This is a genomic window from Rhodanobacter sp. C05 (assembly GCF_002001165.1).
GTDB lineage: Bacteria > Pseudomonadota > Gammaproteobacteria > Xanthomonadales > Rhodanobacteraceae > Rhodanobacter.
On the sequence record NZ_MUNQ01000006.1, the window covers coordinates 55,859 to 171,201 of the forward strand.

Annotated in this window: 91 protein-coding genes (2 of these 91 running past the window's edge); 43 read left to right on the top strand and 48 right to left on the bottom strand. The window is 61.4% G+C overall.

Going from position 1 to position 115,343, the window contains the following annotated elements:
- On the top strand, positions 1–2,696 hold the 3' portion of the coding sequence (locus B0E51_RS02950) for an efflux RND transporter permease subunit (RefSeq protein ID WP_077443364.1). The gene continues 403 nt to the left of window position 1, outside the view; the window shows 2,696 of its 3,099 coding nt (coding positions 404–3,099); the start codon falls outside the window, past its left edge; its stop codon occupies positions 2,694–2,696.
- A 96-nt stretch (positions 2,697–2,792) separates the two neighbouring features.
- On the opposite strand, the gene B0E51_RS02955 is transcribed toward B0E51_RS02950, so the two are convergent.
- From B0E51_RS02955 to B0E51_RS02965, 3 genes are all read right to left on the bottom strand, one after another.
- Positions 2,793–4,232: a M20/M25/M40 family metallo-hydrolase gene (locus B0E51_RS02955; protein ID WP_077443365.1), complete on the bottom strand. Its 1,440-nt coding sequence runs from the start codon at positions 4,230–4,232 to the stop codon at positions 2,793–2,795.
- Positions 4,233–4,369: 137 nt separating this feature from the next.
- Positions 4,370–4,780, bottom strand: coding sequence for a large-conductance mechanosensitive channel protein MscL (gene mscL / locus B0E51_RS02960; protein ID WP_077443366.1), 411 nt, complete (start codon positions 4,778–4,780; stop codon positions 4,370–4,372).
- Between the two features lie 83 nt (positions 4,781–4,863).
- Positions 4,864–5,550 (bottom strand): fumarylacetoacetate hydrolase family protein, encoded by a 687-nt coding sequence (locus B0E51_RS02965; RefSeq protein WP_077443638.1) that lies wholly within the window; start codon positions 5,548–5,550, stop codon positions 4,864–4,866.
- A 156-nt stretch (positions 5,551–5,706) separates the two neighbouring features.
- On the opposite strand from B0E51_RS02965, the gene B0E51_RS02970 reads away from it, so the two are divergent.
- The 5 genes from B0E51_RS02970 (at position 5,707) to B0E51_RS02990 (ending at position 11,280) form a co-directional block, all read left to right on the top strand.
- The gene (locus tag B0E51_RS02970) at positions 5,707–6,948 is read left to right on the top strand and encodes an efflux RND transporter periplasmic adaptor subunit (RefSeq protein WP_077443367.1); all 1,242 of its coding nucleotides are present in this window, start codon (positions 5,707–5,709) and stop codon (positions 6,946–6,948) included.
- A gap of 81 nt (positions 6,949–7,029) precedes the next feature.
- Positions 7,030–7,716 carry an ABC transporter ATP-binding protein gene (locus B0E51_RS02975; RefSeq protein WP_077443368.1) on the top strand — a complete coding sequence of 229 codons (687 nt, stop codon included), beginning with the start codon at positions 7,030–7,032 and terminating at the stop codon, positions 7,714–7,716.
- A 10-nt stretch (positions 7,717–7,726) separates the two neighbouring features.
- A complete protein-coding gene (locus B0E51_RS02980) occupies positions 7,727–8,893 on the top strand; it encodes an ABC transporter permease (RefSeq protein ID WP_077443369.1) in 1,167 nt (388 codons plus the stop codon).
- A gap of 29 nt (positions 8,894–8,922) precedes the next feature.
- Positions 8,923–10,179: an ABC transporter permease gene (locus B0E51_RS02985; protein ID WP_254424408.1), complete on the top strand. Its 1,257-nt coding sequence runs from the start codon at positions 8,923–8,925 to the stop codon at positions 10,177–10,179.
- A 33-nt stretch (positions 10,180–10,212) separates the two neighbouring features.
- Entirely contained in the window at positions 10,213–11,280 is a 1,068-nt protein-coding gene (locus tag B0E51_RS02990; protein WP_077443371.1) for an alpha/beta hydrolase, read from the top strand.
- Positions 11,281–11,381: 101 nt separating this feature from the next.
- Here the strand turns inward: B0E51_RS02990 and B0E51_RS02995 are convergent, their stop codons facing one another.
- The 3 genes from B0E51_RS02995 to B0E51_RS03005 form a co-directional block, all read right to left on the bottom strand.
- The gene (locus tag B0E51_RS02995) at positions 11,382–11,966 is read right to left on the bottom strand and encodes a response regulator transcription factor (RefSeq protein WP_077443372.1); all 585 of its coding nucleotides are present in this window, start codon (positions 11,964–11,966) and stop codon (positions 11,382–11,384) included.
- An 84-nt stretch (positions 11,967–12,050) separates the two neighbouring features.
- On the bottom strand, positions 12,051–13,325 hold the full coding sequence (locus B0E51_RS03000; RefSeq protein ID WP_077443639.1) for an ATP-binding protein: 1,275 nt from the start codon (positions 13,323–13,325) through the stop codon (positions 12,051–12,053).
- Between the two features lie 69 nt (positions 13,326–13,394).
- Positions 13,395–14,993, bottom strand: coding sequence for an oligopeptide:H+ symporter (locus B0E51_RS03005; protein ID WP_077443373.1), 1,599 nt, complete (start codon positions 14,991–14,993; stop codon positions 13,395–13,397).
- Between the two features lie 359 nt (positions 14,994–15,352).
- Here B0E51_RS03005 and B0E51_RS03010 point away from each other — a divergent pair, with 359 nt between their 5' ends.
- Complete coding sequence (locus B0E51_RS03010; protein WP_077443374.1) at positions 15,353–15,724, top strand: diacylglycerol kinase; 372 nt, start codon at positions 15,353–15,355, stop codon at positions 15,722–15,724.
- A gap of 18 nt (positions 15,725–15,742) precedes the next feature.
- Here the strand turns inward: B0E51_RS03010 and B0E51_RS03015 are convergent, their stop codons facing one another.
- Complete coding sequence (locus tag B0E51_RS03015; RefSeq protein ID WP_077443375.1) at positions 15,743–16,552, bottom strand: sel1 repeat family protein; 810 nt, start codon at positions 16,550–16,552, stop codon at positions 15,743–15,745.
- A gap of 214 nt (positions 16,553–16,766) precedes the next feature.
- On the opposite strand from B0E51_RS03015, the gene B0E51_RS03020 reads away from it, so the two are divergent.
- Genes B0E51_RS03020 through B0E51_RS03030 form a run of 3 tightly spaced genes read left to right on the top strand, consistent with a single transcriptional unit; the run spans position 16,767 to position 18,774 of the window.
- A complete protein-coding gene (locus B0E51_RS03020; RefSeq protein ID WP_077443640.1) occupies positions 16,767–17,387 on the top strand; it encodes a LemA family protein in 621 nt (206 codons plus the stop codon).
- Entirely contained in the window at positions 17,387–18,271 is an 885-nt protein-coding gene (locus tag B0E51_RS03025; RefSeq protein WP_077443376.1) for a TPM domain-containing protein, read from the top strand. The genes B0E51_RS03020 and B0E51_RS03025 overlap by 1 nt, the downstream gene beginning before the upstream one ends.
- On the top strand, positions 18,271–18,774 hold the full coding sequence (locus tag B0E51_RS03030) for a TPM domain-containing protein (RefSeq protein WP_077443377.1): 504 nt from the start codon (positions 18,271–18,273) through the stop codon (positions 18,772–18,774). The genes B0E51_RS03025 and B0E51_RS03030 overlap by 1 nt, the downstream gene beginning before the upstream one ends.
- Positions 18,775–18,887: 113 nt before the next feature.
- On the opposite strand, the gene B0E51_RS03035 is transcribed toward B0E51_RS03030, so the two are convergent.
- On the bottom strand, positions 18,888–21,803 hold the full coding sequence (locus B0E51_RS03035) for a TonB-dependent receptor (RefSeq protein WP_168172561.1): 2,916 nt from the start codon (positions 21,801–21,803) through the stop codon (positions 18,888–18,890).
- A gap of 197 nt (positions 21,804–22,000) precedes the next feature.
- The gene (locus tag B0E51_RS19435) at positions 22,001–22,168 is read right to left on the bottom strand and encodes a hypothetical protein (protein ID WP_168172562.1); all 168 of its coding nucleotides are present in this window, start codon (positions 22,166–22,168) and stop codon (positions 22,001–22,003) included.
- Between the two features lie 251 nt (positions 22,169–22,419).
- Between B0E51_RS19435 and lgt the strand changes: the two genes are divergently transcribed.
- The 4 genes from lgt to B0E51_RS03055 all read left to right on the top strand — a co-directional run bounded on the left by lgt (position 22,420) and on the right by B0E51_RS03055 (position 25,792).
- The gene (gene lgt, locus B0E51_RS03040) at positions 22,420–23,316 is read left to right on the top strand and encodes a prolipoprotein diacylglyceryl transferase (RefSeq protein ID WP_077443379.1); all 897 of its coding nucleotides are present in this window, start codon (positions 22,420–22,422) and stop codon (positions 23,314–23,316) included.
- A 3-nt stretch (positions 23,317–23,319) separates the two neighbouring features.
- Positions 23,320–24,114, top strand: a complete 795-nt coding sequence (locus B0E51_RS03045) for a thymidylate synthase (RefSeq protein WP_077443380.1) — start codon at positions 23,320–23,322, stop codon at positions 24,112–24,114.
- Between the two features lie 224 nt (positions 24,115–24,338).
- Positions 24,339–24,827, top strand: a complete 489-nt coding sequence (locus tag B0E51_RS03050) for a dihydrofolate reductase (RefSeq protein WP_077443381.1) — start codon at positions 24,339–24,341, stop codon at positions 24,825–24,827.
- The gene (locus B0E51_RS03055; RefSeq protein WP_254424383.1) at positions 24,827–25,792 is read left to right on the top strand and encodes a Nudix family hydrolase; all 966 of its coding nucleotides are present in this window, start codon (positions 24,827–24,829) and stop codon (positions 25,790–25,792) included. Before B0E51_RS03050 ends, B0E51_RS03055 begins: the two co-directional genes overlap by 1 nt.
- Before the next feature lie 93 nt (positions 25,793–25,885).
- Here B0E51_RS03055 and coaE read toward each other — a convergent pair whose 3' ends face one another.
- From coaE to pilB, 4 genes are all read right to left on the bottom strand, one after another.
- Positions 25,886–26,521, bottom strand: a complete 636-nt coding sequence (gene coaE, locus B0E51_RS03060) for a dephospho-CoA kinase (protein ID WP_077443382.1) — start codon at positions 26,519–26,521, stop codon at positions 25,886–25,888.
- Entirely contained in the window at positions 26,518–27,375 is an 858-nt protein-coding gene (locus B0E51_RS03065) for an A24 family peptidase (protein WP_077443642.1), read from the bottom strand. Before B0E51_RS03065 ends, coaE begins: the two co-directional genes overlap by 4 nt.
- An 82-nt stretch (positions 27,376–27,457) precedes the next feature.
- A complete protein-coding gene (locus tag B0E51_RS03070; RefSeq protein WP_077443643.1) occupies positions 27,458–28,738 on the bottom strand; it encodes a type II secretion system F family protein in 1,281 nt (426 codons plus the stop codon).
- A gap of 140 nt (positions 28,739–28,878) precedes the next feature.
- Complete coding sequence (gene pilB / locus B0E51_RS03075) at positions 28,879–30,600, bottom strand: type IV-A pilus assembly ATPase PilB (RefSeq protein ID WP_077443383.1); 1,722 nt, start codon at positions 30,598–30,600, stop codon at positions 28,879–28,881.
- Positions 30,601–31,055: 455 nt separating this feature from the next.
- Here pilB and B0E51_RS03080 point away from each other — a divergent pair, with 455 nt between their 5' ends.
- From B0E51_RS03080 to B0E51_RS03115, 8 genes are all read left to right on the top strand, one after another.
- Entirely contained in the window at positions 31,056–31,910 is an 855-nt protein-coding gene (locus tag B0E51_RS03080; RefSeq protein WP_077443384.1) for a glycosyltransferase family 2 protein, read from the top strand.
- A gap of 210 nt (positions 31,911–32,120) precedes the next feature.
- Positions 32,121–33,203, top strand: a complete 1,083-nt coding sequence (gmd, locus tag B0E51_RS03085; RefSeq protein ID WP_217333059.1) for a GDP-mannose 4,6-dehydratase — start codon at positions 32,121–32,123, stop codon at positions 33,201–33,203.
- A complete protein-coding gene (locus tag B0E51_RS03090; RefSeq protein ID WP_077443385.1) occupies positions 33,154–34,710 on the top strand; it encodes an oligosaccharide flippase family protein in 1,557 nt (518 codons plus the stop codon). The genes gmd and B0E51_RS03090 overlap by 50 nt, the downstream gene beginning before the upstream one ends.
- Before the next feature lie 21 nt (positions 34,711–34,731).
- Positions 34,732–35,580: a hypothetical protein gene (locus B0E51_RS19625; protein ID WP_217333056.1), complete on the top strand. Its 849-nt coding sequence runs from the start codon at positions 34,732–34,734 to the stop codon at positions 35,578–35,580.
- Between the two features lie 73 nt (positions 35,581–35,653).
- Complete coding sequence (locus B0E51_RS03100; protein WP_254424384.1) at positions 35,654–36,679, top strand: glycosyltransferase family 2 protein; 1,026 nt, start codon at positions 35,654–35,656, stop codon at positions 36,677–36,679.
- Complete coding sequence (locus B0E51_RS03105; RefSeq protein WP_077443387.1) at positions 36,679–37,671, top strand: GDP-mannose 4,6-dehydratase; 993 nt, start codon at positions 36,679–36,681, stop codon at positions 37,669–37,671. The genes B0E51_RS03100 and B0E51_RS03105 overlap by 1 nt, the downstream gene beginning before the upstream one ends.
- Entirely contained in the window at positions 37,661–38,911 is a 1,251-nt protein-coding gene (locus B0E51_RS03110) for a class I SAM-dependent methyltransferase (RefSeq protein WP_077443388.1), read from the top strand. The genes B0E51_RS03105 and B0E51_RS03110 overlap by 11 nt, the downstream gene beginning before the upstream one ends.
- 77 nt (positions 38,912–38,988) lie before the next feature.
- Complete coding sequence (locus tag B0E51_RS03115) at positions 38,989–40,197, top strand: glycoside hydrolase family 99-like domain-containing protein (protein WP_254424385.1); 1,209 nt, start codon at positions 38,989–38,991, stop codon at positions 40,195–40,197.
- Between the two features lie 94 nt (positions 40,198–40,291).
- Here the strand turns inward: B0E51_RS03115 and B0E51_RS03120 are convergent, their stop codons facing one another.
- Entirely contained in the window at positions 40,292–41,122 is an 831-nt protein-coding gene (locus B0E51_RS03120) for a class I SAM-dependent methyltransferase (protein WP_077443390.1), read from the bottom strand.
- Positions 41,123–41,376: 254 nt separating this feature from the next.
- On the opposite strand from B0E51_RS03120, the gene B0E51_RS03125 reads away from it, so the two are divergent.
- A complete protein-coding gene (locus B0E51_RS03125; RefSeq protein ID WP_143525773.1) occupies positions 41,377–42,081 on the top strand; it encodes a class I SAM-dependent methyltransferase in 705 nt (234 codons plus the stop codon).
- A gap of 41 nt (positions 42,082–42,122) precedes the next feature.
- Here B0E51_RS03125 and B0E51_RS03130 read toward each other — a convergent pair whose 3' ends face one another.
- The 8 genes from B0E51_RS03130 to B0E51_RS03165 form a co-directional block, all read right to left on the bottom strand.
- A complete protein-coding gene (locus tag B0E51_RS03130; RefSeq protein WP_077443392.1) occupies positions 42,123–43,175 on the bottom strand; it encodes a glycosyltransferase in 1,053 nt (350 codons plus the stop codon).
- Entirely contained in the window at positions 43,145–44,071 is a 927-nt protein-coding gene (locus tag B0E51_RS03135; protein WP_077443393.1) for an NAD-dependent epimerase/dehydratase family protein, read from the bottom strand. Before B0E51_RS03135 ends, B0E51_RS03130 begins: the two co-directional genes overlap by 31 nt.
- On the bottom strand, positions 44,064–45,224 hold the full coding sequence (locus tag B0E51_RS03140; protein WP_254424386.1) for a glycosyltransferase: 1,161 nt from the start codon (positions 45,222–45,224) through the stop codon (positions 44,064–44,066). Before B0E51_RS03140 ends, B0E51_RS03135 begins: the two co-directional genes overlap by 8 nt.
- Complete coding sequence (locus tag B0E51_RS03145) at positions 45,221–47,362, bottom strand: hypothetical protein (protein ID WP_254424387.1); 2,142 nt, start codon at positions 47,360–47,362, stop codon at positions 45,221–45,223. The genes B0E51_RS03140 and B0E51_RS03145 overlap by 4 nt, the downstream gene beginning before the upstream one ends.
- Positions 47,359–49,449, bottom strand: a complete 2,091-nt coding sequence (locus B0E51_RS03150; protein ID WP_077443394.1) for a hypothetical protein — start codon at positions 49,447–49,449, stop codon at positions 47,359–47,361. Before B0E51_RS03150 ends, B0E51_RS03145 begins: the two co-directional genes overlap by 4 nt.
- A 69-nt stretch (positions 49,450–49,518) precedes the next feature.
- Positions 49,519–49,962, bottom strand: a complete 444-nt coding sequence (locus tag B0E51_RS03155) for a pilin (protein WP_077443395.1) — start codon at positions 49,960–49,962, stop codon at positions 49,519–49,521.
- Between the two features lie 340 nt (positions 49,963–50,302).
- Positions 50,303–50,740 (bottom strand): pilin, encoded by a 438-nt coding sequence (locus tag B0E51_RS03160; protein WP_077443396.1) that lies wholly within the window; start codon positions 50,738–50,740, stop codon positions 50,303–50,305.
- An 85-nt stretch (positions 50,741–50,825) separates the two neighbouring features.
- Positions 50,826–52,238, bottom strand: a complete 1,413-nt coding sequence (locus tag B0E51_RS03165; RefSeq protein WP_077443397.1) for a glycosyltransferase family 39 protein — start codon at positions 52,236–52,238, stop codon at positions 50,826–50,828.
- Between the two features lie 456 nt (positions 52,239–52,694).
- Between B0E51_RS03165 and B0E51_RS03175 the strand changes: the two genes are divergently transcribed.
- Positions 52,695–54,824 (top strand): S9 family peptidase, encoded by a 2,130-nt coding sequence (locus B0E51_RS03175; RefSeq protein ID WP_077443399.1) that lies wholly within the window; start codon positions 52,695–52,697, stop codon positions 54,822–54,824.
- 144 nt (positions 54,825–54,968) lie between these two features.
- Here B0E51_RS03175 and B0E51_RS03180 read toward each other — a convergent pair whose 3' ends face one another.
- The 7 genes from B0E51_RS03180 to B0E51_RS03210 form a co-directional block, all read right to left on the bottom strand.
- Positions 54,969–56,783, bottom strand: a complete 1,815-nt coding sequence (locus B0E51_RS03180) for a tetratricopeptide repeat protein (protein WP_077443400.1) — start codon at positions 56,781–56,783, stop codon at positions 54,969–54,971.
- 98 nt (positions 56,784–56,881) lie between these two features.
- Positions 56,882–57,901, bottom strand: a complete 1,020-nt coding sequence (locus B0E51_RS03185) for a magnesium and cobalt transport protein CorA (protein ID WP_077443401.1) — start codon at positions 57,899–57,901, stop codon at positions 56,882–56,884.
- Positions 57,902–58,222: 321 nt separating this feature from the next.
- Complete coding sequence (locus tag B0E51_RS03190) at positions 58,223–59,590, bottom strand: GTP-binding protein (protein WP_077443402.1); 1,368 nt, start codon at positions 59,588–59,590, stop codon at positions 58,223–58,225.
- 12 nt (positions 59,591–59,602) lie between these two features.
- Positions 59,603–60,151, bottom strand: coding sequence for a YceI family protein (locus B0E51_RS03195; RefSeq protein ID WP_077443403.1), 549 nt, complete (start codon positions 60,149–60,151; stop codon positions 59,603–59,605).
- Positions 60,151–60,729, bottom strand: a complete 579-nt coding sequence (locus B0E51_RS03200) for a cytochrome b (protein WP_077443404.1) — start codon at positions 60,727–60,729, stop codon at positions 60,151–60,153. Before B0E51_RS03200 ends, B0E51_RS03195 begins: the two co-directional genes overlap by 1 nt.
- Positions 60,726–61,493 (bottom strand): YceI family protein, encoded by a 768-nt coding sequence (locus B0E51_RS03205; RefSeq protein ID WP_343124655.1) that lies wholly within the window; start codon positions 61,491–61,493, stop codon positions 60,726–60,728. The genes B0E51_RS03200 and B0E51_RS03205 overlap by 4 nt, the downstream gene beginning before the upstream one ends.
- A gap of 17 nt (positions 61,494–61,510) precedes the next feature.
- Positions 61,511–62,512, bottom strand: coding sequence for a polyprenyl synthetase family protein (locus B0E51_RS03210; protein WP_077443406.1), 1,002 nt, complete (start codon positions 62,510–62,512; stop codon positions 61,511–61,513).
- A 250-nt stretch (positions 62,513–62,762) separates the two neighbouring features.
- Here B0E51_RS03210 and B0E51_RS03215 point away from each other — a divergent pair, with 250 nt between their 5' ends.
- The 12 genes from B0E51_RS03215 (at position 62,763) to ssb (ending at position 77,400) form a co-directional block, all read left to right on the top strand.
- Entirely contained in the window at positions 62,763–63,734 is a 972-nt protein-coding gene (locus B0E51_RS03215) for a VTT domain-containing protein (RefSeq protein ID WP_217333061.1), read from the top strand.
- Between the two features lie 262 nt (positions 63,735–63,996).
- On the top strand, positions 63,997–64,089 hold the full coding sequence (gene kdpF, locus B0E51_RS03220; RefSeq protein WP_077442052.1) for a K(+)-transporting ATPase subunit F: 93 nt from the start codon (positions 63,997–63,999) through the stop codon (positions 64,087–64,089).
- On the top strand, positions 64,086–65,888 hold the full coding sequence (gene kdpA, locus B0E51_RS03225; RefSeq protein WP_077443408.1) for a potassium-transporting ATPase subunit KdpA: 1,803 nt from the start codon (positions 64,086–64,088) through the stop codon (positions 65,886–65,888). The genes kdpF and kdpA overlap by 4 nt, the downstream gene beginning before the upstream one ends.
- 3 nt (positions 65,889–65,891) lie before the next feature.
- Positions 65,892–67,964: a potassium-transporting ATPase subunit KdpB gene (gene kdpB / locus B0E51_RS03230; protein WP_077443409.1), complete on the top strand. Its 2,073-nt coding sequence runs from the start codon at positions 65,892–65,894 to the stop codon at positions 67,962–67,964.
- 117 nt (positions 67,965–68,081) lie between these two features.
- Positions 68,082–68,300, top strand: coding sequence for a hypothetical protein (locus tag B0E51_RS03235; protein ID WP_077443410.1), 219 nt, complete (start codon positions 68,082–68,084; stop codon positions 68,298–68,300).
- Positions 68,278–70,071: an outer membrane beta-barrel protein gene (locus tag B0E51_RS03240; protein WP_217333057.1), complete on the top strand. Its 1,794-nt coding sequence runs from the start codon at positions 68,278–68,280 to the stop codon at positions 70,069–70,071. Before B0E51_RS03235 ends, B0E51_RS03240 begins: the two co-directional genes overlap by 23 nt.
- A gap of 72 nt (positions 70,072–70,143) precedes the next feature.
- Positions 70,144–70,728, top strand: a complete 585-nt coding sequence (gene kdpC, locus B0E51_RS03245; RefSeq protein WP_077443411.1) for a potassium-transporting ATPase subunit KdpC — start codon at positions 70,144–70,146, stop codon at positions 70,726–70,728.
- Between the two features lie 41 nt (positions 70,729–70,769).
- Positions 70,770–73,457 carry a sensor histidine kinase KdpD gene (locus B0E51_RS03250; RefSeq protein WP_077443412.1) on the top strand — a complete coding sequence of 896 codons (2,688 nt, stop codon included), beginning with the start codon at positions 70,770–70,772 and terminating at the stop codon, positions 73,455–73,457.
- Complete coding sequence (locus B0E51_RS03255) at positions 73,454–74,149, top strand: response regulator transcription factor (RefSeq protein ID WP_077443413.1); 696 nt, start codon at positions 73,454–73,456, stop codon at positions 74,147–74,149. Before B0E51_RS03250 ends, B0E51_RS03255 begins: the two co-directional genes overlap by 4 nt.
- Before the next feature lie 96 nt (positions 74,150–74,245).
- Complete coding sequence (locus B0E51_RS03260) at positions 74,246–74,536, top strand: hypothetical protein (protein WP_143525774.1); 291 nt, start codon at positions 74,246–74,248, stop codon at positions 74,534–74,536.
- The gene (locus B0E51_RS03265; protein ID WP_077443415.1) at positions 74,520–76,439 is read left to right on the top strand and encodes an AI-2E family transporter; all 1,920 of its coding nucleotides are present in this window, start codon (positions 74,520–74,522) and stop codon (positions 76,437–76,439) included. Before B0E51_RS03260 ends, B0E51_RS03265 begins: the two co-directional genes overlap by 17 nt.
- A gap of 451 nt (positions 76,440–76,890) precedes the next feature.
- A complete protein-coding gene (ssb, locus tag B0E51_RS03270; protein WP_077443416.1) occupies positions 76,891–77,400 on the top strand; it encodes a single-stranded DNA-binding protein in 510 nt (169 codons plus the stop codon).
- Positions 77,401–78,062: 662 nt separating this feature from the next.
- On the opposite strand, the gene B0E51_RS03275 is transcribed toward ssb, so the two are convergent.
- The 8 genes from B0E51_RS03275 to B0E51_RS03310 all read right to left on the bottom strand — a co-directional run bounded on the left by B0E51_RS03275 (position 78,063) and on the right by B0E51_RS03310 (position 86,570).
- A complete protein-coding gene (locus B0E51_RS03275; protein WP_077443417.1) occupies positions 78,063–79,493 on the bottom strand; it encodes an APC family permease in 1,431 nt (476 codons plus the stop codon).
- 265 nt (positions 79,494–79,758) lie between these two features.
- Positions 79,759–81,204 (bottom strand): sugar porter family MFS transporter, encoded by a 1,446-nt coding sequence (locus tag B0E51_RS03280; protein ID WP_077443418.1) that lies wholly within the window; start codon positions 81,202–81,204, stop codon positions 79,759–79,761.
- A gap of 69 nt (positions 81,205–81,273) precedes the next feature.
- Positions 81,274–82,176, bottom strand: coding sequence for an SMP-30/gluconolactonase/LRE family protein (locus tag B0E51_RS03285; protein WP_077443419.1), 903 nt, complete (start codon positions 82,174–82,176; stop codon positions 81,274–81,276).
- Entirely contained in the window at positions 82,173–82,937 is a 765-nt protein-coding gene (locus B0E51_RS03290; RefSeq protein WP_143525775.1) for an SDR family oxidoreductase, read from the bottom strand. The genes B0E51_RS03285 and B0E51_RS03290 overlap by 4 nt, the downstream gene beginning before the upstream one ends.
- 31 nt (positions 82,938–82,968) lie before the next feature.
- A complete protein-coding gene (gene dgoD / locus B0E51_RS03295) occupies positions 82,969–84,117 on the bottom strand; it encodes a galactonate dehydratase (protein WP_077443421.1) in 1,149 nt (382 codons plus the stop codon).
- Positions 84,114–84,758 (bottom strand): 2-dehydro-3-deoxy-6-phosphogalactonate aldolase, encoded by a 645-nt coding sequence (locus B0E51_RS03300; RefSeq protein WP_077443422.1) that lies wholly within the window; start codon positions 84,756–84,758, stop codon positions 84,114–84,116. The genes dgoD and B0E51_RS03300 overlap by 4 nt, the downstream gene beginning before the upstream one ends.
- Complete coding sequence (locus B0E51_RS03305) at positions 84,752–85,696, bottom strand: 2-dehydro-3-deoxygalactonokinase (RefSeq protein ID WP_077443423.1); 945 nt, start codon at positions 85,694–85,696, stop codon at positions 84,752–84,754. Before B0E51_RS03305 ends, B0E51_RS03300 begins: the two co-directional genes overlap by 7 nt.
- A gap of 46 nt (positions 85,697–85,742) precedes the next feature.
- Complete coding sequence (locus B0E51_RS03310) at positions 85,743–86,570, bottom strand: beta-galactosidase trimerization domain-containing protein (RefSeq protein ID WP_256364100.1); 828 nt, start codon at positions 86,568–86,570, stop codon at positions 85,743–85,745.
- Here B0E51_RS03310 and B0E51_RS03315 point away from each other — a divergent pair.
- Together B0E51_RS03315 and B0E51_RS03320 are read left to right on the top strand one after the other, a co-directional pair.
- Positions 86,478–88,565, top strand: a complete 2,088-nt coding sequence (locus B0E51_RS03315) for a TonB-dependent receptor (protein WP_254424389.1) — start codon at positions 86,478–86,480, stop codon at positions 88,563–88,565. The two genes, B0E51_RS03310 and B0E51_RS03315, sit on opposite strands and share 93 nt — an antisense overlap.
- 108 nt (positions 88,566–88,673) lie before the next feature.
- Positions 88,674–90,698: a trehalase family glycosidase gene (locus B0E51_RS03320; protein ID WP_077443425.1), complete on the top strand. Its 2,025-nt coding sequence runs from the start codon at positions 88,674–88,676 to the stop codon at positions 90,696–90,698.
- Positions 90,699–90,804: 106 nt separating this feature from the next.
- On the opposite strand, the gene B0E51_RS03325 is transcribed toward B0E51_RS03320, so the two are convergent.
- On the bottom strand, positions 90,805–92,289 hold the full coding sequence (locus tag B0E51_RS03325) for a PLP-dependent aminotransferase family protein (RefSeq protein WP_077443426.1): 1,485 nt from the start codon (positions 92,287–92,289) through the stop codon (positions 90,805–90,807).
- Between the two features lie 192 nt (positions 92,290–92,481).
- Positions 92,482–92,784 (bottom strand): hypothetical protein, encoded by a 303-nt coding sequence (locus tag B0E51_RS03330; protein WP_077443427.1) that lies wholly within the window; start codon positions 92,782–92,784, stop codon positions 92,482–92,484.
- 436 nt (positions 92,785–93,220) lie between these two features.
- Between B0E51_RS03330 and B0E51_RS03335 the strand changes: the two genes are divergently transcribed.
- Positions 93,221–95,491, top strand: coding sequence for a winged helix-turn-helix domain-containing protein (locus B0E51_RS03335; protein WP_254424390.1), 2,271 nt, complete (start codon positions 93,221–93,223; stop codon positions 95,489–95,491).
- 257 nt (positions 95,492–95,748) lie between these two features.
- Here B0E51_RS03335 and B0E51_RS03340 read toward each other — a convergent pair whose 3' ends face one another.
- From B0E51_RS03340 to B0E51_RS03355, 4 genes are all read right to left on the bottom strand, one after another.
- Positions 95,749–97,269: a PLP-dependent aminotransferase family protein gene (locus B0E51_RS03340; protein WP_077443428.1), complete on the bottom strand. Its 1,521-nt coding sequence runs from the start codon at positions 97,267–97,269 to the stop codon at positions 95,749–95,751.
- 337 nt (positions 97,270–97,606) lie between these two features.
- Positions 97,607–98,068, bottom strand: a complete 462-nt coding sequence (locus B0E51_RS19080; protein WP_143525776.1) for an SRPBCC domain-containing protein — start codon at positions 98,066–98,068, stop codon at positions 97,607–97,609.
- Positions 98,065–98,421 (bottom strand): metalloregulator ArsR/SmtB family transcription factor, encoded by a 357-nt coding sequence (locus B0E51_RS19085; protein ID WP_143525777.1) that lies wholly within the window; start codon positions 98,419–98,421, stop codon positions 98,065–98,067. Before B0E51_RS19085 ends, B0E51_RS19080 begins: the two co-directional genes overlap by 4 nt.
- A 1-nt stretch (position 98,422) precedes the next feature.
- Positions 98,423–99,115, bottom strand: coding sequence for a hypothetical protein (locus B0E51_RS03355; protein WP_077443430.1), 693 nt, complete (start codon positions 99,113–99,115; stop codon positions 98,423–98,425).
- Between the two features lie 1,113 nt (positions 99,116–100,228).
- Here B0E51_RS03355 and B0E51_RS03365 point away from each other — a divergent pair.
- Positions 100,229–103,279, top strand: coding sequence for a TonB-dependent receptor (locus tag B0E51_RS03365; protein ID WP_254424391.1), 3,051 nt, complete (start codon positions 100,229–100,231; stop codon positions 103,277–103,279).
- Between the two features lie 68 nt (positions 103,280–103,347).
- On the top strand, positions 103,348–105,180 hold the full coding sequence (locus B0E51_RS03370) for a tetratricopeptide repeat-containing sulfotransferase family protein (RefSeq protein ID WP_077443433.1): 1,833 nt from the start codon (positions 103,348–103,350) through the stop codon (positions 105,178–105,180).
- 69 nt (positions 105,181–105,249) lie between these two features.
- On the opposite strand, the gene B0E51_RS03375 is transcribed toward B0E51_RS03370, so the two are convergent.
- The 5 genes from B0E51_RS03375 to B0E51_RS03395 form a co-directional block, all read right to left on the bottom strand.
- Positions 105,250–107,232: a M1 family aminopeptidase gene (locus B0E51_RS03375; protein WP_077443434.1), complete on the bottom strand. Its 1,983-nt coding sequence runs from the start codon at positions 107,230–107,232 to the stop codon at positions 105,250–105,252.
- A 77-nt stretch (positions 107,233–107,309) separates the two neighbouring features.
- On the bottom strand, positions 107,310–108,536 hold the full coding sequence (locus B0E51_RS03380; protein ID WP_077443435.1) for an AGE family epimerase/isomerase: 1,227 nt from the start codon (positions 108,534–108,536) through the stop codon (positions 107,310–107,312).
- Entirely contained in the window at positions 108,533–109,513 is a 981-nt protein-coding gene (locus B0E51_RS03385) for a carbohydrate kinase (protein WP_077443436.1), read from the bottom strand. The genes B0E51_RS03380 and B0E51_RS03385 overlap by 4 nt, the downstream gene beginning before the upstream one ends.
- 56 nt (positions 109,514–109,569) lie before the next feature.
- Positions 109,570–110,802 carry a sugar MFS transporter gene (locus B0E51_RS03390; protein ID WP_254424409.1) on the bottom strand — a complete coding sequence of 411 codons (1,233 nt, stop codon included), beginning with the start codon at positions 110,800–110,802 and terminating at the stop codon, positions 109,570–109,572.
- A 98-nt stretch (positions 110,803–110,900) separates the two neighbouring features.
- Complete coding sequence (locus B0E51_RS03395; protein WP_077443650.1) at positions 110,901–111,953, bottom strand: LacI family DNA-binding transcriptional regulator; 1,053 nt, start codon at positions 111,951–111,953, stop codon at positions 110,901–110,903.
- 122 nt (positions 111,954–112,075) lie between these two features.
- Between B0E51_RS03395 and B0E51_RS03400 the strand changes: the two genes are divergently transcribed.
- Both B0E51_RS03400 and B0E51_RS03405 read left to right on the top strand, forming a co-directional pair.
- Positions 112,076–114,412, top strand: coding sequence for a GH92 family glycosyl hydrolase (locus tag B0E51_RS03400; RefSeq protein WP_077443438.1), 2,337 nt, complete (start codon positions 112,076–112,078; stop codon positions 114,410–114,412).
- Positions 114,413–114,570: 158 nt separating this feature from the next.
- On the top strand, positions 114,571–115,343 hold the 5' portion of the coding sequence (locus tag B0E51_RS03405; protein WP_077443439.1) for an ATP-binding protein. It continues 1,009 nt past the right edge of the window; 773 of the gene's 1,782 nt are visible here — the first part of the coding sequence; it begins with the start codon at positions 114,571–114,573; the stop codon falls past the right edge of the window.

The following is a 115,343-nucleotide window of genomic DNA, read 5'->3' on the forward strand; positions in this document are numbered from 1 at the left end:
CCGATGCACCGATCCTGTACATCGCGGTGACCTCGTCGACGCTGCCGCTGTCGACCGTGGACGACTACGGCGAGACCGAGCTGGCCCAGCAACTGTCGATGGTCGACGGCGTGGCCCAGGTGAGCGTCTACGGTTCGCAGAAATACGCCGTGCGCATCAACGTCAATCCCGACAAGCTCGCTGCGGCCGGGATCGGCATCGATCAGGTGCAGAACGCGATTGCAGCGGCCAACGTCAACCAGTCCACCGGTTCGCTGTATGGCAGGCGGCAGCAGCTGCCGGTCAGCAGCGACGGCCAGCTGATGCGCGCGGCGGCATACAACAACGTGGTCGTGTCCTATCGCAACGGCGCACCGGTGCGGCTGGGCAACGTCGGGCATGCCGACGACAGCGTGCAGAACGATCAGGTGGCCAGCTGGTACAACGGGCAGCGCTCGATCCTGCTGGCGATACAGCGCCAGCCGGGGGCGAACACGGTGGACACGGTTGACCGGATCAAGGCCTTGCTGCCCGGCTTCGCGGCCACCTTGCCGCCCTCGGTCAAGCTCGACGTGCTGTATGACCGCTCGCAATCGATCCGTGCCTCGGTGGACGACGTGCAGTTCACCCTGCTGCTGGCCGGCGTACTGGTGGTGCTGGTGATCTATCTGTTCCTCGGCAATCTCTCCGCCACGCTGATTCCGGCGGTGGCGCTGCCGATTTCGGTGATCGGCACGTTCGGCGTGATGTTTGCACTGGGCTACAGCCTCGACAATCTTTCCCTGCTGGCTTTGACGCTGGCGGTAGGCTTCGTGGTGGACGATGCGATCGTGATGCTGGAGAACATCGTCCGGCACATGGAGACCGGCCTGACGCCATTCGAGGCGTCGGTGAAGGGTGCCAACGAGATCGGCTTCACGATCATCTCGATGACCTTGTCGCTGATCGCGGTGTTCATCCCGGTGATGTTCATGGGTGGCATCGTGGGACGCCTGTTCCATGAGTTTGCGGTGACCATCAGCGTGTCCATTCTGGTTTCCGGCGTGGTGGCGGTGACGCTGACACCGATGCTGTGCAGCCGTTTCGTCAAGGCGCATGACCATGAGAACAAGAACTGGCTGATTGCCCGCTTCGATCGCGGCTTCAACGCCGTGCAGAATGGCTATACCCGCAGCCTGCACTGGAGCATGCAACGGCCGCGCTGGGTCGTGGCGTTGTTTGTGCTGAGCCTCGCGGTGACCGTGCTGTTGTTCTATGTGACGCCGATGGATTTCATTCCATCGGGCGACAGCGGCCAGCTGCGTGTGAATACACAAGCGGCAGACGGCGCGTCTTTCGACGAAATGGTGGCCCTGCAGCAGCGGTTGGCGGAGATTGCCGGCAAGGATCCAAATGTCGATTCGTACATGTCGTCGGTGGGTGCCGGTGGATCGCGTGCCACGGTCAACAACGGTTCGCTGCTACTGGTGCTCAAGCCGGCCAGCGAGCGCCTGACACCCGACGAGATCATCAGCGAGCTGCGCAGGAAATTTGCCCAGGTGCCTGGCATCAAGGCCTATATCCAGAATCCACCGTCGATCCAGATCGGCGGGCGCCAGTCCAATTCGCAGTACCAGTACACCTTGCAGTCGACCGATCTGGATGCGCTGAACGGCTGGAGCAACAAGGTGGCGGCGGCGTTCCAGCAGCTGCCGGGTTTCCGCGACGTCACCAGCGATCTGGACATCAACAGTCCGTCGATCGACGTCAAGGTGAACCGCGAGAAGCTGGCGCCGCTGGGTCTGACCATGGCACAGGTGCAGTCGGCGCTCGGCATTGCCTTCGGCGCCAACCAGATTTCCACGATCTACAGTGCGGCGACCGAGTACTGGGTGATCATGCAGGTCGACCGGCCGATGCAGAATGATCCGGCGGTACTGTCAAAACTGTACGTGACATCCAGCAGCGGCACGCTGGTGCCATTGTCCACGGTGGCCACGTTCGATCGTGAGGCACAGGTGCTCACGGTGAACCACCAGGGCCAGCTGCCAGCGGTGACGGTATCGTTCAATCTCGCCGCGGGTGTCTCGTTGAGCGACGCGGTGGCCAGCATGAATGCCGCGATGACCAGGATCGGCCTGCCGGCGACGATCACCGGCAGTGTGCAGGGCACGGCGCAGGCCTTCCAGCAGTCCATGCAGGGCATGGGTCTGTTGCTGTTGCTGGCAGTGTTCGTGATCTACCTGGTGCTTGGCATCCTGTACGAAAGCTTCATCCATCCGTTGACCATTCTTTCCGGCTTGCCTGCCGCCGGCGTGGGTGCGTTGCTCACCCTGGTGCTGTTCCACGCATCGCTGGATCTGTTCGCCTTCGTCGGCATCGTGATGCTGGTCGGCATCGTCAAGAAGAACGCGATCATGCTGATCGACTTTGCGCTGGAACGGCAGAACGTCGAGAACATGGCACCGCCTGATGCGATCTTCGAAGCCTGCAAGGTGCGCTTCCGTCCGATCATGATGACCACGATGGCCGCCTTCGCCGGCACGCTGCCGATCGCGCTGGGTATTGGCGCCGGTGCCGATACACGCCGTTCGCTGGGTCTGGCCGTGGTCGGTGGGCTGGTCGTCTCGCAGGTGCTCACGCTGTACCTGACACCAGTGATCTATATCTACATGGATCGTCTGCAAAGGCGTTTTGCCCGTGATCGAGGCAACGCGTTGACTGCATCCGCCGACTGATATCTGGGTGGCGAGTTCTGGCGTGATCTGAAACGAAGAAGGCGGCCCGCAGGCCGCCTTCTTCGTCAGAGGTTCATGCGGTAGCGATTATTGCGATTATTCGCCGGCTCCGTCGCCGGCAAACGCGCCGGGTGCGGAACCGAAGTCGCCGTCGGCTTGTGCTGCCATGTACGAGAAGGTGGCATACACCGCCACGTTCTGCGCCAGCTGCTTCGGGTCGATCTTGTCCAGCGTATCGTTGGCCGTGTGGTGCCAGTCGAAGTAATAGGTGCCGTCCTGGGTCAGCGACAGTGCCGCCATACCCTTGCCGTGCATCTGCGACAGATCCGAACCACCGCCACCCGGATGCTGTGGATCGTAAGCCACACCAATCGGCGCGAGCACCTTGGCGATCTGGCCAATCGCGTCGCGCGCCTCGGGCTTGACGCTGGCGCTCATGCGCCAGACCGGACCGGAACCGAAATCGGATTCGGTGCCAAGCTGGAACTTGCCAACTTCGGCGGCGTGCTTCTCGGCATATGCCTTGCCGCCCCACAGGCCCATTTCCTCGTTGGCGAATGCGATGACGCGGATCGTGCGGTCCGGTCGCTGCGGCAGATCATGGATCAGTTTGCCGGCGGCCATCGCGATCGCTACACCGGCGCCGTCGTCGATCGCCCCGGTGCCTGGATCCCAGGAGTCCAGATGACCACCGATCGCGACCACCTGATCGGGATGCTTCCTGCCGGTGATCTCGCCGATAACATTCGCGCCGGTGTACTGGCCGACGATGCCGCAATCCAGATCCAGCTTCACCGTGACCGGCTTGCCGTAGGCCAGCACGCGCTCAAGCTGGTCGGCATCAGGGTTGGACAGCGCAGCGGCGGGGATCGCCTTGGCCGGATCGGTGAAGCCGGTCATGCCGGTATGCGCAATGCGCTGCTGCGCATCGGTGCCAGCCGAACGCAGCAGATAGCCGGCGGCGCCCTTCGCCGCAGCGATTACCGGGCCGCCGACGCGCACGGCTGAACCCATGCCGTAGTCGTGACCGTCCTTTGCACGCTGCATGCGATAGCCGATATAGACGATCCGGCCTTTCACGCTGGCCGGGTCGGCTGCCTTCAACGCGTCCAGACTGTCGAACTTCACCACCTGCGCGGTAAGACCACCCTTCGGTGTACCGGGTGAATAACCCAGTGCGGTCAACACCAGCGGTTGCGGAAACGGCGCCACGATCGCGCCATGTTCGCTGTGGCGCTCCCACAACGGGAACGTGACTGCTTCCGTATAGACCTTGTCGTAGCCGAGCGACTTGAACTTGGCGATCGCCCAGTTGCGTGCACGCTGGTCGGCGTCGCTGCCGGCCAAGCGCGGGCCGATCTCGGTGGTCAGCGATTCGACGATCCGGTAGCCGGTGTCGTCGTGCATGGCCTGGTCGCGCAGCTGTTCGGCTGTGTTTACCGCTGCGGCGGGAATGCTGGTTGGGCTGGCGGCGCTGGCCATGCCAGTGGCCAGCAGCAGGCTGGCAGTGAGCATGGTGAGGGGGAGATGGCGCATCGGGGGAACTCCGTGGGAGCAAACCCCGATTATGGCGCGGTTATCGAGTACTGCTTAGGCCGGAAGTCATGTTGCCCTGGAAACAACAAGGGCGTGGCCATCCAGGAATGGGCCGGCCCTCGAATGAGGTCGTCGCCTTACGGCTTGTTCTTCAGCAGGTCGCGGATCTCGGTGAGCAGCGCCACGTCAGCCGGCGGTGGCGCCGGGGCCGCTTCCTGTTTCTTCTGCATGCTGTTGATCGCCTTGACCACGATGAAGATCGCGACCGCGATGATGAGGAAGGTGATCACGGTGTTGATGAAATCGCCATAACCAACAGCCACTTCGGCGATCTTGTGTTTCGGATCGCTGTCATCGCCCGGCTTGAGCACCCATTTCAGCTGGCTGAAATCGATGCCGCCGGTGAGCATGCCGATCGGCGGCATGATGATCTTGTCGACCAACGAACTGACGATCTTGCCGAACGCGCCGCCGATGACGACACCGACCGCCAGATCAACGACACTGCCGCGCATGGCGAAAGCCTTGAATTCCTGCAGCATGCTCATGCTCTATCTCCGTAGGTTGGGCCGAATGGCCTATGGACTTTAACGCAGGAATATCGTTGCGCACAGATGTGTGGCGCATGATTTCAGACGATCCGACCACCCAGTTCGGCAACGCCCACCAGCTCGGCAAGGAAGCGATCACCACGTTGCAACGCAGCAACGCCGGCTGGTGTGCCGGTGAAGATCAGGTCGCCCGCTTTCAGCTCGAACAGCGTGGACAACACCGCAATAATTTGCGGCACGCCATGTACCATTTCACCCAGGGTGGTCTGCTGGCGTTGCTCGCCGTTGACGCTCAGGCGCAATACGCTGCCTGCGTCCAGCATCACTTCCGCTGCCGGGCGCAGTGCGGAAACCGGGGCGGAATGATCGAACGCCTTGGCCACGTCCCACGGATGTCCCTTGGCTTTGGCCAGCGCCTGCAGGTCACGGCGCGTCAGATCCAGTCCCACGCCATAGCCCCACACCAGCGCGGTGGCCTGTTCCGGCGTGAGATCGCGGCCACCGTTGCCGATCGCCACCACCATCTCCACTTCGTGGTGCAGGTCGGTCGTGGCCGAGGGATAGGGCACATCGGCACCGTCGCTGACGACCGCGTCGGCCGGCTTGCAGAAGAACATCGGTGCGGACTTGTCTACGCTGGCTCCCATCTCGCGAGCATGCTCGGCGTAATTGCGGCCGATGCAGAACACCCGGCGGATCGGGAAGCGCTGGTCGCTGCCGATGATCGGCAGGCTGGGAAGAGCTGGTGGCACGATCGTGTAGGTCATGCCGGCAAGCGTAGCAAACTGATCAGAAGGCGGCAGGGGCTTGCATGGGTGACAGCTGTCATTGACGATGGCTGATGCTGCACCCTGATGGCGCTGCAGCCGACCCGCCATTCTTGTACTTGTCGAGCAACCGGCCGAACCGGATAGGGAGTCAGGGTGAGCAATGCCGATCTGTTGAAGGAACTGCGCATCGAGCGCCACCAGCGCGACGATCACGATGGTGGCGGTGGTCGCTGGCCGTGGATCATTGGCGCGATCGTCCTGATCTTGCTGCTGCTGGGGGGCGCCGGCTGGATGTTGTTCGGGCACCGCCCATTGCCAGTGCAGACTGCGGTCGCGGTGACTCCCTCATCAGACAGTGAGGCGGGCGCGGTGCTGCAGGCCACCGGCTATGTCACGGCACGGAGGCAGGCGACCGTGTCCGCGCAGATCACCGGCACGCTGACCGCAGTGCTGATCGAAGAGGGTGACCACGTCACCAAGGATCAAGTGCTGGCACGGCTGGACGACAGTGCCTACAAGGCGGCTCTCGACACGGCCAAGGCCCAGGCGGCTGCAGCGCATGCACTGGCGACGCAGTACCAGGCCCAGCTGGCACAAAATCTGCGCGATGCGGCGCGTCAGCAGTCGCTGGCTGCGCAGGGGCTGGTATCGAAACAGTCGGCCGAGCAGGCGCTTACACTGGCCGACAGCACGCGCGCCCAGCTCGCGTCGCAGCAGAAACAGGCAGTCTCCGCCGATGCCCAGGTCGTCGGTGCGCAGGTCAATTTCGATTACTGCGTGGTGCGTGCACCATTCACCGGCGTGATCACCACCAAGGACGCGCAGGTCGGCGAGATCATCTCGCCGTTCTCCGCGGGTGGCGGCTTCACCCGCACCGGCGTCGGTACCATCGTCGACATGGATTCGCTCGAAGTCGACGTCGATGTCAACGAAGCCTATATCGGCCGGGTCAAACCGGGCATGTCAGCCGAAGCGGTACTGGATGCCTATCCGGACTGGAAGATTCCCGCCCACGTGATCGCCATCGTACCGGCGGCCGACCGCGGCAAGGCCACCATCAAGGTGCGCGTGGCGCTGGAGAAAAAAGACGCGCGCATCGTGCCCGACATGGGAGTGCGGGTATCGTTCCTCGAAGTGAAACCGCAGGCCAGCGCGCAAGCACCGCAGGGCGTGCTGGTGCCGGCTACGGCAATCGTGCAGCGCGATGGGCACAGCGTGGTGTTCGTGGTCGAGGGTGAGCAGGCGCATCAGCGCATCGTGAATCCGGCAGCTCAGGCCTATGGCGAGCTGCGTCTGCTGCCGACGGCGGTGAAGCCCGGCGACAGCGTGGTGGTGGCGCCACCGGCAGGGTTGCACGACGGCTCGGATGTCCGGGTCGAACGCGACAAATCCTGATGCTGTCGTCGATCTGCCGCTGCCTCATTCGTCGATATACGGTCGAGCCAACAGATTCCTAATCTTCATCGGAGAAACATGATGGGTACATTGATCGATATCCAGAATCTCGCCAAGGCCTACGAGCGCGGCAAGCAGAAGGTCGAAGTGCTGCACCACGTCAACCTGGCGATCGCCGAAGGTGATTTCCTGGCGCTGATGGGGCCGTCCGGTTCCGGCAAGACCACCTTGCTGAACCTGATCGGCGGACTGGACACACCAAGCGCTGGAAGCATCACCGTAGGTGGCCAGCGCATCGATCAGCTGGGCGGTGGTGCGCTGGCGAAGTGGCGCGCATCGAACGTTGGATTTGTCTTCCAGTTCTACAACCTGATGCCGATGCTGTCGGCGCAGCGCAATGTCGAGTTGCCGCTGCTGCTGACCAAGCTCTCCGGTGCCCAGCGCAGAAAGAACGCTTCGATCGCCTTGCAGCTGGTGGGCCTGGCTGATCGCGCCAGCCACAAGCCGAGCGAGTTGTCCGGCGGTCAGCAACAGCGCGTGGCGATCGCCCGCGCCATTGTTTCCGACCCGACCCTGCTGGTCTGCGACGAGCCGACCGGCGACCTGGATCGCCAGTCGGCGGAAGATGTGCTCGGCCTGCTGCAGCAGCTCAACCGCGAACACGGCAAGACCATCGTGATGGTCACCCACGATCCGAAGGCAGCCGAATACGCCAGCCACACGCTGCATCTGGACAAGGGCACCCTGGTCGAACAGGCAACGGCGTGAGGACACTACGATGAAATATCTTCATCTGATCTGGGCCGCGCTGTTCCGGCGCAAGACCCGCACGATACTCACCCTGGTATCGATCATCGCCGCGTTCCTGCTGTTCGGCATGCTCGATGCGGTTCGCACGGGATTCGACCAGGCCGGCAACAGCGCGAATGGTGCCGAGCGGCTGCAGACTGGCTCCAGGCTTTCCTTCATCCAGACCCTGCCGCAGTCGCTCGAAGCACGGATCGCGCAGGTACCAGGCGTGAAGATGGTGACCTATGCGAACTGGTTCGGCGGCGCCTACCAGGATCCGCACAATCAGGTCTTCAGCTTTGCGGTGGAGCCGAATTACCTCGATCTCTATCCGGAGATGGAAGTGAGCCCGGCCGAGCGCAAGGCGTTCGACGATACCCGCACCGGAGCGCTGGTCGGCGAAAAGCTGGCCGAGCGATTCCACTGGAAGGTGGGCGACAAGATCCCGATGCAGTCGACGATCTTCCCGAACCACGAAGGCAGCAAGAACTGGACGTTCGACATCGTCGGCATCCTGCATTCGAAGGACAAGAAGGCCGGTGGTTTCTACGACCAGATGTTCCTGCTGAACTGGAAGTACTTCGACGAGACCACGCCATACAACCGCGGCACGGTGGGCTGGTATGTCACGCGCGTCACCGACGTCAACCAGGCCGATCGCGTGGCCAAGGCGATCGATGCGATTTCGGCCAACTCCGATCATGAAACCCGCACGCAGACGGAAGCGGCGGCCACGGCCAGCTGGATGAAGCAGCTGGCCGACATCGGTCTGATCGTCAGCTCGATCATGGGCGCGGTGTTCTTCACCCTGCTGCTGCTGTCGGGCAACACCATGATGCAGGCGGTGCGCGAGCGTACCTCCGAACTGGCAGTGCTGAAGACGATCGGTTTTTCCAGCCATAGCGTGCTGGCGATGGTGCTGGCCGAGTCGGTGCTGCTGCTGTTGCTCGGCGGTGTACTGGGTCTTGGTCTGGCGATGCTGATGGTGGGCGGTATCCAGTCGAAGATGGGTGGCGCGATACCGATGGCCCCGCTGGATGCGGGCATCTGGACGCACGGGTTGCTGCTGATGATCGCGGTCGGCCTGCTGGTCGGCGCGTTGCCGGCGATCCGCGCGATGCGTCTGAATATCGTCGATGCACTGGCCGGACGCTGAGGAGAACGAGCATGTTCCTGCATTTTCTGATGTTGTTGTTTTCCACTCTCGCGCTGGTGTCGGCGGTTTTCCTGGCGATCTGGATGCTGCTGACCCGGCAGGGCAGGCAGGCGGTTTCGATCACGTCGGTCGGCATCAGCACGCTCAGGCAGCGACTCGGCATGTCGTCAGTGATCGTGGTGGGTATCGCCGGCGTGGTGGCCGTACTGGTCGCGTTGCTGGCGATGAGCGACGGCTACCGCGAGACACTGAACAAGACCGGCAGCGCCGATACCGCCATCGTGATGCGTGGCGCCTCTGCCTCCGAAGTGATGTCGGTGCTCGATCACGACAGTGTCACCCTGATCCCGCAGGCCGTCGGCATCGCCAAGGATGCGAAGGGGCAGCCGATCGCCTCGCCCGAACTGGTGGTCGCGGCCAACCTGCCGCTGAAAGGCGGCAGCGCGGACGACGAGGGCAGCGTGCAGCTGCGTGGCGTCGGTGAGCAGGCCTGGGCGGTACGGCCGAACCTGAAGATCATCGAGGGCCGCAAGTTCACCCCCGGCATGCGCGAGCTGATTGTCGGCAAGGGCGCGGCGAAGCAGTTCGCCGGACTGGAACCGGGTCACGAGATCCGTCTCGGCAGCCAGATGTGGACCGTGGTCGGCGTGTTCGCCTCCGGCGATGCGATGGACTCCGAGGTATGGGGCGACGCCGGCGTGGTGGCCGACACCTATCGCCGCGGCAGCAGCCGCGCGTCGGTTACCGTGAAGCTGGCCGATCCCAAGGCGTTCGATGCCTTCAAGACCGAGCTGGAAGCGAATCCGCAACTCAAGGTCGATGTCAGTACCACGCTGGACTATTTCAGCAAGCAGTCCGAAGGCATGAGTACCTTCCTCACCGTGATCGGTATCGTGGTGGGATCGATCATGGCGATCGGCGCGATCTTCGGCGCACTCAACTGCATGTTCGCCGCGGTCGCGGCACGTGCGCGCGAGATTGCCACGCTGCGCGCGATCGGCTTCCGCGGCCTGCCTGTGGTGGTGGCGGTGATGCTGGAAACCATGTTGCTGGCCCTGCTCGGTGGCTTGATCGGTGGTGTGCTGGCATGGCTGATCTTCAACGGCTACAGCGCCTCCACGCTGGCCGCCGGCACGGTCGGCAAGCTCAGCTTCGAGCTCAAGGTCTCGGCGGAACTGCTGTGGGTCGGTTTGCTGTGGGCGCTCACGATCGGCTTCATCGGCGGCCTGTTTCCCGCCGTGCGTGCGGCGCGGCTGCCGGTGACCACAGCGTTGCGCGAGCTATGATCGACATGGGTTGATTGCTGCGGGGAGGCAGGGATGCGTCAGGGACGATGGCTGGTCGTGCTGCTGGGTTTTGTGTTGTGCGGTTGCACGACCTTTGTGGCGCATAAGATCGAGCGGCCAGGACACGACAACAGGCAGCAGCTGGCGTGGCTTCGGCAGCTATTGAAGCAAGCCGATTTCCAGTTCGACGCCATGCAGACACGGCAGGGTGTGCGCATGGCCTACTGGTACGGCGAGCCGCGCGCGTACGACCTCAGGGTCAACGTGCAGGAGCTGCGCAAGGATCATCACTACAGCCTCAGCTTCGGTTTCAAGTTCGGTGTCGAGCAGGGCAACGCGCCCGTGCTGCCCGCACGCGGCAGCGTGATCCTGCTGCATCCCTGGGGCATGGAAGGTTCAGCGCTGACGAACTGGGCACTACTGTTCGCCAATGCTGGTTATACGGTGGTGATGCCCGACCTGCGCAGCCATGGCAAGTCGGCTGATGTACCGGTGGGCTATGGTCCGCGCGAGGCGGATGACATCGTCGATCTGGTACACGATCTGCGGGCAGCGAACCGGTTGCCTGGTCCGCTGTATCTGTTCGGGGTTTCCTACGGCGGCACGGTGGCGCTGTTCACCGCGCCGAAGCTGACGGACGTGCAGGGCGTGATCGCGCTTGAGCCGTACGCCAATGCCGCCGCAGTCATCCGCCGCGCCCCGGCCAGTGGCTTGTTCGGTTATCGCTGGCTGGCGTCATGGGTACGCCCGCGCGAGGTGGATCATGCGATCCAGCGTGCGAGCAGACAGCTCGGTGTCGATCTGGCGCAGATCGATCCAGGCGCTGCGCTGGCGCACACGCCGTCATGCGTATTGATCCTGCGTGGCGCCGAGGACAACCTGATTGCGGGCGATGCCTTGAGCGAGCTGGCCCGACGCTCGCCACGTGCCAGCTATGTGGAGGTGTCGGAGGAAGGGCATTTGAACCTGCCGTTGCGCACCGATCGCCTGTTTCCACCGATGCTCAACTGGATGCAGGCGTTGCCGGCAGGCGGTAGCCAGGACTGTCCGACCTTCGCGTCGCTACCTTTCGCCACGGCATCACCGACGGTGCACAAGTGAGTGTGAGGCGAAGCAGCTGCAACCGGCCCGGCATCGATAGGCCATCTGCAGCGGAATGAGGATGTGGCCGGCCAGGTCGTGCGCCTTCGGTCAGCCAGTGGTTATTCGCGCTCGGGCCGCTCACGCACTGGGTGCTTGCTCAGTTTGCGCTGCAGGGTGCGCCGATGCATGCCGAGACGACGCGCGGTTTCGGAGATGTTGCCGTCGCATTCGGTGAGCACGCGCTGGATGTGCTCCCACTCCAGCCGGCGCAGCGCCAGCGGGGCCTCGGGCGTATCCGGCAACTCATGCTCATCGGGGTCGCTGCTGTCGCCGTCGAGCAGTGCGCGTACCACCGCATCGGCATCGACCGGTTTGGCCAGGTAGTCGTGGGCGCCGCGCTTGATTGCCTCCACCGCGGTGGCGATCGAGGCGTAGCCGGTCAGCAGCAACACGCGCAGGTCGGGAACCAGGCTATGCAGCTCGGGAATCAACCGCAGGCCATTCTCCTCGCCCAGCTTGAGATCAAGCACGCAGTAGCGTGGGTGTTGCCGACGCGTCAGTGCGCGTGCCTCGTCGAAGTTGGTTGCGGTGATCACCTCGAAGCCGCGCGAGACCAGTGCGCGTGCCAGTACGCGCACGAAGGTGGCGTCATCGTCGACCAGCAACAGCGGGCGCGTTGTGGCGGCGTGGGGCAACTCGGTCATCGCAGTGGTTCCTCGAAGTGGCGCAGTACCCATTCTTGCCGGATGCGACAACGCATGCACGTGTGGCGTCGTGTCGCAGGGCACTTACTGCTCCGCGATGACGGCCAGCGGCAGACGCAGGCATACTTCGGCGCCGTGCTCGGTATTGCCCGCAGTCAGCGTGCCGTTCAGGCGTTCAGCGGTGGCCTCGGCCAGTGCCAGGCCAATGCCCAGACCGGTCTGCTTCTGCGAGTGGCCGAGCGATAGAGGTTCGCCACCGGCGCCAAAACCCGGACCGTGATCGCGTATGCGCAACTGCAGCCAGCCGGCATCGCGGGCGACCTGCAGCAGCACCACGTGCGAGTCAAGGCTGGCCGAGGCATCGGCCGCGTTGTTGAGCAGGTTGAGCAGGGCGTGGCGCAGGCCCGGCGGCGTGCGCAACACGGTCTGCGCGGTGGCCTCGTCCAGCTCCAGGGTCAGCTCCGCCTCCGGGCGCAGCAGCTGGAAGCGTTCCAGGCAGCCGTGAATGAATTGCTTCACGCTGAGCCGCTCCGGTTCCTGCGACAGCTGCGCCTTGCCGAACGCGATCATCTCGCGCAGGATCGTTCGGCAGCGATCGACCTGGCCTTCGAGCAGTGCCAGATCCTCGGTCAGCAGCGCATCGCCGGCGTGCTCGCGGCGCAGCTCGGGCAGCAGGGTGCGCATCGTCGACAACGGTGTGTTGAGTTCATGCGCGGCACCGGCAGCCTGGGTGGCGATGGCCAGGATGCCTTCGTCGCGCAGCGCGCGTTCGCGCACGCGCTGCACTTCCAGCTGCTGCACGCGCAGCGCATGTGCCAGCCGGTTGATGAAGAAGCCCAGCAGCAGCGCGCTGATCACGAAGTTCACGCCCATGCCGGCCACGTGCAGCGAGAAGCCGCCGTGGAGCTCGCCGTGCATCGGCATCGGTAGCGGAACATGCCAGTAAAGCAGGATCACATAGGCGACGCCGGCCAGTGCGGCCACCGCCAGGATCGCGCGTACCGACAATGCTGCCGCACTCAGCGCAATCGGCACCAGCAGCAAGGTGATGAACGGATTGCTGGCGCCGCCGGTGAAGTACAACAGGTAGCCGAGTACCAGTGTGTCGGCAGCGATGTGGCCGATGGTCTCCCACTCGCTCATCGGCCATGGCTGGCGTAGCCGCCATGCCGCAAACACCGAGAATACCGCCAGCAGGCCGATGCCGAGCAGCAGCGGCAGCAGCGGTATGTCGAGCTGCATCCACCAGGCGCAGACCAGCACGGCTACGCTCTGCCCGGCAATCGCGCAGAGCCTGAGCCAGGCCAGCGTGCGGGTCAGCGCGAACGGCCCGATGCGTTGGGCGGGACGATTCGGCATGGCGATCATCCGTGCTAGCGGGTGATCCGAGCGGCCGGTCGTGCGTGGCGCGACCGGCCGGGCTGCGGGTCAGGGCGCGTTGAATTCCTCGCTGCGTACAGCAGGCAGCGGAGTGTGGTTGTTCGCCGGATCGGAATGGCTGGCCGACAGCTTGTTCATCAGCGGCAGCATGACCAGCGCGATCACCACGCAGGCGATGCCGACGAAACCGAGCTTGTCGAACAGGCTGACGTAGATCGTCAGCGACTGCACCGGATCGGTGATGTCGTCGGGGATGTGCGCGTAATTGGCCACGATGCTGCCGAGGTACTGCGACAAGCCCACGGCCACGTAGTACGCGCCCATCATGAAGCCGCCCATGCGCGAAGGCACATAGCGGGCGATCATCGCCAGCCCGAGTCCGCTGACCAGCAACTCGCCCAGCGAATACCAGCCATAACCCCAGACCATCGTCCACGACGACACCTGGCCGGCCACCGCTGCGCTTGCGCCCACGCCATACATGAAGAAACCGACGGCCACTGCGGCAAAGCCCAGCGCGAACTTCAGTGCGATCGAGGGATCCTTGCCGATGCGGCCGAGCGCGTTGTAGGCGAACACCAGCACTGGGCTCAGGACAACGATCCAGATCGCGTTGAGGTTCTGGTATTGCTCGGGAATCCAGTTGAACAGGTGCATCCCGAATACATTGAACGACAGATCCACATTGTGTTGCGCGAACAGGTTCAGCGAAGTTGCCATCTGCGAGTAGAAGATGAAGAAGAAGATCGTCTGCACGGTCAGCACGAGTGCCGCGATCAGGCCGGCACGCTCGCTGGGCTTGCTGCTGCGGATCAGGTGCGCGAAAACGCCCAGGATCAGGACGCCGGCGGCATAGACGCAGACCTTCGCCACGGCTTGGCTCTGCAGGATGAACGCCACGACGAAAATCATCAGGAAGGCCACCCCGAAGACCGGCAGCGCGCGATCCATGTTCATCGGCAGGTCGTCCGCAGGCGAGCCGATGTGCTCGAGCGCACGACGCATGAACATGTAATTGAGCAGGCCGAGGATGAGGCCGATCGCACAGACGCCGAACGCGGTGTGCCAGCCCATGGAGTCGCCGTAGCTCGCAGCGACCACATTGCGGATCCATGGCGTGGCCGTCATCGAGATCATCGAGCCGATGTTCACCGCCATGTAGTAGATGGTGAAGGCGCTGTCGATCTTGGTGTCGTCACCCTCGTAGATCTTGCGCACCAGGTTGCCCGCGTTGGGCTTGAAGAAGCCGTTGCCGACCACGATCACGCCAAGCGCGAAATAGGTGAGGTTGGCGGGGGTCAGCAAGGCCATCAAGCCGCTGCCGCCATCGGTCAGACCCAGCGTCTCCGGCGGGATCCACAGGATGCCGTAGCCGATCGCCAGCACCGTCGCGCCAATCAGCATGGTGCGACGCGTACCCAGCAGCTTGTCGCCGACCCAGCCACCGATCGCCGGCGTGGCGTAGATCAGTGCCGCCGCCGCACCCCAGACCAGGTTGGCCTTGGTGTCGATAAAGCCAAGTTTCTTCATCAGAAACGTGACCATCAATACCTGCATGCCGTAGAAGCCGAAGCGCTCCCACATCTCGATCATGAAGACGGTAGTGAAGGAGCGCGTCTGGGAGACGGGCGGGTTCTGGATTGCCATATCTTTTCCGTGCGTGATTCAAATCGTGACGACGCCAGGGCGCCGCCTGTGACTTGCGACCCTGAACAGATCACAACCGTCGAAGCGTAACCTATTCGCCATTTCGGTGTAGCTGCACTGCGACATGGAAATTGTACGGCTGGTGCGGGGTTGGGCAGGTGTATTGCCTGGCGCCGGGTGCTTCAGCCGCCTGAAACGGCGGTGTCTGTGGCATCATCAGCGGCTTGTATGCCTTCCGGAGGGCGTTGCCCGCCATGTCGATTCTCGAGCTTTCATCGCCTGGCCATATGGCGGCCATGGTCATTCCGACGTATGCCGACCGGCGACAGCCGGCGTTCGCCTGAAGCGGTCGCATCGAGATGGCAGCTGAAGGCTTTCGCGGCCCGAAACAGATCTGGCAGGCGTTCCAATGGTCGATGAAAGGCCTGCGGGCCGGATGGCGCCATGAGGCGTCGTTTCGCCTCGAAGCTTGCCTGGCCATCGTGCTGGTGCCGCTTGGCCTGTGGCTGGGTAACGGCGGACTGGAGAAATTCGCGCTGATCCTGGCGCCGTTGCTGGTGCTGTCGGCCGAATTGCTCAATTCGGCGATCGAGGCGGTGGTCGACAAGGTCAGCCCGGAATTCCACGAATTGGCCGGCCGCGCCAAGGACATGGGCTCGGCGGCGGTGTTCCTGCTGCTGGTGCTGGTGGTGCTGAGCTGGGGGCTGATCCTGTTGCCGCGCTGGCTCTGAACCGTCGCGGCAACTTCATTACTGGATGTCTTTCTGCTCGTCCGCGTGTCTGGCCGGAGGCTTGGATGCATTGACATCCTGCAACGCGCCGACACTGACGGTGCCTGTCCACTCGCCGTCGCGCACCTTGAAATACTGCTTGGGATCCCAGCGCCAGGAAGCGTAGATATTGCCGCAGCCGGTCATCGGGGCGCCGTCGATGGTCTTGGCGCCACATGCCGGCATGGGGCCGGTGCCGTTGAATTGTTCGGGTGTGAGACTGCTCACCGAGTCGCTTCCGAAACCAAGATACGAGCCGGTCAACTCGCTACGGTTCCAGCGCAGGACCAGAGTCATGCGTTGCTTGGCGGTGGGATCGCCGTATTCGGGGTACAGCTTTTCCAGCGTTGCCTTGGCCTGCTCGCGCTGCTGCGCATCGAGCTGCGCCCATACCGCGTCGCGGGTGGCGAGGAATTGCGGATACTTCCGTTCGGCCGCGATCGCTATCCAGGCGAACGCGGTGACCGGATCCTTTTGCACTCCCTGGCCGTTGAGATACATCAGGCCGATGCTGAGCTGCGACAGCTTGTCGGCATAGCGTGCGCCGATCAGGAAATACTTCATCGCAGCCTGGTAGTTGCCCGCAGCGTAGCGCTGCATGCCGGTGAATTCACCGTACTGGTCGGGATGGCCCCAGGTGGAACTGTGGCTCATCGCGTCCAGCACTTCCTGCGAGGTCTTGTCCTGTAGTGGGCCGGTTGCCGCCGGTTGGGCAATGGCCGTGTTGGCCACGTTCGCGAGCAGGCCACCGATAGCTGCGTAGATGATGCATTGACGTGCATGCCTCATGATTGTCTCCTCTTCGCTCCCTGAGAAACGGGCAAGACCATATATCAAGACCATATATGTCGTACCCGCCAGACACATGTCGACTGCAGCTTAGTACCGATGCCGGGAGCAAAAAAGTGGTCAACGGACGTTGAATCCGGCCCGGCGTCCTGGAGTGATTGCGCTGCGCCAGCATGGATGCTGCAATGGCCGCACCATCGGCTGGAGTGATTTCATGAATACCCTGCGTACATGCGTGCTGTTGCTGCTTGCCATCATGCTCTCGGGTTGCGGCTATAACGCCATGCAGCGACAGGACGAGGCAGTCAAGGCGGCCTGGTCGGAAGTGCTCAACCAGTACCAGCGCCGCGCCGATCTGGTGCCGAATCTGGTCAATACGGTGAAGGGCTATGCCCAGCACGAGGAAAAAGTGTTCACCGAAGTCACCAACGCCCGCGCGAAAGTCGGCAGCATCCAGATGACGCCGGAGATGGCCAACGATCCGCAGGCGCTGGCGAAGTTCCAGGCAGCGCAGGGCGAGCTGGGCAATGCGTTGTCGCGGTTGATGGTGGTCAGCGAGAACTATCCCACCCTCAAGGCTGACGGCCTGTTCCAGAACCTGCAGGCGCAGCTGGAAGGTACCGAGAACCGGGTCACCGTGGCACGCAACCGCTATGTGCAGGCGGTGCAGGACTACAACTCGATGATCCGCACTTTCCCGAACAATCTCACCGCGAAGATGTTCGGTTACACGGTGAAGCCGAATTTCAGCGTGGACAACGAAAAGGCGATCTCCACGGCGCCGACGGTGGACTTTGGCAACAGCGCACCGGCACCCGCCGCCTCGGCGCACTGATGAAGTTTCTGCGCTTGCCGCGCCTGTTGATGCTGCTGGCGATGGCGCTGCTATCGCTGTCGCCGGCTCTGCTGCAGGCGGACGAGGCCGTACCCAGGCTGGCACGTCACGTCACCGACCTCACAGGTACGCTGACCGCGATGCAGGTCGACCAGCTGGATGCGCAACTGGTCGCGCTGGAGAAAGCCAAAGGTGCGCAGCTGGTTGTGCTGATGGTCGGCAGCACGGCAGGACAGGATATCGACAGCTATTCGCTCGCGGTGGCCGAGGCGAACAAGATCGGGCGCAAGGGCATAGACGATGGAGTGTTCCTGCTGATCGTCAAGAACGATCGCAAGGTGCGCATCGAAGTGGGCTATGGCCTTGAAGGTGCGATTCCCGATGCAGCCTGTGCGCGGATCATTCGCGAGTACATCGCGCCGAAATTCCGCAGCAATGATTACTTCGGTGGCATCAGCGATGCGGTTGGCGCGCTGACCCAGCTGATCAATGGCGAGGCATTGCCGCCACCGGTGCAAGGCGCTCCCGGCGAGGCCCATGCCGGGCCCGGGTTGCAGAACAGCCTGATGATCGGCGTGTTCGTGGCCCTGTTCCTGCGCGGCATGCTCGGTCGGGCCAGTGCCTGGGTTCGCACGCCACTCGGCGCCGTGCTGACCGGTGGGCTGTTGTGGCTGCTCGTCTCGATGGGTGCCGGCATCATCGGCGCGCTGATCGGCGGTGTGCTGATGCTGTTGCCAGGCGGTGCCGGGCGTTCCATTGGCGGCGGTGGCTGGGGTGGTTTTGGCGGCTTCGGCGGTGGTGGAGGAGGCGGTTTTGGCGGCGGCGGCGGCTTCAGCGGTGGTGGTGGCAGCTTTGGTGGCGGCGGCGCTTCGGGGAGCTGGTGATGGCGCGCATGCAGCGAGTGCTGACCAATCTGTTCGGCAACTGGTTTCAGTTGCGCCGATGCTTTCCTGCCGCGCTGCTCGACGAGATGACCACGGCGATTGCCGCCGGTGAATGCACCCATCGCGGTGAGCTCCGTTTTGCGATCGAGTCGCGGCTGGCCCCGCTGGCGGTACTGGAAGGCCTCGATGCGTCTACCCGCGCACGGCAGGTATTCGGCCAGTTGCGGGTATGGGATACCGAGCACAACAGCGGCGTATTGCTCTATGTACTGATGGCCGAGCACCGTATCGAGATCATCGCCGACCGCGGCATCGCTGCGAGGGTGACGGCAGCCGAATGGGATGCGATCTGCGCACGCATGCGCGAATGCTATGCGCGTGGCCAATGGCGCGACGGTAGCCTCGAAGGCATCGCCGCGGCGCATGCCTTGCTGCTGCGGCATTTTCCCGGCAATGACAAGGCCAATCCGGACGAACTGCCGGACCGGCCAGTGCTGCTGTAGGCGACTGCATCAACCGCCAGTGCGCGGACCTCTTCCCGCATGCTGCAACAAGGCAAAAAAATGGGGCCGGCAAGAGCCGGCCCCAAGGCTGCGTCAGAAGATCGATGTGCCGATCAGAAGTTGTAGTTGACGCCGACGTAGTAGCTGCGGCCGAGGGCATCGTACATGCCGGCACCTTCGCTACCGACACCGAAGACGTTGACCGGCGGATCGCGGTCGAACACGTTGGTAATGCCCACGTACGCCTGCAGGCCCGTCTTGTCGAAGGTGTAGCTGACCTTGGCGTCGTTGAAGAAGCCTGCGCCGTAGCGGATCGGCGTGGTGGAGGTCGGGTTCGACTTGTAGCTCTCGTTGCTCACGCGCAGCATCGACGAGAAGTAACGGGTGTTCCAGTTGAGCATCAAGTTGTTCAACGTGTAGGTAGCGCGCAGCGAAGCCTTCCATTTCGGGAAGCCGAACGTGCCGTTGTCCTGGATCGACTCGTCCTTGTCGTCCTGGAACGGATATTCGGTGAATGCGATCACCTTCGTGGCATCCAGGTTCCAGCGCATGGTGCCGGCACCCAGGGCATGCGTGTAGTACGTGCCGATGTCGACACCCGAGGTCTTCAGCGCCGAGATGTTCTGCACGATCGACTGGACGTAGTTGATCTCATGCTCGCTGTCGCGGGTCATGTTGCTGCAGTAGATGTTGTCGATGCCGCTGGGCGAATCCACGCAACGCGCGACGGTTTCCTGGCCGCTGATGGCGCTGATCGCGTCGGTCAGCTTGATGTTCCAGTAGTCCACGGTCAGGCCGAAGCCGTCGAGGAACTGCGGAGTGAACACCATGCCTGCGGTCCAGGTGCGGCCCTGTTCCGGCTTCAGGTTCGGGTTGCTGCCCGAGATGCCCTGCACCGAGCTGGTACGGGTCGACTGGAAGTCGGCCGGCACACCTTGCGCGGCGCAGTTGGCCGCGCGGACTGCCGGGTCCTTGGCGTTCTTGAGCTGGTTGACCGAGCATGGATCAGTGATCGTGAAGAAGTTCTGCGACTGGCCGCTGAACAGTTCGTCGATGTTCGGTGCACGCACGGCGCTGGACACCGTGCCGCGCAGACGGACATTGTCGTCGATGGCCCAGTCCAGACCCCAGCGCCAGGCCTTGGTGTGACCGATGGTGCTGTAGTCGGAGAAGCGTACGGCGGCATCGAAGGTCAGGTTCTTGGCGAGGCTGCGGTTGGACAGCAGCGGCATAGCGGTCTCGATATAGCCTTCCTTCACGTCATACGCACCACCCGAGCTCGGGATCGCGTTGAGGAAGGTGAGGCCGGCGACGTCCAGCGGATCGGTGTTCTGGCGGCTGCTCTCGCGACGGAACTCGACGCCACCGACGATGCTGGCTGCGCCAGCATCGCCCGGCATCTCGAACAGGTTGTTGTTGGTGATCGTGCCGCCACCGACAAACTGGGTCAGCTTGGACTTGGTGGTGGTCGCGGTATTGAACCATTGCGCTGCGGCCGGGTTGATCGCACCGGCGCCGAACAGGCTGGTGGGTACGCAGCCGGCCACGTCGAGCGGATTAAATACCGTGCCGGTGCCCGTGTTGACCGAGTTCGGATCCAGCGTCGAGCGGCAGACGATATTGCCGTTGCTGTCGCGCACCGCGTCGATCGACGCGTTGAAACGGTCGACAATCCGGTTGTTGAGGTTATGGCGGGTCTCGCTGGTTTCGCCATAGTTCACCGAGGCGTCGTATTCCCAGTCGCCGGTGATGAGGCCGTTGGCGCCGAACACGGTACGCACGGTGTCGCGCTTGGTGTCTTCGCCACGGCGACCCGCATCCGTGTCGAAGCGCGACAAGGTGATCAACTTGAGGTTGTTGGCGTCCATCAGCGCAGCGAGGCTGGGCGTGATGTACGCATTGTCGCGCGCGATCTTGTAGGGCGCATGGCTGGTGCTGGAAAACGCCGGCTGGCTGAATTTCTTGACGTCGGCGTGGTTGTAGGTGCCTTCGGCGTACAGACGGTGGTCTGGCGTAATGTCGAACGAGGCGACTGCGCTCAGCGTGGTGCGGCCGTAGCGCGGCTGCAGCTGGGAGACCGAGTTGAGATCCAGGTAGTCGCAATCCTGGCAGCGGCCGGCGTTGTCATAGATGCCGTCGAAGCGCTGTTTGCGTACGCTGCCGTCCGGATTGAACACGTAGCGGTTGGTGATGTCGGTCGAGGTCTTGCCGAGGTAGAACGTGCCGCTGTCCAGATTGGTGTAGCCGCCGGCATTGTTGAACAATGCGGTATCGGTCGGGCCGTTCGGCGTCTTGATCGCGGCGTAGGACTTCTGGCCAAAGCGGTCGCGGAACTCCAGCGCCGCCTGGTCGCTGTGCTCCACCGACACCGCCACGTTGCCGCGGTCCTGGGCGAAGTTCATGCCGCCGCTCAGCGAGAGCAGCTCCTTGTTGAAGCCACCGTGCTCGGAGCTGCCGAACTGCGCATGCAGGTTGGCGCCCTGATAGTTTTTCTTCAGGATGAAGTTGACCACGCCGGTGACGGCATCGGCACCGTACACCGCCGAGGCGCCACCAGTGATGATTTCCACGCGCTCGATCCAGTCGGCGGGGATCATGTTCACGTCGACTGCCGTGCTGCCGGCGGTGGCGCCGACGAAGCGGCGGCCATTGACCAGCACCAGCGTACGGTCCGTGCCGAGATTGCGCAGATCCTGCGACTGCACGCCGGCGGTGCCGATGTAGCGGGTCGAGTTGCCCATGGTGAACGTGGTGGCCAACTGCGGGATCGTGGTCATCACGTCACCGATGTTGGTCGCGCCGGTCGCCTTGATGTCAGCGGAGGTGAGCACGCTCACCGGAGTGGGCGAAATCACGTTCGGGTTCGAGATGCGGCTGCCGGTTACCGTCACGGTATCGAGCTGCTTGGTCTTGCTGGCGGTGGCGCTGTCCTGGGCCACGGTGGCGGCCGCATCCTGCGCAGAGACTGTCCACGTCTGCAGTATCAGCGCTGCCGCGATGGCGGTAGCGAGCAAAGTCTTTTGTTTCATGATCTGGAAAAACTCCGAGCAAAAGCAGCCGTGGACCAGCTTTGGAAAGCCGGTCATTCAGGCATCTGGGACGGCGCGTCTTACCCGGGGTTGGGATTACGCACCACGGCATCGTCGAGCTTGAGGGAAAGACGAAGTGGTGCCGACGTTAAGTCAAAACTCGGTCGATTCGCAAGAAAAAACGTCATGAAATTACGTCATTGCCCGTTGATGAGCGTTCGAAAGCAGCGTTTGAAGTGCCCAATCAAGCGGACAGTAGCGATGAAGTCCGCTTTTTCGGATCTTGCCGGACACGGATAGCTGGCGATGGCGCGGCGACTGGCTTCGGCATTCTTGAGTGTTGGCGGATTGCCATCGAACTTCATGTGGCGCGCTCCGTACGTGGAGCGGCGCGATGATCCGCCGGGCCGCCGCATCGAAGATGCCGGCGTCAGGCGTTCGATCCGAGCTTCCCCTTGGCCTGCGGACATGGCCGGCGTGGCCCGCCACAGACGGTACATCAGGGCGTGCCGACACGAGTCGCATCCTTTGACCACTCGGGACCGGTGATCGAATGGCTGACCTCCATAAGCGCCGGCCCGGATACACTTGGTCTTTGCCAGCCACTGTTGCCGCCATGCCCCAGCCTTTCGTCGTTGACTTCAATCCGGTGGCTTTTCACCTCGGTCCGATCCAGGTGCACTGGTATGGACTGATGTATCTGCTCGGCTTCCTGAGCGTTGCCGTGCTGGGTGAATATCGCCGCCGTCACGGGCGATTGCCGGTCAGCCGGGATGCGCTGGGCGACCTGTTTTTCTACGGCATGATGGGTGTGATCGTCGGCGGCCGCGTCTGGTACATGCTGTTTTACTACGCCGGTGGCATCCACTGGATCTGGAACGAGCCGCTGGCCCTGTTCAAGGTGTGGGATGGCGGCATGAGCTTTCATGGCGGCCTGCTCGGCGTGCTGGCGGCCGTCTGGTGGTGGTCACGCCGACAGCACCTGCACTTCTTCGACACGGTGGATTTCGTCGCACCGCTGGTGCCTATCGGACTGGGTCTCGGCCGGCTGGGCAATTTCATCAATGGTGAGCTGTGGGGCAAGCCCACTGCGCTGGCGTGGGGCATGCTGTTTCCGAATGCACGGGCGGATGACGTGGCTTATGTCGACAGCCACCCGGCATGGTTGCCGCAGCTGCAGCAGTTCGGTGGCCTGGTCCGCCATCCGTCGCAGCTGTACGAGCTGGCGCTGGAGGGCATCGTGATGTTTGTCGTGGTATGGCTGGTGTCGATGAAGCCACGGCCGCGATATCTCGTGTCGGGTCTGTTCGCGCTGATGTACGGCTGCTTCCGCATTGCCGTGGAATTCGTGCGGCTGCCGGATCCGCAACTGGGTTACCTGGCATTCGGTTGGGTGACGATGGGGCAGCTGCAGTCACTGCCGCTGATCGTGATCGGCCTGTGGCTGGTCTTCTTGTCGCGCCGGGCACCCACGCTGCGTCTTTACACGGTTGCCATGCCGGGCAAGGAGTAAGGGATGCGCGCCTACCTCGACCTGTTGCGCCACGTCCTCGAGCACGGTACTGAAAAGACCGATCGCACCGGCACCGGCACGCGTAGCGTGTTCGGCTGGCAGATGCGTTTCGATCTCACGGAAGGTTTCCCGCTGGTCACCACCAAGAAGCTGCACCTGAAGTCCATCGTGCATGAGCTGATCTGGTTCCTGCGTGGCGATACCAACATCGCCTACCTGAAGGAACACGGCGTGCGGATCTGGGACGAATGGGCAGATGCGAATGGCGACCTAGGTCCGGTTTACGGCCAGCAGTGGCGTGCGTGGCCGACCGCCGATGGCGGCGTGGTCGACCAGATCCGCTGGGTGGTCGATGAGATCAGGCGCAACCCCGATTCACGTCGGCTGATCGTCAGCGCGTGGAACGTCGGCGAGCTGCCGAAGATGGCACTGCTGCCATGCCACAGCCTGTTCCAGTTCTACGTGGCGGACGGCAAGCTGAGCTGCCAGCTGTACCAGCGCTCGGGCGACATCTTCCTCGGCGTGCCGTTCAACATCGCCAGCTACGCACTGCTCACCCACATGGTGGCGCAGGTGTGCGGGCTCGATGTGGGCGATTTCGTGCACACGCTGGGCGATGCGCACCTGTACAACAACCACGTCGAACAGGCGCGGTTGCAGCTGACCCGTGAACCCGGGCCGCTGCCGCGATTGCAACTCAATCCCGAGGTACGTTCGCTGCTCGATTTCCGCTACGAAGACATCGTCATCGAAGGCTATGCGCCGCTTCCAGCGATCAAGGCCGCCGTCGCCGTGTAGGACACACCCGACTTACTGCGGTCGTGCGCGAAAGGATTTCGCCGCGGCCGCACAAACCCATGCACCGCAAAAATTTGCCACTCGCCAGACCGTCCACAACTGCATGCCAGGCGGCCACGTCATCACCGCTGGGATGCAGCGCATCCTGCTAAGATTCGGGGCATTCGGCAGCGCCATCCGCAGGTGCGGGCCACTCCATCGAACATGCCTTCCAAGGACTTCACATGGCCATTTCGCTGATTGCCGCACTCGACGAAAATTTCGCCATCGGCCGCAAGGGCCAGCTGCCGTGGCATTTGCCGGATGATCTGCGCTGGTTCAAGCAGCTGACCACCGGTAAGAATGTGCTGATGGGCTACAACACTGCAGTATCGATTGGGCGCGCGTTGCCGGATCGGGTCAACCTGGTGCTGTCGCGCCGACATGAGGCACCGTTTCCAGGCCAGATCACGGTGCGTTCAGTGGAAGAGGCGCAGGCCCGCACCGACAACACTGGTTTGATGGTGATCGGCGGTGGCCAGGTATTCGCCGAAGCACTGCCGCGGGCCCGGCGCATGTACCTGACCTGGGTCAGCGCGGCTATCGACGGTGCAGACACGTTTTTCCCCGGCGTGCATTTCAGCGACTGGACCGAGGTCTCCCGTGTGCATCACAAGGTTGATGCCGAGCACGCCTACGACTTCGACATGGTCGAATATCTCCGCAGCAGCTGATGCACGCGCCCGCCGTGCCCAAGCCGGGGGTCATGCATGTGATGGCCGGCGTCATGATCGATGTCGAGGGGCGTGTGCTGCTGGCGCAGCGTCCGGCGGGCAAGCATCTCGCCGGCATGTGGGAATTCCCCGGAGGCAAGCTTGAGCCCGGCGAAGAGCCTTTGGCGGCGCTGGCACGCGAGTTACATGAGGAACTGGGCGTCACTCTGCAGCGCGCTGAGCCATTGATCCGGGTGCCATGCCATTACGTCGATCGCGAATTGCTGCTGGATACGTGGCGGGTTGATCAATGGGAAGGCACGCCACAATCGCGAGAAGGTCAAGCGTTGCAATGGCTTTCGCCAGACCAGGTCGATCCGGCCATTCTCACGCTGGCCGATCGGGCGATTCTGCAGGCAATTCGGCTGCCTGCGCGTTACCCGATCACTCCATCGGACATTTTCCCGGATCAGCGAGGTTCGTTGTTCGGGCGGATCGGTCGTGCGATTGAACGCGGCGAATCGATGCTTCAGTTGCGCTTGCCATTGTGGCCGCGCGAGCTCGTGCATGAATTGGCCATGGCATTGCTGCCGTTGGCGCGACGGCACGGTACGCAATTACTGCTCAATGGCGATATCGACGGTGCGCGCGCGTTAGGTATCGGCGTACAGCTCAAGAGCAACCAGCTGTCCGTGCTGTCAGATCGACCACTGTCGCTGCAACAGGTTGTCGGTGCCAGTTGCCACGATGCGATGCAGTTAAAGCAGGCATCGCACATCGGCGCAGATTTCGCCACGTTGTCGCCGGTGGCCGCCACCCCTGGCCATCCACAGACACCGCCGCTGGGTTGGCCCAGATTCCAGCTGCTGGTCGAAGCCGCTGCGTTACCAGTCTATGCGCTGGGCGGGACAGCTCCCTTGCAAATCACGCTGGCCCGTCAGCATGGTGGGCAGGGTGTAGCCGGGATCCGGGAATTCTGGCAGTAGGGATGCCATGTGGACAGATAGCTTCTGTGAGAACGGCTTCAACGCAATGACTTCCGCGTATCTTCCATACAGGTTCGAACTTGAGGCGCGTTCCTATGGATCGAGGGATTTCGCTGCAGAAGCCAATGCGAGATAACGCTGATGTAGTTCCGCGACAATCTCGTCGAGGACATGTTCGTCACCGCTGTTATCGATCACATCATCGGCCAGCGCGAGCCGTTCGTTGCGAGTGGCCTGATGGGCCAGCATGCGCTGAGCCAGAACCTCATCGATGCCATCGCGTGCCATTAGTCGTGCGATCTGCACTGATTCGGGTGCGTCGACCAGCAGCACACGATCTATCCAGCGATAGTGCTGGATGTTTTCCGCCAGCAGCGGAATCGCCAGGAGACAGTAGGGTCCTCGCTCAGCAAGCACGCGGTCGCGCAGCCATTGGCGCACGCGCGGGTGGATGATTGCCTCCAATGCCTGCCGCGCTGCTGGGTCGGAAAACACGCGCTGGCGCATCGCTGGGCGGTTCAGCCGGCCCGAGGCATCTATTACGTCAGCACCAAAGGTCTCGGTCACGGCAGCCAGTCCGGTCGATCCAGGCGCTATCACTTCGCGGGCAGCCAAGTCGGCATCATGTACATGTACGCCGAGTGCCTCAAAGCGTCGCGCTACTGCTGATTTTCCGGCGGCGATGCCCCCAGTAAGCGCGACAACCATGGCGTGTGACCGCTCGCTCATCGCAGCCCGGTCAGGTGCATATAACCCTGCAATAGGCCTGGTCCAGCGACGAACCAGACCCAGCCCGCGGCGGCTATGAAGGGGCCGAACGGCATCGGAAGCTCGCGTTGGTGTCGTCGCAATACAATCAGACCGCCACCGATCAGGGCACCAATCAGCGAAGACAACAGAATGATCGGCAGCAGCGAGATCGGTCCCATCCACGCACCCAACGCGGCAAGCAGCTTGAAATCGCCGTAGCCCATGCCCTCCTTGCCGGTGAGCAACTTGAACACCCAGTACACGCTCCACAGGCTCAGATAGCCGATGGCTGCACCGATGATCGATGCCGGTGCGGTGACAAACATCGGCAATAGCGCCAGAAGCAGACCTAGCCATAGCAATGGGAGCGTCAGCTGATCAGGTAGCAGTTGAGTGCGGAAATCAATGCCGGACAGCGCGATGAGGGTCCAAGTCAGGAACAGTCCTGCGAGCCCAATCCACGACGGACCGAATTTCCACACAATCACTGCGCTCAACATACCGCTAAGCAGTTCCACCAACGGGTACTGGATCGAGATGCGGGCCTGGCAGTAACGGCAGTGTCCGCGCAATAGCAGCCAGCTGAATAATGGAATATTGTCCAGCGCCGACAACCGGTGTTTGCACTGCGGGCAATGCGAAGGTTCGCGCACGATTCCCGGTGGAGTTGGTGTTACCTCGACCTCGAGTTCCAGCATTTCGCTCGCTTCTTGCCGCCAGCCGGCTGCCATGCGCTCCGGCAACCGCAGGATCACCACGTTGAGAAAACTGCCAACCAGCATGCCGAGCACACCGGCAAAGGCAATCCACACTATGAGTGGCAGGTCGGGCATCATGGGTACTCGCGCAAAGAAAACGCCGCATTATCGCCGCATCACGGCAACAACTGCGGCGTCTTTGGGTTGAAGTGGTGGTCTAGAACGTACCGGCGAGCTTGAAGATCGGCAAATACAATGCAATCACCATGCCGCCGACCAGGGTGCCGAGTACCACCATGATGATCGGTTCGAGCAGGGTAGACAGGGTATCAACGGCGTTGCTGACTTCTTCCTCGTAAAACTCAGCCACCTTGAACAGCATGTTATCCAATGCACCGGATTCCTCGCCGATCGCAGTCATCTGTACCACCATGTTGGGGAACAGTCCGGTCTGCTTCATCGCCAGTTGCAGCTGATGGCCCACTGCAATGTCGTCGCGCATCTGTTTGACTGCATCGCCGTAGACTACGCTACCAGTGGCGCCGGATACTGCATCCAGGGCTTCCACCAACGGCACGCCGGCGTGGAAGGTCACACCGAGGGTGCGTGCGAAGCGGGCGATCGCCGAGTTGCGCACGATGTTGCCCATCACGGGCATCTTGAGTGACATACGATCAAGGAAATGAGCAAATTTCACCGAACGCTTTTTGGCAAAAATAAGGGCGATAACGCCACCAACTACTATGCCGATAATCATCCACCAATAACTCTGCATGAACTTGGAAGCACTGACCAGCAACTGGGTCGGTGCAGGTAGCTGTGCACCTGCGTCGGCGAAGGTCTTCGCAAAGACTGGCACCACAAACAACAACATGATCAGGCAGACCATGAATACTACGACCAATACCATCATCGGGTAGAACAAGGCTTTCTTGATCTTCTTCTTGATTGCTTCCGTACGCTCTTTGTAGGTGGCGACGGTATCAAGCACGGTGTCCAGCACGCCGGAAGTTTCGCCAGCATGGACCAGATTACAGTAGAGTTCATCAAATTGTACTGGGTAACGAGCCAGCGCCTCATGCAGCGCTGCACCGCCTTCGATGTTCTGCTTTACATCCAGCAGAATGTTCTTGAAGCGAATGTTCTTCTGGCCATCGGCGATGATGTCGAAGGACTGCACCATCGGTACACCCGAAGCCATCATGGTGGCAATCTGGCGACTGAAGACGGCAACGTCACCTGGTTTGACCGTGCTGCCCGTGGCGCCGAACAACGGTTTGGAACGTTCTCGCACGGTTTGCGGGTTCATGCCCTGACGGCGTAATTCAGCCTTGACCAGCGAGGCGTTTTTTGCCGGCATGTCGCCTTTCATGCGTTTGCCGCGCTTGTCCAGAGCGACCCACTCGTAGGTGGTCAGCCTGCTGACCTCAGCCCGTTGCGCGCCGAGTGCTTGAGCCTTGTTTGCGTTTGCCTTCGCGGTTGCAGTAGCCGTGGCCATGCGCATCTTCCCCCGGTAGTTCAGTCCAGATCCGCTCAACTTGGCGGCTGACAAATCAGGTACAGCTTATGCTATTTGGCGCCGTCAAACCGTGGCGCCGGACGCAAGTTCAATGCTTCGGATGCTTTAGGCCCATGGGGTTACTCCTTCGTGACCCGATCTATCTCGGTCAGGCTGGTCAGTCCGTTTTTCACCTTGAGCAGGGCCGATGCACGCAAATCATTCACTCCAGCGGAGCGAGCCGCGTCGGCGATTTGAAGCGCATTGCCGCCCTTCAGGATGATTCTCTGGATATCTTCCAGCATTGGCATGACCTGATAGATGCCTACACGCCCTTTGTAGCCCTCGTTGCAACCTTCACAGCCGCCTGCTTCGTAAATGGTCAGGCCGGCGTCGATGTCTGTCTGGGAAAAGCCAGCAGCTAGTAGTACGCCAGGAGGCAGATCCTGTGCTTTCTTGCAGTCGTGCAGCCGTCGAGCCAAGCGCTGGGCGATGATTAGGGTTACCGAGGAGGTGATGTTGTACGGCGCGATGCCCATATTCATCAGTCGTGCGATGGTCTGCGCGGCATCGTTGGTGTGCAGCGTGGACAGCACCATATGGCCGGTTTGCGCTGCTTTGATAGCGATCTCGGCAGTTTCCAGATCGCGGATCTCGCCAACCATGATTACGTCGGGATCCTGGCGTAGGAACGAACGCAATGCGCTGGCAAAAGTCATGCCGCGCTTCACATTCTGCTGCACCTGGTTGATTCCTTCGACGCGAATTTCCACCGGATCTTCTACCGTCGAGATGTTGCGCTCGGCGGTGTTGAGCATGTTCAGGCCGGTATACAGCGACACGGTCTTGCCCGAGCCGGTCGGACCGGTGACCAACACCATGCCATAAGGCTTATGGATCGCGTCGACGTAGAGCTTTTGTTGCTCTGGTTCGTAACCGAGTTTCTCGATGCCGACCTTGGCTGACGAGCCATCTAGGATACGCAACACGATCTTTTCGCCGAACAAGGTCGGCAGCGAACTAACGCGAAAGTCGACCGCGCGAGTTTTGGACAGGTTGAGCTTGATGCGACCGTCTTGGGGTACACGCTTCTCGGCGATATCAAGTTGGGCCATGACCTTCAGGCGCGAGGCAATGCGGGTGGCCATTTTCATCGGCGGGCTGGCTACGGCGCGCAACATGCCGTCCATGCGCAAGCGCACCCGGTACTGGGTTTCGAATGGTTCGAAGTGGATATCGGACGCGCCGCGGCGGATCGCATCAATCAGGATTTTGTTGATGAACTTCACCACCGGCGCATCGTCGTTGGCGTTGGCGTCAATGCCAGTCGACTCGGCTTCTTCGTCACCACCATCCAGATCCAGCCCCTCAAGCTCCTCCCCTCCCATGTCGGGCATGGAGTCGCGCATACTGTTCAGTAGGCTTTCGATTGTCCGTTGCAGGGAGCCGCGTTCGACCAGGATCGGCTCGACCATGCAGTTGGAGTGGAACTTGATCTCGTCCAGCGCATGCGATTGCATCGGGTCGGCGATGCCGACAAACAGCCGCTTGCCGCGACGGAACAGCGGCAGCGCTTGGTGCTTGGTCATCAGCGGTTCGCTGATCAGATCGAGCGGTAAAGTGGCGGCATTTAGGCTGTTCACGTCGATCATCGGCATACCGAACTCGGCCGAGGCAATCTGCGTCAACTGAGTACTGTCGACCAGGTTGTGGTCCAGCAGCCATGCCGCCAGCGTGGCCTTGTTCTGACTGCTGTCGGCCATGGCTTTGCGGACATCGGCTTCCGGCAGCACACCTTCAGACACCAGTCGGCGCGCCATGCCGGACAGACCCGCGAGCGACGGTTGCAATTGGGATGACATATGCTAACTCGACCCTGCCCCTGTATGTGGTTGAATCTACCGCAGATCGGCTCGCAGGTCATCTGCATATCGTCAGGATGTTTTGTGATGGCGCAATGCACAATATAGAGCTTCATGCGACAGTGCACAGCTGAGTCTGTCCGCATTCAAGCCGAGTGGCGCGCGCTCGCAACGTGCTGGAACGATGCAAATTACGATATTTTTGACTTTCCGACTTTCCTGAATAGTCCATGGCAGTCGCGACTGGTGCAGCTCACAAGCTGGAGGCGTACTCAGGCAATGCGGATTCAGCAATAGCATGCAGTTCATTCCATGCCTTAATTGCTGTTGCCAATGTCCAGTGCCGAGAGATGCCATGTAACCGCAGGATCTGCTACCTGACTGGGTGTGAAGCTTCCGGCAAGCCGCCGTCTGGCCTTCACGCTATGATTCACTTTCACTTCGGGAACCGTCCATTGAGCCACCTGAGCATCATCCTCCCAGCCAAGAACGAGGCGCCTGCGCTGACCACATTGCTACCACGCCTGCGAGATGCGCAGCCCGCGGCCGAGATCATCGTGGTCGACGACGGTTCCACCGATGATACTCTGGCGATCTGCGCCAGCCACGATGTTCAATGCCTCTCCTCGCCGTATTCGATGGGTAACGGTGCAGCGATCAAGCGTGGTGCCCGTGCCAGCGGCGGCGACATTCTGGTGTTCATGGACGGCGACGGTCAGCACGATCCAGCTGACATTGTTCGATTGCTGGAGAAGCTGGAGCAGGGCTATGACATGGTGGTTGGTGCCCGCGGGTGGGGCAGCCAGGCTGGCGTCGGCCGCGGTCTAGCCAATACGCTGTACAACTGGCTGGCCACCCGAATGACCGGTCACGAGGTTGCCGATCTCACCTCCGGCTTTCGCGTGGTACGCGCGAATAAGTTTCGCGAATTCCTGCACCTGCTACCGAATGGTTTCAGCTATCCCACAACTAGCACCATGGCTTTCTTCCGGAGTGCCTATCCGGTTGCCTACGTGCCGATCAAGGCCGCTCAACGAATCGGCAAAAGCCACATAAAGCCGCTGCGCGACGGCCTGCGCTTCCTGCTGATCATCTTCAAGATCGCTACGTTGTACTCGCCGCTAAAGTTGTTTGTGCCCACCAGTGTGGTGTTCTTCCTGCTCGGCTGCACGAACTATGCTTGGACCTTCGTGCACGACGGTAGACTTACCAATGGCAGTACGCTGTTGTGGAGCGCGGCGGTGATCGTGTTCCTTATCGGGCTGGTGTCTGAGCAGATCACTGCGCTCACCTATCGTCGTGACATTTGAAGTCGCGTATTGAGGCGCCCAGTGTCCGTTGCAATATTTCCCAATGGATATGCCCGGTCTTTTGTGGCACGAGGGGCCTCAACAAGCCGTGTTGAGCCGTAAACAATGCCTGAAGATCAGCTTCAGGATGCCAGTGCCAGCCAACTTCGCGACGCTTCACCATGGCGGTCAGAAGACATGACGCAAAAATGCAGTTATCTGGAGACTTTGATGAAGCGAGCATTGATTACCGGGGTCACCGGACAAGATGGCGCCTATCTGGCGGAGTTTCTGCTCGCGAAAGGTTACGAAGTACATGGTATTAAGCGTCGTGCTTCGTTGTTCAATACGTCGCGGATCGATCACCTCTATCGGGATCCGCACGAATCGGACATACGCTTCTTTCTACACCACGGTGATCTGACCGACTCTTCCAATCTGACCCGCATCATTCAACAGACCCAACCTGACGAGATCTACAACCTCGGTGCGCAAAGTCATGTCGCGGTCTCCTTCGAGGAGCCCGAGTACACAGCCGACACCAATGCGTTGGGTCCATTGCGCATACTCGAGGCCATGCGCATCCTTGGAATGGAGAAAAGCACGCGCTTCTATCAGGCTTCCACATCGGAGCTCTATGGTCTCGTGAGGGAGACGCCGCAACGGGAGAGCACGCCGTTTCACCCGAGATCTCCATACGCGATAGCCAAGCTCTACGCTTACTGGACAACGATTAACTATCGAGAGGCCTATGGTGTTTATGCTTGCAATGGCATCCTATTCAATCATGAGTCACCCGTGCGCGGCGAAAATTTCGTTTCCCGGAAGATCACCCGTGCGTTGACTCGTATCAAGTTGGGACTGCAGGATCGTCTCTATCTTGGAAATCTCAATGCATTGCGCGACTGGGGCCATGCCCGCGACTATGTTGAGATGCAGTGGTTGATGTTGCAGCAGGACGAGCCGGGTGACTTCGTCATTGCAACCGGCATACAACACACGGTACGGGATTTCATCAACGCCGCTGCCGCCCAGCTCGACATGTCCATACGTTGGCAAGGTACCGGTCTGGAGGAAAGAGGCTATGACCAGAACGATCACTGCATCATCGAGGTCGACCCGCGCTATTTCCGTCCGGCTGAAGTCGAATCCCTCCTCGGTGATGCATCAAGAGCCCGCGAGAAGCTTGGCTGGGTTCCGCGAACTACATTTGAAGAACTGGTAGCCGAAATGGTGCACGAAGATCTGCGTTCCGCTCAACGCGATGATCTGGCTCGGCGCCACGGTTTCCACACCAATCAATTCCACGAGTAGCGGCGCGGTGCGGTTGAGCTGGAATCTTCTGGCGGCCTTTACAGGGTCCGCTTGGACGGCGATCGTTGGCGTGCTGGCGACCCCGTTCTATCTTCACTTCCTCGGCATTGAGTCTTACGGGCTCATCGGCTTCTTCACGACCCTGTTGACCCTGGTGCAGCTGCTTGACTTGGGCATCTCACCAACCATGAATCGCGAGGTGGCGCGCCATGCTGCGGCTGCCGACGCACCCCGGTTGCGCCATCTGTTTCGGTCGCTGGAATTGCTGTATTGGATCGTTGCATTATTTCTGGCCGTGGTGCTGGTGCTGGCGGCGGGCTGGATAGGGCAGCATTGGCTGCAGTCGGCACACCTCGGGATGACAGACGTCGTGCATGCTGTCATGTTGATGGGGCTCGTGGTTGCCACGCGCTGGCCAATAGGCCTGTATTCCGGATGCCTTATGGGTGCGCAGCGGCTCGCGTTTGTGAGCGGACTGAGCATCGCGATGGTGACGCTTGGTGCGTTCGGCAGCATTGTCGTGCTCGCCTTCGTTTCACCCACCATCAAAGCTTTCTTTCTGTGGCAGGTAGTGGTCAGTCTGGTTCATGTAGTTCTCATACGCGGACTCGCTTGGAAGGCGGTGGGGGGGCGACAAGGCGCGAGCTTCAAGCTTGCCGAACTGTATCGCATCTGGCGCTTCTCGGCAGGAGTGGGTGCCATTGCGGTTACCGGTGTGTTCCTGATGCAGTTCGACAAGGTGTTGCTCAGCAGATTGGTTGGCCTCGGCGCATATGGGCGCTACATGCTGGCCACGCTGTTGGCGAGCGGGTTGTATCTCATGGCGACACCAATGTTCAATGCACTCTACCCGCGGTTTTCAGCGCTGGTGGCGAAAGGTCAGGTTGAGCGGTTGGTGGAACTCTACGGACTCGCCACGCGGCTACTCGCCACGCTAGCGTTTTCTCTTGCTTTTGGGGTGTCCATGCACGCTGAAGCATTGATTCGCCTGTGGACGCATGATGCGTTGCTTTCAGCGCAAGTGGCACCGATCGCCTCGATTCTGATTCTCGCCGCGGCGCTGCATGGTGTGCTTTTTCTCCAGTACGCGCTGCAATTGGCGTATGGCAAGGCTCGGTTGGCGCTACTTCTCAACGCCGTACTCCTCGTCATCTATGTGCCATTGTCAATCTTCCTGACGCTTGCACATGCCGAATCAGGTGCCGCCATCGCATGGTTGCTGATGCAATTTGTCTATCTTGGATTGGGCACATTCGCAACACATCGTTACTTGCTCGGAGGATACGCGGCTCATTGGTTGCTCCGGGACGTCGGGATTCCGCTATGCGCGTCCCTGGCTGCAGTATGGATTATGGGTGGAATCGAGCCGTACGGCGTGGTTGGCTACCGGGGGCTGATCTGGGCAGGTGTTACCATTGTGATAGGCATGTCGCTGTCGCTGGTGTTCTCGCCCGATCTACGCTCCTCCCTGCACGAAAATCTTCAACTAAAAAAGAACAGAGCTTGAGTCCTCGGGAGTATGCACAGCGTGTTGAAGAGTATTGCCAACTATCTGGCGGATAATCGGGATCGCCAACGAATTGCCATAGCCTTGGCCAAAGGTGGCGCCATGAGGCAGGCACGTCAGATTGATCTGACCAATCCAGCGACGTGGGAATTTTCCGGTTTCAGTCAGAATGGCGAAGATGGAATCATCGAGGTGTTACGCCGACAGCTGCGTTCCTCCAATCGTAGCTTCCTGGAGATTGGATCTGCCAATGGCGTGGAGAACAACTCCGCTTGGTTGGTCGTGGCTGAGCGCTATGAAGGCCTGATGATCGAGGGTAATCCACGACTTGCCGCGCGTGCACAGCGCAACGTGGTGGGTTACAGCATCGGTACCCAGTGTCGTGCCATCTTTGTGACGACCGATTCCGTTCCGGAGATTATTGGCGCCATTCCGTATCCGGATCCCGACGTATTCTCGCTCGATATTGATGGCAATGATTATCACATTGCACGTGGAATGATGAATGGCGGATTGCGACCACGTATCGTCGTCGTGGAATACAATTCCGTCTATGGACAGGAGCGTAGCCTAAGCGTCACGTATCGATCTGATTTCTCAATGAAAGGCGCGCATCCATCGGAATTGTATTACGGTGTTTCAATCACCGGCTGGCGTCGTTTTTTCGAGGGTCACGGTTACCGTTTTGTGACCGTAGATCGCAACGGTGTTAATGCATTCTTCGTCGACCCTCAGTATTTCGATACCTCGTTCCTCGATGGCATTCATGGATTGGATTTCGCCGAGAATCGCTACCAACTCCGGAAATTCGGAATTCCCAGCGAACAACAATTCCTGTTGATTGCCGACCAGAATTTCATTTCCATTTAATCCCATGACAGTCAACGGCGAATCATCCGTGGAGTGCGCTGTCGGGTCATCTGTGGAAGGTGGGACACAGATAGTGCGGCTTTCCATTTGCATCGCGACCTACAATCGGGCGCGATTCATCGAGCGTACCCTCGACTCGATCCTTGGGCAGATGCAACCGGGCGTGGAGTTGTTGGTCGTGGACGGTGCCTCGCCCGATGATACGCGTGAGGTGATGGCGAGCTATATCGGGCGACACCCAGATATTCGCTACTATCGAGAGGAAGTAAATTCCGGTGTCGATGGCGATTATGACAAGGCTGTTTCGTACGCCCGAGGAGGCTACTGCTGGCTCATGACCGATGACGATCTGCTCAAGCCCGGTGCGGTGCAGGTTGTGCTCAATACCATCGAGAGTGGTCCCGATCTCGTCGTGCTCAACTCGGAAGTGCGCAATGCGGATTTCTCGGCCGTTTTGACCCCACGATTCATCCAGCTGGAGCGCGACAAATCCTATCGGGCGACCGATCTGGATGTGCTGTTTGCTGAGACAGCGGGTGCTCTCAGCTTCATCGGTTGCGTGGTAATACGGCGTGCCGCCTGGCTGGCCAGAGTACGTGAGAGCTATCTGGGGACATTGTTCATTCATGTTGGCGTGATATTCCAGGCTCCTGCGCTCGATGACGTACGGGTCGTCGCCGAACCACAGATCTCGATTCGCTATGGCAATGCCATGTGGACATCAAGGGGATTTGAGATATGGATGTTCAAGTGGCCGGATCTGCTCTGGTCATTTACGCAGATAGCGGAACACAGCAGGAGCACCGTGTCCGCACGTGAACCCTGGCGTCAGCTGCGCAAGTTATTGTTGTATCGCGCCATCGGTGGTTACGATCGCGCCGAATATCGGCGCTCCATCCAAAGCCGGGTCTCAGGTATCCGCCGGTTGCTCCCCAAATTCATCGCCATGTTGCCAGCGAAGTGGGCGAATGCGCTTGCCAGCGTGTACTGCGGGCTGTTTGCCCAGCGCGCACGCACCAATCTGTACGACCTGGTTCGCAGTGAAAATGCATCCTGGATAACGCGATTGGCGGCCCGAATTGCAGGACTCGGCCCCTGATGCGTACGGCGCTCATTACCGGCATTACCGGACAGGACGGTGGCTACCTCGCGCGGCATCTGCTGGCTAGCGGCTGGAAGGTGCTGGGCACCACGCGAAATCTCCGCGATCAGCTGGTGCTGCCTGATATCCCCGGTGCAGTGACGCTGATCGATTGGGATATGCGCGATGCGCGCGCCATGGCTGCCGCACTGTCGCAGTACAAGCCGAGCGCCATCTACAATCTCGCTGCGCGATCGAGCGGAGCGGGTATGTTCGATGAGCCAGTCGAGACCAGCGAGGACAATGGCATCGCTGTGACGTGTCTGCTTGAGGCCATTCGCATGACAGATTCCGCTATCCGTTTCTGTCAAGCGTCGAGCAGCGAAATGTTCGGTCGCGTGGAGGATGGCATGCAGACCGAGCGCACAGCTTTCCGGCCGCGCTCGCCCTATGGTGCAGCCAAGCTCTATGCGCACACCATGGTCGACATTTATCGCAGGCATCACGGTCTGTTCGCCTGCTCGGCGATCCTCTACAACCATGAGAGCCCACGTCGCAGCGAAGACTTCGTTACTGGGAAGATAGCGCGTGGCGTGGCGCGGATCAGGCTGGGACTTTCCGGTGGGTTGAAGCTGGGCAATCTCAACGCTCGGCGCGATTGGGGATATGCGCCGGACTACATGGAGGCGATGTATCTGATGCTGGAGCAGCCCGCGGCCGATGACTATGTCATAGCAACGGGCGAAACCCATGCTGTACGTGAGTTCTGCGACATCGCGTTTCGTCATGTGGGGCTGGACTATCGGGATCACGTAAGCGACGATCCCGCCGGTCACCGCAGAGCTGCGGAAATGCCCCTGTGTGGTGACGCCGGCAAGGCGCTGCGCGTTCTTGGCTGGCGGCCGCGCACACAATTTGCGGATATGGTGCGCCTGATGGTGGATGACGCACTGCGGTTCTACGCCACAACAGACAGTGTACAAACAGGACAGGAACGCGATGCCCGCTAAGATCAATGGCTGCAGGGTGTGCGGCAACCAGAATCTGGTTCAAGTGCTCGACCTTGGCGAACAGATGCTCACCGGGGTATTTCCGCGCACCCGGGATGCCTCAGTCACGATTGGCCCGCTACGCCTGGTGAAATGCATGGGCGATCAGACTTGCGGATTGCTGCAGCTGGAACACTCTTTCGATCTCGGGGAGATGTACGGCGACAACTACGGGTATCGTTCCGGCCTCAACCAGAGCATGGTGCTGCATCTGCGCGAGAAAGTCCGTCGCATCGCTCATTGGGTGGATCTGCACGAGGGCGATCTGGTACTGGATATTGGCAGCAACGACGGCACCACCTTGGCGGCCTACCCAGCAGCAAGGCTGGATTTGCTCGGCATCGATCCCACTGCGGGAAAATTTCGCGAGTACTACCCAGATCATGTGGATCTGGTGGCGGACTTCTTCTCGGCCGCCGTGGTGCAGGCAAGTCGCCCCGGCAAGCAGGCGAGGGTGGTCACTTCATTCTCGATGCTCTATGACCTGGAATCGCCGCTGCAATTCATGCGGGAGATTCACGAGGTGCTGGCCGACGATGGTGTCTGGGTGTTCGAACAGAGCTACATGCCAGCGATGCTGGAGATGAATGCGTATGACACGGTCTGCCATGAGCACCTGGAATACTACGCATTGCACCAGGTGAAGTGGATGGCCGACCGGGCCGGTTTCCGAATCATCGACGTCGAATTCAACGATATCAACGGAGGGAGCTTTTCGGTGACGGTCGCCAAGACGGCATCCGGGCTGCCCGAGAGCAACGATCTTGTACGTGTGTTGCAGCACGAGGTCGAACTGGGACTCGATACGCTGGCGCCCTACCAGGCCTTCGCGGCGCGGGTTGCGGCATCCCGACAGGAACTGCGGGATTTTACCGATCAGGCCCACCGCGAAGGTCGCACGCTGGCCGCGTTGGGCGCGTCGACCAAGGGCAACGTATTGCTTCAGTATTGTGGCCTCGACTCCGGCGCGGTTGCCGTGGTCGGCGAGGTCAATCCGGAAAAGTATGGCTGCTATACGCCAGGCACGTGGATACCGATTCGACCGGAGTCAGAAGTTCTCGCCTCGAAGCCCGATTATCTCGTCGTGCTGCCTTGGCACTTCCGGGCTTTCTTCCTTGGGAATGCCCGATTTGCCGGAATGCGGCTGTTGTTCCCATTGCCAAGACTCGAGGTCGTCCAGGTTGCAGAGGTCGGCGAATGAGTTGGTCGGCAGGTTGCATGCCTGAGTTTCAGCGTGTTTGGGTCAATGCACGGATCGCATTCCGCGGGAGACCCTGAGTGAGCCATGTCCCTGCTTCGCCGCAGATCGAGGGATCATCCGGTGCAAATGTTGCTGCAATGAATGCCATTACGCGCGCTATCTGTTTCTACCTTCCGCAGTTTCATCCCATACCCGAGAACGATCTCTGGTGGGGTGACGGCTTTACGGAATGGGCTAATGTGGCTTCGGCGACGCCCCGCTTCAAAGGACACTACCAGCCGCATTTGCCTGGCGCGCTGGGTTTCTACGACCTGCGCCTGGAAGAAGCCCGGATTGCGCAGGCGGCCTTGGCCGAGCGCTTTGGCATTCATGGCTTCTGCTACTACCACTATTGGTTCTCGGGACGACGCCTGCTTGGCCGTCCGCTGGACGAGATGCTCGCTTCGGGCAAGCCGGATTTTCCGTTTTGTCTGTGCTGGGCGAATGAGACCTGGTCTCGGACCTGGAGTGGTCGTGAGCACGATGTACTGATTCGTCAGGAGTATTCGAACGAGGACCATGACCAGCACATTGCGTGGCTGGCCCGGGTATTCGACGATCGCCGCTATATCCGGGTCAACGGTCGCCCACTGTTCCTGATCTATCGGCCCGAGAGCATTCCCGAGCTTGCGAAGGTGCTGGATGAATGGAAGAACTACTGCAGGAGGGAGGGCTCGGCGGAACCCTTCTTCTGTGCGGTAAGCACCGGTTTCTCGACGCTTGACGACGAGGCGATGCTCGCATCGGGCTTCGATGCCATCGTGAACTTCGAACCGAACCGTCAGCATTTTCCTGCTGCCAGGAATGCGACCGGCCATGCCGTGTCGCTGGCCCGGCGGGTATTGCCGCGGCGCTGGTACGACGCGCTGCGTAACAGTAAGTGGCTGGCACAGGGGCACCTCAACACTGTGGTCAACTACGAGGGCTACGTCGATGCCAGCATCGAGAGGGTGCCATCGCGCACGCCGACGTTTCCTTGTGTGTTCCCTTCATGGGATAACAGCGCCAGAAAGGTGGCCGCGACGATCATCCAGAACCACTCACCGATTCAATACGCGCGCTGGCTGGAGGATGCGCTCGGTCGTGTTTCCTCGTACCCGCCTGAGTCACGACTGGTGTTCATCAATGCGTGGAATGAATGGGCTGAAGGATGTCACCTTGAGCCTGATAGCAAGCACGGTGCGGTATTTTTGGAGGCTACCAAAGAGTGCCTTGACAGACATGCCCGGTCTATTTTGAAGGATTAGAGGTGCAAGTGACATGGCCGTGTGTTACCTGCCGACGCCTACACCGGACATGAGGCGGGATCTTTGTTTGGAGCAATGCGCGAGTCGAATTTCATCACTTCGTCAGTACGAATGTACATTGGGTGATGCTCGACTGCTCTTGAAAGAACTCGCAGCGGCGGAAGCCGAGCGAACTGTACTTCTCCCGCATCCATTGCTCGGGTATCCACGTTTCCCCGTAGAAATCCTCGGTCAACTCGCCGCCGCCACCCGTGGGGAAGAACTGGAACAGGCCATCGTCATAACGTTGCTCGACCTGATCAAGGCTGGCGCGCGATGTGATTTGCTCATGCACGTTGCCGCGTCGAAGCAGCTTGTAGATGAAGCCGAGTCGTTTGTGCAGGCGGAGTCTTTCGATTTGCCATTTGCCGCGGGTCGTGAAGATCAAGGTTCCACCCGGCACCAGCAGTTCGCCGAGATGCTGGATCCAGCCGATGCAAGCTTTCTCGCTGAGATGGGAGAATACGGAAAACGCTATGCAACAGTCCGCGGAGGCCATTTCCAGCGGCAGCGGCGGTTGCGCATTGGTATGCACCACATTGAAAGGGGGCTTCAAGCTGCGTGCGCACTCGACTGCATCGCTGAGACAGTCAAGTAGTAGCAGGCGGTCGGCATCCACTTCTCTCAAGAAAAAGCGCGTGACACGACCCCAGCCACCCCCGAAGTCAACCAACCTGTAGCGCGCAATGCTGGCCGTCGGCATATGCCGGAGCGCGAACTTGTAGAAATCAAATGCCTGTCTCAGGTTGGCTTTGCCGTGCATGCCAGTGAAACGCACTTGTACATTCGGAGGTGGTAACCCTGGGATATCGATTGTTGACTTTTCCCTGTATGTGCGTGGGTCAAGGTTCGCGGCCAGCCACTGTTCGTCCGAAAGGGTGTTCATACCTTGGATTTTCCTTATGGATGAAGCGGCAGAGCTGCCGACGATTGATTTTGACAGATTGGACTGACGGCAGGAAACCGAAGTCGCATATACGACGGGTCAGCTGGCAGCGCTGTGACCAGGCGCGTAGTCGGATGCATTGGATAGGCTTCCATCAATCAATAGTTTTGCCTGCGAGACATATAATCCGGGTTTGATGACTTCCGAGTTGCCTGGTGTTCGATCAGGCAATCCGGCTGCAAACGGACAATTCCATGCGCCGAATCAGAACAATTGCTAAGTACATCAGACGAACGCCATGCCACCCGCAGTGGCTGCTTCCACTACAGACGTTGAGATCGGACACTGCCGGATTAGCCGGCAAGGTACTCGATGTGGGCTGTGCAGATCGGTGGGTCGAATCCCGCTGCTTGGCAGGTACCCAATACATCGGCCTGGATTTGCCGGTGACGGGGAAGGGGCTGTATGCGGCGGTACCCGACATATTTGCCGATGCGGCAAGGTTGCCGTTGATTGACGCAAGCATCGACGCTGTCGTTTGCCTGGAAGTGCTGGAACATGTCAGTCACCCGCAGGCTGCATTGGCCGAGTTTGCCAGGGTGTTGAAGCCGGGAGGCGTGATGATCTTCAGCATGCCGTTCATGTATCCGATCCATGACGCGCCGTATGATTTTCAGCGTTTGACGGAATATGGATTGCGGCGCGATCTCGACGCTGCCGGGTTCGACATAGTCCGTATGGAAAAGCTGGGGCATGCAGTGCATGCAGCGGCGTTGCTGCTTTGCCTCGCCCTCGTCGGCGGACTTTACGAGCGGCGGAGATGGTTCGACTACCTGCGAATGCCCTTGGTTGCACTGGGTGTGCTGACCGTCAATGTGTTCGCAAGTGTGGTTTCATGGGTGACACCGGACTGGAGCGCGCTGGGTTCGGGATATGAGATTCATGCGCGACGGCGCTGAGCATCCTGATTGACGCTGGCCCAAACGTTGGCGCAGCGGTGTCACTTTGTTATTCGTGGTATCCCGTGGCGCAGCAGCAACAGCAACTTTCTCGGCAACGGTGAGAAAACACGGAAGTATGCTCGCACTGGTGTGCTCCTTACATTACATACCTGACGTCTCAAGATGCGTAGCGTTTTCCATTGATGCCACAGTGCCTTGGGCACATTCGCATAAATATCAAGAAAGATGCGATGGTTCATTCGGATTGCGCTGACGATCATTCCTTCAAGTAGAACAATGATCAAGTGGGTTGCCAGAAGCGGCCACATCAGTGGCGTTGGCGTGAAAATGAAAAGTACGAAGGTCTTGTTGCGCTCGCTCAGGCGTCTTCTCCTTACGCTGCTCTTGAGCCGGTTCCCATCGATGCGAGCCCCGCCAAAACTAGTGCCTAGGCGGTGACGAAAGCCGCTTCTGCTAGCAGTATGCACGCCCACACCGCACGAGCGAGCAAAGCAACACAGATAGAGATCTTCGGCAATCGACTCCATCCATTCCGGGAAGCCCCCCAGCGTGTTCCACAGACTGCGCGAGATCCACAGACAAGCACCAATGGCCATGGCCACTTCGGTGCGCTTCGGGTCGAGATTGGGAATGGGGTTGTAGAACGGATCGAGCATGCAGCCACGATCAACCAGAGTCCCGGTGGTCCAGTCATATTGCGGCAAAGTGAGAATGACGGGGGAGGGGTCGCCCAGCGTTGTATCCATCAGCGTAGAAAGAGCATCGGGAAAGAGAGCGGCATCGTTGTTCAACAGCAGGATGTATTCGCCACGGGCATGTGCTGCCATGCGGTTATTGCTGATGCAGAAACCCACGTTTTTTGCACTGACTAGTACTTCGACCTGTGGATAGCAATCACGCAGCAGAGCCAGCGACTCGTCAGTCGAGGCATCGTCGTGGACGATGATCTCGACAGTGAATTCGCCGTGCTGGGCGAGCACGGAATCCAGGCAGTCGGCCAGCAAGGCCACACCATTATAGTTTGCAATGCATACCGAACAGACCGGTGTTTCCGGGCGGTTCACGGCAGGATAGTGTTGAACCACGCCCATGTATTTGCGATTCCTTCGTGCAGCAATGTCGTTGCGTTCCAGCCGTAATGCTGGCGGGCAAGGCTCGCGTCCATCACCACCCGCGGCGCATCCACAGCGCGACCAGTATCATAGGAACGTTGCAACACTCGACCGGTGACAGCCTCCATCACATTGAACAGTTCATTGAGGCTTACCCCGGCACCACTGCCAGCGTTAAGTACGCGTGCCCCGTCCGACATCGGCGTGGCCAGTGTGGCGATGCACAGTGCTACGAAATCCTCGATGTACAGATAATCACGAATGGCCGAACCGTCCCCCCAAACCGGTAAGGTTTCACCGCGGCTGATCTTACCCAGGCCGGTAGGGACGATGCCGAAGCCGGTGCGTTCGTACTGGCCGGGTCCGTAGATATTGGACGGCCGCAGGATGGTCGCGCCGCCACCGTACTGGCTACACCATGCGCCGATGAAATGTTCCGCGGTGATCTTGCTTGCGCCGTGATAGGAGCGCGGTCGAACGGGGGAGGACTCGGTTGCGAGCTCTTCCGGCGCGGTGGCATACAGGCTACCGCCGGAGGATAGGTAGAGCAGATTCGACTGCGGATGCGTCTGCAGCGCCTGCAACAGGGCCAGGGTCGGACGCAGGTTGTGCTGCAGTTCCGCCATCGCATGACCGGCCGAGCTGCCCGGCGTGGAACGCGACGCCGTATGAATCACGGCACGGCTGCGCCTGAGCAGCGGCAGGAAATGTTCGGGTTCATTCGGTTCGCCGATGATGATATCGACGTTAGCCAGAGCCAGGTCGATAGGTTGGCGGCTGACCGCGATCACTTGCTCGCCACGTTCTGCCAGCGTGCGAACCAGATGCGTCCCGACAAAGCCGCCTGCGCCCAGGATCAGGATGGAATCACTCAATGCTGTCGTTCCCAATCAGTCCTCGATAGATGCGAGTGTAGCGCTGTGCACAATCGTCCCAGGTACCGATCTCTCGAACGGCCCAATCGCGCGCCGCTGCGCCGAAACGCCGGTTGGTGTTGGCGTCCTCCAGTTGCATCAGTGCAGCGCCGTAAGCCTCAGTCGAGTCGCAAAGCATGCCTGTCACCCCATCATCTACGACGCTGGCATGCGCTGGCATGCGTGAGGCGATGATCGGTAGTGCCGCAGCCATGGCTTCCAGCATCACTTGCGGTCGGCCTTCAGCATGGCGACTTAGCGTAATCAGTCCGCAGGCGCCGGGAAACCAATCGGTGGCCAGTTGTTCAGGTGTTGCCGCGCCGTGGTAGTGAACCCAGTCCGGTACGGTGACGCCCTCCTGCATCGGCCCAAACAGATGCAACTCGCGATCGGTGTGATGGAACAAATCATGCGACCATTCAAACAGGGGGCCGATCTTGTCGGCAGTCAAACGGGTCACCACCAGCCAGCGCTTGGATGCCTGTATGTTGAGAGTTCGCTGGATGGCGTACCAGCGTGGACTGATCCCAAAAGACACGGGGATCACCTCGGCGACATCGCCGAAAGCTGCCAACAGGGGGGCGTGCATCCATTCCGCATTAGGACATATCGCCACCTTGCGCCGGCGCATGACCCGTCGCAGCAGGTGGCGCATGAGCGGCAGGCGCAGCAACTTCAGGTCATTGCCCAATACCGTGATCAGCGCCGGTTTGCCGTTGCGAGGCAACGGCAGGGCGCATTGCAGCCAGTTGATATGGTAGACGTCCACGGTGTGATGGCGACGGTAAGCTGCTGCGATCATGCGTAGCAGCTTCACTGGTGTCGACAGAGTGCGCACGCCGCCGCTGCGCATCAGATGGGAAATGCCACCGGCGGCCATCAATCGCTTCAGCCACGTTGCTTCCTGCGAAGTTGTGATCGATGTGGCCGTGACCGGCAATTCGCCGGGTGGCGCCCAAACCGCAAGCTGGATGTCGCGTCGGCGGGCCAGTGCTGCCACCAGGTGCCGCATGAATACACCGCGCCAGTCCGCAACGTCGGCCGGATAGGATGTGCTTAGTAGTAACACGTGCAACACGTCGGACGATCCACGAGAAGGCTGGGTGTCACTCATCGCAAGCCCGGCAAGTCGCATAGTTCGGCCAGGGCTTGGTTCAGGCGCCCGCCGATGTTCAATGTCTGCAGTCGTTTCAATACGACGCGTGCGTCAACACTTCTACCCTGTGCTGCCAGCATACGGATCAAGGTGATCTGGTACGCGGGCTCATTCGGTGCGGCCTTGACGGCTTGCTGAATCATCTGCTCACCGAGCTCTTGGTCGTCCAGTACATTCCAGGCGTAGTCACCGTAGGTGGCAAGTAAACGCGCGCTGGGGTCGGGATGGGAGAGCGCGGCGTGGAAGGCGGCGATCATATGATCTCTGGGCAGGTCGCAATGTCGTTCGCGGTTGCACTGGGTCAGTGCGGCCAGCGAGCTCTCGTCCTGTACACCAGGTTTCCGTGCTTTCAGCTTGACGATCATGCTGTCCCACCAAGCGTCCTTCAGCGCCAGATGCATGCGTGAGTTCATGAAGATCAGCGCCTGCTCCGGCAGGATCGAAGAGTTCGGCAGTGCGGCGGATCGTTCCAGCGGGGCATAGGCCAGCTGGGTGAACGGGGAGTCCGGATCGTAGTGTGAGTTGATGATGTAGGTGCGACCGAGTTCGTATTGCGCACGTGGCGATTGCGGCACGCGGCTGGCCAGATCTTCGGCAAGCCGCAATGGGTTGCCCCAGGCATGGGCGGTGAGCGCGGTCAGTGCTGTCCAGCACAGCATCAAACCGGCCAGGAGGGCATACCGTGGAAGTGCCATCGGCAAGATGCCGACGACACTTCCTAGAGGAAGCATCGTTGGCGCAGCGAGCAGCGGAATGATCGCCAGCAGCAGGCCGAAACTGGCGAAGTAGTTGCGGTGCTCGTAGATCAGCTCCAGCGGCAGGATGGTGCCGGTGAGCAGCTGGCAGCCGAGGAATAGTGCGATGCCGAGTGCGGCCAGCGGCTGGCGTCGGCGCAGCCAGATCATCAGCGCTATCAACACACCAAGAAACATGATGCTAGCCAGCGTGGTCCACGGTGTCAGTAGCCCACTCGAGATTTGGAAATTGTCGTGATAGAACGACAGTGCATCCGACGTCGGCAGCAGAGTCCACACGATATAATCGACGATGATGCGCATCTCGCTGAACAGGCGTGTGCCCAGAGTGAAGTCCCGGGCGGCCCAGACTTCGGCGTTGAATATGCCAGGAAGCAACCACACCAGCCCCACCGCCATCGGTAGCGCAAGCACCAGCAGGAACAGCGCGATGATGCGGCGGTCGCGGCGCCAAGCCGGCGACGCCTCGGATGCGGTAGCTGCGGGGGCGGCGTTCTGGGAGCTTTGAAAACCGAACAGGATCCACTCAATCAGGAACGCATAAAACGGCAACATTACCGCCGTTTCTTTGGCTAGGATACCGATCGCTGCCGGGATGGTAATGCTGACTAGACATAGGATGAAGCCTCGGCTGGTGGTTGAATTCGCGTTCCAACCTGGTTCTTTCCTGTGAGCATGGGAAGGGACAGCGTAGATGGCAATGTTCATCCCCTGCATGCGCTGTCGTCCGGTGACATACCCGATCAGGCCAAGCAGCACGAACAGGTTGGCCATGCTCTCCATTCGTTGCACAACATAGAGCACGCCGGTGAGGTTGATTGGTAGCAGCAGCCAGCCGGCTGCGATCAGAGCGGCGATGATACCGACCGTCCGTGCTCCTGCCTCATGCACTATTTCGGTGCCCACTGGAGCAGCTTCAGTCGCTCCTAAAGCCGCTCCATCTGCGGATTGAGCTTTCTTGCGGACAGCAACCTGGATCAGCTCTTGGGACAGCAAAAACACCAGTAATCCGTTCAACAGGTGGATGACCAGGTTGGTGAACTTCATCCAATAGGGATCGAGCCCGCTTGCAAGGTAATTGGCGGCAAAACTCAGCGAGGCTAATGGCCGTTTGAATTCGCTGGCGGGCGACGACAGCGCGGCACGCACCAGCGAGGACACGCTGGCATCATGTGGCTGTACGCCGATGTTATCGACGATATTGGGGTAGTCATCGAACAGGTAGGCACCCGACAGTCCCATGCTGTAGATCGCGGTAGTTAGCATGAGCGCTGCCAGCAGCAGCCACCAGCCCGCACGGGTGTGGCCAGCCCTGGCTGGCGTTATAAGTGAGGCGTTCATTGGTGGCCGGCAACCTTGGCTTGGGCGTCCTGACGTAGTGTATCGCGCAGCCGCTGGACCTCCTTCGGCCAGTAGTCCTGCCGCTGCAATACCCATGCGTGTAGCCATGGCATGCCACTGGTCGGCGACACTCGTGGCACCTGCAATGCGCGATAGTGATCAAGGTGAGCCAATCCCTCCTGTGGGTAGCCTGCGGCGCCGAGCAGCGCGGCCTGGTTCAGCGCGGCACCGGTACGTACGTCCAGGTCGAGTGCGGCGTTGAAATCGCGCAATGCCGCCGCCGGGTCATGTCGGGCCAGGGCAATGTGGCCCTTCAGATACAGTAGGTCCTGATGACGGCCGTCCACTTCGACCAGTTTCGGGTTGGCTAGTCCGGCGTCCAGCAGACTATCCAGCGTAGTCAGGTCGAGTCCGTGGCAACGGCCCTGTACGGCGGCTTCAATACTCGAGTCGAACCAGTGCGCCAGCAGGCTGCCGGGATCGCGTGTACGGGAAATGGCCTGGCGTGCCAGCTCAAAGTCGCTGGCGGATACTTTGCCGAGCATGCAGTGCGCACCGATCAAATTGAAGCTGAGCTGTACCTGATCCGGATCGGTGGGGAGCGCCGTAGTCAGGCGGGCGATGGCCTGCTGCGGTTTTCCGGCGGCCATTTCGAGCAGGGCTGCATTGGCCTGTGCGCGAGGCGAGCCGGGATTGAGTCGTGCCCACAACAGAGCTTGGTCGTGGGTGTTGCCCCATACCGCAGTGCAGGCATGGGTCATAACAGCGAGTCCGGATAGCAGCACGAAAGCCAGCGCGCTCTTGAGCATCGCCACAGATCGGAGCTTGTTCGGCATGGCCTTGTGTGGCCATGTCGCGACTAGGTGTTGGTTCCGTTGAGTGATGCCCACCAGCCACAAGGCTAGTGGCCAGAACATCAGCATCGCCGGGAGGTAGTTGCGATGCTCGAAGTAGAGCTCGAGCTGCAAGGTAGTGGACTCCATCATCTGGCCGACGAAATAAAACAGGATCGCTAAAGCCAGGGCAGGAAACTTAGTGCGCAGGCACCAAGCCCCTACGATGAGGCTGAATACAGCAAGCAGCGCGGGCAGAGTGGTCGCTGGCGACCACAGCGACGTCGAGGCTGACACCTGGTCATTGAACAGGCCTGGCGTGAACGGGCGTGGTAGCCACAGCAGATCGAGATAATCCATAAGCACGCGTGGCTCGGTCAGCAAACGTTGGCCCATGGTCCAAGGTCGTAGTGCCGACACACCGTGGACGAAGCCGCTCCACCCGGCATGCAGCAGATAAGCGCCAAGCAGCAGCGATGGCAGACCGGCAAGTAGCAGCATGCTTTGGCGATAGGCGGATGGCAGCGACTGCCTAGAACCGGAGGCGGGCAAGGCAGCCTCCGGTTCGCGCATCGCAGGACTGCACTGCTGCAGCCAGACGTACTCGATCACCAAAGCCAATGACGGCAGCAGGACACCGTTGGCTTTGCTGAGTACGCCAAATACAGTGCAGCCCCCTAGTCCGACCACGATCCAGCACAGTCCACGGCGCGGGCGATCATGCAGCATTGCGTGACGCCCATGCAGCCACAGCAGCAGGCCCAGCAAGGTGAAACTGGCAGGCAGCATGGCCTCGCGCTGCACGATATACAGCGTAGTCGAGACTAGCAGGGGATGCAGCAGCCAGAATGCGGCGCCGAGCACTGCGGCCACGTCATTGCGGCCACGTTCGGCTGGCACGAACGATTCACGGCCAAGACGGCGCAACAGCAGTGCCAGCAGCACACCATTGAGCAAATGCAGTAACAGGTTCGTGCGCTTGAACGGATATGGTGCAGCTGGCCAATCGCGCGCATCGAGCAGAAAGCTCAGCAGCGCCATGGGCCGGCCGGTGGGGTCGGCTGCACCGGATGTGATGTAGCGAAAAAACGTGGCCCAGTTATCCACCGGCCCGCTGGTGCCTAGCGCGGGAAGATTGCCAAAGTCATCGAAAAGGAAGCCGCCGTGCAAGCCTGGGGCATAAGCCCACACCGCGAGTGCGAGCACAGACGCAGCAAGCAACATGATAGAGAGAATTGAAAGTCGATATGACATTGCAGTTCCACACCAAAAAAGAAGGGCCGCGCTGGGCGGCCCTTCCTGATCATCACAGAAACTATGAAGTTACTGACGGCACGAGGTCGGCAGGTACTTGGCAAGAACTGTGGTGTAAGTGGTGTTCTTGCAGCTCCACTCAATCGAACCGGCATGGGTGATGGCGGACAGGCTGAAAGTAGACGAGGCGATCGCCGTGTTAGCGGAGTTACCAAACTCCACCACGATTATGCCCGTTTTGGTTCCGACATTTACGTCCTTGACATATTTGCCGATGATCTCGTTGTCAGGGGCTAGACCGGCCGAAACGTTGCTTGGCGGGAAGCCGCCCGTATTCGAGTAATACTCGGCGATAGCCGTCTTGGCGCCATCGGCCAAGGTTGACGCTTCCGATACCTGCGAACGAACCAGGTAGTCCTGGTAGGCCGGGATGGCGATGGCAGCGAGGATCGCGATGATCGCAACCACGATCATCAGTTCGATCAGTGTAAAGCCTTTCTGCATGTTCTTCATGGTGGTTCCTCTGTAGTGGTTAGCTAACCGTTTGATGCCCCCTGAGCCCCGGTCCCGAATTCCCCCTAGCTTAGGATCGGACCCCATACTCATGGTCAGGAACGACCAGGAAGCTCGCGGCAAAGCGAAGCAGGTTGTGTGCCAGCATTGCCGCGGGTGTATTTCCGCATACCGAAGGCTCCGGGATTGTGCCTCTCGTCACGAAAGGCTGCAAGCACTGGGATGATTGGCTTGAGCCAATGTGAGGCAGGATCTGGTGCTGTCTGCAACACTTGTCATGATCGGGCAGATAGTGACGTATTTTGTCAGTTTGTGTAATGAATGGCGGTAGGTACCCATACTACTTGCGACAGGTCGTGGGCAGGTATTTGCCATCCAGCGTGCTTGGCGTGCACGACCACAGAATGCTGCCACCCGAGGTGGTTGGCGACAGCACTAACAGTGAATTGCGGATCGCTTGATTAGCTTTGGCACCTTGGAACGCCACGGTGATTGCTCCACCGGTTACGTCAACGCTGGACACATAATTGCCGCTGATGGCGGTTTTCGCGGCCAACCCCGCGGACTGGTTGCTCGGTGGATAGGTGCCGGTATTGGAGACGTAGTCCCAGACGGCGGATTTCGCTCCGGCAGCCAAGCTCATGCCCTCGGTGACCTGGGCACGGATCAGATAGTCCTGATAGGCCGGAATGGCGATGGCGGCGAGAATGGCGATGATCGCCACCACGATCATGAGTTCAATCAAGGTAAAGCCTGCGGAAGCGCGCTGGTCTTGCATGGATGGTCCCCCTGAAGTCGGAGGATAGCAGGCATGTTTTATACCAACTCGAACCGCATAATGTGCGCCACGTTGGGTTTCCGTATCAGCTATCGGGTGCGCCAATGGCGGATGCTGGCCTAGCTGCATGGACTTCATGCTTGCGTCGCTGCCACCACACTGCGCTAGCGCGCAAGGTGGTTATCGCCAGCAATATCTCGAACGGGCGGAACGGGATGGAATAGCGTGGCTCGGCCTGCAGCGTTGAGTAGACCAGAGTAACGAAGGCCAGCAGGCATATCACCGCGACCAGTACGGCGCGGCTTGCCTGCCACTCCCATGTCATCAAGCGTTGTGCTCGCGACCAGATGCAGAGCACGCTGGCCAAGGCCAGCAGCATCAGCACCGTATTGAACGCATGGCAGAACACTACCAGTGCGATCCACGCGGGTTGGATCTGGAAGGGTGCATTCTTGGTCGGGTAGATGAAGATATCGCCTTGGCCGATCTCGATGCCCCAGCCCCACAGCAGCGCCGGTTTGTCGACCAGATACCAGCGAGCGAATTGCAGCGGATGTTGCGAGAAGCGCCGGAGGATGGATCGCGCTCCCTGCAAAGGCGAAGTTTGCAGCAAGGTGTACTCGGTGTTCATTGATTGAAATATGGCGCGCGCGCGTGTCTGTTCGGCCTCATTTCCGAGCCTCAAGTCGCGCCATGCGGATTGAAAGCCAGGCCAACTACCCTGTACTAGATTCAGCAATGCACGATCAGTTGACGAATTGCCAGCGACGGGTACGACGAATACCGCGTTTCGCACAAACCAAGCACCCGGCAATGCAAGTGCTCCGATGGCCAGCGCGACGCACAGCTTGCGTGATGCCAGTTTGTGCTGTGCCAGCAATGCCGCGAGCAGGATGCCGAACGGCAGAAGTATCGCGTTGGTCAGGGCCGCTGCGCCCAACGTAATGCCAGCTATCACGGTGCGCCACAGACTTTGGCGTTGCAAGGCGCTGGCGACGGCGAGCATGCCCAGAACAAGCAGTAGATCAAATAGCGTTTCACTGAGTAGGTAGCCATTGATCGTGATGCTGTGCGGCCACACCGCCATTAGCAGACCGGCAGCGGTGGCCCAGCGCAGCGGCAGCCAGTGCCGTCCCAGCTGGGTAGCGAGGGTGACGGTCAGTGCACCGAGCAAGGCCTGACTCAGCAATACCGCGATATACCAGGTATCACCGAAGCCCAGCATTTTCATCCACAATGCAAGAAAGACTGGATAGCCGGGGTCACGATAGTTGTCGGGGTGGGTGAGGGTGGCGTCGGGAAGGTCTTTCGAGAATACGCCGTGATTGGCCAGATTCAACGCATAGGCGTAGTACTGAGTCGCGTCGCCACGCACCGGGTTCAGCACTACCGCGGTGCTGACGTAGTACCAGCGCAATCCGAAGGCAAGCATAAAGATGGCGAGTAGTACCAGCCATCCATGCCAGCCCTTGAGGTTTCTGTTTTCGCTCGTGGTCATCGGTTGCCAGCGACTGCGGTTGGGCACTTAGTATGCATGGTAGTGCAAGACCATGAAGCGTCACCGTATCTAAATCATGCAAGGGCGATCGTTGGTCGCGGTGGCGCGGACTAAGGATCGGATATTTCCAGATGGCTGCGCGTCCGGTATGGCGATTCCCCCAAGCCTGGTCAATCGCATGCTGTTTTCCATTTTCCGCAGTGAGCGGTATTTGTTGAACAGGTTCAACCTGCCGGCAGGTATTTCTTTGCTGGCGGTGGTTCGCCTCGAATGAAGCAGAAGAGCCGGGTTGGACTGAGTCTTATGAGGTGTGTTGCCTATATTCTGATATGAGTGTACGTCTCATAGGTCACGAAGCCGGCGTGTGGGTTTGAGCGGTTTTTGCGTGGCAGGAGACTTGCCTGTTGCACTCACGGCGCTTACCGTCACCTTTTCGACGCCAAAAAGGAACTCTCCATGAAGCTTCTGATTGCCGCGCTGCTGCTTGCGCTGGTGGCTGCACCTGCGATGGCGGGCGACACCGTGGACACCAGCTTCGTCAAGACGCAGGGGCCGCATCCGTTCAACGTGCGTGACCTAGTCATGATGCAGCGGGTCAGCGATCCGCAGCTGTCGCCGGATGGGCGCTATGCCGCGTTCGGCGTACGCAGTACCGACTATGCCGCGAACAAGGGCATCAATGCGGTGTATGTGCTGGATCTTTTGGGCAACGGCAGTCAGCCGGTGAAGGTGGTCGATAAGGCCGGCTCGGCGCGCTGGTCGGCGGATGGGCATAGCCTGTATTTCGTGGCGCCGGCCAAGGGCGTGGCGCAGTTGTGGCGGGTGGATCTGGGCGGCAAGGGTGGATTGGATCTGGCCAAACATGCGGCGCCGGTGCAGGTGAGTCACACACCGCTAGACATAAATGACTACAAGCTGTCGCCAGATGGCAAGAGCGTGTTGCTGTCGTATGAGGTGTTCACCGATTGCGCCACACTGACGTGCACCCAGCAGCGCGTCGCGGCGCGCGACAAGGACAAGGCCAGCGGCACACTGTACAGCAAGCTGTTCGTGCGGCATTGGGATACCTGGGCTAATGGCCGGCGCAACCAGTTGTTCATCGCAGACTTCGATAGCAACGGCCAGCTGTCGGCAGAGCCGACCCTGCTGAGCCGTGGCATCGACGGCGACGTACCGAGCAAGCCGTTTGGGGACGAGAGCGAATTCAGCTACGCGCCGGATGGCAAGACAGTGTATTTCGGTGCGCGCATCGCCGGAACCAACGAGCCGTGGTCGACCAACTTCGACGTTTACAGCGTGCTGGTGGATGGCTCGGCCACACCGCGGGATCTCACCACCGACAACAAGGCGTGGGATGCGTACCCTGTGGCCTCGCCGGACGGCAAGACGCTGTATTACTTGGCGATGAGGACGCCGGGCTTCGAGGCGGATCGCTTCTCGATCATGGCGCTGGATTTGGCCACCGGTACGAAGCATGAGGTCGACCCGAGGTGGGACCGTTCGCCCGGCGGCCTTACGATTTCAACCGATGGCAAGACGCTGTACACGACCATCGATGACAACGGGCAGCACCCGCTGTTCGCGATCGACACGGCCAGCGGCAAGGTCACCCAATTGGTTGGTGATGGCACGGTGGATGGCTATTCGCTGGTCGGTGACAAGTTGCTGCTAAGTCGCGATGACCTGAAGCGGCCGGCCGATCTGTACGTTGCCAATGCCAATGGCAGCGACCTGAAGCAGGTCACCCACTTCAACGCAGAGGATCTGAAGAACGCCAAGGTCGGCGATTTTGAGTTCTTCAACTTCAAGGGCTGGAACAACGAAACCGTGCAGGGTTATGTGGTCAAGCCGGTCGACTATCAGCCGGGCAAGACCTATCCAGTCGCCTTCATCATCCACGGTGGCCCGCAGGGTGCGATGATCAATGGCTGGAGCTACCGTTGGAATCCGCAGACATATGCTGGCCAGGGTTTCGCAGTGGTGACGGTAAACTTCCACGGTTCCACCGGTTACGGTCAGGCTTTCACCGATGCCATCTCCGGTGACTGGGGTGGCAAGCCGCTGGAGGATCTGAAGCTTGGCTGGAAGGCCGCGCTGGACAAGTACAGGTTCCTCGACGGTAACCGGGCCTGCGCACTCGGTGCCAGTTACGGCGGTTACATGACCTACTGGATCGCTGGTGTGTGGAACCAGCCGTGGAAGTGCCTGGTTGACCACGATGGCGTGTTCGATGCGCGCGCGATGTATTACGACACCGAGGAGTTGTGGTTCGAGGAGAAGGAGAACGGTGGCACGCAGTACGATCACCCGGAGAACTACGAGAAGTTCAATCCGCTTAACCACGTCAAGGACTGGCATGTGCCGATGTTGGTGGTGCACAGTGGAGACGATTTCCGCATTCCGATCACACAGGGTCTGGGTGCGTTCACCGCGATGCAGCGACGCGGCATCCCCAGCCAGTTCCTGACTTTCCCGGACGAGAATCACTGGATATTGAAGCCGCATAACAGCGTGCAATGGCACGATGCGGTCAACGCCTGGCTTAAGCAGTGGGCGGCGAAACAGGTATCGCCTGCTACTCACTGAGTTACGGTGTCGAGAAGCGCTCCTCCGCCATCACGTGATGGTGGAGGCAATCGAGCTGCGCGCTGCAGCGAAATCTGCAGCAAGGCATTGTGGCTGCCCCGGCGAATCCATATGCGTGATGTCCTGTGAGGGCAATCCTTCAGGTTACTGTTCTTTAATGACCTGATTTGCTTGTTGCGTCGACCGGGTGCCTGCAGCAATGGTTTCATCGAGCATTTTCTGCCCTGGGCCGCGCTCATCCGGCGGGAGCAGTGCGATTCCAGCTTCCCCCACTTTTTGCGCCTGTTCTTTCTTGCCCTGAAGCGCAAGCGTCATTGCGAGCGACATCTGCGCGTGCGGATCTAGAGGGTCCATCTTGAGCGCAGCGCGAAGAACCTGTTCGGCGTCGCTTGGATGACCTTGCAGGGCAAGCATGTGGGCAGTGACCAACAAATAGGAGCGGAACATCTGTTTGTTCGTGACGAGCTCCCTGGAGTTCTTGGCTTCATCCAATGCAGCCGCCGCACGCGTGGGGTCGTTCTCGCTGATAGCCAGGATTGCGGCGTTCAACATGCAATTGGCGCATGAAACGTGTTCTGCCAAAAGTCGGGCTATCAATTTGTGTGCGTTGGAATAGTCCTTTGTATTGATATAAGCACTGAGCAAACCGTCCTTGGCTTCGACAGAATCCGGATTTTCGGCGAGCGCCCATTGCCACAGATTCACGTTGTTGGACCATAGCGGCAAGGTCACGCGAATATTGATCACCGAAAACGCAAGCCAGAAAAGGATGGTCGCTGCCAGCAGCGGAAAGCCAAGCTGCTTACGATTCCTAATGGCAGGCATGTGTAGCCGCAAGAGCGGAAGCATGCTACAGATCGCCGCAAGGGCGTTCATCGCATAACGTTCGTGATAAAGGCTGTTGTCGAAATCCACCGAGGCGATATGCAGCACGGGTAGCAGTGCCGCAGTCACGGCGACGATCATGCATCCGATTATCGATGCGCGGCAGAGCGCAAGGTAAAAGCCTGCCGTCACGATGCCGATTGCAGCCGCGTCGATAAGCAGGGATGGCATCGAGGCGATATTGAATTGCTGCACGTCGACCGGGTGGATTGGACTCATTCCTGACATTGGCCAGAGCAAGGTCTTCCAGTAGTGCAGATAGACGAAGCAGACTTCCTGCAATCGCCCGAACAGTGAGACGGAGCTGGCCCCGAATGGGTTGATGATTTCTCCGAGTGCCCAGTGGCGGAAAGCGAGATAAACGATACCAGCGAAGGATGTCGCGATGCATGCGAGCCAGTTCCGGTCGACAAGGTCACGGATGACTGGGCATGAGCCGGCATCTTGCCGACTGGAGAGAAGCGCCCAGTCAAAAATGACCAGCAGCAGTGGAAACGAGATCGCCGATTCCTTGGTGCACGCCGCCAGGAAGAACAGCGTCGCGACAACCGCCGCCCGTGCATGAGCGCCTTGGATGCTTGAGTTGGCGAGCAGCCCAAGCAGCGTAAGCATGGTTACGACAAGGTCGAACTGGCAACCGATCCACGCCACCGGTTCGATCAGCACCGGATGGAGTCCGTAAAGCAGCATTGAAGCGATGAGGAAACAGGACCGCTTCAGTTCACTTGACATGGCTGCGCAGGAGCGCCACGAAAGCAGGCCCACCAGGAGCGTGTTGACCAGGTGCATTCCGAGTGACACGACATGCATCGGTCCTGGCGCGCCGTCGAACAGACGGACTTGCAGCGTGAACAGCGCTACGCCCAGCGGACGGAAGTAATTTGTCCAGTCGTTGAAACCCCTGAGGATGAAGTGCTTCCATTCATCCCCGTGACGCAGCCATGCCCGTTCGTTAAAATCAAACCAATCGTCCCAGACAAAATTGGCATGGATAACTGGCCAATATACGAGAGCCACCACGATAACCACGATGGCTGCAATACCAGTGAAACCGTAATTCAATTTGATGCGCATCTTGCGTCCATGGGGTTTTCATTCGGTGGCGCGTACTTGCCTGAGCCGGCATCTGGTGCATCCCATGCTCTGACTGCTGCGCTCTTCATGAGCCTGTTTCAGAGCCAGCGGGCGCGTTTGAGAGCGACGTAGAGCACGCCGACCACGCCGACTACCAGTGCGATCATGGCCGGATACGCCCACGTTTCATCCAGCTCCGGCATATGATGGAAATTCATGCCGTACCAGCTGGTGATGAGAGTGGGTGCGGCGAGCATGGCGGCCCAGCCGGCGAGTTTCTTCATCACCTCGTTCTGGCCGAAGGTGACCAGCGAGAGGTTGACGTTGATCGCGGCGGTGAGCATTTCGCGCATCGCGCTTATGGATTCGTTGACGCGGAATACGTGATCGTAGACGTCGCGGAAATACGCACGCAACTCGTCCGGGATCAGGTTCGGGTGCAAGCGCACCAGCTGGCTGATGATGTCCTGCAACGGCGCCACCGCGAGGCGCAGCGTCATCAGGTCGCGCTGCATGTCGTACAGACGCTTCACCGTGCTGCGTTTGAACGTCTCGGCGAAGATGTCCTGCTCCAGTCGCTGCAGTTCTTCGCGAAAGTCGCGCACGATCGGCAACAGGTTGTCGACGATGAAATCGAGTACGCCGTACAGCGCGTAGCTGGGGCCAAGTGCCAGCAACGCTGGCGTGTGTTCGCAGGTGCGTCGTGCCGGCGCATAGGAAAGCGAGGCGCCGTGGCGGATGCTGACCAGGTAGCGCGGGCCGAGGAACAGGTGCGTCTCGCCGAAGGCCAGATGACCTTCGATCAGCTGAGCGGTCTGCACCACCAGGAACAGCGAGTCGCCATAGGTTTCCAGCTTGGTGCGCTGGTGAGCGGCATGCGCATCCTCGATCGCCAGGTCGTGCAGACCGAATTCCTGCTGCAGCTTGAGCAGCAGGGCCTCGTCCGGCTCGTGCAAGCCGACCCAGACGAAGGTGTCCGGCTCCTTCAGCACATCGCTGATCGCGTCGAGGCTGATGTCGCCGATGCGGCTGCCGTCGTTCCTGTAGGCGATGCAGTTGACCACCATCGGCTGCTCGGTGGTCGACGGTGCTGGCGCTGGCGGCGTGATCAGGTTCATATACGCATGATGCCCGGCGTCTGGAGACAGGGCAATTGCAGCAGCGCAGATGTTCTTGTGTGAGCGACTTCAGTCGCGATAGCTCTTTCTGCAGAGAGAACACAGGAGCGCCGCGACTGAAGTCGCTCACACAAGCTAAGGATGGTCTGAATAAGTCTTTGTCCGTCATTCCAGCGAACCCCGAACAGGGGGCAAGAGCTGGAATCCATCGTCTTAAGTGCCTTGCAGCGGCACTGGATCCCAGCTCTTGCCCCCTGTTCGGGGTTCGCTGGGATGACGAGTTATTCAGACCATCCCTAGGGAATTTTGCGTGGAATATGGTTACGCCTGCCGCGATTTCAGCCGCTTCAGGATTTCCTCGCGCGCCTCGCGCAGGATCGAGTCGCGGTCGAGGCTGGCGACGATCTCGGCGACAGCGCGTTTGGCACCGGCTTCGCCCCAGGACTTGCCGGCGATCAGGTAGCGTTCGGCGGCGCGGCCGATCAGTACCGTGGCGTACCAGCCAAGTGCGCCTTGCGCGGCAGCGGTGACCACCATCGACAGGCCCGCGCTGACACCCTTCAGCGCTGAGGCGACCAGCTGCATGCCCCAGATCGCGCCCATCAGCGCGGCCAGCTGAGCCGAGATCACCGCCACTAGCCGACCGGACTCGGCGCGGGTCAGCGGCAGTCCGTACACGCGCGACAGCTGCACCACCATCGCCGCATCGAGTCCTGCAGCAGCGAGCAGGTCGGCGACCGGGATCGGATTCAAGGCGACCGCCACGCCCTTGGCGATGCAATAGTGACGGATCAGTTTTGAGGCGACCGCCTGCCGCGTCTGTGCGATGCGCGCGCTGACCTGGTCGGTGAGTCGTCCGGCGTACAGTCCGGCATTGATCGCCGAGAGCGTCTTGCCTTCGCGTGCCGCGATCGCCAGCAGGCGTTCGCGCAAGGCGGCGACATCGGGTGTGCGTGCCTGTTCGTGCACCTGCTCGCGGCCGCGCGCGTCGACCTCGATTACCCGCTGCGCGGCGGGATGTGCGGCCACCGCCAGTACGTCTTCCGTGCGTACCAGCCCACTCATGCGCAGGCGCAGATGTTCCAGCAGGCTGTTCAACTCGGCGCGACCGTAGCGGTCGGCCTTGTTCAGTGCCAGCAGCAGCGGACGCTGGGTGGCGGCGAGTGTCTTCAGCGCGTCGAGCTCCTCGCGGGTGAGGTCGCCGTCGCAGACGAAGATCACCAGGTCGCTGACCTCGGCCACCTCGAACGCGAGTTGCTCACGTGCCTCGCCATCCAGTTCATTGATGCCGGGTGTATCGATCAGCACCAGGCCATCGTGCTGTGCCTCGTCGAGCATCGCGTGCGACGCATCGGTGGTGGTGCCGTGCAATACGCCGACAGCGAACGCCTCACGGCCGAGCAATGCATTGCCCAGTGCCGACTTGCCGGTGGAGACGCGACCGAACACGGCGACGTGAAGCTCGCCGCGTTCGAGCTTGTCCAGCATGTTTTCGATGCGGCCGAAATCGGTGGCCAGCTCGCTGCGTATCGAGGCCGGAATGGTCGGATCATCGAGCAGATTGCGCAGGCTGTCGGCCACCCGCGTCGAATCGGCGGTGGCGCTGCGCGGTGGTGGCGTCGCAATGGGATTGGTGTGCTCAGGCGCAAGCCAGCCACGCAGGCGTTGCCACAGCTTGCCGGCTGCCATCGTGATGCCTGCTTACTTCGGTGCGAGCTGCAGGTGGGCGTTGATCTTCACGTCCGCGCCGATCACCGAGGTATCGGCGTAGTCACCGGTCCCTACGCCGAAGTCGAGTCGCTTCACCGTACCGGCCACATCCAGCGTCGCGCCATTGCCCTGCGGCTTGAACGTCACCACGAGGCTGACCGGTTTGGTCACGCCGCGCAGGGTCAGGTTGCCATCGGCGATTACCTGCGCACCGTTCTGGCGGAAGCCGGTGGTGACGAAGTGTGCCTGCGGGAATTTCGCCACATTGAAGAAGTCCGAACCGGGCAGGGCGCCGTCGCGATCCTTGTCGCCGGTCTTCACGCTGGCCAGGGTCACGTTCACGTCGAATTTCGAGGAAGCGAGTTTCGCGGCGTCGTAGCTGACCGCTGCGGTCCATTGGCCGAACTGGCCATTGAAGGAGGCGCCCTGGAAGCTGCCGCTGAAACCAAGTGTGCTGGCCGCAGGCTGCACGCTGTAGTCCGCTGCTGCGGCTACGCAGGGCAGCGCGAGTGCAAACATCAGGATGGCGAGACGCTTCATCAGGATTCTCCTCGGGGAGTGGAGTCGTTGCGCAGGCGGCCGAATGGGAGCATCCGGCGCAAGACGTTGTCATGGTCGAACACATGATGCTTCAGCGCCGCACCGACGTGCCCCACCAGTACCAGCACCAGCAGCCAGAACAGGTATTCGTGCACGCCATGCGAAAAATGGCGCAAGGCGTCGTTCTTTGCGCCGAGCGCCGGCAGGTTGAACAGCTTGAACCATTGCAGCGGCTTGCCGGTGACGGAGTTGAACCACCAGCCACTGAGCGGGATCGCCAGAATCAGTGCATACAACACACCATGGATCAGACGTGCAGCCAGCAGCTGCCAGCGCGGCGCCGGCTCCTCCGCTGGCCGCCCATCGCGCCAGCGCCACAGCATGCGCAACAGCACCAGCGCGAGCACGGTCAGGCCGATCGATTTGTGCAGGGCCAGCCAGTTGATCTTCTGCATCGGCGAATGCGCCAGGTCCATCAGCAAGCCGAAGATGCCGTTGCCGATGATGGCCAGCGCGATGACCCAGTGGAAGAACTTGGCCACCGAACCCCATTGGTGGTCATTGCTGCGCAGACTCATGGTTGCTCCTTCAGGGATGGGACAGCGTGATCGTCGCGGATCGCTTCAAGCTCCAGCCACACGCTTATCTGGTGTCCGATCGAATCGGAATAGGCGGTTATGCCGAAGGCATCGCGATCCAGCATCGTGGTCGCCGAGAAGCCGGTTACGTCGTGCAGGCCGTAAATCGTTCGTCCGGCGCGGTTGAAGGTGAAAGGAATGCTCACGGATTGTGTCGTCCCCCGTATGCTGAGCTGGCCATGCAGCACGCCGTGAAGGGCATCCTTGCGTTCGACGCTGGTGCTGACGAAATGCGCATGACGATCATGCGTACAGTCGAGCAGGTCTGGCTTGCAAACAGCTTTGTTCCAGTCCGCATCGCCCATGTCCAGGCTGCCCAGGTCGATATCCAGTTCGGTGGCCGCGGTGCTCCAATCAGCTGGATCAAAACGCAGCCAGCCTTTGGCAACATGCAGCCGTCCGAACGGACGCGAATAGCCGTCGTGGCTGATGCTGAAGACGATCTGGCTATGTACCGTATCGTAGCGATAGCTGGCGCTGGCGGCATGCGCTGATCCCAGCGGGAGCAGGATCGCCGCAAGCCACAACAACCAGTTGATTGAACGCGAACGGAGCATGGGGCGAAGTCTGGCCGATCGGCGCCGACGGTGCCAGCGTCCATTCGGGAACGATTGGTTTCCCTGGTCAATCCAATGGCCGAAGCGCGCTTGGCTCGCAGCTGGAGTTTCATGGCTCTGTGAGAGCGACTGAATCTGCTCCCGCAACAGTCCCGCAGGAACGGTCAGAACGTGCGCTGCACCGAGTAGTCGGCCAGCGTGGCGAGCGCGTCGCGATAGACCGAGGCAGGCAGGGCGTCGAGCGCAGACTGGGCCGCTTCGGCATGCATCACGGCCCGTTCGCGGGTCCGCTCCAGCGCACCGGAATCGCGGATCGAGGCAATGATGCGATCGAGCGAGTCGAGGCCGCCGTGCTCGATCGCATGGCGCAGCGACTGCACCTGCTCGGGATTCGCCTTCTCCAGTGCATAGATCAGCGGCAGGGTCGGCTTGCCTTCGGCGAGGTCGTCACCGATGTTCTTGCCCAGGGTGCCGGCATCGCTGACGTAGTCGAGCAGGTCGTCGGCAATCTGGAAGGCATAGCCGAGTTCCATGCCGTAGCGGCGCAGCGCGGCCACCTGGGATTCGGGCAGGCCGCCGAGGATGCCGCCGAGTTCGGTGGCGGCGGCGAACAGCACGGCGGTCTTGCGCTCGATCACCGCCAGGTAGGCCGCTTCGCTCACGTCGGCGTTGCCGATGTTGAGCAACTGCAGCACCTCGCCCTCGGCGATGGTGTTGGTGGTGTCGGCGAGGATGCGCATGATGCGCATGTCGTCGAGTTCCACCATCAGCTGGAACGAGCGCGAATACAGGAAGTCGCCAACCAGCACGCTGGCGGCATTGCCCCACAGCGCGTTGGCGGTCTTGCGGCCGCGGCGCAGGTCGGATTCGTCGACCACGTCGTCGTGCAGCAGGGTGGAGGTGTGGATGAACTCGATGATCGCGGCGAGCTTGGTGTGATGGTCGCCGCGATAGCCGGCGGCGCCGGCGGCCAGCACGTGCAGCATCGGGCGCAGCCGCTTGCCACCGCTGGCGATGATGTGGTCGGCGATCTGGTTGACCAGCACGACATCGGAGGACAGGCGTTGGCGGATCAACGCATCGACGCGCTGCATGTCGGCAGCGGCGAGGTCGCGCACATGGGCGAAGTCGGCGGGGCGTCGGGCGTCGGCTGGCATCGAGTTCATGGAGGCTTCAAGGCGGCGTATCGTCACGATTATAGGGCCCTGCGGCAAATTCCGCCGCGGTTTGCGGCAAGCGTCGGATCAACGGGTGAGCATTTCCCGCGAAAGCCGTTGCCCGGGATCACAGACACCGCATAGCCGGGCGTTCCGGTGGTTGCCTGCAGGGGTTTGCAATAGCCGGTGACTGGCCCAATCATGGTCACCTGCGGTTTCGTGTGACCGTGCCCCGAGTGCCGAGCCGATGGCCCATCAAATCATTGCGCTGATTGCCCAGTACGGCTTGCTCTTGGTGTTCTTCAATGTGCTGGTGGAGCAGGCTGGCGTGCCGGTGCCAGCGGTGCCGACCATGGTCGTGGCCGGTGCACTGAGTGCCAGCGGCAAGCTGCCGCTGGCCGGCGTCATGCTGGCGGTGGTGCTTGCCTGCCTGCTCAGCGATCTGGTCTGGTACTGGGCGGGTCGGCGTTTCGGCGCCGGCGTGATGCGCACGATCTGTCGCATATCGCTGTCACCTGATTCCTGTGTGAAGCAGTCCGAGTTGCGCTTCCAGCGCTGGCGCGGGCGGATCCTGCTGATCGCCAAGTTCGTGCCGGGGTTGTCGACGGTGGCGCCACCGCTGGTCGGTGCGATGGGGTTGCGCACGACCACCTTCGTGTTGCTCGACACGCTGGGATCGCTGCTATGGGCAGGCGTTGCAGTGGGGCTCGGTTATGTCTTTGCCGCGCAGATCGACGACCTGTTGGCCGACTTGGCCAGTGCCGGCACGCTGGCGCTGGAGCTTCTGCTGGCCCTGCTCGTGCTCTATATCGCGGCCAAGTGGTGGCAGCGTCGGCGATTGCTGGTGGCCTTGCGCATGGCCCGGATCACGGTTGACGAGCTGAGCGAATCCATCGCGGATGGGCAGAATCCCGTGGTGGTCGACGTGCGCTCGCAAGCGGCGCGCCTGCTCGACACGCGAATCATCCCCGGTGCCTTGCTGGCTGATCTGGACGGTGTCGACCAGGCACTGCAGGACATCTCGCGGGATCGCGAGCTGGTGATCTATTGCAGTTGCCCCAACGAAGTCTCCGCCGCCAAGGCGGCCAAGCTGCTGATGGCGATCGGCTATCGCAACGTGCGCCCGCTGCTGGGTGGCCTGGATGCGTGGGATGCGGCTGGTTATGTGATCGACCGGCTGCCATCGGACGCAGGTGCGAGTGGCGATGGTCCATTGCACATGACGGCCTGAGGCCGATCCGCACGACTCTTCGGAAAATTTTACGCGTTCTATACGCGTAGTTGCTGCCGCGATACCCCGTTCTTATACGGCACTTTCTACAGTGCGCGTCGCCCTTTCATGGAGTCGACGCCGATGGATTTCGTCTACCTGCTGTTCTTGTTCGTGCTGTGCGCGGCCGTGCTGGGCTTTGCGCTGCTCTGTGATCGGCTGAGTCCGCGCAAGTAGAGCGGTTGCCGCGTCTGCCTTCCCCTTACTGCATGAGTTCCCAGTCATGAATGTCCTGTATGTCCTCGCCGGCCTGATCGCCGTGGCGCTGGCCGGCTACCTGTGTGTGGCCCTGCTCAAGCCGGAGTGGTTCGAATGACCACGAATGATTTCCTGCAGGTCGGTCTGTACCTGGTGGTGTTGCTGCTGCTGGTGAAGCCGGTCGGCAACTATATGGCGCTGGTGTTCGCCGATGTGCCGAACCGGATCACCCGCTTTGGTGGTGGCGTGGAGCGCGTGATCTATCGCCTGTGCGGCATCCGCGACGATGAAGCCATGGGCTGGAAGCGCTATGCGCTGGCCATGCTGCTGTTCAACGTGCTCGGCGTGCTGGTCGTCTACCTGCTGCAGCGCATGCAGCAGTGGTTGCCGCTGAACCCGCAGCACTTCACTGCAGTGTCGCCCGATTCGGCGATGAACACGGCGATCAGCTTTGCCACGAACACCAACTGGCAGGGTTACGCCGGCGAGTCGACGATGAGCTATCTGACCCAGATGCTGGGTCTGGCTGTACAGAACTTCCTCTCCGCGGCAACCGGCATCGCGGTGCTGGTGGCAGTAGTGCGCGGGTTCAGTCGGCGCAGCTCGCTCAGCATCGGCAACTTCTGGGTCGACCTCACCCGCAGCGCGCTCTACGTGCTGCTGCCGCTGTCGCTGCTGATAACAATGCTATTGGTGTCGCAGGGCGTGGTGCAGAACTTCAAGTCCTATGTCGACGTGCCGGTGGTGCAAACCACCAGCTACACCGAGACGGTGAAGGACGCTGCTGGCAACGCAGTGAAGGATGCCGCAGGCCATGAAGTGACCAAAGAAACGCAGGTCACCACACAGACCCTGCCGATGGGCCCGGCCGCGTCGCAGATCGCGATCAAGATGCTCGGCACCAATGGAGGTGGCTTCTTCAACGCCAACTCGGCACATCCTTACGAGAATCCCACGCCGTTCTCCAACTTCATCGAGATGCTGGCGATCTTCCTGATTCCCGGGGGGCTCTGTTACATGTTCGGCATGCAGGTGGGCGACCGACGCCAGGGTTGGGCGATCCTCGCCACGATGCTGCTGATCTTCATCCCGCTGACGATCGGCCTGGTTGCGGCCGAGCAGGCCGGCAATCCGGCGTTGCATGGACTGGCGGTGGATCAGCATGCCTCGGCGCTGCAGGCCGGCGGCAACATGGAAGGCAAGGAGACCCGCTTCGGCATCGCCGCGTCCGGCCTGTTCGCGGCGATTACCACGGCTGCCTCGTGCGGTGCGGTCAATGCGATGCACGATTCGCTGACCCCGCTCGGTGGCCTGGTGCCGATGTGGCTGATCCAGCTGGGCGAGGTGATCTTCGGCGGTGTCGGTTCCGGCCTGTACGGCATGCTCGCGTTCGCGGTGGTGGCGGTGTTCATCGCCGGGCTGATGGTGGGCCGTACACCGGAATACCTCGGCAAGAAGATCGAAGCCTACGAGATGAAGATGGCCAGCCTCGCGGTGCTGCTGCCGTGTGCGCTGGTGGTGATCGGCACGGCTATCGCGGTCATGGTGCCGGCGGGTGTGGCGGGTGTCGCCAATCCCGGCGCGCATGGCTTCAGCGAGATCCTCTACGCGGTCAGCTCGGCTTCCAACAACAACGGCAGTGCGTTCGGCGGCCTCTCGGCGAACACGCCGTTCTGGAACGTGCTGCTCGGCATCTGCATGTTCCTCGCACGTTTCCCGCTCGCCATCGCGATGCTGGCAATGGCCGGCTCGCTCGCTGCCAAGCGCCACGTACCCGAATCCGCCGGCACCTTGCCTACGCATACGCCGCTGTTCATTACGCTGCTGGCCTGCGTGGTGGTCGTGGTAGGCGCGCTGACTTTCCTTCCGGCACTGGCCCTGGGGCCAATCGCCGAATCCCTGATGTCGGGACACTGAATCATGACCGCACAAACCCAAGCAGCGAGTGGCTTCAGCCGCGAGCTGGTTCTCACGGCGATGGCCGATTCGTTCCGCAAGCTGTCGCCCCGGTTGCAGTTCCGCAATCCGGTGATGTTCGTTGTCTTCGTCTGCAGCGTGCTGACCACGTTGCTGTGGGTGCAGGCGCTCGCCGGCCACGGCGAGGCGCCGACCGGCTTCATCTTCTGGGTCAGCCTGTGGCTATGGTTCACCCTGCTGTTTGCGAACTTCGCCGAGGCGCTGGCGGAAGGTCGCGGCAAGGCGCAGGCCAATGCGTTGCGCAGTTCGCGCAAGGATGTGATCGCGAAGAGGCTGGCATCGGCCGATCGCCATGCAGCGATGACCTTCATGCCATCCAGTGAGCTGCGTACCGGCCACCACGTGCTGGTCGAGGCTGGCGAGCAGGTTCCCGGTGACGGTGAAGTGGTGGTCGGTGCAGCCAGCGTGGACGAGAGCGCGATCACCGGCGAATCCGCCCCGGTGATCCGCGAATCCGGCGGCGACCGCAGTGCGGTCACCGGCGGCACCAAGGTGCTGTCGGACTGGCTGGTGGTGCGCATCACCAGCAATCCGGGCGAGAGCTTTCTCGATCGCATGATCGCGATGGTCGAAGGTTCCAAGCGGCGCAAGACGCCGAACGAGATCGCACTGACCATCCTGCTGGCGAAGTTTACCCTGATCTTCCTGCTCGCCTGCGCCACCTTGCTGCCGTATTCGATCTACAGCGTGCAGGTCGCCGGTGCCGGCCATCCGATCACGCTCACGGTGTTGGTCGCGCTGCTGGTGTGCCTGATCCCCACCACGATCGGCGCGCTGCTGTCGGCGATCGGCATTGCCGGCATGGACCGGATGATCCGCGCCAACGTGATTGCCACCTCTGGCCGTGCGGTCGAGGCGGCCGGCGACGTCGATGTGCTGCTGCTCGACAAGACCGGCACCATCACCTTGGGCAACCGCCAGGCGGTGGCGTTCTATCCGGCACCGGGCATTGACGAAAAAATCATGGCCGAGTCCGCGCAGCTGGCCTCGCTGGCCGACGAAACACCGGAAGGTCGCAGCATCGTGGTGCTGGCGAAGGAGAATTTCGGCTTGCGCGAACAGCAGCTTGAGGCGATGCATGCGCAGTTCGTGCCGTTCACCGCACAGACGCGCATGAGCGGCGTCGATTCCGGTACGCGGCAGATCCGCAAGGGCGCCCTGGATGCGGTGGAAAAGCATCTGGAGTCGCAAGGCAGTCATCTGCCGCCATTGGTGAAGCGCATGGCCGAGGACATCGCGCGCCGCGGCGCCACGCCGCTGATCGTTACCGAGGGCGCCCGAGCGCTGGGTGTGATCGAGCTGAAGGATATCGTCAAGGGCGGCATCAAGGAGCGCTTTGCCGAGATGCGCCGGATGGGCATCAAGACCATCATGATCACCGGCGACAACCCGCTCACGGCTGCCGCTATTGCGGCCGAGGCAGGTGTCGATGATTTCCTCGCCGAAGCCACGCCCGAAGCCAAGCTCAAGCTGATCCGCGATATCCAGGCCGAGAACCGGCTGGTGGCGATGTGTGGCGACGGCACCAACGATGCGCCGGCGCTGGCGCAGGCCGACGTGGCCGTGGCGATGAACACCGGCACGCAGGCCGCGAAAGAGGCCGGCAACATGGTCGATCTCGATTCGAATCCGACCAAGCTGATCGAGGTGGTCGAGATCGGCAAGCAGATGCTGATCACCCGTGGCTCGCTGACCACGTTCTCGATTTCCAACGATATCGCCAAGTACTTCGCAATCATTCCAGCCGCGTTCGCGACCACCTATCCGGCGCTCAACACGCTCAACGTGATGCACCTGGCGACGCCGCAGAGCGCGATCCTGTCGGCGGTGATCTTCAATGCGCTGATCATCATCTTCCTGATCCCGCTGGCGCTGAAGGGCGTGAAGTACCGCGCACTCGGCGCCGGTGCGCTGCTGCGCCGCAACCTGCTGGTTTACGGTCTGGGCGGCATCGTGGTGCCGTTCCTCGGCATCAAGTTCATCGACATGTTGCTGGTCGTGTGTGGACTGGCCTGATTTCTTTTTGCTCGTCATTCCGGCGAAGGCCGGAATCGCTTCTCGGCAACCTCGTGCATCACGGAATGTGGGTCGGGGTTCCGCTGGGATGACGGTTTCTCTACATGGAGCTATGTCATGCAAACACTGAAACTTTCGGTATCGCTGCCCGACGACACCCATCCTGATATGGAGCTGCGCCTGTCGGCCAACGACTCCGATTGCGACGTGGTGATCGCGCTGCCACTGCGGTCGCGCAGCGAACCAGCCACGATCGCCATTGCTGCGGCAAGTCCCCATGACGGGACAAGCAGTGCCGAGGACGACTACGTGCTTGGCGGATACGCCGGCATCTGACAGCCGCATCGTGCGGTTTTCATCAACCATCTCAATCGAAGAAAGTCCGGTGTTGCCGGAGTGCAAGGAAAAAACCATGCAGTACAAGAAAACACTGGCCGCCGCTGTTTTGTTGGCGATGATTCCGACGGGGTATGCGATGGCAGCGCCGCAGTCGGCGGTCACCGCATCAGCACCGGCACAAGTACCGCTGGGGAGCAGTCATTGCGACCCCTACAAGAATTTCGACTGCCTCAATGACTACCTGGGAACGAGTTTCTGGGGGCGCCTGACGAACTACTACAAGCTTGAGTGGGGCCAGGCAGTTGCCCCCACGGACCCTAAGGCACCTGCATCGAGGCGAGCAGGTTGGCCGGCGGCCGCGCAGACAACACCTCCGATGCCGTTTACCGAGTGGCCCTACGGTGGAACCACATCACTCGGTGTGACGCGCCCGAATTCGGTCGACAGTCCGTTGATGACCGCACTGGGCAACACCACTTTCGGCGATTGGCTCACTCGGAACAATTTCCAGCTCTATGGCTGGGTCAATGGCGGCGGCAACCTGAGCACGAGTACGACGAAACCCGGTGGCAATGCGCCAGCGGCGTATGCGTATACGCCCAATACATTCGAATTTGACCAGTTCGTGCTGTATCTCGACCGTTTCCCCGACACGGTTCAGACCGACCACGTCGATTGGGGTATGCGCATTTCGGCGTTGTATGGCGAAAACTACCGCTACACCACGGCGTATGGGTTGGCCAGCTACCAATTGCTGAAGGAAAACAAGGTCAATGGCTACGACTTCCCGATGCTGTATGGCGAACTCTACATTCCCTGGGTCGCCGACGGTCTGATGCTGCGTCTCGGACGCTTCATTTCCATACCGGATATCGAAGCGCAGCTCGCGCCAAACAACTACATGTACACGCATTCGATGGCTTACTCGTTCGATAACTATACGAACACCGGCCTGGAAGGCACCGTAGCGCTCAACAAGAACTGGACCGTGCTACTCGGCGTGACGGATGGTACCGAGGCATTTCCGACGCACTTGAATCAGAGGGAGAACAACCCGTATCCGAACGTCCCGGGTACCGGTCCCGGCCAGGTTGGATACAACCCGCTCTATCCGAACGCGACCTTCAAGACGGATCCGGGTGCCATGCCGTCGGTGTCGGCATGCGTTCGCTATCTCAGCGACGATGGCAAGACCGCCATCATGCCGTGCGCGGATGCCATCAATTCGGGAAGATATGGTTACAACAATCTGCAGTGGTATGGCTTCACGCTCTACCATACGTTCGATGAGCATTGGCATGTTTCTTACGAGGCCTATGACCTTTATGAGAACCGCGTTCCCAACGCACTCAATAGCGATGTGCAAACCATCTATGCCAACGGAGGCGCGCCGTTCTCGTCACGATTCATTCCGTACAACGCCCCCGATCTGGCCATCTGCCGCAACGCTACGCAGTTGACGTGCCGAGCCAGCACGCTGGCCACCGTTGCCTATCTCAACTACAGCCCAGATCCCTTGGACAACTTTTCGTTCCGGCCCGAGTACTACTGGGACAAGAATGGCCAACGTACGGGCGTGGCAACTCGTTATGTGAACTTTGCGCTTGGTTGGCAACACTGGTTCTCGCCGCAACTCGAAGTGCGGCCGGAAATCGCTACGTATCATTCTCTGAACGGCGATGCGTTCAACGGAAATTCGAACGCTGGCATTGCTCCGAACAAGTCCCGCGAGACGATTTTTTCGGGTGACATCATCTTTCATTTCTGAGCGGGGTTCCGTTTGCGAAACCGTGCTGATGATCCGTTAGCTCTTTTGATTTCCCAACTTGGTGGTGCTGCCATGAGCAGGTTGATACGTAATGCATTAATGATGTTGCTGCTGATGACGTTGATTACCGGCGTCGCCTATCCACTGGTGGCCACCGGGCTGGCCCAGCTGGTCTTTCCGCAGCAGGCCAACGGCAGCCTGATCGTGAAAGATGGCAAGCCGATCGGTTCCGCGCTGATCGGCCAGTCGTTCACCGATTCGAAGTACTTCTGGGGCCGGCCGTCGGCGACCACGCCGCAGGCGAACAACGGCGTCAATTCCGGTGGCTCCAACCTGGGTCCGACCAACCCGGGGCTGACCGACGCGGTGAAGCAGCGCATCGCGGCGCTGCGTGCCGCGGACCCGGGCAACACTGAGCCGGTGCCGGTGGATCTGGTCACCGCCTCGGCCAGCGGCCTCGATCCGGAGATCAGCCTGGCGGCAGCGCACTACCAGCTGGAGCGGGTCGCGAAGGCGCGCGGGCTCAGCACCTCGCAGGTGCAGACCTTGGTGAACGAATACACCAGCGGGCGCCAGCTCGGTGTGTTCGGCGAGCCGCGGGTCAATGTGCTGCAGCTCAACCTGGCGCTGGATGCACCGCAGACGCACGGCAGCTGATCGCGCTAACGTAGTGCGCCACCACCCGGACACATCAGCGCATGAGTGAACCATCCCGCGAAGCGCGTGCCGATGCCCTGTTGAGCACCGAACACGACGAGCGCACCCATCGGCTGAAGATCTTTCTCGGTGCCGCGCCCGGCGTCGGCAAGACCTACGCGATGCTGTCCGCCGCACGGGAACTGAAGCGGCAAGGCGTGGACGTGGTGGTCGGCGTGGTCGAGACCCACGGCCGTGCCGAAACCGCGGCGTTGCTGGAAGGCATGGAGGTATTGCCGCGTCGTCAGGTGCGTTACAAGTCGTCCGACGGCAGCGAGCGCGATTTCACCGAGTTCGATCTTGACGCGGCGCTGGTGCGCAAGCCGGCGGTGCTGCTGGTTGACGAACTGGCGCACCGCAACCTGCCGGGTGGCCGGCATGAGCGGCGCTGGCAGGACATCGCCGAGCTGCTCGATGCCGGCATCGAGGTGTACACCGCGCTCAACGTGCAGCACCTGGAAAGCCTCAACGACCAGGTGCGGCGCATCACCGGCATCACCGTGCGCGAGACCGTGCCGGACGTCTTCCTCGATCGCGCACGCGATATCGTGCTGGTTGACCTGCCGCCGCGCGAACTGATCGTGCGGCTGAAGCAGGGCAAGGTCTACGTACCGGAGACGGCAGCGGCGGCGCTCAATGCGTTCTTCTCGCCGACCAATCTGGCTGCGTTGCGCGAGCTGGCGGTGGACACCATCGCCGGCCACGTCGACAGCGACTTGCGCGAGCACATGCTGGCGCGCGGCAGCGCGATGACGGTGCGCCGTCGCGTGCTGGCGGCGATCGACGGTCATGCGCAGAGCGAATACCTGGTGCGCGTGGCGCGGCGCATCGCCGAGCGTCGCGGTGCGCCATGGAGCGTCGCTTTTGTCGATACCGGCGCGCGGCTGGATCCCGCACGGCGCGAACGGCGGGATGCGGCGATGCGGCTGGCGCGCCGGCTCGGTGGCGAGACGATCATCTTGCGCGGCCATGCGATCGCCGACGAACTGCTGGCACACGCCGATCGCGAAGGTGTCGGCCAGATCATCCTCGGCCGTACCCGCGAGCGGGTGGTGGCGCGCATGTTGGGCCGCTCGCTGACCCAGTTGCTGCTGCGCCGTGGCGCGCATCTTGAGCTGACGATCATCGCGACGCCGAGCGAGCGGGCGAAGGCGCGCCGTCGCTTGCGCCTGCCCCAGCCGTCCGCGCGCGGTTCGCGCAGCGAATACATCTACGCCACGCTCACCACCCTGGTCGCGTTCGGGCTGGCGTTCATCGCCGACCGTTATCTGTCGGTGGCGAACCTGTCGCTGATCTTCCTCACCGCGGTGCTGGTGGTGGCGGTGCGCACGCGCATGTCGGTAGCCGTCTATACGGCGATCCTGTGTTTCCTCGGCTACAACTACTTTTTCGCACCACCGCGCTACACGCTTGAGATTTCCAGCTTCGACGACGTGCTGGCGGTGACCTTGTTCCTGGTGGCGGCGCTGGTCTGCAGCCGTCTCGCCACGCGGCTGGCCAGCCAGGTGGAGTCCTTGCGCGGCGCGCACGTGCAGGCACGCGCGCTGCTCACCTTGGGCCAGCAACTGACCACCAGCACCGATGCCAGCGGTATCCGCGACGTCGGCAGCAAGGCGCTGGCGCATGCGTTGCGTTGCGATGCGGCGATCCTCGCCCGCGATGCGGAGCAGGTGCTGCGCGTGGCGGCGAGTGTGCCGCCGGAGCGTACGCTGCTGGCCCAGGATCTGGCCGCGGCCGATTGGAGCGACCGCCATGGCGAGCAGGCTGGCCGCTATACCGACACCTTGAACGGTGCGCCATGCTGGGTGCTGCCGCTGGGCAGCGAGAGCCATCCGCTGGGGGCGGTGGCACTGCGCTTTGATCCGGCGATGGGCGAGCCCGATCCGGATCAGCGCAGCCTCGCGCTGGCGATGACGCAGGACATCGGTCAGGCACTGGAACGTGCACGGTTGTCGGATGAACTCGAAGGCGCGCGCGTGCAGGGCGAGACCGAGCGCTTGCGCAACGCACTGCTGTCGTCGGTGTCGCATGACCTGCGTTCACCCCTGGCCTCGATGATCGGCGCCGCCGGCACGTTGATCAGCTATGAACAGAAACTGCCGGTGGAAGAGCGCCACGAATTGCTCGAGGCGATCCTTGTCGAGGGGCAGCGGCTGGATCGCTACATCCAGAACCTGCTAGACATGACCCGGCTCGGTCACGGCACGCTGAAGCTCAACCGCGACTGGACCGACAGCGCGGAGATCGTCGCGGCATCCGTGACGCGGCTGCGCAAGCTGTTTCCCGATCTGCGCGTGGAAACAGTGGCGCCGAGCGAGCCCGTGCTGCTCTACGTGCATCCGGCGCTGATCGAACAGGCGCTGTTCAACATCCTGGAGAACGCCGCACGCTTCTCGCCGCCGGACGAGCCGGTGCGGGTCAGCGTGCACAGCAACGGCGAACGCCTGCTGATCGACGTCAGGGATCGCGGCCCAGGCATACCGGAAGACGAGCGGGCGCTCATCTTCGACATGTTCTACTCGGTATCACGCGGTGATCGGGCGCCGCAGGGCACCGGGCTGGGCCTGGCGATCTGCCGCGGCATGATCGGCGCGCACGGCGGCAGCGTGGAGGCCTTGCCTGGCGATGGCATCGGCACCACCATCCGTATCAGCCTGCCGTTGCCCCCGCCGCCCGACACGAGTCCATGACCTCAGCCGCTCCACGCATCCTGGTGATCGACGACGAGGCGCAGATCCGCCGCTTCCTCGATATCGGCCTGCGTGCAGAAGGTTATGAGGTGCTGCTGGCGGCCAACGCGGCAGATGGGCTGGCGCTGGCGGCCACGCAGTCGCCCGATCTGGTGATCCTCGATATCGGCCTGCCTGATCGCGAAGGCCACGACGTGCTGGCCGAACTGCGCCAGTGGAGCCAGGTGCCGGTGCTGATGTTGTCCGTGCGCGATGCCGAGAACGAGAAGGTGCGCGCGCTCGATCACGGTGCCAACGACTATGTGACCAAGCCGTTCGGCATCCAGGAACTGATGGCGCGCCTGCGCGCCTTGCTGCGCAACCGCCCCGGCGAACCGGAGCTGCCGCCGCGCTATGACGACGGCCATCTGGCGGTCGACATGGCGCGCCGCGAAGTGCATCTGGATGGTGCGCTGCTGTCGCTCACCCGCAAGGAATACGCGGTGCTGGCCCTGCTGCTGCGCCACAGCGGCCGTGTGGTGACCCAGCAGCAGGTATTGCGCGAAGTCTGGGGCGCCACCCATGTGCAGGACACCCACTACCTGCGCATCGTACTCGGCAAGTTGCGACAAAAGCTTGGCGACGATCCCGTCTCGCCGCGCTGGCTGAAGACCGAGCCCGGAGTGGGCTATCGGTTCCTTGGCGGCGGTTGAAGTCGACCGCCTGCAGTCGCGCGCCAGTTCGCCCTGAGTGCCGGACTTGGCGTCCATTGCGCAGCGCCGGCTGCTAAGGTAGGTCTCGTCGGGAGCATGGGTAGCTACGGCTGCCGTACTCGCACGATGGGCACGTGGCCGCTTCAACCCGACGTCAACGGGAGCCTCGAAAAACCCTCGATGACGTCATCCCCGCGGCTCTCAACAGCCGGATGGCTGGTCAAGCGAGAGGCCTTTGCAACAGCGAAGCTGGCCATCCATCTTGATCTTCCGAAACAGCAATTTGGATTCCCGCTCGCGGGAATGACGAGCGAAAAGCGGTTATTCGAGGTTCCCGTCAACATGAATCTCACCGGCGAGGAGTTGACCGATGTCTTCCGAGTCTGATCCGTCGCCGGTGACTTCGGCCACGAATCGTGGGATCACCATTGTTGCCAGTGCCACCGTGCTGGCGTTGCTGTACTTCGGCAGGGAAGTGCTGGTTCCGATCACCCTCGCGCTGATCCTGAGCTTGTTGATCGCCCCATTGATGCGTGGTTTGCGCCGGCTCGGGCTGGGCCACACGCCGTCCGTGCTGATCGCCGTGCTTGCACTTGCCATGTTCCTGGTGGGGCTGGCGACGGTGATGGGCTCGCAGGTCGTGCACCTGGCCAGGAGCCTTCCGCAATACGAGGCGACGATCCACGCCAAGGCCCAGACGCTGCGCGACGTGACCATCGGTCGCATGGAGCTGATGCAGGGTGAAGCCGGCAAGGTGATGGGTCAGCTCAACGATCGCAGTACCGACGAGCCGGCGGCATCGGCCGCTGTCCAGCGAGGGCTGGTTGCTTCGACCAGGACCATCCCGGTCGAAGTGCATGCACCACCAGCGGGTCCGATGACGGTGATCACGCGGATCCTTTCATCGATCTGGGTGCCACTGCAGACGGCGGGCATCGTGCTGGTCGTCCTGCTGTTCGTCCTGCTGGAAAACGAGGCCTTGCGCGATCGCTTTATCCGCCTCGCCGGCGGCACGGATCTGCGCGCCACGACAGCGGCGATCAATGACGCCGGCGAGCGTCTGTCCCGGTTCTTCGTCTCGCAGTTCGCGGTCAATTTTGGTGTGGGGGCGGTGATCTGGCTGGGGCTGGTGATCATTGGTCTGCCCGATGCGCCGCTGTGGGCGGCGCTCACCGCCGTGCTGCGGTTCGTGCCGTATGTCGGGGTCTGGATCGCGGCGATTCTCGCCACCTTGCTCGCGGCGGCGGTCGGTCCGGGCTGGTCGCTGATGCTGATGACCGTGGGCCTGTACGCGGTGGTCGAGACGATTGCCGCGCAACTGGTGGAGCCGCAGTTGTATGGACACACCACCGGCTTGTCGCCGCTGGCAGTGGTGGTTGCCGCAATCTTCTGGAGCTGGTTGTGGGGACCGATCGGCTTGATCGTATCGACGCCACTGACCCTGTGCCTAGTGGTCGCCGGGCGCCATGTCAGGGCACTGAACCTGCTGGACATCCTGCTCGGCGATACGCCGGCATTGACGATGCCGCAACGGTTCTACCAGCGCGTGCTCTCGGGCGATGCCGACGAGATCATTGCCGACGCGCGCATCTTCCTGAAACGCAAATCATTCGCCGCCTACTGCGATACGGTCCTGCTGCCGGCCCTGCAGCTCGCCCGCATCGACCTGAACCAGGGCGCGATCAGTCCCGTTCAGCAGATCAAGGTTCGCAGCGCGATCGTGAGGGTCATCGATGCGCTTGGCAGCGAGACGCGCAAACGATCTCGCTGGAATCGTCGCGTTTCTGTCCTCGGTGACTCCAGTCTCGGCCACCTCCTGCGGCAGCAACGCGTGGACGCCAGCGGTCGCTGGCAGGGACCGCTGGCGGTTGCCCCAGGGTCCGTGGTGCTTTGCGTGGGTCTTGGCTCCACCGTGGATGATCTGGTCACGGAAATCCTCGTCCGCATCCTGCGTGACCTCAGCATCGACGCACGCCACCTTACGGTCGAGGACATCGAGGCTTTTGAGGCCGAGCCGCCGCCGGAAGCCACGCCGGACGGGGTCTCGATGGTCTACATCGTCAGCGCTGTCCCGGCCGGGTATCGGGAGCGTGGCGATGCGGTGGCGATGGAAATGCGCCGCCGGTTTCCCGCGGCATGCATCATCGCCGTGCAGCTTCCGGAACTGCTGACAACGGCGGAGTCCGTCACGATCAGCCACGATGTCAATCAACTGGCAAGCTCGTTCGAAGAAGCGGCGCAGCATGCGATTGCCCGGTTCCCGGCTGGCGACCGGCACCCTGCGCGATAAGGCTCATGCTTGCTGCGGCCGTCACATGGCTGCTGCCATCGTCGCAGGGTTTGCCGTATCCGGGCACAAGCGTCGGTCGCGGTGGGAGTTGCGGAAAGAGATACGGCCGGATCCGGCCAGCGGATGCGCGGGCGATGGGCAAGTTGCACCAGAAACCGGGCAACGCTCGGGCCCATCGGTGCTGGCTGAGGACCGAACCGGGTGTTGGCATCGTTTCATAGCCGTTTGAACCGGATCGTTTGAACCGGTCTGGGACCATCGCTGACGGTGGCCAGAACCCGTACGGTGCTTGCCTTCCGCAGCAGACGGTCTGCGTCGGAGTCGACCCACGTCGGAGCGGGGTTTCCGCAGGTGGATTCGGTGGCCGGCGCGGTTATGATAGCCAGTCAGATTCACCACTCCGGCCGCAACTCATCGCATATTTGCGACCGACTCAACAGAGGACATTCCCATGGCACGCGGCATCAACAAAGTCATCCTGGTCGGCAATCTTGGCGCGGATCCGGAAATGCGCCATACCGGTGGCGGCACGGCGGTCACCACGATCAATCTTGCTACGTCCGAGTCGTGGACCGACAAGCAGTCCGGCGAAAAACAGGAGCGCACCGAGTGGCATCGCGTGAAGCTGTTCGGCCGACTGGCCGAGATCGCCGGTGATTACCTGAAGAAGGGCCGTCAGGTCTATATCGAAGGTTCGCTGCGCACCGACAAATACACCGGCAAGGACGGCATCGAGCGCTACTCGACCGACATCATCGCCAGCGAAATGCAGATGCTTGGTGGCAACGAGGGCGGCGGTGGCGGCGGTGGCGGCCAGCGTGAGCGCCCGCAGAGCAGCGGCGCCGGTGGCCAACGCCAGAGTGGTGGCCAGTCACGCGGTGGCGATGATTACGGCAGCCAGCAGCGCCAGGCACCACCACCGGCTGACAGCGGTTTCGCGGATGACGAGATTCCGTTCTAGGATGTTAGTTAGCTTCAGTTGTACATAAATTACTTCGATGGCAGGAATTCACATTCCTGTCATTTTTTTGGTCATGTTTTGTGGTAGATCACTACGTTTGACTGATTGATCGTAAACGGACTGATTGATCGTAAACGGAGATCAACAGTGGATATGGGTAAGGCAACTGGCCCTCGATTTTTCGGGGGTTTTGCTTTTCTAAGTCGGACTTTGGCTCACTGACCAATAAGGAAGTGATAGCCATCGATCAGGGTCCGCTTGGCGTGCAGGCGAGCCGGGTGGCCAAGCACGGCGTGGGCCCCGCCCCTGAAAGGCGGCGGTTGCGCCGTCGTCCTGCTGAATCGCAGCAAGGCCAGCCACCCGATCACGGTGACGTGGGAGGACTTGCACCTTCCTTCATCGTTGGGTCTGAAGATGCGCGACTTGTGGACTCACCAGGATTTGTACGGGGCCAACGGCAGCTTCTCCGTGGAGGTGCCGTCTCATGGCGTGGTGATGGTTCGGCTGGACTGATTCGTCGGGTTGTTGTCGCTGGTGCAAAACACCAGCCGCCTGACCGCTTTCGCCACCTCGCTGCCCGCGATCGCCTTGATCGCTTACGGCTCAACTGGCAGTTATCGGCCAGAAGCGGACGGTCAGTCTCATGAAGTGTCGACGCAGGATCAGGGCGAGGGATGCCTGACCTGCTGTTGGCCATGTCCATAAAACAGTAACCCGATACCGATCAGCAGTGCCGAGCCTCCCACCACCTTGAGCAGGAACAGGCTTGGATTGCTGCTGTCGGCGGGCGGAATCATCGAGGTGACGATTGCCAGCAAGGTGACCGCGAAACCGGTCAGTGCGGCCAGCCAGCAGCCGAGGGTGCCGCCGGGCGACAGGTTGACGCCTTCATTGCGGCCGGCAGCGCGGCGGCGCAGCAGCGGAAACGCCAGCAGGATGTAGAGCAGGGGCAGCAGCGACATGATGGCGGTCATGTCGACCAGGATAATGTAGGCCTCGTGGATGCTTGAGCCGGACAGCGCCGCCGCCAGTACCAGCGAAGTCAGGATGCCCTGTGTGATCAAGGCCACATGGGGCGTGCCGTATCTGGGGTGCAGACGCCCCAGCGCGACGGGCAGGTAGCGATCGACGCCCACCACGAAGGGCAGGCGGGCTGTGCCTGTGACCCACGCGGAGATGGAGCCGATCGTGCCGACCGTAACCAGTGCCGCAGTCAGCGAGCCGAACATTGGCAGGCCGATCCGTTCGCCGATCGCGGACAGCGCCTGCGGGATGCCGGCGATGATGTCGATCGTCGACGCGGGCAGCGCGACCAGCAGGGATGCCGTGCCGGCGATATAGATGGCCGCAATGACGACGCAGGAAATCAGCGTGGCGCGCGGAATCTGCCGGCGCGGGTCCTTGATTTCTCCACCTAGGATCAGCCCGAGTTCAAGACCCTGGAAGGCAAGGGCCATCGTCGCGAAGGTGGAGAAGGTCGCGAGCTTGCTGAAGTCAGGCAGCACGTTCGCCGTGGTGATCGCAGTGGCCGGACCGAACCGGTACGCGGCCACCGCGCCGGCAACGAGGATGAGTGCCGCCGCCGACCAGGTCGCGATGCCGCCGATGTTCTGCAGCCACTTGGCGCGTTCGAGACCGAGGATGCCGAGCCCGGTCGCGGCCCATAGCACCGTCAGGCAGTAGACGAGGTTGTAGCTGCCGTCGCCGGCATGCGCCAGCCCGCGATCGCCGCCGACATGCAGAAAGATGCCGGCGCTGAACAGCAGCGCGAACGGGAAATAGACCAGGTTGGAGACCCAGTAAGTCCAGCCGGCGATGAAGCCATGCACGTCGCCGAACGCGGTCTTCGACCACAGGTACAGGCCGCCTTGTCCGGGCACGCGCGAACTCAGTTCGAGCACCGCCAGCGCCAGGGGAATGAAGAAGCCAACGAGTCCCAGAAGCCACAGCATCAGGCTCGAAGGCCCCACCTGCGCTGCCATCGACAGCCAACGCAGCGCGACGATCGCCGCGATGTTGAACAACACAAGATCTCGAGTGCCGAGCACACGATGCAGGCCAGGTTCATGCGTTGCTGCCGGCGTGGTGGTCATCGTGCGCTTCCCTAGGTGAGCGGTGGATTCAGCAAAAAAACGCAGCGGTTAGTGGGTGCCAAGGAAGCTTTTGCCCGTCATTCCAGCGAAAGCTGGAATCCAGCGTCTTCGTGCCTTGCAAGGGCACTGGATCCCAGCTTTCGCTGGGATGACGAGCTATTCAGAACATCCCTGACGCCCAAGCTCGATACCACGATGGTGGCGAGGCTGCAGCAGGTTCCATCGTCTGCCGCGCACCCCAACCATCGCAGCACCTTCGCCCGAATCAGGCGGCGGCGTCTTCCGCTGCCTGCTTGCTGAAGCCGGTCGATGCAGCTGAGGGCTTGCTGCCGATCTCGCGCAGCGGCAGGCCGGCCATCAGGTTGCGTTCGATCTGTTCCAGGGAGACATTCTTCGTTTCCGGGATCAGCACGAAGGTGATCACCAGGAAGACGAGATTCAGCGCCGCATACAGCCAGAACGTTGCAGCGTTGCCGATGCCGTTGAGCAGGGTCAGGAAGGTGGCGCCGACGATCATGTTGGCGACCCAGTTGGTGAAGGTCGAGCAACCGATGCCGAAATCGCGGCCCTTCAGCGGCTGCACTTCCGAACACAGCGCCCAGATCAGCGGGCCGGCGGACATCGCAAAGCCGACGATGAAGGTCAGCAGCATGGCCACCGTGAAAATCTGCTCGCCGTGCGTGGCGATGCCCAGATGCATCATCGTGCCGACCAGGCCCAGGCCCACCGCCATCACGCTGAAGCCGGTGTACAGGATCGGCTTGCGGCCCCAGCGGTCGACCAGGCCGATCGCGATGAAGGTGGCCAGCACGTTGGTCAGGCCGACCACCGCGGTGAACCACATCTGTGCCGAGGTGGCGTAGCCCATGTCCTGGAAGATGCGCGGCGCGTAGTACATCACCACGTTCATGCCGGTGAACTGCTGCATCACCTGCAGCAGCACGCCCAGGCCGACCGAGCGACGGAAGTTGCGATTCTCCAGGAACAGGTGCCAGCCGCGTTGCGGCATCTTCAGCTGCTCCTCGATGTCGGCTACTTCACGCGCGACATGGCCGGCATCGCCGCGCAACTTCTGCAGCACGTCGGTGGCCTCCTGTTTGCGACCGCGCATCATCAACCAGCGTGGGCTGTCCGGCAGCAGGAACAGGCCGAGCAGGAACAGGATGCCGGGAATCGCGATGATGCCCAGCATCCAGCGCCAGTTGCCGCTGTAGCTGAAGGCGGTATCGGACAGGAACGCCACCAGGATGCCGATGGTGATCATCAGCTGGTACAAAGAGATCATCGCGCCGCGGATATGTTCCTCGGCCACCTCGGCCAGGTACAGCGGTGCGGTGAAGGTGGCCACACCGATCGCCAGACCCAGGATCAGCCGCGCCGCGACCAGTGTCTGCGGCGACCATGCCATGCCGCTGAGCAGCGAACCGGCCACGAACAGCACGCCGCCGAGGATCAGCGAACGCTTGCGCCCCAGCGTCGCGGACATCCAGCCCGCGCCCAGTGCGCCGATCGCCGCGCCGAGCATCATCGAGCTGACGATCCACTCGATCATGTGATCGGAGATCTGGAACTCTTTCTGGATGAACTGGGTGGCGCCGGAAATCACGCCGATGTCCAGGCCGAACATCAGGCCGGCAAGCGCGGCCAGCATGCAGGTGAACAGGGCCGTGGTGCGGGACGGACGGAGCGGGGATGTCGCGACAGTATTCATGAAGGAAATCCTGCAGGCCGTGGATGGCGATGGGCGGTTGGATGAGCAGCGGTTTTCATGGAGTGATTCTCACGCCGGCATGCCGACGAAACGTGGCTCGGGCAGGCCGCGCACATCGAGCCGCGAACGGAACAGCGCGCCGGCGTGGACGTCGGCGTCCAGCTGCGCTGCGGACAGTCCATCGCGCGCGCTGGTGACATACAACGTGTCGAGATCGGGACCGCCGAAGGCGGGGCGGGTCGGCTGGCGCGCCGGCACCGGCAGCATCTGGCGCAGCGAGCCGTCAGCGGCATAGCAGACCACGCGAGCCAGGCCCCATTGCGCGTTCCACAGCGAACCCTCGGCGTCGACACACGAGCCATCCGGTTCACCGGCAACATCGCCCAGGTCCGCAAACAATTGCGGTGTGCCCAGCGTGTCGCCGTACTCGCAGCGCTGGATGCAGCGTGCCGGCGAGTCGCAGTAGTACATCGTGGTGCCATCGGGACTGAAGGCGATGCTGTTGCTGATGGCCACCTTAGGCAGTGCGATCTGTTCCAGACCGAGGTCGGCATTGAGCCGCCAGAAACTGCCAAGTGCCTGCTTGCTGCCCTCGGCGGGCTCGTGCATCGTGCCGAACACGAAGCGGCCCTGGCGATCGCAGGCGCCGTCGTTGCAGCGTGTCGGCAGGTCGGGTTCGATCTCGTGCAGTGTCTGCAGCTGGCCATCGGCGAGGCGGAAAAACGCCAATCGCGTGGTCAGCGCCAGCAGCAGCCAGCCATCGTTTTCGCATAGCGCGAACGAGGCGAGTCGCTCGGGCATCGGCCAGTGTTCCAACGCACCGCTGACAGGGTGCAGGCGGTACAGCGTGGCGTGCTGGATGTCGGTCCAGTACAGCGCCTGCGCTCGTTCGCACCAGACGATGCCTTCACCCAGGGTATTGCCGGCGTCCAGCGCAACGTCCATCGGCGCCAGTACGGTCGGCACCGTCATACCCAGCCGCCGTCCACGATGAAATCCTGTCCGGTACACATGCGGCTGTCGTCGGCAGCGAGGAACAGGGCGGCGCGTGCCAGATCCTCGGCCATCAGGAAGCCGGGCATGCATTGCGTGCGCGCAATCTCCTCGCGACCGGCATCGTCCAGCCACAGGCGCACCTGCTTGTCGGTGATCACCCAACCCGGCACCAGACTGTTGATACGAATCTTCTGCTGGCCGAGTTCGCGCGCCATGCCGTTGACGAAGCCGTGTACGGCGGCCTTGGCCATCGCGTACAGCGGATAGCCTGCATTCTTTTTCATCCAGCCGGTGGAGCCCAGGCAGATGATCGAGCCGCCGCCGAGCTGACGCATGTCGGGAATCACCGCCCGGGTGGTGAAGATCTGGTGACGCAGGTTCACCGCCACGTTGCGCTCGAAGTCGGCCGCGTCGATGTCGGCCAGTGCATGGCGTGCGTCGTTGGCCGCGTTGTTGACCAGCACGGCAATCGGTCCGATCTGCGCACGTGCCGCAACGATCGCAGCATGAAGCGCGTCAAGGTCGGTGAGATCACAATGCAGATAGTGCGGTGCATGCGGCACGTCGGCGAGCGACGTACATAGCGACGCCGCGCTGGCATCGTCCACATCGAGAAACGCCACCCGCGCACCCTGGCGCGCGAAGCCTTCGACGAAGGCCGCGCCGATGCCGCTGGCGCCGCCGGTGATCAGCACGCTGCGACCGATCAGGCTGGGATAGCTGGCGAACGAAGGCATCAGCAGACTCCGGAATCGAGGGAAGGCATGCTCACCATTCGGCGACACTGCCATCGTCGTGGCGCCATAGCGGATTGCGCCAGCGATGACCGGCTTCGGCACGCTCGACGACGTAGGCTTCGTTGACCTCGATGCCGAGGCCGGGGCCACCGGGAATCGTGACGTAGCCATCTGCGTAGGCGAATACATTGCGGTCGACCACATAGTCGAGCAGGTCGTTGGCGGCGTTGTAATGGATGCCCAGGCTCTGTTCCTGGATGAAGGCGTTGTGGCACACCGCATCGAGCTGCAGATTCGCCGCCAGCGCGATCGGCCCAAGCGGACAGTGCAGCGCCAGCGCCACATCGTAGGCTTCCGCCATCGCGGCGATCTTGCGGGTTTCGGTGATGCCGCCGGCGTGCGAAGGGTCGGGCTGGATGATGTCGACGCCACCCATTTGCAGCACGCGCTTGAAGTCGTAACGCGTATACAGGCGCTCGCCCAGCGCGATCGGTGCCGGCGCGATGCTGGCGAGTTCCGGAATCGCATCCAGATGCTCGGACAGCACCGGCTCCTCGATGAACATCAGCTTGTACGGCGCCAGTTCGCGCATCAGCACCTTGGCCATCGGCTTGTGCACGCGGCCGTGGAAGTCGATGGCCAGGCCGATGTTCGGGCCAACCGCCTCGCGCACGGCCTGCACGTTCTCCAGCACACGCTCGACCTTGGCGTGGCTGTCGACGAAGTGCATCTCCTCGGTGCCATTCATCTTGACTGCGGTGAAGCCGCGTTCGACCGCGGCCTTGGCGGCCTTGGCCGTATCCGCCGGGCGGTCGCCACCGATCCACGAGTACACGCGAATGCGCTCGCGCACCGGGCCGCCGAGCAGCTCGTGCACCGGGACACCGAGATGCTTGCCCTTGATATCCCATAGCGCCTGGTCGACGCCGGCGATCGCGCTCATCAGGATCGGGCCGCCGCGGTAGAAGCTGCCGCGGTACATCACGTTCCACAGATCCTCGATGTGGCGCGGATCCTTGCCAATCAGGTAATCGGAAAGTTCATCGACGGCGGTGGCCACGGTATGTGCGCGACCTTCCACCACCGGTTCGCCCCAGCCGCAGATGCCGGCATCGGTGTCAATGCGCAGGAAACACCAGCGTGGTGGCACCAGGAACGTAGTGAGTTTGGTGATCTTCATGCACGGTGTTCCTTGGATTTTGGAGAGACAGCCGCCCATGCCTGTGCAAAGGCATGGGCGCGATGGGCGACTTCATCGGCATCGAGGCCGGGCGCATAGAGCGCGGAACCGATGCCGAACCCCTGCGCGCCAGCGGCAACCCATGGCGCCATGTTGTCGGGCGCGATGCCACCGACCGGCAGCACCGGTAGCTCTTTGGGCAGGACGGCACGCCAGGCCTTGAGTGCTTCAGGCGACACCTGGTCGGCGGGAAACAGCTTCAGGCCGTCGGCGCCAGCCGCCAGCGCAGCGAACGCTTCGGTGGGCGTGGCGACACCGGGCACGCAGACCATGCCGGCTTCCTTGGCTGCGCGGATCACGACGGTGTCGGCGTGTGGCATCACGATCAACCGGCCACCGGCGACGGCGACTTCTTTTACTTGTTCCGAGGTCATCACGGTGCCGGCGCCGATGAGATAGCTGTCGCCGAGAGACTGGGCGAGCCGACGAATGCTTTCCATCGGCTGCGGCGAGTTGAGCGGCACTTCCAGCACGCGAAAGCCGACATCAGCGAGCACGTGGCCGATGCTCACGGCTTCGTCGGGACGGATACCGCGCAGGATCGCGACGAGGGGCAGGGGATTGAGCCAGGAGCTCAGCATGAAGAAGTTTCCTTGGGCGCCGCGGACGAGTCGGTGCTGACCAGGCCGATATCGCAGGCAATCTGCCACAGCCCGTGCGCGGCGGCGTCCAGCAGGGAGTCGGCGAGATCGAGGTTGAAATGGGATGCGGCCAGTCGGTAACGCGCGCACAGCGCGGCATCGCCAATCAGTTGGAGCGGTGCGTCGTGGCGGAAACGATTCGTGGCAAGGCTGGAACGCAGCTCCTCACCGATCAGCAGGCCGGAGAGATATTCGGGCACCGCGTCCGGCGCCAGCGCACCGTCGAGCATCAAGGCGCGGGCGGAGAACAGCAGGCTGAATGCTCCCGCCGTGCCGCTGTCGCGTGCCGCGATGACACCGCGCGCAAACGCGTCGGTGTCCGCCGTGGCATCACCCGAGCCGGTGCATAGGATCGAATGCTGCCGTAGCAGCGCAAACAGTTCGCCCGTCATCAGGGTACGGAAATCGGCCACGGCGCCATCGCACACGCGGGCCCACTTGCTGTGCGTGCCTGGCAGGATCCAGGTGGAATCGGAGATCAGCACCGGGTGCAAGGTAAGCGCGCCCAACAACTGGGTTTCCTCGCCGCGCATCACGTCGGGTCCTTGCGGGTTGCGCAGGCCGGGAACGATATGGACGTCCAAACCATCCTTCGCGCGCAGGCTGCGGACGGCGCTGCCGAGCTGCGCCGTGTCGGCGGGAAGGTCCATATACGGCACTTCCAGCCAGCCCTGGTGGCTGCCGACCATGCCGCAGGCCAGTCGGGGCAGCCGGGGCCAGTCCGCGGTGATATCAGTCAACGCAGCATCGAAGCCGCCATCCGGCAGATGGCGAATACCCCAGGGACGCGCCCGCGTTTCGCGGATTTCGCCAGCCTCATCGAGCCAGTAGGCGCGCAGGCTGGACGTACCCCAGTCGAGTCCGATCAAACCGCTCATGGATTCAGGCTTTCCCCATGGCACACCGACATGGATGTTATGCGCATCACGGCGTGGGGTCCTTCCAGATCAGCGTCTGCGCCGGAGCGAGTGGCACCTGGCCGTGCACGATCTTCGCGCTTGCCGGAAGCACGGGGGCAAACGGTTGCGGGTTGTAGTTCACCATCAAATCAAAGCCGCCGCGCCAGTCGATGAACACGCCCTTCGGCAGATCCTCGATCGCCACGTCCGCACGTTGATAGACGCTGCGCACAATCTCGCGTTCCAGTTCGCCATCATCGGTCGACACGCCAATCATGGTGACGCTGCCCTTGCCCAGCTTGCGGGTGGTCGCCGCCGCCTTGCCGGCGTAGTAATGATCGGCATACGTGGCGAGCACCTGGGTACCAGGGCGCGGCGTGAGTATGTCGGCCCAGCGGTGCCACTCGTACGTCTTCCCACCTGCAGCGACTTTCGCGCTGGCGTTTGACGGCAGCATGTCGAAGCCGTCGACATCGTCGCCGATCAGATCGAGGATCGGCGCATACCACGGGCCTTCATGGAACTGGCCGAGCTCATTCTTCTGACCGGTGCGGCTGGTCAGGATCAGGTGACCACCCTGTTCCACATAGCGCCGCCATTTGTCCGCCAGCTGCTGGCTGACCATCTGGTAGGCCGGTGCGATCAGGAACGGATAGCGGTTGAAGTCATCGTCTTCCGCAACGAAATCCATCGGCGCGCCGGTACTCTTTATGGCCAACGTGTAGCCGTTGCGGTAGGACCAGCTGTTCCACAGCGTGGTTTGCGCCTCGACGACACCATCGATCGCGTCGAAGCCGTGCAGGGCGGCACCTCGGTGCTCTACGGCAACGGCCAGCCCGGTCTGATCGCCAATTTCATTCTGAAGGAAGGTTCCTCGACGCCTGGAGGCGACATTGGCGTGACCTACGGCTCGGAAGGCATGGAGCGGCTGGACGGCTTCTACGGCTTCCCGATCGGCGGCAAGGATAGCGGCTGGTATGGCAGCGTGGGTGGCTTCTGGCGCAAGTCCGACGGTGTGCGCGATCCGCAGTTCGCCTCGGACAAGGGCGGTCAGCTCACCGCCACGCTCAGCCACGATCTGGAACATGGTTCGCTGATGTTCTACGCGCGCGACCTGAAGGACAAGAACCAATGGGTCACCGACACGCCGATCTACAATCCGTCCGCGGGCAAGTTCTCGCCCTATCCGGGTTTCAGCCCGCTCACCGGCACCTTCGGCAGCAACGCCGACCGCTACCAGTTCCTGCAGACCACGCCCTGCTTCACCAGCGGCTGTACGCCTGGCGGGCAAAACATCGACATGGCCAACGGCCAGGGCGGTGACATGCACGTGGTCGGCGCCAACCTCGACCTGGATTTCGACAATGGCTGGTCGCTCTCCGACAAGGCCATCCTTGTCGGCGGCGACATGGACACCACGGCGTTTTTCAGCACCGGCGCCAACCCGACCTCGCTGGGCGAGTACATCACCAGCTCCGTCTCCGGCTTCGGCCTGCCCTCCGGCGGCACCGCCACGGCGGTCTACACCAACAACGGCAAGCCGGCGGACTTGAACCAGAACGTCACGGTGCAGAATCCTGAGTACATCCACAAGCGCATCCACTCGCTCAGCAACGAGTTCCGGTTGAGCAAGGAAATCTTCGACGGCAACACGCTGACCTTCGGCAACTACACCGCGGTGTACGGCATGGACCACTCCGAAGACGATGGCCTCAACATGCTGTTGCAGGCGAAGAACAACCCGACCCCGATCGCGGTGGACTACACCGTCGGCGGCAACGTCTACCAGCTCACCGACAAGCAGGGCCTGTTCTGGGCTCCGGGTCCGGCGTCGTGGATGGCGTTCAACGAGGATTGGCACGCCACCACCACGGCGTTCTACCTCGCCGACGAGTGGACGGTGGGCAAGTGGCGGTTCGACGGCGGCGTGCGCTGGCAGCACGACAATATCGGCGGCAACTTCCAGAACACCGCGTCGGGCGATCTCGACGCGAACCCGAACACCGTCTACAACAACAACGCCGAGTACCTGATCGACAGCTGGACCCATTACGGCCAGAACCGCGGTGCGGCGTCGTGGACACTGGGCGCCAACTATGCGCTGGCCGACAATATGAGCATGTACGGCCGCGTCAACAACGGCGCGTTCCTGCCCAGCTTCGACGACATCGTGAACCTCGGCAATCCGCCGACCGAGCACATCCACAACTACGAGATAGGCTTCAAGTATCAGGCCTCGTGGATCTACGCGGATATCGGTGCGTACCATCGCCAGTTCATCGGCGTGCCGTATTCCATCCAGCTGAGCACGGGGCTGGTCAGCCTCGTCTATGGTTCGATGACCAATGGCGTCAACGCACAGGTGATGCTCAAGCCGTTCGAGCGCTTCTCCGTTGCGCTCAGCGGCAACTACATGCACGGCCATTACAACCGCTACGCGGGCTGCGTGACGTATCAGGCGCAGGACGGCAGTTACCTATGCAGCAGCATCTCCGGCATGACGGTGGATCGCCAGCCCGAGATCCAGTACCGCGTGACGCCAGCCTACGAAGTGCCAACCAGCTGGGGCAGCCTGAAGTTCTGGGCCACCTACGAGCACATCGGCAACCGCTTCAGCGATCAGCTGATGCAGCAGCCGATGGGCAGCTATTACGACGTGAGCTTCGGTGCCAACGCCAACATCGGCGAGAACTGGATGCTGAGTCTGCGCGGCACCAATATGACCAACCAGATTGGCATCACCGAGGGCAATGCCCGCCTGTTCGGCTTTGCCAGCAGCGGCGGGGTGATTCTCGCCCGCTCGATCGAGGGGCGTGAAGTCAACTTCCAGGTCAAGTACAAGTTCTGAAGATCTGGGCAACGATGACCGTTGTCATCCGGGAACCTGCGTCGCGTCGGCTGCATCCGTAGCCGACGCGACCTCCTCACCAGCGGTCTGCACCAAGGAACGTATGTCATGCGCCAACCCGTCAAACTCCTGATCATCGCTGCGACTATCGCGGTTAGTCTTGGTGGCGTGGGCGCATGGGCTGAGCCAGTCAACCATCAGGCCGCTACCAGCTATCTCGATGTACTCGACCTGCATGGTGCGCCGCAGACACCGACGGATCGAAGCTTCAACATCTTTTTCGACGCTGGGTCGTGGCATGGCTACAGCCTGCCGGTTGCCGGCGATCTAGCGACAGGCTTTTCAGGCCCCTTCGTGCACAGTCTTGGCGATGGCCAATGGGTCGGCGCACGCTTCGCGCAGTTGGCACTACGCGATACCACCAACAAGCAGCGCATCACTCTGAGCCCGATCGATAGCCACGCGGCGCCGGGCTATCTGGTACGCCAGTTTTTCGGCCCAAACCTGACCGTGCGTCAGACCTTGTTCTTTGCCGATTCCTGGCATGCCTTGGTGCGGATCGAACTCAATGCGACAACATCGCAAGACGTGGATCTTTCCGTTGCCGGGCGCGTGATGCCCCAGCAGCAGGCGGGACTGGTCAAGGACGGCGATACAGTGGCGCAAACCTTCGCCAACTCGAACTCGAAGCTGACCACGCGGCTTCATGCTGACGGCACTCCCATTTACCGGGTCACGCTGTCGGGAGCCGACTATCGCATCGCCCTGGACCAGCCCCTGCATCTGAAGCCGGATCAGACGGCGACAATCTTTGTCGAGCAAACCCTGGTTTACGACGTCCATGCCGACAAGCCAACGCCCGTCGATGTCGCTACGGCCTGGACGCAAAATCGCGCACGCTGGGATAACTATCTGAAGTTCGTGATATCAAGCCGCCTTGCCGGTCTTCCCGACGAGGTCGCACGACGGGTTTCCGTCAAGGCCATGCTGACCTTGCTGGGCAACTGGCGAGCGGCGCGTGGCGACCTGCATCACGACGGTGTCATCCCCTCGTATTCCAACCCCGACTTCAACGGATTCTGGGCCTGGGATTCGTGGAAGCATGCAGCGGCGCTGGCGCAGTTCGCGCCGGAGCTCGCGCGCTATCAAATGCGCGCGATGTTCGACTATCAGGCCGCCGACGGCATGGTTCCGGATTGCATCTATCTCGACAAGGCGGGCAACAACTGGCGCGACACCAAGCCTCCGCTGGCGGTGTGGGCAGCGCTGGAAATCTACCGAGCCACCGGCGACAAAGCCTTTCTGGCCGAGATGTACGACAAGCTGGTGCGCTATCACCGCTGGTGGTTCACGACGCGTGATCACGACCACGACGGCATGGCCGAATATGGTTCGACCGACGGCACCAAGGTTGCCGCCAAGTGGGAAAGCGGCATGGACAACGGCGTTCGCTTTGACGCCATCACCATGCTCAAGAACGGCAATAACGCCTGGTCGATGGATCAGGCGTCGGCCGATCTCAATGCCTACCTGTACAAGGAAAAACTTGATCTGGCGCAGGTCGCGGCCATCCTCGGCAAAACCCAGGATCATGCGCAGTGGCTGAAAGAGGCCGCGACGATGAAGACCGTCGTTCAGATACACATGTTCGACAAGACGCGCGGTTACTTCTTCGATACCAAACTGGGCAGCGGCGATCCCGTGCGCGTTTATGGTTCGGAAGGCTGGACGCCGCTGTGGGCTGGCGTGGCAAGCCCCGATCAGGCCAAGTCCGTGATCCGGGTCATGCTTGATCCGAGCAAGTTCGCCACCTTCATGCCACTCCCCACACTGGCCGCCGACGACCCGCACTTTTCGCCGATCAAGGGTTATTGGCGCGGTCCGGTATGGCTCGATCAAGCCTATTTCGGTGTGGAAGCCCTCAGGAATTACGGCTATGCCCAGCAGGCCGACGAGATGGCGCGCCGTCTGGTACTCAACGCCAAGGGTCTGACGAAGCAGGCGCCCATGTATGAGAACTACGACCCGTTGACCGGTCAGGGTTATCAATCACCCAATTTCAGCTGGGCTGCCGCCAGCTATCTACTGTTGTTGCAGAAGAGGGAGCGTAACGGCCTCGATCTCACCCCCTGACGTCGTCCCTTTTGTACCTGTACCGGGGCCATTATCGGTTGATGTGATTGCATTTGGAGTCTTTGCGAAGCCAATTCGCAACAGTTCGACAGAATGGATCAAGCAATCATCCGGAGTGTCGCCTCAAGGGCAACGATTCCATTGACGTACAGATCATTTTTGCGTCTGTCGCATCCAGGCATGTGCCGAACAATTGGGCAGCCTCCTGCAGCTCCAGACTGGACAGTCCGCAGTAGCCAAGAAGAAGGCCAGGTGTGGCGGGTCTTGCATGGTAGTGCGGCGCTATCGGGTACAGTCCGAGTCCGCGCTCATGCGCGTAATCGATCAGAGCCTCCAGTTGTGTGTGGTCGTAATCGCGCAACCAGACCACCACATGCATGCCGGCATGCGAATCAGCAATCTGGATACGCTCACCGGCATAACGTCGCAGCCCATTGATCAGCACTTCGCGGCGCGCCTTGAGCGTTCTCCCCATTTGCCGCAGATGTCGCTCAAAGCCTCCGCTCTCCATGAAGTGCGCCAGGGCGGCCTGCTCAATCACGGGATTGCAAATATCAGCCAGATATTTGGCGTTGATGAAATCCTGACGCAGTGCTGCTGGCAACACCATGTAGCCCAGACGCATCGAGCCGAACAACGTCTTGGAAAACGTACCCACGTAGATCACGCGGTCGGCATCGTCGAGCGAGCGCAATGCTGCCAGAGGTTGGGAGTCGAAGCGAAACTCGCTGTCATAGTCGTCCTCCAGAATCCAGCTTTGTCTTGCTTCGGCATAGCGCAACAGCTCCAGGCGTCGTGACAACGACATGGTCGGTCCGGAAGGGAACTGATGAGAAGGCGTAACACAGATCAGGCGGGGTGCTTGCATCGGCAACTCGGCGCATACCAAGCCTTCGCGATCCGTGCGCACGGGTAGCAGATTGGCCCCGTGCGCAGCGAATGATTGCCACATGCCGAAGTAATGCGGTTCCTCCATGACAGCGGCGTCTCCTTCGTTCAGCAGGACACGCGCGGTCAAGGCATAGGCTTGTTGTGCACCATTGATGATGAGCACGTGGTTCGGATGCGCATCAACACCGCGCCGAAGCGCCAGATAGCGACAAATCTGCTCACGCAAGGCAAACAGTCCTTGCGGGTCTCCCCGTTCAAGCGGGGTGTAGACCGCAGCGTGAGCGAGTTCACGGGCCCAGATGGTACTCAACGCCGGTTGGGTCATCGGTTCGCCATATTGCATATTCAGACGCAGCCCGTGATGGCGGCGCGTAAGCAATGGATCTCTCTGCGTTCTCGCACGCTTTGCGTAGCGCGACGGTGCCGCGATGGGCTCCCCTTTCAGTAAGCGAAGTGGTGGAGAGGCTTGCAAGTTGCTGACGTAGCTGCCAGCGCCAACCCGGACATATACGAAGCCTTCGGCGCGAAGTTGTTCATAAGCCGCCAATGCGGTGATGCGCGACATGCCGACTTCCTGGGCAAGTGCGCGGGTGGACGGAAGGCGCGTATTGGCTTTCAATCGCCCGTTGAGAATGGAAGCTTTCAAGGCACGGGTAAGTTGTGCGTAAGCCGGCCCTTGGCCATCGAATTCGAGGAACATGGAAACCTCAACAAAGGGTTGTGCCGTTCATGCGGCAGTCCGGATCGGCACGATGCATCCGCAGCGTTCTCGATCGATATTCCTCAATAGCATTCTGCGGCGGCGAGCCGACCAGCCAGTCGCGCGCGCCGCCGGCCGACGGCGAAATTCACCGTCACTTCTGTCGATGTGCCCGGCGTCGCGTCTGTCACCTTATCGACCCAGCACGACCGCCACGGTGCCTGCATTGATAGCCGGTGTGGCAACGATTCGGGATGATTCGTCGATTGCCCGCGGGACTATGGTCAGCGGCCCCACGCCCAGCTGGCGCCGCGCCTCCATCATGCTGGCTTCGCGTTGTGCCTGCGCGAGCTCAGCCGGCGAATGGGCGACAATGGCCAATACCGCGAAGCCGTTGTCGAGTTCGACAATCTGCTCATCCTCGTGGGCGATGGCTGCAGTGCCGATGCAGGTCAGACCGACAGCGAGGGTTGCACCAAGAATCAGACGTTTCATGATGTTCTCCCGACGGGCGGAATGCCCGTAGGCAGGATCCTAGGCGGGCGCTGCGGGCGCTGCCTGAGGAAATCTCGCTAAAATCGTGAGGTGTTTGCTAGGTTATCTACGGAAACGGGCGCGATTCGTTGGCGTGAGTGGCCGGGAGAGTGCTTTGTCTTTGCTCTGTCGCGTCGGGCAGCGCAGTCGACGCAGAGGGCGGTGGCGCATTCATGGCGCACCTGAGCCGATGGATCCAGGTGCTGGCAAGTTGAAATGTGCCTTTTAACCCATGACGGACATTACCGATGCTTGCAGAATCAGCGTAAAGGTGGGCAACACCCGCATCTGTTTCAGATGGCGCTGAAATGCTGTTCGGTCAACAACAAAGACCATACTTGGCCATACCGAGACTCGCGTCAGACTTGGTGTAACCTGAACGGGAGCAGGAGCGGGAATGGAGGTCGAACAAATGGCTGTAGAGTCCGCCCCTGCTGCGTGGATTGCATTCGGTAGGGTCGAGATCGACACCTTGGGCCATCGCTTGTTTGTCGATGGCGAGGAGGTCGCGCTCGAGCGCAAGGCATTCGCCGTACTCGTGCTGTTGGCGCGCGAACCCGGCCGGGTGTTGAGCCGTGACGAGATTCTCGACGTGGTGTGGGGGCATACTCATGTCACGCCTGCCGTACTCAGTCGCATCATCGCGGTGTTGCGTCATGCGCTCGGCGAAAGCGGCGAAGAAAGCCCTTATCTGCATACCGTGCATGGCATCGGCTTCCGCCTCGATGCCCAGGTGCGATCCGCCGGGTCGCGTAAGGAGTTGATTGCGGGCAGGGCATCAGCGGCCACGGAACCCGTGTTCTTGCCGGCCCTCACCAGCGATGTCGTCGCGCCACCGGCCGCAACGGCAGTGAGTCCGGTAACGCCCTTGCAACCTGACAAGACACGCCGGCTCGAAAGGCGATTCGTGGCCGTGATCATCGGTCTGCTTGTGGTGGCGGCCGCGCTGCTCGGGTGGCACCAATTCGCACGTCATCCTGCGGACACGGCGCCGACGGTCGATCTCAAGTCCATTGCGGTGCTGCCGTTCGAGAGTCTCAGTACTGACCAGAACAACGCGTATTTCGCCAGCGGCATGCAAGACATGATCCTGACCCAGTTGGTGGGTATCGGCGGACTCAAGGTGATCGCCCGTACCTCGACCGAGAAGTACCCGAGCCATCCGGAAGACGTGAGAACCATAGCCCGACAATTGGGTGTGGCGACGCTGCTCGAAGGCACGGTACAGAAGGCCGGCAATCAGGTATTGATCAATGTGCAGTTGATCGACGCGAACAGCGGCAACCATCTCTGGGCGAAAGCGTATACACGCACGCTGGACAACGTTTTCAATGTGGAAGGCGAGGTCGCGCAGAACGTGGCGGAGGCGCTGAAGGTGCAGCTGACGTCCGCCGAGGCCGCGCGTATCGAGAAAATACCGACCTGGAACGCCGCAGCCTACGATCTGTACCTGCAAGCCGGCGTGCATGCCAATCGTGCCTTCGATGATCCCGAGCTGTCACAGTCCGAATTGCCCTTGGCGATCGCGCTGTATCAACAGGCACTGGCCAGGGATCCGGAGTTCGCGCTGGCCGCGGCCGCGCTGGCACGCGCCCACATGCAGATGTATTTCTTTGCGCCTGATCGCACGCCCGCGCGACTGGCGGCGGCGAAGACCGCCGCCGACCGCGCCCTGGCGCTGCAGCCGAATCTGGGCCAGGGACATTACGCGCTGGGGCTGTATGACTACTGGGGGCATCGGGACTACGCCGCCGCCAGCACCCAACTGGAGTTGGCCCGGCGTGCCTTGCCCAACAGTGCCACCGTGGAACTCATTATCGCCTCGATCGCCCGGCGGCAGGGTCACTGGGATGAGGCGGTGGCGCTGTTTCACACGGCCACCGTACTCGATCCACATAGTGAGTTTGCGTTCAACCAACTCGCCGTGACCTATCAGAGCATGCACCGCTACGCAGATGCCGACCGGGCCTATGTCGGCGCCATCGCGGTGAGTCGGGACCCCGCCGGCAATCGCGTGGCACAGGCCTTCAATCAGCTGATGTGGAAGGGTGATCCGGCACCGATGCGCGCCGCGCTGGCTGCGCTCGCGCCGGGCAGCGAGGCCTACGCCAGCAATATCATGAGCATGTATTTCGAGCGCTGGTTGGCGCGCGATTATGCCGGGGCCATCAAGATAGTCGAGGCGGACAAGGCCGATGACTGGGTCGACCCTAACAATATTGTGCTGCCCCGACGCTTGTATCTGGCGTGGGCCATGCAGGCGGCGGGAGACACGGCCAAGGCGACGGCGGCGTATGCCGAGGTTGCGGCGCGTATGCGCGCAGCCCTCGTCGATCGACCGGACGACGCGGATCTGCATCTGGCTTTGGGATTTGCGTATGCCGGCCTCGGCCGAAAACCCGAGGCCGTCGCTGAAGGCGAGCGTGCGGTCGCCTTGATGCCGGTCAGCAAGGATGCCCTCACCGGACCGGATATGCTCGCGTCGCAAGCACAGCTGTATGTGAGGGTCGGCCAACCCGACCAGGCCATCGCCCTGATCGGGCGCGTGCTGTCCATACCAAATGGCGCCCCCCTGTCGAGCGCCTTGCTCCGGCTCGACCCGGCCTGGGATCAGCTGCGCGACGATCCACGTTTCAAGGCGCTGCTGAAGTCGTCGAACATTGACTAGTCTGCCGGCGCACTGCTCGATAACGCAGACCAGTGCGTGCTGTTGGGTATCGAGCCCCGTCAGATCCACCGTCGGCCGGCCCTGAAATATGTCAGGCACCAGCACCGATATGCGTCGTGCCGTCCAAGGCTTGATCTCTTCGTCCATCGTGCTGCCATCCGTGTTTCCTTTGAAAGCCAATACTTGAGCATGGGTCTACGTCGATGCACAGTTCGCACCTTAGAGAAAAATTCAACAAGGTCTAACCAGGCGTTCGTTCAAAGCGACCGTGCTGAGTCGCCGCAATATTCGAGTGCCGCGCGTGGCGCGTTAAAAGCTTGCTTCGGGTTGTGCCTTCGCGCGATCGCGTCAATCGCATCCAGGCATTCGCCAAACAATTGCGTGGCATCGCGCAGCTGTGCATTGGACAGTCCGCAATAGCCGAGCATGAGGCCCGGCACGACCGGGCGTTCGTTGTAGTGGGGTGCTATGGAATGCAGACCCAGTCCGCGTTCGCACGCAAGGGTTATCAGTGCATCGATCTGTGCATGGTTGTAGTCGGGTAGCCAGACGACGACATGCATGCCAGCATGGGTTCCCCCGATCTCCACGCGTTCGCCGGCATGGCGGTGCAGGCCTTCGATCAGCTCCCTGCGACGTGACCGCAATTCTCTCGTTATGTATCGAAGATGGCGTTCAAATCCGCCGTCCTCCATGAAGTGTGCCAGCGCTGCCTGCTCGATCGTCGGACAGCCACGGTCGTCAAGACATTTTGCGTTGACGAAATCATCGCGAAGCGCCTGTGGCAAGACCATATAGCCAAGCCTGAGCGCGCCAAACATCACCTTGGAGAGGGTTCCGACATAGATCACCCGGTCGCGATTATCAAGCGAATGCAGGGTCGCCAATGGCTGTGAGTCGTAGCGGAGCTCGCTGTCGTAGTCATCTTCGACAATCCAGCATGGCGCTTTATCCGCATAACTCAGAAGCTCGATTCGGCGTGTCAATGACAGAACCGCGCCGGATGGAAATTGATGGGAGGGGGTGACAAGCACAAGACGTGGTGCCACTGCCGGCAATTCGCTGCAGAGCAACCCTTCGTTGTCGGACCGGATCGGAAGCAGGCGTGCACCATGTGCGCTGAACTGCTGCGAAGCGCCCCAGTAATGAGGCTCTTCGATGGCTACGGTATCTCCTTCGTTGATCAGCACACGTGCGGTCAACGCGATGGCTTGCTCGGTGCCGCTGACGATCAGCACACGATCAACGGAAGTCTGTATGCCGCGTCGCAATGAAAGGTAGCTGCAGACCTGTTCACGCAAGGCCAACAGTCCCTGATCAGCGCCGTAACCAAGCGGACTTTGGGTTGCGGCCCGGGACAGCTCCCGTGCCCAGATGGCACTGAGTGATGGGTTGATATGCGAGGATCCGTATTGCATGTCAAAGCGCACGCCGCGATGTCGTTCCGCAATCGACAGACCTTGGAACTGTCGCGCTCGCTCCGCGTATCGCGATTGTGCCGTTATGCTGGTTGTGCCGACCTGAGACTGAGGCATGGTCTCGATCGGTAGTGCGTTGACGTAGCTCCCGGAGCCCACTTGACCATCGATATAGCCGTCCGTACGCAATTGCTCGTAAGCGGCGAGCGCCGTGATGCGTGAACAACCCAGTTCCAGAGCCAGCTCACGCGTGGACGGTAGCCGTGCATGCGCCGCAAGACGCCCACTGAGGATGGCTGCCCTCAAGGCACGAATCAGTTGCCTGTACTGCGGGCCCTGTCCATCAAGTTCGAGAAACATTCAGGCTGTACCTCGCGCGAAAATCGACGGATCGTGAAGCCGGCCTCATTTAGCGACGAACGAAAGGCGGCTTTTTCGACAGCTCGTGCGGCATCAAGCAACGCTATCCTCGAAATGCACGGAATAATCCAACGCTGGCAAATGCGTTGCCATGTGCCGGAAGCCATCCGGCAGCACATCGGATCGATGAACCACCAGGTGCATGGCTTGGTGCAGTCGCAAGTCAGGCGAACTGCAGTGACCAGGCGAGAGGCCCCGTTTGGCCGGTGCGGGTTTGCATCTAAATCTAAGTTGTCTTTCGTGCCGCTCGGTTTTGGTTTCCCGCCGATATGGCAATCTATTGGGAATTGATACCGGCCAGGCACTGCACCAGCTTGTCCAGCGCCACGCTCCAACCTTGTTCGTGGCTCGGTTTGGACGCACTCGGTGTGGACGCAGCTATCAGGTTTGCATGAGTGAAGGTGAGCTCGGTCTCATCACCGATCGCCCGCAGCTCCATCTCGACACGCGAGATGTTGCCGACCTCCTCGGGAGCCCCGCCGAAGGCCCAGCGGAAGCTCATGACCACGCGCTCGGGCCTGACCATCTCTAGGTATTCCCCGCGCGCCTCGTGCTCGCTGCCATCCTGCATCCGGAAGCGGACCAGGTAGTCGCCGCCGACGCGCACATCGCTCTGCGCTGCCAGCACGGGCCCATCGTCCGGCCCCCACCAACTGGCGATGCCTTCGGCGGTGGTGAGCGCATCGAAGACGATCGAGGGGCGCGCCGCGATGCGCCGGACCAGGGTCAAGCTCGTCATTTGTTCTTCCTCTGCATCTCGGCTTCCTTTTTCTCGGCAACGGCGGCGAGCCGGTCGAGGCGCGGCGACCAGAAGCGCTCGTAACGCTCAAGCCACGCCGCGGCCTGCCGCAGCGGCTTGGGGAACAGACGGACATCGACCGTGCGACCCTGCTTCGAGCGCGTTATCAGTCCGGCATCGGCCAGCACGTCGAGGTGCTTCATCACCGCAGGCAGTTTGATCGCGAAGGGCTCGGCCAACGCGCTGATCGATACTTTTTCATCGCGTTCCAGTCGCGCGAGGATCGCACGGCGCGTCGGATCGGCGAGGGCCGCAAACGTGCGGCTGAGGTTCGGAGTGGGATGATTCAGCATCCTAATGCTTCTCCGGGGACGCAGGACTTCCATCGGACCACTTCGATACCACGACGAAGAAAATCGTCATCTGTGGGCTGATGTCCTGGGAGAACACCGGCGCGCCAGGAGAGTTGGCACCCCAGGTCGCGCCGTCGGTATGCGGCATGAAGAACATCAGGTGGGGATGCCAGTGGCCGCTACCATCGTTGATGTAGCCTTGCTTGGACATCATGTAGGACATCGAGCCCGGTAGCGGATCGGGAATAGTGTGTGCCGCCATCGCCGCGTTGGTACGCTCGATCATCTTGGCCTTGGGAACGCCTGACAATACCCAACGTGTTATCTCCAGATAGCTCGGGAGCACGGAACGCACGGCGGCGGGATTCAAACAAAGGGATGTGCGGACCTTGGGATTCCAGAACTCGGGGTCGTCGAACGGGTCGCCCCAGGAACGCTGGACCAGACACACGAAGCCGTTCTTGCCCTTCACTGCAGTTTCGTAGCCTTGGCTTCCGAGCGTCAGTATCTCGGCATCGTTCGAGATCGAGGTCGGTGCGGCGCTGCGCGCCATGGCGATCTCCTCGGATGGGCTGGTAAACCGGAATTGCTCAAAGGACGCCGGGGTCGGATATGGGCCCTTCGTCTTCTCGGCGCCGGCCCGCGTGACCGCGCTCAGCAGCAGAATCAGGCTGCAGGCGCCTGCCCCGATCATTGTTCGCACGGTCCGTCCCCTCTCATATAGTTCACTATATGGTGAACTATATGAGAGGGTTCTCGAGGCTGTCAATCCGCGTTCGGGGAAAAATTACAGACGCGCGGACACAAGATTCCGTGCAACGCCGTGCGGCAACGCTCAGATCGATGACGCCTGGCCATGCTCCGACCAGGCGCATGGCCAGGATCGTGGTGTTTCAGAACACGGGTTCAGCTGCTTCTGGGAATTTGGATCGGACCGTGATGGTCGGATTCCAGCACCACGCCATTCTCCCGCATTGGTTATATGAAAAGAGGGAAAAGTGGTTATAAAAATCTGTTTGACCAACTGTTTCGCACTCATGCCGAACCTGTCCCGTTCAAGGATTGGTCATAAGCGCATTCAGAGAAATGGATATAAAAATTGGTCATATCAAATCATGGCCTCAGTGGATATACCAAGTTTGATTTCGTTTATATATCGTCAAAACATAGTAATCAAAAAAATCGCCGAGCTTCCTGCGTGGAGTCGAAACTCGCAGTGACGTATTTGAATTTCACCACTTCCACTCTTTAAAGGTATGTGCGGCGCGTTATTCAAGAGGCGAGAGCTATTAACGACGGGTGCATGTATGCGTGCAAAATTTTATTCGAATGAGTTGAAGGCCGAAGCCGTGCGATTGGTTGTAGAGCGCCGTTTAACGGCGGGTGAGGCTGCGGCGCGTCTTAATATTCAGTGTGAGGCAGTACGAGTGTGGGTGCGGCGATTCCGCTGCGGAAACAGGGCTGTGGCACCGCCTGAGGTCGGGCGATTGAAGACGGAGCTCCTTGAGGCATCCGTCGAGCGCGATGTCTTGCTGAAATTGGCCACTCGCCTTCTTGCCAGAACGGGTTAGCGCATAGCCATTAAAGGATCACCACCAAATAGGGTGATCGGGCCGGTTCAAGATTTTATGGCCACGAAAGCATTACGTGACTGTTGCAATACATGGCTCCAACAAGGGGTCAATAAACGACTTGGGCGGAAATGTTTCCCAGCCCATGAATTTAACCGGAGGGTGCCATGAAACTTGGGGTCAGGAAACTTTCTTCGGCAGTTCGGATCGCGCTTTCTCTCGGCGCGGTTACTGCCATGAGTATCACTACCAGCGCATTTGCCCAGACCGACGGCAATCAGCCTGCAGCGCAGAATTCCAGCAATGCGCAAACGTCGGATCAAGCCAGTCCTCCAAAAAAAGTAGCTACCTTGAAGACCGTCGTGGTCACCGGCTCGCTGATCCGTCGCGTGGATCTGGAAACCTCCAATCCGGTGGTCACGATTGACCGCGCGCAGATCGAGGCGACCGGCAAGATGACACTGGGCGACCTGGTACAGGATCTGCCGGCGATGACGGGCGGCAACACCAATCCGCAGGTCAACAACGGCGGCGGTACTGGCGCTTCCACCATCAACCTGCGCGGTCTTGGTGCAAAACGCACCCTGATCCTGGTCGACGGTCAGCGTGTGATCAGTTCGATCGGCACGGTCACTTCAACTGAAGGTGAATCGCCGGATGTGAACGCCATTCCGGCTGCCATGATCGAGCGCATCGAAGTATTGACCGATGGCGCGTCCGCGACCTACGGCTCCGATGCGATCGGCGGCGTGGTGAACTTCATCTTGAAAAAGAATTACCAGGGGGCGCAGTTCACGGCCAACGTCGGTGAATCCGACCACAACGACGGCGACCAGTCGGGCTACAGCTTCACTTTCGGACAGACGTCCGACAAGGGAAGCATCATGGGCGGCATCGAATACAACAAGCAAGATGGCGTGGAGGCGGGCAACCGCAGTTTCTCCAAGAACGCGGTGTCGATCTATGGCACCAATGGCACGGGCCCGAGCGCGCCGCATCCGGTGACCGCCAGCGTCGGTGGATCGTCGTCTTCACCCTACGGTCATATCCAGATCACCGGCACCCCCGTGCAGGGACTTTTTGGTTGCAGCTTCGTGGCGCTGAACCCGGGTGGCAACAGCCAACTGGTCAACACCTCCAATTACCACTGCTACCAGAACAACGGCCCGACCAGCGACAAGTACAACTACGCGGCGCTCAACCTGATCCTGACCCCGCAGGAGCGCACCAATGCGTTCGTGATGGGCACCTACAACCTGTCCGACAACGTGTCGGCCTACATGAACGCCTATTTCAACAAGACCTCGTCGGATTTCCAGCTGGCCCCTGGCGTCTATGGCGACCAGCCTTATGTCGCCGCCAACACGATCATCGATGTCAACAATTACTTCAACCACTTCGGTGCCACGTTCAGCAGCGCCGGCCCGACCTACAATGCCCGCCTGGCCTCCCTCGGCAACCGTGAGGCGACGTTTGGCGCCAACACCGGTCAGGTCAATCTCGGCTTGAAGGGTACTTTCTCGCTGTTCAGCCAGGACTGGAACTGGGACACCGGCCTAGACTATGGTCATTCCGGCGCGGTCACCACGACCTTGAATCTGCCGAATGCGGGCAAGTTGTACACGGGTCCCTCCTACATGTCAGCCACGGGCCTGGCGTGCGGAACGGCGGCGGCTCCTGTCGCCTGCCCGGCTGGAATCACTTCGACGGCTTTGGGGTTCAATCCGTTCGACCTGTACTCCCCGGGTTCGGTCGCTGCGCTGAAGGCCGCCGCGGCACCGGCCGTCACCAATGAATATTCGAGCCTCAAGGAGTGGCACGCGGGCATCAACGGTGGCCTGTTCAACCTGCCCGCGGGCACGGTGCAATTGGCGGCTGGTGTCGACTACCGCCAGGAATTCCTCAACTCGAACGTTGATCCGCTGCTGGCATTCGACCCGGTCGCGGGTACCTGTGTGCTGGGCAGCCAGTGTGTCTCGGCCACGCGGGGCGGCTATAACGTAAAGGAGGTCTTTGCCGAAACCTTCATTCCCATTCTCAGCGAGCTGCCGCTTGTCAAGTCGCTGAACGCAACCATCGGCGATCGCTACTCGCGTTACGACAATGGCTACGGCAGCACCAACAACTTCAAGTTCGCGGTGGAGTACAAGCCGATCGACGATCTGCTGCTGCGTGGCACCCTGGCGAACGTGTTCCGTGCCCCCAACCTCGCGGAGGCATTCAATGGGGCGGCGGCCGACGCACCGAAGCTGTCAAACGATCCCTGCAATGGCTATACCGGTACGCCGGTCAACCCCGCCTGCGTGAATGTGCCGACGAATGGCACTTTCATCAACCAGGCCGTCGCCGCCAACAACCAGATCACCGGCATTCTGTCAGGCGCCCAATTCGCCGGTATCCAGCTCAAGCCTGAGCAGGGCAAGTCGTTCGACTTCGGCGCGGTCTACAGCCCATCGTGGGCACCAGGCCTGTCAACCACGGTTGATTTCTGGCATGTGTATCTCAACAACACCATCACCACGGTGAATGCGCAGAGCGTCCTCGACGTCTGCGCCGCTGGCAACCTGGCGTTCTGCTCGCAGATTCATCGCAATCCGGTCGTCGGACCCAACCAGGGCCAGATCCTGACCATCGGCGAGCCGACCGCGAACCTGGGTACGCTGAACACCGGCGGCGTCGACTGGTCGGCGTCCTACAAGTTGCCCGAATTCTCCTTCGGTAAATTCACGCTCGGCATCAACGCCACCTATCTGAAGTATTACAACCTGCAGACCGCCCCGGGTACGGCGGGCAACACGACCTATACCGATGCCGGCCATTTCCTGTCCTACGGTTCGGCGCAACAAGCGGCCTGCCCGGGCGAGGGTACCTGCCTGTTCCCGCGTTGGCGTGCACAGGGTTTCGTGGACTGGCAGCTGGGCAACTGGAGTGCCGAATGGCGCATGCGCTACATCGGCCGCTTCCAGATGGGTTCGAAGAGCCCGTCGCAGGATGTGTTTCCGGACGGCACGTGTTACTACCAGGGCAAGCCGAATCCGGCGGGCGGCGTTTATCACTGCTCCATCACCGGTGCGGAGTTCAAGTACGGCGCCATCGTCTACAACGACGTGTCGTTTGGCTACAACATCGAACCGATCAACACGCGCATCGACTTCGGCGTGAACAACGTCTTCGACAAGCAGCCGCCCGTGCTGTACGCGAACAACTCGCTCAACGCCGACACGGATCCCAGCGATTTCGATCTGATGGGTCGTTACTTCTGGGCCCGCGTGACGGTCAAGTTCTGAGCATCAAGCGAGTGCGTTAACCTTGATGGGCCGCGTGAGTCGATCACGCGGCCCTTTTTGTTGATGCCATGACTACCGAAACTGCCACCCTGATCGTCCAAGCCCTGCAGGCAGCGAGACCAGCCGATGCGGAGCGACTCTGTCGTGCGCAATTGGCCGATAACCCCAATGACGAGCAGGTAATGCAGTTGCTCGCCCTCAGTCTGCATTTTCAAGGTCGTCTTGCCGAAGCGCTTGCGGCTTACGCCCGTTTGACCGAGTTGCAGCCCGAGTGCAGTGCCTATTGGTGCAACTACGGCACCGCATTGCTGGAAAGTGGCGTGACACCGGAAGCGGAGCGCGCCTACGCGACCGCGATCAGGCTGGATCGGGACAATCTCATGCCCAAGGTCCAGCTGGGTTTGCTGTTGCTTGCACGCAAGGACTACCTGGCCGCGCGCGAGACATTGCTTGACGCGTTCGAACTCGACAAGAGTTCACCGCTGACGCGAATCCATGCAGCAAACGCCTGTTGCCTGTGCCAGGATTTTCATGGCGCCATGGACTTGCTGAAGCCTTGGCGGACATGGTTGCCGCTGGAAAGCGAACCACTGCAGCTGGAGCTGGCCAAACTGCTGCAGCTGATGGGCGACACGCCGTCCTCCGTCGTACTTCTCGAGAATCTCATTGCCCGCAACCCGTCCCATCTGGAGGCACGATTGCTACTGGCAAAGGTGTACGAAAGAACGAACGAACTCGCCCGAAGCGAAATCATGGCGCGCGACCTGCTTGAGGATCCCATGGTGTCGACCGAGGCGGCGCGGAGCGACGTCCAACACCTGTTCGCTACATTGGCACTGAGGAACGGCGACTACGCAAACGCGCGATCCGTGCTGGAACAAAGCGGACCGCGGCACACCAGCGATTACGCGCACTATTTCGAGTTGGCGGAGACATACGACAAGCTCGGCGCGCCGGGCCACGCAATGCAGGCCTTGCGGACGGCGCACGAATGGCAGGTGCAGGAGCTGCGGATAGCGTCGCCTGAGTTCTTCCTGCCGGAGTGCCCGGCGCTGCCGGCAGCGCTTCCACTGGTGACCCCCGACGCCTATCGCCGCTGGCCAGCAACGACAGCGCCCGAGGCAACGGATTCGCCAGTCTTCATCGTAGGCTTCCCCCGTTCCGGAACGACCCTGCTCGAACAGATGCTGGACGCACATCCGGGTCTGCAATCGATGGATGAGAACCCTTTCTTCAACCGGCTCGCCGACAGGCTGAAGAGTCATGGCGAGGGAATCATGGACAGGCTGGAACTGCTCCAGCAGCGCGATTGCGACGAACTACGCAAGCTCTATCTGATCATGGTTTCCGAGAAGATCCCGCGGCGCTGGGATGCGCAACTGGTCGACAAGAACCCGCTGAACATGCTCTGGCTGCCGCTTATCTATCGGCTGTTTCCCAGGGCGAAGTTCATTCTTGCAGTGCGTCATCCGTGCGACGTGATCCTGAGCTGCTATATGCAGAACTTCCGTTCCAGCATCCTGGGTGCCGCATGCGCCAACCTGCCGCGGCTGGCTTCCGCTTACGTGAGCGCGATGGATTACTGGCTGCAGAATGTGAGTATCTTTCAGCCTGATGTGCTGGTGTCACGCTATGAGGATCTGGTGGAAGATTTTTCCGGGCATACAGCGCGTATTGCCCAATTTCTTGAGCTGGATGATTCGACGCCGATGCTGCGGTTCCACCAGCACGCCCGCGACAAGGGATATATCGCCACGCCGAGTTACGACCAGGTCATCGAGCCAGTCAACAGAAAAGGCATGAATCGCTGGATGCGGTATCAGCAGGAGTTCGAGTTGGTGCTTCCCACGCTCGAACCCATGCTTCGACACTGGGGCTATTCGAGCCATCCTGGCGAGTGACGAGTTTTCAACTCGCGGGAATTCAAAGCAGTTCCGGCAGGTTGAAGCGTCCAGCGGATGCCCATCGATTCACGGCATGGTGAACGTGTCGTTGCGGCGATCGGCATCCGGCAGTGAATGCGCAGGGTCGATACTGACGGACGTCACCTTGTGCGTGCCATCCACATGGATCACGTAGCTGCGGTGCTGCTGCCAGGTTTCCCACGGCACGCGCACGTCCTGCTTGCTGCCGTCGTCGTAAAGCACCTCGATTGTGGCGGGCAGCACCAGCTGGTCAAGATTGGCCACCGTAACGTCGACACCTTTGTGGTAATCGCCGTCGGTGTACGCAGCTTTCTGCAACGCCAGGTCGAGTTGCCAGTTGTGCTGGTACCAGCCGCGCCAGAACCAGCCCAGGTCTTCGCCGGTTTCGCTTTCCATGAAGCGGAAGAAGTCTGACGGGCTGGGATGCTTGTATGCCCAGGTAGCTATGAAGCGGCGGAATGCCGGATCGAAGCGTTCCGGGCCAATGATCTGCTCGCGCAGCAGCACCAGGCCGTAGGCGCTCTTGAAGTAGGTAACCGGATGACGGTATTTCTCCGGCACCATGTCGGCACCGATCAGCATCGACGGTGCGGCGGCATCTGCCAGCACCTTGGCCATCTGGTCGCCGGGGCTGCCACTGGCAGGCGCATATTCGCTGTCGCGCTTGGGCGCGTATTCGCCGTGGTTGAAGTGGTCGGCTTCGTAGATGTCGATGAAGGTGTTGAAGCCCTCATCGATCCAGGCATCGCGGCGCTCGTTGCTGCCCACGATCATCGGGAACCAGCTGTGGCCGATCTCGTGCGCGATCAGCGCATGCAGCTCCGAGCCGTGGGATGTCTTGTCATCGAAGGTGATGGCCGGATATTCCATGCCGCCAGCGGTGCCGGCTTCGTTGATCGCCACTGGCCACGGGTAGGGGTACCACTGCTTCGAGAAATACTCGGTCGAAGCCTTGAGGTATTCGGTGGCACGATTCCACGCATCCTTGCCAGCGCTTTCGACCGGATAGGCCGACATCGCCAGCGCGGTTTTGCCGGCCGGCAGATTCATCCGCGCGGCGTCCCACACGAATGCTTTGGAAGCGCCGAAGGCAACGTCGCGACTGTTCTGGATGCGGAAGTGCCAGGTCAACGTACCGCCCTGTTTCGGACGGCTGGATGGCTGGGTGACTTCCTCCGCCGTGCGGATCATCACGGTGGTGTCGCTGTGGCGTGCCTGCTCCAGCCGTTGTTGCTCGGTTTTCGTCAGGACTTCGGCGGGATTCAGCAGTTCGCCGGATCCGACCACGATCATGTCCGAGGGCACGGTGATTGAATAATCGAAATCACCGTATTCGAGATAGAACTCGCTGTTGAGATACGGCGCCGTGTCCCAACCGCGCAGGTCGTCATAGACACACATGCGCGGGTACCACTGCGCGATCTCGAAGATCTCGCCGTTCTTGCTTGGGTTCACGTCGGTACGGCCACCGAATTCGCCGGGCACCGTATAGCTCCACGCGATATGCACGCGCAGGCTGCCGCCGTTGCCCTTCAGTGCCTCCGGCAGCTGTATCTGCATGCGGGTATCGGAGATCACCCAGGTCGCTGCCTGTGTGTGGCCATGCGTGTCTTCGATTTCGACCGAGGCGATGGTGTAGCCATCGGTGAATTCCTTCGGGAAGCTGTCAGAGAATGCGCCGCGCGCATCCTTGCGATAGCGGTTCTGATCCAGCTGCAGCCACAGCACGTCGAGCGCGTCAGGGCTGTGGTTGGTGTAGTTGATCACTTCGCTGCCGCCGAGCTTGCGGCTGACCGGATCGAGCGTGGCCTTGATCTGGTAATCGGCGTGGTTCTGCCAGAACAGCGGCCCGGGCTTGCCGCTGGCCGAGCGGTAGGCAGTCGCTGGCTGCGGGTAGGCGAATGGGGCGAACGTCTGCCGCGGATCGAAACGCGCAGAGGTGCCGGTGTCCGTCGCATGGGACGGCAGCGCCGCTGCACACAGCAACGACAGGCAGGCGGCGAGGCATGGGAGCGTGAGGTTTTTCATGCATCAGTTCCAGGGGATGGGGCTTGCGGCATCAGGTGCGTGATGGGGGAACGATGGCAGCACACCCGCCGACAGTATCAGTACGGTGGAAGCACATGCAGCAGCTCGTAGCACGCACCCATGGTGTGGTAGTCGGTCTTGCCGGCCGGACTTTTCTCGTCGTCGATCTTGCGATTGTCGCGGGTGAGGATGCGGTACCACGCGCCGTACTGGTGATCGACGAAATGCTGCCACGAGTACGCCCAAAGTTTCCCGTACCAGTCGTCATAGACCGGCAGGCCGGTGCGCGCGTGCAGCAGGGCAGCAGCGACCAGCGATTCGGCCTGCACCCAGAAATACTTGTCGCCGTCGCACACGCTGCCATCCGGCGCGAAGCCGTAGCAGATGCCGCCGTATTCCTTGTCCCAGGCGCGTGCCAGCGCGGTGTCGAACAACCGCTTCGCGGTCGGCAGCAGCCAGTGTTCCTCGCGGCCGCGTTCGAGCAGCAGCGGCTCCAGGATCAGCAGCAGCTTGGCCCATTCGGTCTGGTGGCCCGGCTGGAAACCCCATGGTCGAAACAGGTGTCTGGGATCGTCGCGGTGATAGTCCCAGTCGATGTGCCAGTCGCGGTTGTAGTGCTCCCACACCAGTCCGCCAGTCTGGGTGGTCTGGCGGCGGGTCATGTGATCGGCAAGCGTGAGTGCACGCTCCAGATAACGTGGTTCGTCGCTGGCCTGGTAGGCTGCCAGCATCGCCTCGCACATGTGCATGTTCGCGTTCTGTCCGCGGTAGTCGCTGAACTGCCAGTCGGCATCGGCCTCGTCGCGGTACAGCCCGGCTGCGGCATCCCAGTAGCGCTGTTCCAGCAGACGCCAGGTTTCGTCCATCCAGGCCGCGGCCTCGACGATGCCGGCCTGATAGGCGGTGGCGTAAGCAAGCAGCACGAAGGCCACGCCGTACGCGTGGTTGGTACGATCCTCCGGCCGGTTATCCATAAGTGTCCAGGCATAGCCGCCGCTGCGCGGATCCCGATGCACCTCGCGCAGGTAGCGCAGGCCATGCCGTGCAGCATCGAGGTACTCGCTGTGGAGGGTGGCTGACGTATCAAGTTCGATCGCTGCCATGGCGTAGTTGAAGACGAAGCGCGTGCTGCTGACCAGGTGACGATGGCGGCGGTTGTAGATCGTGCCGTCGTCCTTGAAATAGTGGTAGAAACCACCGGTCGGATCGATCGCGCGCGGGTGATAGAACGCCATGGTCTGCACCACATGGCTGCGCAGGAATGCAGCAGAGCGGAAGTCCGGCATGGCCGCAAGCATGCTCATGCCTGCTGCTCCATGAAGGCCAGCACTTCGTCGCCACGCGGCATGGCGGCGAACGAACCCTGGCGAGTCACGGTCAGCGCACCACAGGCAGCAGCAAAACGCAGCATGGCGTGCAGGCGCGGCAGTTCGGTCACCAGTCGCTCGATCCGGTCAGGGGCGGCCGCAAGCTCGGCCAGACAGCACAGCAGGCCACCAACGAACGCGTCGCCGGCGGCCGTGGTGTCGACGACTTCGGCCGGATAACACGGCAACTCGCCCTCGGCATCGGGATGGAACCAGCGCAGCGGCTTCGCGCCGTCGGTCACCACCACCAGTCTGGTGCGGCCCAGCCATAGCCGGTCGAGCGCCGCCTGTTCGCCATCCACCGCGAGCCACGCGAATTCTTCGGCGCACATTTTCACCACGTCGGCCAGATGCAGGGCCGGCCACAGCAGCGGCCGCGGATCGACTTCGGCAGGCCACAGCGCCGGGCGCAGGTTGACGTCGAAGCTGACCAGCGCACCGCTGCCATGCGCGCGTTGCATGCCTTCACGGGTGGTCGCGGCCAGCGTCGGGTCGGTCATGCTGTTGGAGCAGACGTGGAATACCGCGATATCGCGGAACGTATCGGCACGAAAATGCGCCGGCCGGAACAGCAGGTCGGCCGTATGCTCCCGGTAGAAACTGAAGCTGCGCTCGCCATGCGCATCCAGCGTGACGAAGGCAAGCGCAGTATTCGCCGCTTCGGCACGTGCGATGTCGTCGGTACCGACGCCGGCCTGCTGCAGGCTGTGCAGCAGGAAGTCGCCAAAGCGGTCACGAGACAACATGCCGGCGAAACGCGCCGTACCGCCGAGTCGCGCCGCCGCCACCGCGACGTTTGCAGGGGCGCCGCCGGCAAACGGCACGAAGCGCTGCGCAAAGCCGGAAACGTCGCCGCCCTCGGCATGAAAATCGATCAGTGCTTCACCGAAGCACAGGATGGGTCGCGTGGACATGGTCAGGATTTCTTGGATGAGGAGTGAATCGCAGCAGCAACGCCTTCGATGGCGACTTACGGAATGGTGCGAACGCGGGAGCCGCTGATGCCGTAGAACAGGATGTACAGGTAGCACAGCAGCGGCAGGAAGAAGGCATGCTGAAGGCCGATGTGGTCGGCGAACTTGCCTTCAGCCCAGGGAATCAGTGCACCACCAACGATCGCCATGATCAGCAGGCTGGAGGCCTTGCTGGTCATCGGCCCCAGCCGCTCGATGCCGAGCGCGAAGATGGTCGGGAACATGATCGAGTTGAACAGGCCGATCGCGATGATGCTGTACATCGCTACATCACCGCTGCTGAGCATGGTGGTGAGTACCAGCAGTGCATTGATCGCGGCGAAGGTGGCCAGCAGCTTGCGCGGCGAAAATTTCGCCATCAGCGCGGAGCCGAGGAAGCGGCCGACCATGGCGCCACCCCAGTAAAAGGAAACGTAGTGCGCAGCCTCCTGCTCGCTCATGTGACCGATGTCGGGCATCGACAGGTAGTTGACCATGAAGCTGCCGATCGACACTTCCGCGCCGACATAGAAGAAGATGCCCAGCACGCCGAACAGCACATGCGGATGACGCAGCACTTCGATGAAACCATGCCTGTCGTGGTCGTCCTGATCGGTGGTCCCGGTCAAGGCGGGCAGGCGGAACAGCCACACGAAGGCCGCCAGCAGGAACAACACCACGGCCAGTCCGATGTACGGGAATTGCACGGCCTGCGCCTGCTGGGTGTCATAGAGCAGTCGTTGGGCCGGCGCCAGCGCGGCTAGGTCAGTTGGATCCTTGACCACGTTGGACAGGATCAGCAGGCCGCCGAAGAGGGGAGCAAGCGTGGTGCCGAGTGAGTTCAATGCCTGCGCGAGGGTCAATCGACTGGAGCTGGTTTTCTCAGGGCCCAGCAACGCCACATAGGGATTGGCGGCCACCTGCAGCACGGTGATGCCGGTGGCCAGTACAAACAAGGCGCCGAGGAAGGCCGGGTACAGGTGCAGGCTTGCCGCTGGCCAGAAGCCCAGCGCACCCAGTCCGGCAATCGCAAGCCCGGCGACGATGCCCTTCTTGTAGCCGAGAGTTGCGATCAGCCGGCCTGCCGGCATCCCCATCAGGAAGTACGCGCCGAAGAAAGTGAACTGCACCAGGATCGCCTGGGCGTAATTGAGCTGGAAGATCGACTTCAGATGCGGGATCAGGATGTCGTTCAGGCAGGTCAGGAAGCCCCACATGAAGAAGATCGTGGTGAGCACGCCCATCGCCATCGGGTAATCGGTGTAGCGCTCCTTGCCACCGCCGGAGGTGGTCGCGAGAGGTGATTGCGGTGGAGTGGCAAAGGCCATGTGGATTCCCCTGAGGGTGCTCAGACGGTGGGTGGAGGACAGCTGCTTGCGCGCACCACCAGTTGCACCGGTGCAATGGTATGCCGGGTCAAGGCGGTGGGATCGCGCAGGCGTTGCAGCAGCAATTCGGCCGCCTGACGACCGCGTGCGAGCGGTGCGGTGGTAAGTGTGGTCAGTGGCGGCATGCTCATCGATGCCTCGGCGATGTCGTCGAAGCCGGTCAGGGCGAAGTCGCGGCCTGGCTGCAGCCCGCGCTGGCTGAGGCCGAGCATCAGGCCAAGTGCCACCGCGTCGTTGTAGCAGACAGCCGCAGTCGGCATCGGCGCAGCTGCGAAAAGTGCGGCGGTCTGGCTGGCGGCATCGAGTCGGGTCGGCGCACATTCCAGCTGCCAGTGCGGCTCGATGCGCAGACCTGCCGCCTGCATCGCTTCGGTATATCCGGCATGGCGTTGCCGGCAGGAACTGGCAGCGCGATGGCCGCCGAAGAAGGCAATGCGCCGATGGCCTTGCGCGATCAGGTGCTCGGTGGCGAGTCGTGTGCCGCGCTGGTTGTCCAGCGCCAGCAGATCCCAGTGCGCGTATTCGGGCAGGTTGCCACCCAGTTCGCGATTGAACAGCAGCAGCGGTGTCTGCGCACCCATGGCGGCGAGTACCTGCTGTGCGCTGCTGCCTTCGGCCGGCGACAGAATGATGCCGGCCGGACCATGCTCGATCAACGAGCCGAGCACGGCCTGCTCGCGCGTCGAGGACTCGCTGGTGCAGCCGAGCAGGGTGACGAAGCCGGCCTCGCCCACCACAGCGTCGACGCCGGCGGCGAATTCGGCAAAGAACGGATTGGCCAGGTCGTTCAGCACCAGGGCGATGCTGGAGGAGGTGCGCCGGCGCAGGTTGGCGGCGGCGCGGTTGTAGACGTAACCCTGCCGTCGCAGTTCTTCCTCGACGCGGGCACGGGTGTGCTTGTTCACCAGCGGGCTGCCGCGCAGCACCAATGACACCGTGGCGCGCGAGACGCCGCACCCGGCTGCTACGTCGCTGAGGGTGATCTTGTGCCGGACCGGGGTGATGCTCTGCATCGTTATTTCCAGATTGGAACGATCCAAATGTAACCATGTCGGCACAACGCCGTCGATCTCGCAGCGCAACATGCGATGCGCCGACGGCAGTGCTAGCGTGCCGCATTTGGAACGATCCAAGTATGGAGAATCGCGCGATGGCCAGCCCCTGGTTCCGCCTGTTGATGATCGCCCTCAGCCTGGGCCCGGTATCCGCGCTAGCCGTTTCCGACCACGCCTCCGCGGTCGATCCGCGTATAGGTACCGGTGGCGATGGCCATACCTTTCCCGGCGCAACGGTGCCGTTCGGGATGATCCAGCTGTCGCCCGATACCGCGGTGCCGGACTTCAAGCACGCCTACAAGTGGGCGGCCGGCTACCAGTACAACGACCCCACGATCATGGGCTTTTCGCATACGCACTTCTCCGGTTCGGGCCATTCGGACCTGGGTGATGTGCTGGTGATGCCGATCGCAGGCGACGTGCGACTGGAGCCGGGTGACGCGACACAACCTGGCAGCGGCTACCGCTCGCGCTTCAGTCACGACAGCGAGGTGGTGCAGGCCGGCTATTACGCGGTGACGTTGAGTGATTACGGCGTACGCGCCGAACTCACCACCGGGCGTCGGGTGGGCTGGCATCGCTATACCTTCCCGACCGGCAAGCCGGCCCACGTGCTGCTCGACCTGCGTCCCAGCATCTACGACTACCCCGGCAAGGTGCTGTGGGCCAACCTGCGCGTGCATCCGGATGGCACCGTCACCGGCTGCCGCACTATCCGTGGCTGGGCGCCGGGGCGCGAGCTGTGTTTCGCGATGCGCTTCTCGCAGCCGATGACGTCGCGCGAGCTGTACAACCGCGAGACGGACGTCGTCTACAAGGGGTTCGCGGGGCCGGGCAACCAGCCGGAAGATCACAACGCACAGAACGGGCGCGCGCTGGTCGGCGTGTTCGATTTCGGTGCGCTGAAGCAGCCGTTGGAAGTGAAGGTGGCGATTTCGTCGGTGAACCAGGCGAACGCGATCGCCAACCTCGATCAGGACGGCGCTGGCTGGGATTTCGATGCCCATCATGCCGAGGCGACCGCTGCCTGGAACAAGGCGTTGTCGGTGATCGACGTGGACGGCACGGCGACGCAACGTACCGGTTTCTATACCTCGCTGTATCACGCGATGCTGGCGCCGACGTTGAGCATGGACGTCAATGGCGAGTACCGCGGGCCGGATCATCAGGTGCACCACGCGGATGGCTTCGAGTTCTATTCCAGCTGGTCGATGTGGGACGTCTACCGTGCCGAGGAGCCGCTGATGGTGCTGCTGCGTCCCGACCTCAGCACGCAGTTCGTCCGTTCGCTGATCGCCGCCCAGCAGGCCAGCCCGTTCGGCATGTTGCCGGTGTGGAGCTATCAGGGACTGGAGACCTGGTGCATGACCGGCTATCACGCGGTGGCGGTCATTGCCGATGCCTACGTCAAGGGCGTACGCGGATTTGACGCCGACCAGGCGATGAAGGCGATGGTGTCTACCGCGACCTACGGCGATTACGGCGACCTTGCCGATTACATGAAGCTCGGCTATGTGCCGATCGACAAGGAAGTGGAGGGTGGCTCCAAGACCCAGGAATACGCCTATGACGACTGGGCGATCGCGCAGATGGCCAGGGGAATGGGCAAGAGCGACATCGCTGCGACGTTCGAGAAGCGCGCCGGCAACTGGCGCAACGTGTGGGATCCGAAGACCGGCTTCATGCGCGCGAAGCTGAGCAATGGCCAGTTCCGCGAGCCGTTCGACCCGGCCTCGGCCGCGTACGGCAGCGATTACACCGAGGCGAATGCCTGGCAGTACTCCTGGTACGTGCCGCAGGATGTGGCCGGACTGATTGCTGCTTTTGGCGGTGATGCGAAGTTCGTCAGCAAGCTCGATCGGCTGTTCGATGCCAAGGTCGATCCGGCCATCTTCAAGAACGTGGAGGACATCACCGGCCTGATCGGCTGGTATGCACATGGCAATGAGCCCAGCCACCACATCGCCTACCTGTACGACTATGCAGGCGCGGCGTGGAAGACGCAGCAGCGGCTGAAGCAGATCATGGACAGCCAGTACGCCACGCGACCGGACGGTCTGGTCGGCAACGATGACCTCGGCCAGATGTCGGCGTGGTACGTGTTCACCGCGCTCGGTTTCTATCCGGTGACGCCGGCCAGCGACGAGTACGCGATCGGCCGGCCATTCGTGCCGAAGGCGGCGATCCATCTTCCCAATGGGCACACGTTCACCGTGGTGGCCGATCAGCTGGATGACGCGCACCCGTATGTCGGCGCGGTCACGCTGAATGGCAAACCGCTAGACCACGTCTATCTTCGTCATGCCGACATCCTCGCCGGCGGCGAGCTGCATTTCACCATGCAGGCCGCACCGAACAAGCGGTGGGGAGAAGCTGATGCGGCACGGCCGATGGCGATGAGTCGCTACCGTCAGTGAAAAGTTGCCAATGGAGGCTGGGTTGCAGAAAATCGTGCTTCTGCGATGAGTCCGATGATCCATTCGAAGCCCCGTCACCAGGCTGACTGGCGACCCGTCAAAACATGCCAGAATGCGACGGTGCTTCACCCATCAGGTTCGCCGATGCGTTTTCTCACATGAAAGTCGGGGCCGTCACGAACTGGCGCGTAGCCGGTCTTTTGCTTGCGATGCTGATCATCGTCGGCTTGCCGTATCTGGTCACCCTCAACAATGCCCGCGATACGCAACGGGCCACCACGTGGGTGGCCCATTCGAACTCTGTCAAAGCGGTGACCTATCAGGTCGCTTACGTGATGCGAGACAGTGAAGCAGCCAGCTATCGGTTGCTGGCCGGCGATGGCAATGAGCAGACCCGCAAGCGTGCGAGTCGTGCCGGCAGCGAAGCGCCGACGTTGCTGCAGGAGTTGCGTCTCATGACGCGTGACAATCCCGATCAGCAGATCCAGATCGGCGCGCTGGAGAGCGACATCAATGGGCGCCTGACCATGATGAACCAGGCATTGTCACGCTTGCAGCAAGCTGATTCGGCTGGTGCCCGGCAGTCGCTGCGGGATGCCGGCGACTTGTTCAAGATGAATACGCAGATCGCGGCCATCGTGCAGAACGAGGACAAGCTGCTGCAAGGTCGCCAGGAGGCGGCATCACGGCAGGCGCTGAATGGCCGTATCGTGCTGAGCATTACCGCGCTGGCGCAGTTGCTGCTGCTGACGATCATCGTGATCACCTCCGAGCGGCAGATCGGCCGGCGCGAGGTGGCCGAGACCCGCGAGAGCCGCGCGGTGCAGCGTTCGCAACTGATCCTGCAGGCGGTGCGCGAACCGATTGCGCTGTTCGACGAGAACCTTCGCGGGCTGCTGGTGAATACGGCCTTCAGCGAGCTGTACGGGCT

What these genes read in the sequence shown, in the direction of transcription:
- B0E51_RS02955 (WP_077443365.1), bottom strand. Translation starts at nt 4,232, where the DNA reads ATGCGCCATCTCCCCCTCACCATGCTCACTGCCAGCCTGCTGCTGGCC.
- mscL (WP_077443366.1), bottom strand. Translation starts at nt 4,780, where the DNA reads ATGAGCATGCTGCAGGAATTCAAGGCTTTCGCCATGCGCGGCAGTGTC.
- B0E51_RS02965 (WP_077443638.1), bottom strand. Translation starts at nt 5,550, where the DNA reads ATGACCTACACGATCGTGCCACCAGCTCTTCCCAGCCTGCCGATCATC.
- B0E51_RS02975 (WP_077443368.1), top strand. Translation starts at nt 7,030, where the DNA reads ATGGGTACATTGATCGATATCCAGAATCTCGCCAAGGCCTACGAGCGC.
- B0E51_RS02980 (WP_077443369.1), top strand. Translation starts at nt 7,727, where the DNA reads ATGAAATATCTTCATCTGATCTGGGCCGCGCTGTTCCGGCGCAAGACC.
- B0E51_RS02985 (WP_254424408.1), top strand. Translation starts at nt 8,923, where the DNA reads ATGTTGTTGTTTTCCACTCTCGCGCTGGTGTCGGCGGTTTTCCTGGCG.
- B0E51_RS02990 (WP_077443371.1), top strand. Translation starts at nt 10,213, where the DNA reads ATGCGTCAGGGACGATGGCTGGTCGTGCTGCTGGGTTTTGTGTTGTGC.
- B0E51_RS02995 (WP_077443372.1), bottom strand. Translation starts at nt 11,966, where the DNA reads ATGACCGAGTTGCCCCACGCCGCCACAACGCGCCCGCTGTTGCTGGTC.
- B0E51_RS03000 (WP_077443639.1), bottom strand. Translation starts at nt 13,325, where the DNA reads ATGCCGAATCGTCCCGCCCAACGCATCGGGCCGTTCGCGCTGACCCGC.
- B0E51_RS03005 (WP_077443373.1), bottom strand. Translation starts at nt 14,993, where the DNA reads ATGGCAATCCAGAACCCGCCCGTCTCCCAGACGCGCTCCTTCACTACC.
- B0E51_RS03010 (WP_077443374.1), top strand. Translation starts at nt 15,353, where the DNA reads ATGGCAGCTGAAGGCTTTCGCGGCCCGAAACAGATCTGGCAGGCGTTC.
- B0E51_RS03015 (WP_077443375.1), bottom strand. Translation starts at nt 16,552, where the DNA reads ATGAGGCATGCACGTCAATGCATCATCTACGCAGCTATCGGTGGCCTG.
- B0E51_RS03020 (WP_077443640.1), top strand. Translation starts at nt 16,767, where the DNA reads ATGAATACCCTGCGTACATGCGTGCTGTTGCTGCTTGCCATCATGCTC.
- B0E51_RS03025 (WP_077443376.1), top strand. Translation starts at nt 17,387, where the DNA reads ATGAAGTTTCTGCGCTTGCCGCGCCTGTTGATGCTGCTGGCGATGGCG.
- B0E51_RS03030 (WP_077443377.1), top strand. Translation starts at nt 18,271, where the DNA reads ATGGCGCGCATGCAGCGAGTGCTGACCAATCTGTTCGGCAACTGGTTT.
- B0E51_RS03035 (WP_168172561.1), bottom strand. Translation starts at nt 21,803, where the DNA reads ATGAAACAAAAGACTTTGCTCGCTACCGCCATCGCGGCAGCGCTGATA.
- B0E51_RS19435 (WP_168172562.1), bottom strand. Translation starts at nt 22,168, where the DNA reads ATGAAGTTCGATGGCAATCCGCCAACACTCAAGAATGCCGAAGCCAGT.
- lgt (WP_077443379.1), top strand. Translation starts at nt 22,420, where the DNA reads ATGCCCCAGCCTTTCGTCGTTGACTTCAATCCGGTGGCTTTTCACCTC.
- B0E51_RS03045 (WP_077443380.1), top strand. Translation starts at nt 23,320, where the DNA reads ATGCGCGCCTACCTCGACCTGTTGCGCCACGTCCTCGAGCACGGTACT.
- B0E51_RS03050 (WP_077443381.1), top strand. Translation starts at nt 24,339, where the DNA reads ATGGCCATTTCGCTGATTGCCGCACTCGACGAAAATTTCGCCATCGGC.
- B0E51_RS03055 (WP_254424383.1), top strand. Translation starts at nt 24,827, where the DNA reads ATGCACGCGCCCGCCGTGCCCAAGCCGGGGGTCATGCATGTGATGGCC.
- coaE (WP_077443382.1), bottom strand. Translation starts at nt 26,521, where the DNA reads ATGAGCGAGCGGTCACACGCCATGGTTGTCGCGCTTACTGGGGGCATC.
- B0E51_RS03065 (WP_077443642.1), bottom strand. Translation starts at nt 27,375, where the DNA reads ATGCCCGACCTGCCACTCATAGTGTGGATTGCCTTTGCCGGTGTGCTC.
- B0E51_RS03070 (WP_077443643.1), bottom strand. Translation starts at nt 28,738, where the DNA reads ATGGCCACGGCTACTGCAACCGCGAAGGCAAACGCAAACAAGGCTCAA.
- pilB (WP_077443383.1), bottom strand. Translation starts at nt 30,600, where the DNA reads ATGTCATCCCAATTGCAACCGTCGCTCGCGGGTCTGTCCGGCATGGCG.
- gmd (WP_217333059.1), top strand. Translation starts at nt 32,121, where the DNA reads ATGAAGCGAGCATTGATTACCGGGGTCACCGGACAAGATGGCGCCTAT.
- B0E51_RS03090 (WP_077443385.1), top strand. Translation starts at nt 33,154, where the DNA reads ATGATCTGGCTCGGCGCCACGGTTTCCACACCAATCAATTCCACGAGT.
- B0E51_RS03105 (WP_077443387.1), top strand. Translation starts at nt 36,679, where the DNA reads ATGCGTACGGCGCTCATTACCGGCATTACCGGACAGGACGGTGGCTAC.
- B0E51_RS03110 (WP_077443388.1), top strand. Translation starts at nt 37,661, where the DNA reads ATGCCCGCTAAGATCAATGGCTGCAGGGTGTGCGGCAACCAGAATCTG.
- B0E51_RS03120 (WP_077443390.1), bottom strand. Translation starts at nt 41,122, where the DNA reads ATGAACACCCTTTCGGACGAACAGTGGCTGGCCGCGAACCTTGACCCA.
- B0E51_RS03125 (WP_143525773.1), top strand. Translation starts at nt 41,377, where the DNA reads ATGCGCCGAATCAGAACAATTGCTAAGTACATCAGACGAACGCCATGC.
- B0E51_RS03130 (WP_077443392.1), bottom strand. Translation starts at nt 43,175, where the DNA reads ATGGGCGTGGTTCAACACTATCCTGCCGTGAACCGCCCGGAAACACCG.
- B0E51_RS03140 (WP_254424386.1), bottom strand. Translation starts at nt 45,224, where the DNA reads ATGAGTGACACCCAGCCTTCTCGTGGATCGTCCGACGTGTTGCACGTG.
- B0E51_RS03145 (WP_254424387.1), bottom strand. Translation starts at nt 47,362, where the DNA reads ATGAACGCCTCACTTATAACGCCAGCCAGGGCTGGCCACACCCGTGCG.
- B0E51_RS03150 (WP_077443394.1), bottom strand. Translation starts at nt 49,449, where the DNA reads ATGTCATATCGACTTTCAATTCTCTCTATCATGTTGCTTGCTGCGTCT.
- B0E51_RS03155 (WP_077443395.1), bottom strand. Translation starts at nt 49,962, where the DNA reads ATGAAGAACATGCAGAAAGGCTTTACACTGATCGAACTGATGATCGTG.
- B0E51_RS03160 (WP_077443396.1), bottom strand. Translation starts at nt 50,740, where the DNA reads ATGCAAGACCAGCGCGCTTCCGCAGGCTTTACCTTGATTGAACTCATG.
- B0E51_RS03165 (WP_077443397.1), bottom strand. Translation starts at nt 52,238, where the DNA reads ATGACCACGAGCGAAAACAGAAACCTCAAGGGCTGGCATGGATGGCTG.
- B0E51_RS03175 (WP_077443399.1), top strand. Translation starts at nt 52,695, where the DNA reads ATGAAGCTTCTGATTGCCGCGCTGCTGCTTGCGCTGGTGGCTGCACCT.
- B0E51_RS03180 (WP_077443400.1), bottom strand. Translation starts at nt 56,783, where the DNA reads ATGCGCATCAAATTGAATTACGGTTTCACTGGTATTGCAGCCATCGTG.
- B0E51_RS03185 (WP_077443401.1), bottom strand. Translation starts at nt 57,901, where the DNA reads ATGAACCTGATCACGCCGCCAGCGCCAGCACCGTCGACCACCGAGCAG.
- B0E51_RS03190 (WP_077443402.1), bottom strand. Translation starts at nt 59,590, where the DNA reads ATGGCAGCCGGCAAGCTGTGGCAACGCCTGCGTGGCTGGCTTGCGCCT.
- B0E51_RS03195 (WP_077443403.1), bottom strand. Translation starts at nt 60,151, where the DNA reads ATGAAGCGTCTCGCCATCCTGATGTTTGCACTCGCGCTGCCCTGCGTA.
- B0E51_RS03200 (WP_077443404.1), bottom strand. Translation starts at nt 60,729, where the DNA reads ATGAGTCTGCGCAGCAATGACCACCAATGGGGTTCGGTGGCCAAGTTC.
- B0E51_RS03210 (WP_077443406.1), bottom strand. Translation starts at nt 62,512, where the DNA reads ATGAACTCGATGCCAGCCGACGCCCGACGCCCCGCCGACTTCGCCCAT.
- kdpF (WP_077442052.1), top strand. Translation starts at nt 63,997, where the DNA reads ATGAATGTCCTGTATGTCCTCGCCGGCCTGATCGCCGTGGCGCTGGCC.
- kdpA (WP_077443408.1), top strand. Translation starts at nt 64,086, where the DNA reads ATGACCACGAATGATTTCCTGCAGGTCGGTCTGTACCTGGTGGTGTTG.
- kdpB (WP_077443409.1), top strand. Translation starts at nt 65,892, where the DNA reads ATGACCGCACAAACCCAAGCAGCGAGTGGCTTCAGCCGCGAGCTGGTT.
- B0E51_RS03235 (WP_077443410.1), top strand. Translation starts at nt 68,082, where the DNA reads ATGCAAACACTGAAACTTTCGGTATCGCTGCCCGACGACACCCATCCT.
- kdpC (WP_077443411.1), top strand. Translation starts at nt 70,144, where the DNA reads ATGAGCAGGTTGATACGTAATGCATTAATGATGTTGCTGCTGATGACG.
- B0E51_RS03250 (WP_077443412.1), top strand. Translation starts at nt 70,770, where the DNA reads ATGAGTGAACCATCCCGCGAAGCGCGTGCCGATGCCCTGTTGAGCACC.
- B0E51_RS03255 (WP_077443413.1), top strand. Translation starts at nt 73,454, where the DNA reads ATGACCTCAGCCGCTCCACGCATCCTGGTGATCGACGACGAGGCGCAG.
- B0E51_RS03260 (WP_143525774.1), top strand. Translation starts at nt 74,246, where the DNA reads ATGGGTAGCTACGGCTGCCGTACTCGCACGATGGGCACGTGGCCGCTT.
- B0E51_RS03265 (WP_077443415.1), top strand. Translation starts at nt 74,520, where the DNA reads ATGTCTTCCGAGTCTGATCCGTCGCCGGTGACTTCGGCCACGAATCGT.
- ssb (WP_077443416.1), top strand. Translation starts at nt 76,891, where the DNA reads ATGGCACGCGGCATCAACAAAGTCATCCTGGTCGGCAATCTTGGCGCG.
- B0E51_RS03275 (WP_077443417.1), bottom strand. Translation starts at nt 79,493, where the DNA reads ATGACCACCACGCCGGCAGCAACGCATGAACCTGGCCTGCATCGTGTG.
- B0E51_RS03280 (WP_077443418.1), bottom strand. Translation starts at nt 81,204, where the DNA reads ATGAATACTGTCGCGACATCCCCGCTCCGTCCGTCCCGCACCACGGCC.
- B0E51_RS03285 (WP_077443419.1), bottom strand. Translation starts at nt 82,176, where the DNA reads ATGACGGTGCCGACCGTACTGGCGCCGATGGACGTTGCGCTGGACGCC.
- B0E51_RS03290 (WP_143525775.1), bottom strand. Translation starts at nt 82,937, where the DNA reads ATGCCTTCGTTCGCCAGCTATCCCAGCCTGATCGGTCGCAGCGTGCTG.
- dgoD (WP_077443421.1), bottom strand. Translation starts at nt 84,117, where the DNA reads ATGAAGATCACCAAACTCACTACGTTCCTGGTGCCACCACGCTGGTGT.
- B0E51_RS03300 (WP_077443422.1), bottom strand. Translation starts at nt 84,758, where the DNA reads ATGCTGAGCTCCTGGCTCAATCCCCTGCCCCTCGTCGCGATCCTGCGC.
- B0E51_RS03305 (WP_077443423.1), bottom strand. Translation starts at nt 85,696, where the DNA reads ATGAGCGGTTTGATCGGACTCGACTGGGGTACGTCCAGCCTGCGCGCC.
- B0E51_RS03320 (WP_077443425.1), top strand. Translation starts at nt 88,674, where the DNA reads ATGCGCCAACCCGTCAAACTCCTGATCATCGCTGCGACTATCGCGGTT.
- B0E51_RS03325 (WP_077443426.1), bottom strand. Translation starts at nt 92,289, where the DNA reads ATGTTCCTCGAATTCGATGGCCAAGGGCCGGCTTACGCACAACTTACC.
- B0E51_RS03330 (WP_077443427.1), bottom strand. Translation starts at nt 92,784, where the DNA reads ATGAAACGTCTGATTCTTGGTGCAACCCTCGCTGTCGGTCTGACCTGC.
- B0E51_RS03335 (WP_254424390.1), top strand. Translation starts at nt 93,221, where the DNA reads ATGGAGGTCGAACAAATGGCTGTAGAGTCCGCCCCTGCTGCGTGGATT.
- B0E51_RS03340 (WP_077443428.1), bottom strand. Translation starts at nt 97,269, where the DNA reads ATGTTTCTCGAACTTGATGGACAGGGCCCGCAGTACAGGCAACTGATT.
- B0E51_RS19080 (WP_143525776.1), bottom strand. Translation starts at nt 98,068, where the DNA reads ATGACGAGCTTGACCCTGGTCCGGCGCATCGCGGCGCGCCCCTCGATC.
- B0E51_RS19085 (WP_143525777.1), bottom strand. Translation starts at nt 98,421, where the DNA reads ATGCTGAATCATCCCACTCCGAACCTCAGCCGCACGTTTGCGGCCCTC.
- B0E51_RS03355 (WP_077443430.1), bottom strand. Translation starts at nt 99,115, where the DNA reads ATGATCGGGGCAGGCGCCTGCAGCCTGATTCTGCTGCTGAGCGCGGTC.
- B0E51_RS03365 (WP_254424391.1), top strand. Translation starts at nt 100,229, where the DNA reads ATGAGTATCACTACCAGCGCATTTGCCCAGACCGACGGCAATCAGCCT.
- B0E51_RS03370 (WP_077443433.1), top strand. Translation starts at nt 103,348, where the DNA reads ATGACTACCGAAACTGCCACCCTGATCGTCCAAGCCCTGCAGGCAGCG.
- B0E51_RS03375 (WP_077443434.1), bottom strand. Translation starts at nt 107,232, where the DNA reads ATGAAAAACCTCACGCTCCCATGCCTCGCCGCCTGCCTGTCGTTGCTG.
- B0E51_RS03380 (WP_077443435.1), bottom strand. Translation starts at nt 108,536, where the DNA reads ATGAGCATGCTTGCGGCCATGCCGGACTTCCGCTCTGCTGCATTCCTG.
- B0E51_RS03385 (WP_077443436.1), bottom strand. Translation starts at nt 109,513, where the DNA reads ATGTCCACGCGACCCATCCTGTGCTTCGGTGAAGCACTGATCGATTTT.
- B0E51_RS03390 (WP_254424409.1), bottom strand. Translation starts at nt 110,802, where the DNA reads ATGGCGATGGGCGTGCTCACCACGATCTTCTTCATGTGGGGCTTCCTG.
- B0E51_RS03395 (WP_077443650.1), bottom strand. Translation starts at nt 111,953, where the DNA reads ATGCAGAGCATCACCCCGGTCCGGCACAAGATCACCCTCAGCGACGTA.
- B0E51_RS03400 (WP_077443438.1), top strand. Translation starts at nt 112,076, where the DNA reads ATGGAGAATCGCGCGATGGCCAGCCCCTGGTTCCGCCTGTTGATGATC.